The 111,710-nt window shown below is 63.6% G+C and carries 106 protein-coding genes and 5 tRNA genes (1 of these 111 running past the window's edge); 55 read left to right on the plus strand and 56 right to left on the minus strand.

The window, feature by feature from the left end; genetic code table 11:
• From ltrA to Q0894_RS06070, 4 genes are all read left to right on the plus strand, one after another.
• Positions 1-1,011, plus strand: a 1,011-nt coding sequence (gene ltrA / locus Q0894_RS06055) for a group II intron reverse transcriptase/maturase (protein WP_299232423.1), incomplete at its 5' end; no start/stop codon positions are given.
• Between the two features lie 300 nt (positions 1,012-1,311).
• The gene (locus tag Q0894_RS06060) at positions 1,312-1,827 is read left to right on the plus strand and encodes a hypothetical protein (protein WP_299232425.1); all 516 of its coding nucleotides are present in this window, start codon (positions 1,312-1,314) and stop codon (positions 1,825-1,827) included.
• Between the two features lie 64 nt (positions 1,828-1,891).
• Positions 1,892-2,365: a TerB family tellurite resistance protein gene (locus tag Q0894_RS06065; protein WP_299232427.1), complete on the plus strand. Its 474-nt coding sequence runs from the start codon at positions 1,892-1,894 to the stop codon at positions 2,363-2,365.
• Between the two features lie 335 nt (positions 2,366-2,700).
• Positions 2,701-3,945 carry an FAD-dependent oxidoreductase gene (locus Q0894_RS06070; protein WP_299232429.1) on the plus strand — a complete coding sequence of 415 codons (1,245 nt, stop codon included), beginning with the start codon at positions 2,701-2,703 and terminating at the stop codon, positions 3,943-3,945.
• A gap of 68 nt (positions 3,946-4,013) precedes the next feature.
• On the opposite strand, the gene Q0894_RS06075 is transcribed toward Q0894_RS06070, so the two are convergent.
• On the minus strand, positions 4,014-4,433 hold the full coding sequence (locus tag Q0894_RS06075; protein WP_299232431.1) for a hypothetical protein: 420 nt from the start codon (positions 4,431-4,433) through the stop codon (positions 4,014-4,016).
• Between the two features lie 126 nt (positions 4,434-4,559).
• Positions 4,560-5,456 (minus strand): DMT family transporter, encoded by an 897-nt coding sequence (locus Q0894_RS06080; RefSeq protein ID WP_299232433.1) that lies wholly within the window; start codon positions 5,454-5,456, stop codon positions 4,560-4,562.
• Between the two features lie 143 nt (positions 5,457-5,599).
• Between Q0894_RS06080 and pyrC the strand changes: the two genes are divergently transcribed.
• The 3 genes from pyrC (at position 5,600) to Q0894_RS06095 (ending at position 8,319) form a co-directional block, all read left to right on the plus strand.
• Positions 5,600-6,634: a dihydroorotase gene (gene pyrC / locus Q0894_RS06085; protein ID WP_299232435.1), complete on the plus strand. Its 1,035-nt coding sequence runs from the start codon at positions 5,600-5,602 to the stop codon at positions 6,632-6,634.
• A 129-nt stretch (positions 6,635-6,763) separates the two neighbouring features.
• Positions 6,764-7,051, plus strand: coding sequence for a helix-turn-helix transcriptional regulator (locus Q0894_RS06090; protein ID WP_299232437.1), 288 nt, complete (start codon positions 6,764-6,766; stop codon positions 7,049-7,051).
• Between the two features lie 23 nt (positions 7,052-7,074).
• Positions 7,075-8,319: a HipA domain-containing protein gene (locus Q0894_RS06095; protein ID WP_299233182.1), complete on the plus strand. Its 1,245-nt coding sequence runs from the start codon at positions 7,075-7,077 to the stop codon at positions 8,317-8,319.
• Here Q0894_RS06095 and mtnN read toward each other — a convergent pair.
• From mtnN to folD, 3 genes are all read right to left on the minus strand, one after another.
• Complete coding sequence (gene mtnN, locus Q0894_RS06100) at positions 8,316-9,053, minus strand: 5'-methylthioadenosine/S-adenosylhomocysteine nucleosidase (protein ID WP_299232439.1); 738 nt, start codon at positions 9,051-9,053, stop codon at positions 8,316-8,318. The two genes, Q0894_RS06095 and mtnN, sit on opposite strands and share 4 nt — an antisense overlap.
• Complete coding sequence (locus Q0894_RS06105) at positions 9,050-9,514, minus strand: S-ribosylhomocysteine lyase (protein ID WP_299232441.1); 465 nt, start codon at positions 9,512-9,514, stop codon at positions 9,050-9,052. The genes mtnN and Q0894_RS06105 overlap by 4 nt, the downstream gene beginning before the upstream one ends.
• Positions 9,515-9,602: 88 nt before the next feature.
• The gene (gene folD, locus Q0894_RS06110) at positions 9,603-10,460 is read right to left on the minus strand and encodes a bifunctional methylenetetrahydrofolate dehydrogenase/methenyltetrahydrofolate cyclohydrolase FolD (RefSeq protein WP_299232443.1); all 858 of its coding nucleotides are present in this window, start codon (positions 10,458-10,460) and stop codon (positions 9,603-9,605) included.
• 183 nt (positions 10,461-10,643) lie between these two features.
• Between folD and Q0894_RS06115 the strand changes: the two genes are divergently transcribed.
• From Q0894_RS06115 to Q0894_RS06165, 11 genes are all read left to right on the plus strand, one after another.
• Positions 10,644-10,720 (plus strand) — tRNA-Pro (locus tag Q0894_RS06115).
• Positions 10,721-10,788: 68 nt separating this feature from the next.
• Positions 10,789-10,865, plus strand: a tRNA-Arg gene (locus Q0894_RS06120).
• Positions 10,866-10,909: 44 nt separating this feature from the next.
• Positions 10,910-10,984 (plus strand) — tRNA-His (locus Q0894_RS06125).
• Positions 10,985-11,014: 30 nt separating this feature from the next.
• Positions 11,015-11,089: transfer RNA gene (locus Q0894_RS06130), tRNA-His, on the plus strand.
• Between the two features lie 353 nt (positions 11,090-11,442).
• Positions 11,443-12,807 carry a trigger factor gene (tig, locus tag Q0894_RS06135; RefSeq protein ID WP_299232445.1) on the plus strand — a complete coding sequence of 455 codons (1,365 nt, stop codon included), beginning with the start codon at positions 11,443-11,445 and terminating at the stop codon, positions 12,805-12,807.
• 80 nt (positions 12,808-12,887) lie between these two features.
• Entirely contained in the window at positions 12,888-13,508 is a 621-nt protein-coding gene (gene clpP / locus Q0894_RS06140) for an ATP-dependent Clp endopeptidase proteolytic subunit ClpP (RefSeq protein ID WP_299232447.1), read from the plus strand.
• Between the two features lie 109 nt (positions 13,509-13,617).
• Complete coding sequence (clpX, locus tag Q0894_RS06145) at positions 13,618-14,898, plus strand: ATP-dependent Clp protease ATP-binding subunit ClpX (protein ID WP_299232449.1); 1,281 nt, start codon at positions 13,618-13,620, stop codon at positions 14,896-14,898.
• Positions 14,899-15,067: 169 nt separating this feature from the next.
• Positions 15,068-17,473 carry an endopeptidase La gene (lon, locus tag Q0894_RS06150; protein WP_299232450.1) on the plus strand — a complete coding sequence of 802 codons (2,406 nt, stop codon included), beginning with the start codon at positions 15,068-15,070 and terminating at the stop codon, positions 17,471-17,473.
• 177 nt (positions 17,474-17,650) lie between these two features.
• On the plus strand, positions 17,651-17,923 hold the full coding sequence (locus Q0894_RS06155) for an HU family DNA-binding protein (protein WP_299232452.1): 273 nt from the start codon (positions 17,651-17,653) through the stop codon (positions 17,921-17,923).
• Positions 17,924-18,079: 156 nt separating this feature from the next.
• On the plus strand, positions 18,080-19,897 hold the full coding sequence (locus Q0894_RS06160) for a SurA N-terminal domain-containing protein (protein WP_299232454.1): 1,818 nt from the start codon (positions 18,080-18,082) through the stop codon (positions 19,895-19,897).
• Between the two features lie 107 nt (positions 19,898-20,004).
• Complete coding sequence (locus Q0894_RS06165; RefSeq protein ID WP_299232457.1) at positions 20,005-24,036, plus strand: EAL domain-containing protein; 4,032 nt, start codon at positions 20,005-20,007, stop codon at positions 24,034-24,036.
• Here the strand turns inward: Q0894_RS06165 and Q0894_RS06170 are convergent.
• Together Q0894_RS06170 and Q0894_RS06175 are read right to left on the minus strand one after the other, a co-directional pair.
• The gene (locus tag Q0894_RS06170) at positions 24,017-24,775 is read right to left on the minus strand and encodes a UDP-2,3-diacylglucosamine diphosphatase (protein ID WP_299232459.1); all 759 of its coding nucleotides are present in this window, start codon (positions 24,773-24,775) and stop codon (positions 24,017-24,019) included. The two genes, Q0894_RS06165 and Q0894_RS06170, sit on opposite strands and share 20 nt — an antisense overlap.
• A 79-nt stretch (positions 24,776-24,854) precedes the next feature.
• Positions 24,855-25,349 (minus strand): peptidylprolyl isomerase, encoded by a 495-nt coding sequence (locus Q0894_RS06175; protein ID WP_195687596.1) that lies wholly within the window; start codon positions 25,347-25,349, stop codon positions 24,855-24,857.
• 297 nt (positions 25,350-25,646) lie between these two features.
• Here Q0894_RS06175 and Q0894_RS06180 point away from each other — a divergent pair, with 297 nt between their 5' ends.
• From Q0894_RS06180 to Q0894_RS06190, 3 genes are all read left to right on the plus strand, one after another.
• Positions 25,647-27,371: a glutamine--tRNA ligase/YqeY domain fusion protein gene (locus Q0894_RS06180; protein ID WP_299232462.1), complete on the plus strand. Its 1,725-nt coding sequence runs from the start codon at positions 25,647-25,649 to the stop codon at positions 27,369-27,371.
• Between the two features lie 11 nt (positions 27,372-27,382).
• A complete protein-coding gene (gene cysS, locus Q0894_RS06185; protein WP_299233185.1) occupies positions 27,383-28,780 on the plus strand; it encodes a cysteine--tRNA ligase in 1,398 nt (465 codons plus the stop codon).
• A 117-nt stretch (positions 28,781-28,897) separates the two neighbouring features.
• Complete coding sequence (locus tag Q0894_RS06190) at positions 28,898-30,520, plus strand: phospholipase D family protein (protein WP_299232464.1); 1,623 nt, start codon at positions 28,898-28,900, stop codon at positions 30,518-30,520.
• Positions 30,521-30,752: 232 nt separating this feature from the next.
• Here Q0894_RS06190 and Q0894_RS06195 read toward each other — a convergent pair whose 3' ends face one another.
• Genes Q0894_RS06195 through Q0894_RS06220 form a run of 6 tightly spaced genes read right to left on the minus strand, consistent with a single transcriptional unit; the run spans position 30,753 to position 39,164 of the window.
• Positions 30,753-32,624: a hypothetical protein gene (locus Q0894_RS06195; protein WP_299232466.1), complete on the minus strand. Its 1,872-nt coding sequence runs from the start codon at positions 32,622-32,624 to the stop codon at positions 30,753-30,755.
• 46 nt (positions 32,625-32,670) lie between these two features.
• Positions 32,671-33,792 carry an Mrp/NBP35 family ATP-binding protein gene (locus Q0894_RS06200; RefSeq protein ID WP_299232468.1) on the minus strand — a complete coding sequence of 374 codons (1,122 nt, stop codon included), beginning with the start codon at positions 33,790-33,792 and terminating at the stop codon, positions 32,671-32,673.
• A 13-nt stretch (positions 33,793-33,805) separates the two neighbouring features.
• The gene (locus tag Q0894_RS06205; RefSeq protein WP_299232470.1) at positions 33,806-34,603 is read right to left on the minus strand and encodes an ethylbenzene dehydrogenase-related protein; all 798 of its coding nucleotides are present in this window, start codon (positions 34,601-34,603) and stop codon (positions 33,806-33,808) included.
• A gap of 47 nt (positions 34,604-34,650) precedes the next feature.
• Positions 34,651-35,391 carry a molecular chaperone TorD family protein gene (locus Q0894_RS06210; RefSeq protein WP_299232472.1) on the minus strand — a complete coding sequence of 247 codons (741 nt, stop codon included), beginning with the start codon at positions 35,389-35,391 and terminating at the stop codon, positions 34,651-34,653.
• A gap of 14 nt (positions 35,392-35,405) precedes the next feature.
• Complete coding sequence (locus Q0894_RS06215) at positions 35,406-36,386, minus strand: 4Fe-4S dicluster domain-containing protein (RefSeq protein ID WP_299232474.1); 981 nt, start codon at positions 36,384-36,386, stop codon at positions 35,406-35,408.
• 12 nt (positions 36,387-36,398) lie between these two features.
• Positions 36,399-39,164: a molybdopterin-dependent oxidoreductase gene (locus tag Q0894_RS06220; RefSeq protein ID WP_299232476.1), complete on the minus strand. Its 2,766-nt coding sequence runs from the start codon at positions 39,162-39,164 to the stop codon at positions 36,399-36,401.
• A gap of 426 nt (positions 39,165-39,590) precedes the next feature.
• Here Q0894_RS06220 and Q0894_RS06225 point away from each other — a divergent pair, with 426 nt between their 5' ends.
• The gene (locus tag Q0894_RS06225; RefSeq protein WP_299232478.1) at positions 39,591-39,917 is read left to right on the plus strand and encodes a cytochrome c; all 327 of its coding nucleotides are present in this window, start codon (positions 39,591-39,593) and stop codon (positions 39,915-39,917) included.
• Between the two features lie 30 nt (positions 39,918-39,947).
• Here the strand turns inward: Q0894_RS06225 and Q0894_RS06230 are convergent, their stop codons facing one another.
• A complete protein-coding gene (locus tag Q0894_RS06230) occupies positions 39,948-40,919 on the minus strand; it encodes a DUF1853 family protein (RefSeq protein ID WP_299232480.1) in 972 nt (323 codons plus the stop codon).
• Between the two features lie 377 nt (positions 40,920-41,296).
• On the opposite strand from Q0894_RS06230, the gene Q0894_RS06235 reads away from it, so the two are divergent.
• From Q0894_RS06235 to Q0894_RS06265, 7 genes are all read left to right on the plus strand, one after another.
• On the plus strand, positions 41,297-42,208 hold the full coding sequence (locus Q0894_RS06235) for an ABC transporter substrate-binding protein (RefSeq protein ID WP_299232483.1): 912 nt from the start codon (positions 41,297-41,299) through the stop codon (positions 42,206-42,208).
• A gap of 4 nt (positions 42,209-42,212) precedes the next feature.
• On the plus strand, positions 42,213-43,394 hold the full coding sequence (locus tag Q0894_RS06240) for an ABC transporter permease (RefSeq protein ID WP_366130975.1): 1,182 nt from the start codon (positions 42,213-42,215) through the stop codon (positions 43,392-43,394).
• Positions 43,391-44,347 carry an ABC transporter ATP-binding protein gene (locus tag Q0894_RS06245; protein ID WP_299232484.1) on the plus strand — a complete coding sequence of 319 codons (957 nt, stop codon included), beginning with the start codon at positions 43,391-43,393 and terminating at the stop codon, positions 44,345-44,347. The genes Q0894_RS06240 and Q0894_RS06245 overlap by 4 nt, the downstream gene beginning before the upstream one ends.
• A complete protein-coding gene (locus tag Q0894_RS06250; protein WP_299232486.1) occupies positions 44,344-45,075 on the plus strand; it encodes an ABC transporter permease in 732 nt (243 codons plus the stop codon). Before Q0894_RS06245 ends, Q0894_RS06250 begins: the two co-directional genes overlap by 4 nt.
• A gap of 167 nt (positions 45,076-45,242) precedes the next feature.
• On the plus strand, positions 45,243-46,466 hold the full coding sequence (locus Q0894_RS06255) for a thiamine pyrophosphate-dependent dehydrogenase E1 component subunit alpha (RefSeq protein ID WP_299232488.1): 1,224 nt from the start codon (positions 45,243-45,245) through the stop codon (positions 46,464-46,466).
• A 1-nt stretch (position 46,467) separates the two neighbouring features.
• The gene (locus tag Q0894_RS06260; protein WP_299232490.1) at positions 46,468-47,445 is read left to right on the plus strand and encodes a transketolase C-terminal domain-containing protein; all 978 of its coding nucleotides are present in this window, start codon (positions 46,468-46,470) and stop codon (positions 47,443-47,445) included.
• Between the two features lie 38 nt (positions 47,446-47,483).
• Complete coding sequence (locus Q0894_RS06265) at positions 47,484-49,166, plus strand: dihydrolipoyllysine-residue acetyltransferase (protein ID WP_299232492.1); 1,683 nt, start codon at positions 47,484-47,486, stop codon at positions 49,164-49,166.
• A gap of 136 nt (positions 49,167-49,302) precedes the next feature.
• On the opposite strand, the gene Q0894_RS06270 is transcribed toward Q0894_RS06265, so the two are convergent.
• From Q0894_RS06270 to Q0894_RS06280, 3 genes are all read right to left on the minus strand, one after another.
• Positions 49,303-49,719, minus strand: a complete 417-nt coding sequence (locus Q0894_RS06270) for a DUF86 domain-containing protein (RefSeq protein ID WP_299232494.1) — start codon at positions 49,717-49,719, stop codon at positions 49,303-49,305.
• Positions 49,709-50,197 (minus strand): nucleotidyltransferase domain-containing protein, encoded by a 489-nt coding sequence (locus Q0894_RS06275; RefSeq protein ID WP_299232495.1) that lies wholly within the window; start codon positions 50,195-50,197, stop codon positions 49,709-49,711. The genes Q0894_RS06270 and Q0894_RS06275 overlap by 11 nt, the downstream gene beginning before the upstream one ends.
• 75 nt (positions 50,198-50,272) lie before the next feature.
• Complete coding sequence (locus tag Q0894_RS06280) at positions 50,273-50,974, minus strand: plasmid pRiA4b ORF-3 family protein (RefSeq protein WP_299232497.1); 702 nt, start codon at positions 50,972-50,974, stop codon at positions 50,273-50,275.
• A gap of 287 nt (positions 50,975-51,261) precedes the next feature.
• Between Q0894_RS06280 and Q0894_RS06285 the strand changes: the two genes are divergently transcribed.
• Positions 51,262-53,109 carry a protein kinase gene (locus Q0894_RS06285; RefSeq protein WP_299232498.1) on the plus strand — a complete coding sequence of 616 codons (1,848 nt, stop codon included), beginning with the start codon at positions 51,262-51,264 and terminating at the stop codon, positions 53,107-53,109.
• A gap of 46 nt (positions 53,110-53,155) precedes the next feature.
• The gene (locus Q0894_RS06290; RefSeq protein ID WP_299232499.1) at positions 53,156-53,956 is read left to right on the plus strand and encodes a hypothetical protein; all 801 of its coding nucleotides are present in this window, start codon (positions 53,156-53,158) and stop codon (positions 53,954-53,956) included.
• Between the two features lie 291 nt (positions 53,957-54,247).
• On the opposite strand, the gene Q0894_RS06295 is transcribed toward Q0894_RS06290, so the two are convergent.
• The 4 genes from Q0894_RS06295 to Q0894_RS06310 form a co-directional block, all read right to left on the minus strand.
• Complete coding sequence (locus Q0894_RS06295) at positions 54,248-54,784, minus strand: winged helix DNA-binding protein (protein WP_299232500.1); 537 nt, start codon at positions 54,782-54,784, stop codon at positions 54,248-54,250.
• 7 nt (positions 54,785-54,791) lie between these two features.
• The gene (locus tag Q0894_RS06300) at positions 54,792-56,087 is read right to left on the minus strand and encodes a TRAP transporter large permease subunit (RefSeq protein WP_299232501.1); all 1,296 of its coding nucleotides are present in this window, start codon (positions 56,085-56,087) and stop codon (positions 54,792-54,794) included.
• Between the two features lie 14 nt (positions 56,088-56,101).
• A complete protein-coding gene (locus tag Q0894_RS06305; protein WP_299232503.1) occupies positions 56,102-56,653 on the minus strand; it encodes a TRAP transporter small permease in 552 nt (183 codons plus the stop codon).
• Between the two features lie 65 nt (positions 56,654-56,718).
• The gene (locus tag Q0894_RS06310; RefSeq protein ID WP_299232505.1) at positions 56,719-57,723 is read right to left on the minus strand and encodes a TRAP transporter substrate-binding protein; all 1,005 of its coding nucleotides are present in this window, start codon (positions 57,721-57,723) and stop codon (positions 56,719-56,721) included.
• Between the two features lie 219 nt (positions 57,724-57,942).
• Here Q0894_RS06310 and Q0894_RS06315 point away from each other — a divergent pair, with 219 nt between their 5' ends.
• From Q0894_RS06315 to Q0894_RS06325, 3 genes are read left to right on the plus strand one after another with little or no spacing between them, the layout of a single operon-like run.
• On the plus strand, positions 57,943-58,704 hold the full coding sequence (locus Q0894_RS06315) for a 5-oxoprolinase subunit PxpA (protein WP_299232507.1): 762 nt from the start codon (positions 57,943-57,945) through the stop codon (positions 58,702-58,704).
• Positions 58,701-59,462 carry an allophanate hydrolase subunit 1 gene (locus Q0894_RS06320; protein ID WP_299232509.1) on the plus strand — a complete coding sequence of 254 codons (762 nt, stop codon included), beginning with the start codon at positions 58,701-58,703 and terminating at the stop codon, positions 59,460-59,462. Before Q0894_RS06315 ends, Q0894_RS06320 begins: the two co-directional genes overlap by 4 nt.
• On the plus strand, positions 59,459-60,403 hold the full coding sequence (locus Q0894_RS06325) for a biotin-dependent carboxyltransferase family protein (protein ID WP_299232511.1): 945 nt from the start codon (positions 59,459-59,461) through the stop codon (positions 60,401-60,403). The genes Q0894_RS06320 and Q0894_RS06325 overlap by 4 nt, the downstream gene beginning before the upstream one ends.
• 18 nt (positions 60,404-60,421) lie before the next feature.
• On the opposite strand, the gene Q0894_RS06330 is transcribed toward Q0894_RS06325, so the two are convergent.
• The 3 genes from Q0894_RS06330 to sulP form a co-directional block, all read right to left on the minus strand.
• Positions 60,422-60,637 (minus strand): ribbon-helix-helix protein, CopG family, encoded by a 216-nt coding sequence (locus Q0894_RS06330; RefSeq protein WP_299232513.1) that lies wholly within the window; start codon positions 60,635-60,637, stop codon positions 60,422-60,424.
• Positions 60,638-60,801: 164 nt separating this feature from the next.
• Entirely contained in the window at positions 60,802-61,488 is a 687-nt protein-coding gene (csiR, locus tag Q0894_RS06335; protein WP_195686925.1) for a DNA-binding transcriptional regulator CsiR, read from the minus strand.
• A gap of 69 nt (positions 61,489-61,557) precedes the next feature.
• Entirely contained in the window at positions 61,558-63,297 is a 1,740-nt protein-coding gene (gene sulP, locus Q0894_RS06340; protein ID WP_299232515.1) for a sulfate permease, read from the minus strand.
• Between the two features lie 135 nt (positions 63,298-63,432).
• Here sulP and Q0894_RS06345 point away from each other — a divergent pair, with 135 nt between their 5' ends.
• Entirely contained in the window at positions 63,433-64,707 is a 1,275-nt protein-coding gene (locus tag Q0894_RS06345) for an aminotransferase class I/II-fold pyridoxal phosphate-dependent enzyme (RefSeq protein WP_299232517.1), read from the plus strand.
• 90 nt (positions 64,708-64,797) lie between these two features.
• Here the strand turns inward: Q0894_RS06345 and rarD are convergent, their stop codons facing one another.
• The gene (gene rarD / locus Q0894_RS06350) at positions 64,798-65,721 is read right to left on the minus strand and encodes an EamA family transporter RarD (RefSeq protein ID WP_299232520.1); all 924 of its coding nucleotides are present in this window, start codon (positions 65,719-65,721) and stop codon (positions 64,798-64,800) included.
• A 129-nt stretch (positions 65,722-65,850) separates the two neighbouring features.
• Between rarD and Q0894_RS06355 the strand changes: the two genes are divergently transcribed.
• Both Q0894_RS06355 and Q0894_RS06360 read left to right on the plus strand, forming a co-directional pair.
• Positions 65,851-66,666, plus strand: coding sequence for an amidohydrolase (locus tag Q0894_RS06355; protein WP_299232522.1), 816 nt, complete (start codon positions 65,851-65,853; stop codon positions 66,664-66,666).
• On the plus strand, positions 66,666-67,364 hold the full coding sequence (locus Q0894_RS06360) for a pseudouridine synthase (RefSeq protein WP_299232524.1): 699 nt from the start codon (positions 66,666-66,668) through the stop codon (positions 67,362-67,364). The genes Q0894_RS06355 and Q0894_RS06360 overlap by 1 nt, the downstream gene beginning before the upstream one ends.
• On the opposite strand, the gene Q0894_RS06365 is transcribed toward Q0894_RS06360, so the two are convergent.
• From Q0894_RS06365 to gloB, 7 genes are all read right to left on the minus strand, one after another.
• Positions 67,361-69,133, minus strand: coding sequence for a GGDEF domain-containing protein (locus Q0894_RS06365; RefSeq protein WP_299232526.1), 1,773 nt, complete (start codon positions 69,131-69,133; stop codon positions 67,361-67,363). The genes Q0894_RS06360 and Q0894_RS06365 overlap by 4 nt on opposite strands.
• Positions 69,134-69,387: 254 nt before the next feature.
• Positions 69,388-70,959, minus strand: coding sequence for a dipeptide ABC transporter ATP-binding protein (locus tag Q0894_RS06370; RefSeq protein ID WP_299232528.1), 1,572 nt, complete (start codon positions 70,957-70,959; stop codon positions 69,388-69,390).
• Positions 70,952-72,046, minus strand: a complete 1,095-nt coding sequence (locus tag Q0894_RS06375) for an ABC transporter permease (protein WP_299232530.1) — start codon at positions 72,044-72,046, stop codon at positions 70,952-70,954. Before Q0894_RS06375 ends, Q0894_RS06370 begins: the two co-directional genes overlap by 8 nt.
• 4 nt (positions 72,047-72,050) lie before the next feature.
• On the minus strand, positions 72,051-73,124 hold the full coding sequence (locus tag Q0894_RS06380; RefSeq protein WP_299232532.1) for a microcin C ABC transporter permease YejB: 1,074 nt from the start codon (positions 73,122-73,124) through the stop codon (positions 72,051-72,053).
• 63 nt (positions 73,125-73,187) lie between these two features.
• Positions 73,188-75,071, minus strand: coding sequence for an extracellular solute-binding protein (locus Q0894_RS06385; protein WP_299232534.1), 1,884 nt, complete (start codon positions 75,069-75,071; stop codon positions 73,188-73,190).
• Positions 75,072-75,360: 289 nt separating this feature from the next.
• On the minus strand, positions 75,361-76,551 hold the full coding sequence (locus tag Q0894_RS06390; RefSeq protein WP_299232536.1) for a transglycosylase SLT domain-containing protein: 1,191 nt from the start codon (positions 76,549-76,551) through the stop codon (positions 75,361-75,363).
• 72 nt (positions 76,552-76,623) lie between these two features.
• Positions 76,624-77,391 carry a hydroxyacylglutathione hydrolase gene (gloB, locus tag Q0894_RS06395; protein ID WP_299232538.1) on the minus strand — a complete coding sequence of 256 codons (768 nt, stop codon included), beginning with the start codon at positions 77,389-77,391 and terminating at the stop codon, positions 76,624-76,626.
• 68 nt (positions 77,392-77,459) lie between these two features.
• Between gloB and Q0894_RS06400 the strand changes: the two genes are divergently transcribed.
• From Q0894_RS06400 to nudC, 4 genes are read left to right on the plus strand one after another with little or no spacing between them, the layout of a single operon-like run.
• Positions 77,460-78,260 carry a methyltransferase domain-containing protein gene (locus tag Q0894_RS06400; RefSeq protein WP_299232540.1) on the plus strand — a complete coding sequence of 267 codons (801 nt, stop codon included), beginning with the start codon at positions 77,460-77,462 and terminating at the stop codon, positions 78,258-78,260.
• Positions 78,253-78,720 (plus strand): ribonuclease HI, encoded by a 468-nt coding sequence (gene rnhA / locus Q0894_RS06405; protein ID WP_299232542.1) that lies wholly within the window; start codon positions 78,253-78,255, stop codon positions 78,718-78,720. The genes Q0894_RS06400 and rnhA overlap by 8 nt, the downstream gene beginning before the upstream one ends.
• A 10-nt stretch (positions 78,721-78,730) precedes the next feature.
• Positions 78,731-79,471 (plus strand): DNA polymerase III subunit epsilon, encoded by a 741-nt coding sequence (gene dnaQ / locus Q0894_RS06410; protein ID WP_299232544.1) that lies wholly within the window; start codon positions 78,731-78,733, stop codon positions 79,469-79,471.
• Positions 79,471-80,241, plus strand: coding sequence for an NAD(+) diphosphatase (gene nudC, locus Q0894_RS06415; RefSeq protein WP_299232546.1), 771 nt, complete (start codon positions 79,471-79,473; stop codon positions 80,239-80,241). The genes dnaQ and nudC overlap by 1 nt, the downstream gene beginning before the upstream one ends.
• 258 nt (positions 80,242-80,499) lie before the next feature.
• Here the strand turns inward: nudC and Q0894_RS06420 are convergent, their stop codons facing one another.
• Positions 80,500-80,811, minus strand: coding sequence for an SCP2 sterol-binding domain-containing protein (locus tag Q0894_RS06420; RefSeq protein WP_299232548.1), 312 nt, complete (start codon positions 80,809-80,811; stop codon positions 80,500-80,502).
• A 118-nt stretch (positions 80,812-80,929) separates the two neighbouring features.
• On the opposite strand from Q0894_RS06420, the gene sohB reads away from it, so the two are divergent.
• Complete coding sequence (sohB, locus tag Q0894_RS06425; protein ID WP_299232549.1) at positions 80,930-81,979, plus strand: protease SohB; 1,050 nt, start codon at positions 80,930-80,932, stop codon at positions 81,977-81,979.
• A 75-nt stretch (positions 81,980-82,054) separates the two neighbouring features.
• Here sohB and Q0894_RS06430 read toward each other — a convergent pair whose 3' ends face one another.
• Positions 82,055-82,381, minus strand: a complete 327-nt coding sequence (locus Q0894_RS06430; protein ID WP_132040990.1) for a metalloregulator ArsR/SmtB family transcription factor — start codon at positions 82,379-82,381, stop codon at positions 82,055-82,057.
• Positions 82,382-82,640: 259 nt separating this feature from the next.
• On the opposite strand from Q0894_RS06430, the gene Q0894_RS06435 reads away from it, so the two are divergent.
• The 3 genes from Q0894_RS06435 (at position 82,641) to Q0894_RS06445 (ending at position 86,305) form a co-directional block, all read left to right on the plus strand.
• Positions 82,641-84,587, plus strand: a complete 1,947-nt coding sequence (locus Q0894_RS06435) for a propionyl-CoA synthetase (protein ID WP_299233191.1) — start codon at positions 82,641-82,643, stop codon at positions 84,585-84,587.
• A 180-nt stretch (positions 84,588-84,767) separates the two neighbouring features.
• Positions 84,768-85,451 carry a 7-cyano-7-deazaguanine/7-aminomethyl-7-deazaguanine transporter gene (locus Q0894_RS06440; RefSeq protein WP_299232554.1) on the plus strand — a complete coding sequence of 228 codons (684 nt, stop codon included), beginning with the start codon at positions 84,768-84,770 and terminating at the stop codon, positions 85,449-85,451.
• Between the two features lie 80 nt (positions 85,452-85,531).
• Positions 85,532-86,305, plus strand: a complete 774-nt coding sequence (locus Q0894_RS06445) for an alpha/beta fold hydrolase (RefSeq protein WP_299232556.1) — start codon at positions 85,532-85,534, stop codon at positions 86,303-86,305.
• 30 nt (positions 86,306-86,335) lie between these two features.
• Here Q0894_RS06445 and Q0894_RS06450 read toward each other — a convergent pair whose 3' ends face one another.
• A complete protein-coding gene (locus Q0894_RS06450; protein WP_299232558.1) occupies positions 86,336-87,532 on the minus strand; it encodes an ABC transporter substrate-binding protein in 1,197 nt (398 codons plus the stop codon).
• A gap of 155 nt (positions 87,533-87,687) precedes the next feature.
• Between Q0894_RS06450 and Q0894_RS06455 the strand changes: the two genes are divergently transcribed.
• Both Q0894_RS06455 and Q0894_RS06460 read left to right on the plus strand, forming a co-directional pair.
• Positions 87,688-89,394, plus strand: coding sequence for a potassium/proton antiporter (locus Q0894_RS06455; RefSeq protein WP_299232560.1), 1,707 nt, complete (start codon positions 87,688-87,690; stop codon positions 89,392-89,394).
• Positions 89,395-89,480: 86 nt separating this feature from the next.
• Positions 89,481-89,570 (plus strand) — tRNA-Ser (locus Q0894_RS06460).
• Positions 89,571-89,784: 214 nt separating this feature from the next.
• On the opposite strand, the gene Q0894_RS06465 is transcribed toward Q0894_RS06460, so the two are convergent.
• The 15 genes from Q0894_RS06465 to Q0894_RS06535 all read right to left on the minus strand — a co-directional run bounded on the left by Q0894_RS06465 (position 89,785) and on the right by Q0894_RS06535 (position 101,109).
• A complete protein-coding gene (locus Q0894_RS06465; protein ID WP_299232562.1) occupies positions 89,785-90,036 on the minus strand; it encodes a hypothetical protein in 252 nt (83 codons plus the stop codon).
• Positions 90,033-91,433 (minus strand): lytic transglycosylase domain-containing protein, encoded by a 1,401-nt coding sequence (locus tag Q0894_RS06470; RefSeq protein ID WP_299232563.1) that lies wholly within the window; start codon positions 91,431-91,433, stop codon positions 90,033-90,035. The genes Q0894_RS06465 and Q0894_RS06470 overlap by 4 nt, the downstream gene beginning before the upstream one ends.
• Positions 91,433-91,663: a hypothetical protein gene (locus tag Q0894_RS06475; RefSeq protein ID WP_299232565.1), complete on the minus strand. Its 231-nt coding sequence runs from the start codon at positions 91,661-91,663 to the stop codon at positions 91,433-91,435. The genes Q0894_RS06470 and Q0894_RS06475 overlap by 1 nt, the downstream gene beginning before the upstream one ends.
• Positions 91,664-92,584 (minus strand): hypothetical protein, encoded by a 921-nt coding sequence (locus Q0894_RS06480; RefSeq protein WP_299232567.1) that lies wholly within the window; start codon positions 92,582-92,584, stop codon positions 91,664-91,666.
• Between the two features lie 136 nt (positions 92,585-92,720).
• Positions 92,721-93,005, minus strand: a complete 285-nt coding sequence (locus tag Q0894_RS06485; RefSeq protein WP_299232569.1) for a hypothetical protein — start codon at positions 93,003-93,005, stop codon at positions 92,721-92,723.
• 1 nt (position 93,006) lies between these two features.
• On the minus strand, positions 93,007-93,819 hold the full coding sequence (locus Q0894_RS06490; RefSeq protein WP_299232571.1) for a hypothetical protein: 813 nt from the start codon (positions 93,817-93,819) through the stop codon (positions 93,007-93,009).
• Positions 93,816-93,977, minus strand: coding sequence for a hypothetical protein (locus tag Q0894_RS06495; protein WP_299232573.1), 162 nt, complete (start codon positions 93,975-93,977; stop codon positions 93,816-93,818). The genes Q0894_RS06490 and Q0894_RS06495 overlap by 4 nt, the downstream gene beginning before the upstream one ends.
• Before the next feature lie 142 nt (positions 93,978-94,119).
• Positions 94,120-95,508: a hypothetical protein gene (locus Q0894_RS06500; protein WP_299232575.1), complete on the minus strand. Its 1,389-nt coding sequence runs from the start codon at positions 95,506-95,508 to the stop codon at positions 94,120-94,122.
• Positions 95,505-95,807, minus strand: coding sequence for a hypothetical protein (locus Q0894_RS06505; protein WP_299232577.1), 303 nt, complete (start codon positions 95,805-95,807; stop codon positions 95,505-95,507). Before Q0894_RS06505 ends, Q0894_RS06500 begins: the two co-directional genes overlap by 4 nt.
• Positions 95,808-96,451: 644 nt before the next feature.
• Entirely contained in the window at positions 96,452-97,996 is a 1,545-nt protein-coding gene (locus Q0894_RS06510) for an AAA family ATPase (RefSeq protein WP_299232579.1), read from the minus strand.
• Position 97,997: 1 nt separating this feature from the next.
• Positions 97,998-98,204, minus strand: a complete 207-nt coding sequence (locus tag Q0894_RS06515) for a hypothetical protein (RefSeq protein ID WP_299232581.1) — start codon at positions 98,202-98,204, stop codon at positions 97,998-98,000.
• Between the two features lie 292 nt (positions 98,205-98,496).
• A complete protein-coding gene (locus Q0894_RS06520) occupies positions 98,497-98,868 on the minus strand; it encodes a hypothetical protein (protein WP_299232584.1) in 372 nt (123 codons plus the stop codon).
• Positions 98,869-99,054 (minus strand): AlpA family phage regulatory protein, encoded by a 186-nt coding sequence (locus tag Q0894_RS06525; RefSeq protein WP_299232586.1) that lies wholly within the window; start codon positions 99,052-99,054, stop codon positions 98,869-98,871. It lies immediately after the preceding gene.
• A 100-nt stretch (positions 99,055-99,154) separates the two neighbouring features.
• Positions 99,155-99,820: a hypothetical protein gene (locus Q0894_RS06530; protein WP_299232588.1), complete on the minus strand. Its 666-nt coding sequence runs from the start codon at positions 99,818-99,820 to the stop codon at positions 99,155-99,157.
• A 2-nt stretch (positions 99,821-99,822) separates the two neighbouring features.
• Positions 99,823-101,109: a site-specific integrase gene (locus Q0894_RS06535; RefSeq protein WP_299232591.1), complete on the minus strand. Its 1,287-nt coding sequence runs from the start codon at positions 101,107-101,109 to the stop codon at positions 99,823-99,825.
• 386 nt (positions 101,110-101,495) lie between these two features.
• On the opposite strand from Q0894_RS06535, the gene Q0894_RS06540 reads away from it, so the two are divergent.
• The 8 genes from Q0894_RS06540 (at position 101,496) to Q0894_RS06575 (ending at position 105,490) form a co-directional block, all read left to right on the plus strand.
• Positions 101,496-102,050 carry a YaeQ family protein gene (locus tag Q0894_RS06540; protein WP_299232594.1) on the plus strand — a complete coding sequence of 185 codons (555 nt, stop codon included), beginning with the start codon at positions 101,496-101,498 and terminating at the stop codon, positions 102,048-102,050.
• A 114-nt stretch (positions 102,051-102,164) separates the two neighbouring features.
• A complete protein-coding gene (locus Q0894_RS06545; RefSeq protein ID WP_299232597.1) occupies positions 102,165-102,617 on the plus strand; it encodes an NUDIX hydrolase in 453 nt (150 codons plus the stop codon).
• 91 nt (positions 102,618-102,708) lie between these two features.
• Positions 102,709-103,383, plus strand: a complete 675-nt coding sequence (locus Q0894_RS06550; protein ID WP_195687489.1) for a Bax inhibitor-1/YccA family protein — start codon at positions 102,709-102,711, stop codon at positions 103,381-103,383.
• Positions 103,384-103,463: 80 nt separating this feature from the next.
• Entirely contained in the window at positions 103,464-103,856 is a 393-nt protein-coding gene (tusD, locus tag Q0894_RS06555) for a sulfurtransferase complex subunit TusD (RefSeq protein WP_299232604.1), read from the plus strand.
• A gap of 12 nt (positions 103,857-103,868) precedes the next feature.
• Positions 103,869-104,243, plus strand: a complete 375-nt coding sequence (gene tusC / locus Q0894_RS06560) for a sulfurtransferase complex subunit TusC (protein ID WP_299232607.1) — start codon at positions 103,869-103,871, stop codon at positions 104,241-104,243.
• Between the two features lie 11 nt (positions 104,244-104,254).
• The gene (gene tusB, locus Q0894_RS06565) at positions 104,255-104,542 is read left to right on the plus strand and encodes a sulfurtransferase complex subunit TusB (RefSeq protein WP_299232610.1); all 288 of its coding nucleotides are present in this window, start codon (positions 104,255-104,257) and stop codon (positions 104,540-104,542) included.
• Positions 104,542-104,895, plus strand: a complete 354-nt coding sequence (locus Q0894_RS06570; protein ID WP_299232613.1) for a TusE/DsrC/DsvC family sulfur relay protein — start codon at positions 104,542-104,544, stop codon at positions 104,893-104,895. The genes tusB and Q0894_RS06570 overlap by 1 nt, the downstream gene beginning before the upstream one ends.
• Before the next feature lie 7 nt (positions 104,896-104,902).
• Entirely contained in the window at positions 104,903-105,490 is a 588-nt protein-coding gene (locus Q0894_RS06575) for an ACP phosphodiesterase (RefSeq protein ID WP_299232616.1), read from the plus strand.
• On the opposite strand, the gene glp is transcribed toward Q0894_RS06575, so the two are convergent.
• The 6 genes from glp to Q0894_RS06605 form a co-directional block, all read right to left on the minus strand.
• Positions 105,477-106,703 (minus strand): gephyrin-like molybdotransferase Glp, encoded by a 1,227-nt coding sequence (glp, locus tag Q0894_RS06580; protein ID WP_299232619.1) that lies wholly within the window; start codon positions 106,701-106,703, stop codon positions 105,477-105,479. The genes Q0894_RS06575 and glp overlap by 14 nt on opposite strands.
• Positions 106,696-107,217, minus strand: a complete 522-nt coding sequence (moaB, locus tag Q0894_RS06585) for a molybdenum cofactor biosynthesis protein B (protein WP_299232623.1) — start codon at positions 107,215-107,217, stop codon at positions 106,696-106,698. Before moaB ends, glp begins: the two co-directional genes overlap by 8 nt.
• The gene (locus Q0894_RS06590) at positions 107,210-107,557 is read right to left on the minus strand and encodes a DUF1244 domain-containing protein (protein ID WP_299232626.1); all 348 of its coding nucleotides are present in this window, start codon (positions 107,555-107,557) and stop codon (positions 107,210-107,212) included. The genes moaB and Q0894_RS06590 overlap by 8 nt, the downstream gene beginning before the upstream one ends.
• 86 nt (positions 107,558-107,643) lie before the next feature.
• On the minus strand, positions 107,644-108,702 hold the full coding sequence (locus Q0894_RS06595; protein WP_299232629.1) for a formate dehydrogenase subunit gamma: 1,059 nt from the start codon (positions 108,700-108,702) through the stop codon (positions 107,644-107,646).
• A 12-nt stretch (positions 108,703-108,714) separates the two neighbouring features.
• The gene (gene fdh3B, locus Q0894_RS06600; protein ID WP_195687499.1) at positions 108,715-109,368 is read right to left on the minus strand and encodes a formate dehydrogenase FDH3 subunit beta; all 654 of its coding nucleotides are present in this window, start codon (positions 109,366-109,368) and stop codon (positions 108,715-108,717) included.
• Positions 109,369-109,423: 55 nt separating this feature from the next.
• Positions 109,424-111,710: the 3' portion of a molybdopterin-dependent oxidoreductase gene (locus Q0894_RS06605; RefSeq protein WP_299232635.1), read on the minus strand. It continues 566 nt past the right edge of the window; the window shows 2,287 of its 2,853 coding nt (coding positions 567-2,853); its start codon lies off the right edge, out of view; its stop codon occupies positions 109,424-109,426.

The raw sequence follows: 111,710 nt of genomic DNA on the forward strand, positions 1-111,710 counted from the left end.
TACTGCCCGCAAGCAGTGCGACGCGTCGAGATCCCCAAGGGCAATGGCAAGATGCGCCCGCTGGGCATTCCGACCGTGAAGGACCGTATTGTCCAGGCAGCGGTCAAGCGCGTGATCGAACCGATCTTCGAGCATGAGTTTCTGCCGATGAGCTACGGATTCCGGCCAGGCAGAGGTTGCAAGGATGCCCTGCGAGACGTCGATGATGCGCTTAAAGCGGGCATGACCTGGGTGGTAGATGCGGATCTGCAAGGCTATTTCGATAGCATCCCGCACGACCGCCTGATGGCCCGCGTCGAAGAGCGAATCAGCGACGGTCGACTGCTGGCCTTGCTACGAAGCTGGTTGAGCCAGGACATCGTCAGCGACATGAGCCGATGGACACCCACGTCAGGGACGCCACAAGGCGCGATCATCAGCCCCTTGTTGGCGAACGTCTACCTGCACCCGCTGGACCAGGAAGTGACACAGCACGGCTACCGCATGGTGCGGTATGCCGATGATTTCGTCATTCTCTGCCGCAGTGAGCAGGAGGCCCGACAAGCCCTGGCCCATGTCCAGGAATGGGTAGCGGCGAATGGCCTGACTCTGCACCCCGACAAGACCCATGTCGGTGATTGCCGGCGGAAGGGACAGGGTTTCGACTTCCTGGGCTACCGCTTCGAGGCGGATCGTCGCTGGGTGCGCAAGAAGAGCCTCAAGGCCTTCAAGGATAAAGTGAGAAGCAAGGCGCGGCGGACGGAAGGCAAGAGTCTGCGTCAGGTCATTGCCTCACTGAACCCGATGCTGAGAGGGTGGTTTGGCTACTTTCGGCACGCCTACCGGACGACGTTCCGTTCATTGGACGGCTTCATTCGTCGGCGGCTGCGGGCCATGCTGCGCAAGCAGGAGAAGCGTCCGGGGCGTGGCAACACCCGGTCGGACATACGACGCTGGTCCAATACGTTCTTCGCGGCCGCGGGGCTCTTCACCCTAGCCGGAGCCTGGCGGCATGCGAGCCAATCCCGATGAGGAAACCATCGACTGGAGAGCCGTGTGCGGGAGAACCGCACGCACGGTTCGGAGGGCGGGGAGGGCTTAGCCCTTCCCGACCCCTATCGATGAACCCTGGCCTCCCATGGTGAACCCCGGCCTCCGCTCTGTGGGAGGCCGGGTTCCCTGGGCGATACCCGAACTCACGTTTTCCTGATGAGCCGCGCCCGTCACCCTCGCCGGGACCAGCTGGTTACTCTCGAGGCCGTGGTGTCGACGCCCGCGACCCACCTGCTCTATGGCACAATATCCGGTCTCGTGAATCGACAAGGATCGCCAATGGCGTATGTGCTGGTGATGGGCGGTCTCGCCCTCTCGGTTAGCTTTACCCTGGGCTGGGCGCTGTGGCGTCTGGTTCGTGGGGCGCTGGGCTGGTTGGGTGGCTCCCCCTCGGGGGGTGCCAGGGTCAAGCCCAAGGCTCGCAAGCCCGCGGCCAGAAAGCCGGCGAGCAAGGCAGCCTCCAACAAGTCATCGGCTACCAGGTCATCTGCCTCCAGGTCATCCAGCGGCAGGGCCGCAACGCCTCGCAAGGCGGCTGCCCAGCAGCCTGCCAAGCCCAGCGAACCCTGGGGCCTGACCCGGTGGCTGGCGGCGAACCGCTCCCTGCTGCCTCTCGCCAGCCTGGCCGTGATGCTCTACGCCTTCGGTCGACTCGTGGTATTTGGCCTGCAGCACCGCCCCGTGGAAGCGCCGGCCTCGTTTGCCCAGGTGGTGATGGTGATTGGCTGGGTGGCGGCGGTGCTGCTTGGCCTGGCACTGCTCTCCCTGCTGGCACGCTGGCGCTGTCGGGAGTGACGAGGGCTGCGAACCCGCATAACGTTGGCGAGTCTCACCGTGGTAGCGACCGAAGGAGAAACTTGTGCTAGCCAATATCCAGCGATTCTTTCAGCAGATGCTCTCGGAGGAGGGCGACGGCGCCGGGCGTGAGGCGCCGAGCCTGGAGCTTGCCGCCGCGGCGCTGCTCTGCGAGGTGATACGCGCCGACTACGAGGTCACCCCGGATGAGCTCGAGACCTTGCGGGACCAGCTGCGTCGACATCTGAGCGTTAGCGACGAGGCGATCGATGAGCTGATGGCCCTGGCCCAGCAGGAGGTCGAGGGTGCCGTCGATCACTATCAGTTCGTCTCGTTGATCAGACAGCACTACGACTATTCTCGGCGCTGCGAGCTGGTGCGCATGATGTGGGCGCTGGCGCTGGCCGACGGTGAGCAGCACCATCTGGAGGAGCACCGCATCCGTCAGCTGGCCGAGCTGCTGCATGTCAGCCATGCTGACTTCATCCGCACCAAGCTGCAGGTGCAGCAGCAGGGCGGCGCCAGCGCAGATGACTGAAGACCCAGGTGGCTGAAGACCTGAATGACTGAAGACCTGGATGGCTGAAGACCTGGTTGGCTGAAGACCCAGATGGGTGAAGAGCTAGATGCCTGAAGATGAGTGGCATGAATCTTTTTCTACCTCTGGGGTATCCATCTGAATGTCGGCAGAAAAACGGTAATAAATCATGTTTTCGGAAAGGTATTTGGAAGCCTGGCCTGCCGGTGAAACGTTATGATGCCCTGAGTCTTTCGCCGCCGTGGTCGCAGTGGGGCCGGTGGCATGGAAACATCAATCGTTGAGTGGGCCTCTCCCTGTGGTGAGGCCTGCGTTCTTTCCAGGAGGTGTTGGTGATGTCTCGTGAAATCGTGGTTCTGGGGGCCGGCATGGTCGGCGTTTCGGTGGCCTGGCATCTGGTGCGCCAGGGCCATTCGGTGACGCTGGTGGACCGCCGCGAGCCAGGCCGCGAGACCTCCTTCGGCAATGCCGGCATTATCCAGCGCGAATCGGTGCGGCCCTACGCCTTTCCCCGCGATCTCGGCACGCTGATGCGTGTGCTGCCCAATCGCGAGGTGGATATTCGTTATCGTACGGCGGGCATGCTGAGCGCCGCCAGCCCGCTGCTTCAGTACTGGCTCAACTCCGGCAAGACCCGCTACGCCAAGATCGTGCCGGAGTATGCGTCGCTGATCATGCGCTGCCTGGAGACCCATGCCCCGATGATCGAGGCCGCCGGTGCCGATCATCTGGTGCGTCGCGACGGTTGGCTCGAGCTCTACCACACGCAGAAGGCCTTCGATGAGCGACTCGTCGAGGCTCGCGAGAACCGCGACCTCTACGGTGTCGAGTTCGAAGTGCTCGATGCCGCCGGCCTATACGCCAAGGAACCCCATCTCAAGAAGGGGCTGGTGGGTGCCATCCACTGGACCCAGCCGTGGACCGTCGCCGATCCCGGCGCGCTGGTGCAGGCCTATGCCGATAACTTCCAGCAGCAGGGCGGCCGCTTCCTGAAGGCCGAGGTGCAGGGTGTCGAGAAGGGCGGCAAGGGCTGGAAGGTAACCACCGATCGCGAATCGCTGGAAGCGGAGCAGCTGGTGGTGGCGCTCGGTCCCTGGAGCGACAAGTTGCTCAAGCGTCAGGGTATCTCGGTGCCGCTGTTCGCCAAGCGCGGCTATCATATGCACTACGCCAGCGCCGATGACAACGCGCATCTCAACCACTGGATCATGGATGCCGAGACCGGCTTCCTGCTCGAGCCGATGCGGGCGGGGATCCGCCTGACCACCGGGGCCGAGCTGGCCGATCTGGATGCACCCCCCAAGTTCAAGCAGCTGAAGGCGGCGGAGCGGGCCGCAAGGAAGATCTACCCGCTGGGTGAGCGGCGCGACCCCGAGCCCTGGAAGGGCGCGCGCCCCTGCCTGCCGGACATGAAACCGATCATCGGTCCGGCTCCCAAGCAGGACGGAATGTGGCTGGCCTTCGGCCACGGCCACCAGGGCTTTACCCTGGGACCTGTGACCGGACTGCTGCTGAGTCAGATGATGGCAGGCGAGACGCCCGAGGTGGATATGGCGCCCTTCAGCGCCACACGCTTCTGAGTCTGACGTCACTCTGGAGGGCACGGGGCAAAGTCGAAGTGACTGGCCCAACAGCGCCGCAGGGCCTATCAGGTCTTGCGGCGTCGTTTTATCTGGTGGGTGGCCAGCTTGACCATCAGGGTGACGATAAACACCAGCCAGCCGGCGGTGGCCATCACATTGAACAGCAGCAGCTTCTGTACGCCGCTCAGGGGGGCGAAGATCAACTCGAAGGTGATGCCGAACAGAAAGGCGAGGAACAGCGGCAGCGCCAGGATATGCATCCACATCTCGGTGCGTCGCTTCCTTACGTGATAGCGGCGCAGGTGTACGCGGGTGGGCCGATGCACGAAGGTGACCAGCACGGTGGTGCCGAGCAGCAGCAGGGCCGCCACGGTGGGCTGAAGATTGCCCAGGTGGGCCGACAGACTGATCGACCAGTACACGACCAGCCACATCAAGCCGGCCATGCTGGCAGCCAGATCGGCATAGTGGCGAACCTTGGGCATCTTTTCTCTCCCTGAAATCTGGCCGCATGATACGGGATTTGCCGGCTTCTTGGCGAGCTCACCGGTGGCTCTCGTCGCGTTTCCTGCCGGTGCCTGTTGTTATCTGGTGAAAGCTATCTGGGGAAGTTATCTGGTGAAGCGCAGCACCAGCTTGCGGACCCAGTACCAGCGGTTGATCAGCAGGGCGGTGAAGATCAGCGAGCAGCCGGCCAGTTGCAGCAGGGTCATGGTCTCGCCGTACCAGGCGGCTGCCAGCAGGGCGGTCCAGACCGCCTCGAGCATCAGGATGACCGCGGCGTGGCTCGGGGTGGTGAGGCCCTGGGCGTGAATCTGCAGGAAGAAGCGCAGGGTGCTCGAGAGCAGGATGCTGGCCGCCAGCCAGCCGAGGATATCGCCGCCTAGCCGCGCCGGCCATGGCTCCACCAGCGCCGATGCCAGGCTGAGCAGAATGCCGACGACGGTAAGCTGGATAGCAGTAAGCGGCAGGGCGGGCAGGTGACGTACCACCCGCGTATTGGTATTGATCAGCAGCGAGAAGAGTAGCGCCGAGGTGGCGATCAGCCACTGGCTGGGTTCCAGGCGCAGCCCGGCATTCAGCGACAGCAGGCCGAAGCCGACCAGCGCGATGGGCAGGGCGATCCAGGTGGTGCGCGGTGGGCGATCACCGAACAGCAGGCGGGCCACCACCGGCACCAGCAGGATGCCCAGGCTATTGATAAAGGCGCTCTCGCCGAGGTGGCGGGAGTGGAAGAGCCCCATGACCCAGAAGCCGATGGCGGCGCTGAACAGCAGACCCACGCCGGCGCTGGTGGCCAGGTCGCGTCGGCTCAGCCGGCGCAGGGCGGGAAGGGCGAACAGCACAAGTATCAACCCGGCGAGCAGGAAGCGTGTGCCGATAAACAGCAGCGGCGGCATGCCCGCGAGGGCCTCCTTGGAGAAGATCCAGCCGGCGGCGGCGAGCAGGGTGACGGTCAGCAGCAGCAGGTCGGCGCGCAGCGGACTGCGCTCCAGGGAGTCGGTCATAAGGCGTCCGAGGCAAAGGCAAAAACCGCATGTTAGCAGACTATATGGTTCGCGGTTCTGCCCTGCCCGGCGGCATTCGGTATACTGGCGCGATATCGATTTGAACCCGCCACTACATTTCAACCCCTAATACAGGATCCGCCGTGACTACCCTGACCCTGACTCGCCCCGACGACTGGCATCTCCATCTGCGCGACGGCCAGGCGCTGGCCGCCGTGGTCGAGGCCTCTGCTCGCCAGATGGGCCGAGCCATCATCATGCCCAACCTGACGCCGCCGGTGACCACCACCAAACAGGCGCTGGCCTATCGCGAGCGGATCCTGGCGGCGTTGCCCGAGGGCAGCCGCTTCGAGCCGCTGATGACCCTCTATCTCACCGACAATACGCCCGCCGAGGAGATCGAGCGTGCCCATGCCAGCGGCCTGGTGCAGGCGGTCAAGCTCTATCCCGCGGGCGCCACCACCAACTCCGCCTCCGGGGTGACCGATCTGGCGCACTGCGATGCCGCGATCGCCGCCATGGCGAGGCTGGGGATCCCGCTGCTGATGCATGGTGAGGTGACCGACGCCGAGATCGATATCTTCGATCGTGAGGCGGTGTTTATCGAGAAGGTGCTAAAGCCCCTGCTGGAGCGCCACCCGAGCCTCAGGGTGGTGTTCGAGCATATCACCACCGCCGAGGCGGCCGAGTTCGTGGCCGCGGCGCCGGCCAATGTGGGCGCGACCATCACCGCCCATCATCTGCTGTTCAACCGCAACCATATGCTGGTGGGCGGCATTCGCCCCCACTACTACTGCCTGCCGATCCTCAAGCGCGAGCGCCATCGCGAGGCGCTGCTGGCGGCGGCCACCTCGGGCAGCCCGAAGTTCTTCCTGGGTACCGACAGTGCACCCCATGCCCAGGGTGACAAGGAGAGCGCCTGTGGCTGTGCCGGGGCCTATACCGCGCCGGCGGCAATCGAGTACTACGCCACTGCCTTCGAGCAGGCCGGCGCCCTGGATCGCCTGGAAGGCTTTGCCAGCCACCACGGCCCGGATTTCTACGGCCTGCCGCGCAACGCCGATACCATCACCCTGGTGCGCGAGCCGTGGCAGCTTCCTGAGTCGCTGCCGTATGCCAACGGGGCGCGCATCGTGCCGCTGATGGCCGGCGAGATGCTGGAGTGGAAGCTGGTTTAGCAAATACCCGCGTAACCCTTCATCGTGATGGGGTGGTCACCACCCGATTTCGACTTTCGACTCTCGTCATGGCTATGCATCATATGTGTTGCTATTGTTAAGAAAAAGCAGCGTATATGGTGCATTTTGATGAGCCTCCATGATGATCTAGAGCATCGCCGGCGTGACCTGGGGTTGACTCAGGCACAACTCGCCGAGCGAATCGGCGTAACGCGCCAGCAATACCAACGCCTGGAAAGTGGCGGTAATCCGCGCCTGGATACCCTTCGGCTGGTGGCCGACGGCCTCAATGCGCGCCTGGCGCTGATTCCTCTGGAGAAGTGGTACGCCGTCAAGGCGCTGCTCGATGAGGAGAAAGAAGGCGGCACTCCTCTCGATGAGGATCCTTGGCAGGGTTTGCTTGGCAGGGAGGAGTGAGGGTGGCCGACGAAAGTGTCGAAATGCTCTCCCTCTGGCTTCATGGCCATCGTGTTGGCTGGTTAGCCGGGTACCGTGGTGGGCGCAATGTACTGGTATTTGACGATGACTGGCGTCTTGACGAGGGGCGACCCAGCCTGACGCTATCGCTGATGCCCTCGGCTCCCCATGGTCGACGCTTGATGCAGGAGCCCTGGATACGGCGTCAGCGGCTTCATCCCTGGCTATCCAATCTGCTTCCTGAGGGAGCGCTGCGCCACTGGCTGGCTGCCGAGCTCAAGGTGCATCCCGACAATGAGTTTCCTCTATTGGCTGCGCTGGGCCATGATCTGCCGGGTGCGCTGGAAGTTGCTTCCGTGGCACCCGATGAGATGCCGGCATGGGTGCTGGCTCATTGCTCGAGTGTGACGCCTCAGCCGCGGCGGTTAACCGTGGGGCGTGGGTTTTCGCTGGCCGGTGTCCAGATGAAGTTTTCCATGCGCGAGCAGGATGGGCGTTTCTTCGGGGCCGATGAGACATTGCCTGGTGACTGGATCCTCAAACCGCCATCGCCCCATCACCCTTGGCTCGTTCAGAATGAATATTCCGCCATGCGCCTGGCGCAGGCGGCAGGCGTCACGATTCCGGACATTCGCCTGGTCCCGCTCGAGTCACTTCACGGCCTGCCCCGCATTAATTTACCTGATGAGCCGCTAGCCTACGCGATCAAGCGATTCGATCGCGAAGATCGTGAGCGGGTGCATGCAGAGGATTTTGCGCAGGTGTTTTTTCGATATCCTTACGAGAAGTATGACGGTCCTAACTACGAGCAGGTCGGGCGGCTGCTGCGTGAGTTCTCGGCTGATGGACTGAGCTGTGTGCTGGAGATGGCGCGCCGATTGCTGGTCAACATGCTATTGGCCAATGGCGATGCTCACTTGAAGAACTGGAGTCTATGGTATCCGGATCGTCACACTCCGCGTCTGTCGCCTGCTTATGACATCGTGATGACCAGGGCCTATCTGCCCGATGAGCGTGGCGCCGCCCTGAACCTGAACGGCAAGAAGCGCTGGGATCTGCTGCGAAAAGAGGATTTTCGGCACTGGGCCGAGAGGGTGGGCGTAAGTTGGTCGCTCGTCTCGACTGCCCTCGATGAGACCATGGCGACAGTCCGAACCAGATGGCCCGCTCTATTGGCGACGCTGCCCATGGCAGAAGAGCACCAGTGCCTCCTGAGAGAGCACTGGCGTCGTCTATCGCCGGAGTGGCGGGTCGAGCCCCAGCGTTAGGCGCTTGCGGCTATTGCGCCATCACGCTGCCGATCGCCCAGGCGGGCCACCATCGCCTCGATCATCTTCGAGGAGTGCAGGGCGGCCTTCTCCAGGAACTCCTCGAAGGAGAGGTGGTTGTCGCCGCCGCCGGGGATATCCGAGAGGGCGCGGATCACCACGAAGGGGCAGCCGTAGAGATGGCAGGTCTGGGCGATGGCCGCGGCCTCCATCTCGGCGGCGAGCATGGTGGGGAAGCGCCGACGGGTCAGGGCCACCAGGTCGGGGCAGGCCATGAACACATCGCCGGTGGCGATCAGCCCCTCGACCACCCGGACCTCGCCCAGCGCCTCGACACACTCCCGGGCCAGGTGAACCAGCCGTTCGTCGGGCAGGTAGGCCGCCGGCATGTCGGGGACCTGGCCATGCTCGTAACCGAATACCACGGCATCCACGTCGTGGTGGCGGACCTCACTCGAGACCACGATATCGCCGATCTCGAGCCCCTCGCCGAAGCCACCGGCGGAGCCGGTATTGATGATCGCCTCCGGCTGGTACATGTCGAGGAGCAGGGTGGTGCCGACGGCGGCATTCACCTTGCCGATGCCCGACTGCAGAATCACCACCTCCACGCCGTTTAGCTTGCCGCTGTAGAAGGTGCTGCCGACATGGGTGTGGGTCTCGCACCCCTCGAGCAGGGAGGCGAGTCGCTCCACCTCCTGGCTCATGGCGCCGATGATGCCGATACGCCTCATGCGAAAACTTCCGTCCACTCGTTGCGCTTGGCCAGGAAGCCGCGGGCGATCTGCTTGGCTCCCTCGAGGCTGTGGCTGGCCGCCCAGCCGCACTGCATCTCGTTGCAGGCCGGCACCTCGTCGGCCTCGAGCACATCCTTGAGGGTGTTCTCGAGCAGGGTCAGCACGCCTTCGTAGTCGTCGTGGTTGATCATCGCGATGTAGAAGCCGGTCTGGCAGCCCATGGGGCTGATGTCGACCACCTTGTCGGAGTGGTTGCGCGACAGCTCCGCCATCAGGTGCTCAAGAGAGTGCAGGCCGGGCATCTCCATATGGTCCTGGTTGGGCTGGCAGATGCGCATGTCGTACTTGTGGATGGTATCGCCGCGCTCACCGGTCTTGATATCGGCCAGGCGCACGTAGGGAGCCTTCACCTTGGTGTGATCCAGGTTGAAGCTCTCGACGTTCATCTTGTCGCTCATCGTTGTCTCCTCATTCTGTTTGGGGGCCTGCTTCGAGGTCAGACCCCAACCCCCGGGGTCTGACCCCAGGGGAGATCCCAGGGAACGCTTAACTGGCGTCGTGCATATCGGCGGCTTGCAGGGTGTTCTCCAGCAGGCTGGCCACGGTCATGGGGCCGACCCCCCCGGGAACCGGGGTGATCCAGGCGGCACGCTCGGCGGCGGCCTCGAAGTCGACGTCACCGATCAGGCGACCATCCTCCTGGCGGTTGATGCCCACGTCGATGACGATGGCGCCCTCCTTGACCCACTCTCCCTTGACCAGGCCCGGCTTGCCCACCGCCACGATCAGCACATCGGCACGGCGCACATGCTCCTCAAGGTTGCGAGTGAAGCGGTGGCAGACGGTAGTGGTGCAGCCGGCGATCATCAACTCCAGGGCCATGGGGCGGCCGACGATATTGGAGGCGCCGACCACGGTGGCATCGAGGCCACGAACCGCCAGGCCGCTCTCCTCGAGCAGCGTCATCACGCCCTTGGGCGTGCAGGGTCTCAGCAGCGGCAGGCGCTGCGCCAGGCGGCCCAGGTTATAGGGGTGGAAGCCGTCCACATCCTTGTCGGGGCGTATGCGCTCGAGGATGGGGCGGGCGTCGAGCTGCTCGGGGAGGGGCAGCTGGACGAGGATGCCATCCACGCTGGGGTCGTCATTAAGCTGGTCAACCAGCGTCTCGAGTTGTTGCTGGGTGGTGTCCGCGGGCAGCTGATGTCGAAATGACTCGATGCCGGCCTCGACGCAAGCGTTGTGCTTGTGGCGCACATAGACCGCCGAGGCGGGGTCTTCACCGACCAGGACGACGGCAAGCCCTGGCGTACGGCCCCCTGCTTCGCGGCGTGCCTGCACCTGGCGGGCTACCTGCTGGCGAACACGGGCGGCTATCGCTTTGCCATCGATCTGTTGCGCGGTCATCGAGGATCCTCTGGGTGGCCGGTAGTAAAGGTAAGGACGTGATTTTCGCATGCCGAGCGGTCGAAACAAAGCGGGCGATATCAGCAAATTATGTTCTGCCACTTGACGGGCGAAGAAAGTCACGTAGAATACGCATCGCTCGACGAGGCCTGTGCGGCGGCGTCCAGCCCGCTTGATCGCCGTCGGAGTGTAGCGCAGTCTGGTAGCGCGCCTGCTTTGGGAGCAGGATGTCGGGGGTTCGAATCCCTCCACTCCGACCACAACTTCTTGAATGTCTTGCGGTTTTTTGACACTCAGGGTTGCGGCGAGGCGACCTGGAACGTAGAATGCGCCCATGGCTCAATCGGATAGAGCAACGGCCTTCTAAGCCGTAGGTTGCAGGTTCGAGTCCTGCTGGGCGCGCCATACGGTGCGGTAGCAGGCAGTCAGTACGAGCAGTTGTCGAAGTGGTGGATGTAGCTCAGTGGTAGAGCCCCGGATTGTGGCTCCGGTGGTCGTGGGTTCGATCCCCATCATCCACCCCACCTCGACAAGCCTGGCAAGTTCAAGATATGGTGGATGTAGCTCAGTGGTAGAGCCCCGGATTGTGGCTCCGGTGGTCGTGGGTTCGATCCCCATCATCCACCCCATGTCTTGCGTAGCCGGTTTCGTGTCGAAGCATGATCCTGCTTCATCGGTTTGATCCCCTCTCTTCTTGTTATTTGCCCCATGCTTTTTTGCTGGTCCGTTGCGGGGCATGTGTCTCTTTTTTCTCGTTATTTCGTTACTTTCGCACGGTGTTTACGTGAGTTATATGTCACGCGGTCGCTCAGGCGTCGGCGTTTTTTGGCGTGGGTGAGCCGCTGACCCTTGTAATCTCTCGCAGCGCCCCCACTTCTTTCGCCTCGGTGCTTGCCAGTGCCGAACGGGATTCATAAAATCATCCTTTTGATTTTCCATTCACGCAATCAACACAATGCCCCCAGTCGGTAGAGGACATTTCATGCAAGTTTCCGTCGATACGACCTCCCAGATCGAACGCCGCATCACGGTCCAAGTGCCGGCCGCCGAAATCGATGAGGCCGTCAATACCCGTCTCAAGGATGCCGCCAAGAACGTTCGTATGGACGGTTTTCGTCGGGGCAAGGTGCCGATGACGGTGATCCGCCAGCGCTACGGTAGCGAAGTGCGCAACGAGGTGGTGGGCGAAGTGATGCGTGAGCGCTATGTTCGCGCCATTTCCGAGAACGAGCTCAACCCGGCCGGTCTCCCGCAGATCGAGGCCACTGTCAACGAGGCGGGCAAGGACCTGGAGTTTGTCGCGACGCTGGAGATCTACCCCGAGATCGAGCTGGCCTCCATCGAGGGTGCCGAGGTCGAGCGTCCGGTGGTCGAGGTGAGCGAAGCCGATGTCGACGAGATGATCGACACCCTGCGCAAGCAGAACGCCGAGTGGGAAGAGGTCGAGCGTGCCGCCGAGGATGGTGATCAGGTAACCATCGACTTCCAGGGCTTCCTGGGCGATGAGCCCTTCGAGGGTGGCAGTGCCGAGGGTCACGATCTGGTGATCGGCTCTGGCAGCTTTATCCCCGGGTTCGAGGAGCAGCTGATCGGTGCCGCTGCCGGCGACGACAAGGAGCTCAAGGTCACCTTCCCGGAGGACTACCAGGCCGAGAACCTGGCTGGCCAGGAAGCGACCTTCAAGGTCAAGGTCCATGCGGTGAAGGGCCAGGCCCTGCCCGAGGTGGATGCCGAGTTCGTCAAGAAGTTCGGCGTCGACGACGGTGACCTCGACAAGTTCCGCGCCGAGGTCAAGAAGAACATGAGCCGTGAGGCCGAGCAGGCGGTGGACAACCGCGTCAAGCAGCAGGTGCTCTCCGCGCTGCAGAAGGCCAATGAGGTCACCGTGCCCCAGGCGCTGGTCCAGCAGGAGACGGATGGTCTCAAGCGTCAGGCCGCCCAGCAGTTCGGCCTGGGTGAGGACTTCGATGTCTCCCAGCTGCCCAACGAGCTGTTCGAAGAGCAGGCCAGGAGCCGTGTCGAGGTGGGTCTGCTGCTGGCCGAGGTGATCAAGGTCAACGAGCTCGAGGCCAGCGACGACGAGATCCGTGCCAAGGTGCAGGAGCTCGCCGAGCAGTATCAGGAGCCCGAGCAGGTGGTCGAGCACTACATGGGCAACGACCAGCTCAAGACCCAGGTCAAGTCCGCTATCCTTGAAGAGAAGGCCGTGGGCGTGCTGCTCGAGCAGGCCAGCGTCAAGGATGTCGAGATGTCCTATCAGGACGTGCTGGCAGCCGCCCAGCAGCAGGAAGAGGCCGACGAGGAAGAAAGCAGCGAGGAGGCCGGCGAGGAAGAGCGCCAGGCCTGATCGATGCCCCCGCGCCCCGGCCAGTGCCGGGGCGCCGTTTCTCTTCGCTTCCATTCATCGGATGCAAGGACAACACGCAGATGAGCAACGAGTTCGAGATTCAGAACGCCGGCGGCCTGGTGCCGATGGTGGTCGAGCAGAGCGCCCGCGGTGAACGCTCCTACGATATCTATTCCCGCCTGCTCAAGGAGCGTGTGATCTTCCTGGTGGGTCCGGTGGAAGACTACATGGCCAACCTGGTAGTGGCGCAGCTGCTGTTCCTGGAGTCCGAGAACCCGGACAAGGACATCCATCTGTACATCAATTCGCCGGGTGGCTCGGTGACCGCTGGCATGTCGATCTACGACACCATGCAGTTCATCAAGCCTGACGTCTCCACCGTGTGTATCGGCCAGGCAGCCAGCATGGGGGCGTTGTTGCTGGCCGGTGGCGCCGCAGGCAAGCGCTTCTGCCTGCCCAACTCGCGTATGATGATTCACCAGCCGCTGGGTGGTTACCAGGGGCAGGCCTCGGACATCGAGATTCATACGCGTGAGATTCTCGGCATCCGTGACAGGCTCAACCGCATCCTGGCGGAGCATACCGGACAGGATATCGATACGATCGCCCGGGATACCGACCGTGACAACTTCATGGACGGCAACCAGGCCGTGGAGTATGGCCTGATCGACGCCATGCTGGATAAGCGGCCGACATCCTGATAGCGTGATTTGCATTACACGCTGATTGTTCCCGGCGGCGCAGGCCGCCGTTGTGAGCTCGGTGGTGCCGGCTCCTGCGGGCGCCACCAATATGAAAAGAGGTAAGCGAATGGCTGACGGCAAAGGCAAGGACGACGGTGGCAAGCTGCTCTACTGCTCGTTCTGCGGCAAGAATCAGAACGAGGTGCGCAAGCTTATTGCCGGCCCGTCCGTCTATATCTGTGATGAGTGTGTCGACCTCTGCAATGACATCATTCGCGAGGAGGTGCTCGATGCCGATGCCGAGAGCGACGACGAGCGCCTGCCGACGCCGCGTGAGATTCGTCACACCCTCGATGATTATGTGATCGGTCAGGATCGCGCCAAGATGGTGCTGTCCGTTGCCGTCTACAACCACTACAAGCGCCTGAGTTCCGAGGTCAAGAAGGACGACGTCGAGCTTGGCAAGTCGAACATCCTGCTGATCGGCCCCACCGGTAGCGGCAAGACGTTGCTCGCCGAGACCATGGCGCGGCTGCTCAATGTGCCGTTCACCATCGCCGATGCCACCACGCTGACCGAGGCCGGTTACGTGGGCGAGGATGTCGAGAACATCATCCAGAAGCTGCTGCAGAAGTGCGACTACGATGTGGAGAAGGCCGAGCGTGGCATTGTCTACATCGACGAGATCGACAAGGTGTCGCGCAAGTCCGACAACCCCTCGATCACCCGTGATGTCTCGGGTGAGGGCGTTCAGCAGGCGCTGCTCAAGCTGATCGAGGGCACCACGGCCTCGATACCGCCCCAGGGTGGGCGCAAGCACCCTCAACAGGAGTTCCTGCAGGTCGATACCGGCAATATCCTGTTTATCGTCGGTGGTGCCTTCGCCGGCCTGGAGAAGGTGATTCGCGACCGCGTCGAGAAGGGTGGCATCGGCTTCAATGCCGAGGTCAAGAGCAAGGACGACAGCAAGCCGGTGGGCGATGTACTGGCCACCGTGGAGCCCGAGGATCTGGTCAAGTTCGGCCTTATCCCCGAATTCGTCGGCCGTCTTCCGGTGATCGCCACCTTGACCGACCTCACCGAAGAGGCGCTGATCGAGATTCTCACCGAACCCAAGAACTCGCTGATCAAGCAGTACGCCAAGCTGTTCGAGATGGAGAACGTGGAGCTCGAGTTCCGCCAGGACGCCCTGCAGGCGGTGGCCGTCAAGGCCATGACCCGCAAGACCGGCGCCCGTGGTCTGCGCTCCATCCTCGAGTCGGTGCTGCTCGACACCATGTACGAGATCCCCTCGCTGGACGGTGTCAGCAAGGTGGTGATCGATGCCTCGGTGATCAGTGGTGAAAGCGAGCCGCTGTTGATCTATTCGCAGCAGCAGGAAGCCGCCAGCGACGGTACCGACGGCTGAACGATCGGGGGTACCCCCCACGGGAGCACCTTACCTCCATCGCCGGCCCGGTCGGCTGGGGTCATGGTGGCTCCCGTTTTTTTTGTCGTGTCGCCTCCTGCCTTGCAATGTTATCCGGTCGCCCCCATTCCACGGGGCATCCCTTCGTTTTTCTTGAGGTACGTCTGCGATGCAGCAGAACGCTGATCAGACCCTGAGTCTGCCCCTTTTGCCGCTGCGGGACGTGGTCGTCTATCCGCAGATGGTCATTCCCCTGTTCGTGGGTCGCGAGAAGTCAATTCAGGCGCTCGATGCGGCCATGAGCGCCGACAAGCGGGTGTTGCTGGTGGCCCAGCGTGAGGCCAGCAAGGACGACCCCGACCGCGATGATCTGTTTGCCATCGGTACCGTCGCGGAGATCATGCAGCTGCTCAAGCTCCCCGACGGCACCGTCAAGGTGCTGATCGAGGGGGTCTCGCGAGCCGATGTGGGCGAGCTGAATGACGGCGAGGACTACACCAGCGCCGAGGCGCTACTGCGTGAGAGTACGCCCCTCACCGAGCGTGAGCAGGACGCCCTGGTGCGCGTGCTGCTCAATCAGTTCGAGCAGTACGTCAAGATGTCGAAGAAGGTGCCCAACGAGGTGCTCAACTCGCTTTCCGGCATCGAGGATCCCAGCCGCCTGGTGGATACCATCTGTGCGCATCTGTCGCTGAAGATCGATGACAAGCAGCAGCTGCTGGAGATGGACAAGGTGCGCGATCGCATCGAGCACCTGATGGCGCTGATCGAGTCCGAGATCGACCTGCTGCAGGTCGAGAAGCGCATCCGCTCCCGGGTCAAGGAGCAGATGGAGAAGTCTCAGCGCGAGTACTATCTCAACGAGCAGATGAAGGCCATCCAGAAGGAGATGGGCGAGCTCGAGAACGTGCCCAACGAGGCCGAGAAATACGAGCAGGCCATCGAAGAGTCGGGCATGCCCAAGGAGGCGCGTGACAAGGCCGTTCAGGAGCTGGGCAAGCTGAAGATGATGTCGCCCAACTCTGCCGAGGCCACGGTGGTGCGCTCCTATCTCGACTGGCTGGTGTCGGTGCCGTGGAAGAAGCGTACCCGGGTCAAGCATGATCTGCTCCATGCCCAGAAGGTGCTCGACGAGGATCACTATGGCCTTGACGAGGTCAAGGCGCGGATCCTCGAGTACCTGGCGGTGCACAAGCGGGTCAAGAAGCTCAAGGGGCCGGTGCTGTGTCTGGTCGGCCCGCCCGGGGTCGGCAAGACCTCGCTGGGCAAGTCCATTGCCCGTGCGACCAACCGCAAGTATGTGCGTCTGGCACTGGGCGGGGTGCGTGACGAGTCCGAGATTCGTGGCCACCGCCGCACCTATATCGGCTCGCTGCCCGGCAAGATCGTCCAGCGCATGTCACGCGCCGGGGTCAGGAATCCGCTGTTCCTGCTCGACGAGGTCGACAAGATCGGCATGGACCATCGTGGCGACCCCGCCTCGGCACTGCTCGAGGTGCTCGATCCGGAGCAGAACGACACCTTCAGCGACCACTACCTGGAGCTGGATTACGATCTTTCCGAGACGCTGTTCATCTGTACCGCCAACTCCATGAACATTCCCGGGCCGCTGCTCGATCGCATGGAGGTGATTCGTCTGCCCGGGTACACCGAGGACGAAAAGCTTGCGATTGCCAAGCGTTATCTGGTGCCCAAGCAGCTCAAGGCCAACGGCTTCAAGGAGGATGAGCTGGCCTTCTCCGATGAGTCGCTGCTCGAGCTGATCCGCTACTACAGCCGCGAGGCCGGGGTGCGTGAGCTCGAGCGTCAGGTCGCCAAGGTCTGCCGCAAGGTGCTGCGGGTGCGTATCGAGAAGGAGAGCAAGGAGGGCGCCCAGGCCCCGATGCTGCTGGCCGCCACGGATATCGAGGAGTATGCTGGGGTGCGCCGCTACAGCTACGGGCTGGCCGACCAGGAGAATCAGGTGGGCCGCGTGACCGGCCTGGCCTGGACCTCGGTTGGGGGTGAGCTGCTCAATATCGAGTCGGTGGTGACGCCTGGCAAGGGGCGCATCAACAAGACCGGCTCGCTGGGCGATGTGATGAAGGAGTCGGTGAGTGCCGCCCACACCGTGGTGCGCGCGAGAGCCCTGACCATGGGCATCGACCCTGAGCGCTTCGAAAAGGAAGACCTGCATATCCACGTGCCCGAGGGAGCCACTCCCAAGGATGGCCCCAGTGCCGGTATCGGCATGGTTACCGCCATGGTCTCGGCTTATACCGGGCGCCCGGTGCGCTGCGACGTGGCGATGACCGGCGAGGTCAACCTGCGGGGCGAGGTGATGCCGATCGGTGGCCTGAAGGAGAAATTGCTGGCCGCCAGGCGCGGTGGTATAAAGACCGTGCTGGTGCCCGAGGAGAATCGCCGGGATCTCAAGGAGGTGCCGGAGAATATCAAGGAGGCCCTGGACATCAGGCCGGTGCGTTGGATCGATGAGGTACTCGACGCAGCATTAGTCAAAAAGGATGAAGATCCCAAAGAGGAGTCTCATTCAGAAGAAGCCTCGTCGGCGCAGTCAATGATTAGTACGCATTAAGGTCATTTTCCCCACCATTATTCTGCCGAAAGCCTTGTATGGTGGGGCTCTTCCCTGAATGTTGCTTGACAGCGGTTTCTCCACATTGCTATAAATTACCCCATGCTGTGATCGTGCTTGTTAATTGAATTGCCGGTTCGATTGGGGCCAATTTCCGAAAAAGTCAAGGGGTGAAGTGTGAACAAGTCTGAGCTGATCGAAGCCATCGCCGCGTCTGCCGATATTCCCAAGGCTTCCGCCGCGCGTGCCCTGGATGCCATGGTGGATTCCGTGACGGAAAGCCTTAAGAAAGGCGACAGTGTCTCCCTGGTCGGCTTCGGTACCTTCCATGTGAAGGAGCGTGCAGCGCGTACCGGTCGTAACCCCCAGACCGGTGAGCCGATCGAGATCAAGGCGGCCAAGGTGCCCGGCTTCAAGGCCGGAAAGGCGCTGAAGGATTCCGTCAACTAATTGACGCCGAGCTGGAGTCGCGCGTTACGCGCCGCTGATGGTTCGCCGTTGATGGTTGATTGATACAGGCGCATCGCCCTCGGCGGTGCGCCTGTCTTCGTTATTGACTCCACCATTTTCCACTATTCCTTTTGAGGCAACACTTCCGAGGCCTGCATGCTGCAAAGTATTCGAGACCGCTCCCGAAGCTGGGGAGCCAAGATCATCATCGGGGCAGTGGTCGTGACCATGGCGATGTTCGGTGTGGATTCACTGGTGGGCCTGTTCGGCAACAGTGGCGACGAGGTCGCCGAGGTCAACGGCGAGCCCATCATGCGCCAGGAGCTCGAGCTATCGGTACAGCGGGCCATCCGTAGCGGTCAGGTGCCGCCGGAGCAGGAGCGGGCCTTGCGCAGCCAGATGCTCGATGAGCTGATCACGACCCGGGTGTTGAGTCAGTATGTCGAGGAGGGCGGGATGCATCTCTCCGAGGAGCAGCTCGACCAGATCATCGTGTCACTCCCCGAGTTTCAGGACCAGGAAGGCCGGTTCGACCAGGAGCTCTTTCGCAATCGTCTGGCAAGCGCCGGCTACACGCCGCTGGGCTTTCGCCAGCAGCTGCGTAGCGATATGAAACAGCAGCAGCTGCAGCAGGGGCTGGCATACAGCGACTTCAGCCTGCCCAGTGAGCAGGAGCGTCTCGCCGAGCTGCAGCGACAGACGCGCACCTTCCGCCATGCCGCCCTGGGGCCTGACGACCTCGAGGAGTCGATCTCTCCTTCCGATGAGGCCATCGAAGCGTATTATGCCCAGCATCAGGAGCGTTTCCGTCGCCCAGAGCAGGTACGCCTTAACTATGTGGTGATCGACCGCCAGGCCATGGCCGACGAGATGGAGGTCGAGGAGGCGGCACTACGCGATGCCTGGCGCGAACAGACGGTCAATGCCGATCGCCGTCTCTCACATATCATGCTGACCTTCGGTGAGCAGCGCAGCCGCGAGGAGGCGCTGGCCAAGCTCGAGGAGGTTCAGGCGCGCATTGCCGATGGCGAGGCCTTCGCAGACCTGGCCGCCCAGCTCTCCGATGACACCGTCTCCGCGGAACAGGGGGGCGATCTGGGGGTGGTCAGCCGCGGCTTCTTCGGTGAGGCCTTCGACGAGGCCGCCTTCTCGTTGGATGAGGGAGAGGTCTCGGACGTCGTCGAGACCGACAATGGTCTGCACCTGCTGACCGTGACTGGCCTTGAGCGCGAGTCATTCGAGTCGATGAAAGATGAACTGCGCCGCCAGGTGGCGCTCGACAGGGTTTCGGGGGAGTTCAACGAGAAGGTTCAGCAGCTGATCGACGAGAGCTTCGCCGCCGATGATCTAGAGAGTGTCGCCGATGATCTGGGGCTTGCACTTCACTCCAGTGACTGGGTCTCGCGTGACACCCGCGAGGGTGTTCTCTCGGAGCCAGGGGTGATGGCCCAGGCCTTCAGTGAGGATGTGCTCGAGGAGGGCTACAACAGCGAGGTGATCGAGCTGGATAGCGATCGTCGCCTGGTGCTACGGGTCGACGAGCATCGCGAGGCGACCACGCTGCCGCTGGTTGATGTGCGCGACGAGGTCGCCGCCCAGGTCGCGGCACAACAGCGTCGTGAGGCGTTGAGTACCAGGGCGGATCAGCTCGTCGACTCGCTGGCTGAAGGCGGCACCGTCGAGCTCGACTGGCAGCAGGCCGAGGAGGTCAGCCGCCAGGAGACTCGTGGCCTCTCCCAGGCACTGGTGGACGCGGCATTCCGGTTGCCGGCCCCGGAAGGAGAGTCGCCGGTGTATGGCAGGGTGGTCGATGGCGATCGCGCCGTGATCATCGCCCTGGAGTCGGTAGGCGAGGGTGAGGTCGATGAACAGGTCGAGCGATTCGTCGCCTCGATGGCCGAGCGCCTGCGCGCCCAGGCCGCCATTCAGGGCCTGATCGAGCATCTGCGCAGCGAAGCAGAGATCAAGCGCTAGGCGCAAGCCCTGAGCCGCCAGTTGACAGCCCCCCGCGAGCCAGGTCCTCGCAGGGGGCTCTCTGTTTGTGGTATCACAACTAGAGCAATTCCAAGAGCCCTCGACACATGCAGTTCAAGACAGCTTCGATCGCCCTCGACACCTGGCTGATGGTGGTTTCCACCACCTTCATGCTGATGGGGGGCGTGGCACTTGCAACGAACTCGCTGCATCTGTCGGGGCCCACACTGCTCGCGACGGACACTGCCCTCGCGTCTCTGGTCACCGGCATCGGTCTGCTTGGCGTCTGGCTTCGCCAGCCCGGCCTGCGTGTCATTGCCGGCATCGCCATGGCCGGCCTGGGGGTTGACACCCTGTTGGAGGGCGGACTGGGCGAGCCCCCTGGGACCACTACCGGCTGGTTACAGGCGGGTGTCACCCTGGGGGCGCTGGAAGCCTTCCTGATGCTGATCGTTGCGCCGTGTCTGTTGCTGGGCATGATGCGACCATGGCTCAGGAAGCTGTGGCGAATCGTTGGCATGTTGCTGCTGGGTATCAGCGCCCTGGCGCTATGGACGCTACTCGGTGGCAGCCTGAAGGGGTGGCCGATGGGGGCAGCCTACTCCGAAGTGTTGGCGCTGTTCACCCTGCTGCTCGGAGCCGCCATGCTGGTCGCCGGTTACCGGCCGTTGCATGGCAGGCTCTACATCGGGCCCAGGACCCTCTGCGCCTGCCTGCTGGGAGTCGCCATCAGCAGTGCCTCCTGGTATCTGCTGAACTGGCAACAGCTGGTGCGTGAGACCAGTCGTGCCGAGCTGATATTCGAGACGGTTCGCCTCGACACCGAGAGGGCGGTGAGCTCGCGATTGCAGTCCCTCAGGCGCATGGCCGACCGACTGAATGCCACGAGTCATGGCTCTGGTGGCAGGGTCTCGCGGCACGATCAAGTGAGCTACCTGCGTGACCTTACGAGCCTCAGCGCCTTTGGTGTCATCACCCGCGAGGGGCGTTGGCAGTGGCTTCGAGGGCGTGATGCCGAGGCGAGGCGGTGGCTCCGTCAGCAGGCCGGTCGGTCACTCGTGGAAGAGTGGGATGTCTCCGACTTCAGCCAGCCAATCATGCTGTTGCCCGATGTCAATGACCCCGGGCAGGCACTGGTCGTTGTCGGCATACCCCGGCATGATTATCGACTTGTCGCGTCGATCCATCTGGGTCGGCTGCTCGAGAGTGAGCTGCATGTATCGCTTTCCACGTTTCAGGTGGCGTTGCACCATGGCGGCGAGACGCTGCTGCGGGTGGCGGCCCCGGGGGTGACTCCCCGTGCCCTGGCGGAAACGCCTCGCATGCTGTCGCGCAGCATCGGGCTGCCGGGTGGTGTCAAGCTTCGCCTCGATATTCATTCGGCCACGCCACTGCTGTGGCCGATGGCATTGGGAGTGCCGGCGTTTGTTGGGCTGGGCGGGCTGGTGCTCAGCTTTCTCCTGACACTGAGTTTGGGGCTGGCAAGACTCAATGCCGACCGCTCCCGGGAGCTCGACCATTCGCGGCAGCACCTGGTTCGCCAGCAGGCCATCCAGGCCATGATCGCCGAAGAGGCCCCGATCGACGCCCCGCTCGAGGCGGTCTGCGAGATGCTGGAAGAGCAGCTCCCGCAACGACTCTGCTCCATCATGTTGGCCAACCAGGCGGGCACCCGCCTCGAGCTGGCGGCAGGACGCCGCCTGCCGGCGGCGTATCGGGCCGCGATACGGTCCGTTCCCATTGCGGAGGGAGTGGGCGCCTGTGGTAGCGCCGCCCATACCGGCAGGCTGGTGGTGTGCGATGACCTTCCCCGCGACCCCGCCTGGCGAGGCTATCAAGCGTTGGTAAGGGAGCATTCCCTGCTTGCCTGCTGGTCCTATCCTGTTGTCTCGAGCGACAGCCGAGTGCTCGGTACCTTCGCGGTCTATTCACGCGAGCATGCATGGCCCACCGAGCATGAGCTTGGCCTGGTTCGCCAGGCGGTGGATATCGTCGCCCTGGCCATCGAGCGTGACCACGATCGTCGCTCCTTGCGCGAGAGTGAGCAGCGCTACCGCTCGCTATTCTCCTACAATCCCGATGCGGTGTTTTCCCTGGATATGCAGGGCTACTTCATCAGTGCCAACGCCAGCTGCGAGGAGGTGGCGGGCTACCGTCTCGAGGAGATACAGGGGGCTCACTACTCACGCTTCGTGCAGTCCCAGGAGATGCCCAGGATCCAGTCCCATTTCGACCAGGTGTTGAATGGCGAGGCGCAACGCTATCAGCTGGAGGTGGTGGGTCGGGGTGGGGAAGCGCGACAGCTGGATCTCACCAATCTGCCCATCATCGTGGATGGGAGTATCCGCGGTGTTTTTGGTATCGCCAAGGATATCACCCAGCGTCAAAGAAATGAGATGCGCCTGCGCATCCTCGAGCAGGGCGTCGAGGTCAGCGTCAATGGTCTGGTGATTGTAGATGCTCTGAAGCCCGATATGCCGATTACCTATGTCAACCGAGCATTCGAGGCGATGAGCGGCTATCGCCGGGAGGAGGTGTTGGGGCGGAACTGCCGTTTTCTGCAGGGCCCGGGTACCGACCCCGAGGCGTTACAGGAGCTACGAGATCGGCTGGCCAGACAGCAGGAAGCCCATGTGACACTGTGCAACTATCGCAAGGATGGCGGAACCTTCTGGAATGAGCTGTATATCTCGCCGATCCGTGATCAGGGCGGACAGGTTACTCACTATGTAGGGATTCAGCATGATGTCTCCGAGCGCATGGCCTACGAAGGCCAGCTGGCCTATCACGCCCGTCACGATGTGCTGACCGGCCTGGCGAACCGTATCGTTCTGGAGGATCGTCTTCCCCATGATCTGGCGCTGGCAAACCGCGAGGGCAAGTGGCTTTGTGTGCTGTTTATCGACCTCGATGGCTTCAAGCCGATCAACGATAGCCTGGGCCATGCCATCGGGGACCAGCTTCTGCAGAAGCTCGCCAGGCGGCTGAAGGAGGTGGTGCGCCGTGAGGATACCCTGGTGCGCTTCGGTGGCGATGAGTTCGTGCTGCTGCTCAATGACCCGGGTGATGAGCAGCGAGCGATGGAAGTGGCCGAGAGGTTGCTGGATCTAGTTGCGCGGCCATATCGCATCGAAGGACACGAGCTGCACTTGACGGCGAGCATCGGGATCGCCGTCAACGTCGATCGCCATATCCGACCGATGGAATTGATCCAGCAGGCCGATATGGCCATGTATCGCGCCAAGCAGCAGGGGCGAAATACCTATCAGTGGTTCACTCCCGAGATCACCAAGCGGGTGAGTGAGCGCGTCGCCTTGCGTAACGAGCTGCAGGAGGCGATCGATATGGAGTCCTTCGAGCTCCACTATCAACCGCTTTTCGATCGCGATGGCGAGGTGGTCGGTCTGGAGGCGTTGCTGCGCTGGTCGCATCCCGAGCGGGGCGATATTTCGCCGGCAACGTTTATTCCCATCGCCGAGCAGACAGGCCAAGTCATCCCCATCAGTCGCTGGGCGTTGACGCGGGCATGCCGAGACATGGAGGCGCTGCGCCGGCAGGGCATGACGACACTCGGCGTGTCGGTGAATATCTCACCGCTGCAGTTCCAGCGTGACAACTTCCTCGCCACTCTGGATGAGGCGCTATCGGTCACGGGGCTGCCGGCCCATCGGCTGACCCTCGAGTTGACCGAGGGGATCCTGATGAACGAAACCGACAGCGCCATCGAGGCCCTGGACGCCTTGCGAACCATGGGGGTTCAGGTGGCGATCGACGACTTCGGCACCGGCTTCTCTAGCCTGAGCTATCTGAAGAACCTGCCGGTCGATACCATCAAGATCGATCGCAGTTTCATTCGCGAGATCGACCGCAATGCCAATGACGCCTCTCTTGCCCAGGGCATCACCTCCATGGCGCACCACCTGGGGCTAAAGGTCGTGGCGGAGGGGGTAGAGACCGACAGCCAGTACCAGCTGGTGCGGTCTCATGGCTGCGATCTGTTCCAGGGGTTTCTGCTGGCAAGGCCGATGTCGTTCGAGAGGCTTCAGCAGTTCCTTCAGACGAGGCGGGGCAGTGCCGACGTCAGTCTTGGGACAGGGGCACCTTTCACAGGGGCACCTTTCACAGGGGCACCTTTCTGAGTTCCGGCCTGGCGTTCTCCTCGATGAGGATCTCCCAGCCCAGGGTTGGCTGCCAGTCACCCAGCACGATACGTCGGGCCGGCTGACCGTCCACCTCGAGCTCATGCTCCGCCGGGCGGTGGGTGTGGCCGTGGATCAGGGTGGTGACACCCTGTTCGGCCATGATCCGGATGACCTCATCCTGGGTGACGTCCATGATGTCCTCGGCCTTGTTGGAGTTGGCCTCACCTGACTGGTCGCGAAGCTTCCTGGCCAGGGTGATGCGCTCCTGGATCGGCATCGACAGCACCTGCTTTTGCCATAGCGGATCTCGGGCCTGGGCGCGGAAGGCCTGGTAGGCCTCGTCGCGGGTACACAGGCTGTCACCATGCATCAGCAGCACCGGGGTGCCTCCGAGGGTGACGAGGGTGGGGTCTGCCAGCAGGGTGGCACCGGCTTCACTCGCGAAGCGCTCGCCGAGCAGGAAGTCACGGTTGCCATGCATCAGATAGATCTCGGTGCCGTCGTCGGCCAGGCGACGCAGTGCCCTGGCGATACGGGCCGCCAGATCGGCATTGCCGGTGGGGTCGACGCCAACCAGGTCGAGCAGATCATCGCCGATCCAGGCTTCGAAGAAGTCACCCAGGATATACAGGGCGTGCGTACCATGGGCGCGCTCCTCCAGCCAGCGCAGAAAACCCTCGGTGATCTCGGGGGCGCCAGGGTGCAGGTGCAGGTCGGAAATCAGCAGGGTGGCCATGATGGAGAGTTCTCGGTTTGGCAGCAGAGAGCAAGGCGCCCGCACGGGGCGGGCGCCAGGGGGGGGCACGACGGAAGGCTTACTCCTCGATGTAGGCCTTCTTGATCACCACATCCTCGGCGGGCACGTCGGCGTGCATGCCGCGGCGGGTGGTGTCGACGTTCTTGATCTTCTCGACGACGTCCATGCCGTCGACCACGCGGCCGAAGACGCAGTAGCCCCAGCCCTGGATGGACTTGCCGCTATGGTTGAGGAAGGTGTTGTCGGCGACGTTGATGAAGAACTGGGCGGTAGCGGAGTGCGGATCCTGGGTGCGCGCCATGGCCAGGGTGCCGATCTCGTTGGCCAGGCCGTTGTCGGCCTCGTTCTCGATGGGGGCGTGGGTCGGCTTCTGGTCGAAGTTCTCGTCGAAGCCACCGCCCTGGACCATGAAGCCTTCGATCACCCGGTGGAAGAGGGTGCCGTCATAGAAGCCTTCGCGCACATACTGTTCGAAGTTGGCGGCCGTCTTGGGGGCCTTCTCGTGGTTGAGCTCGACGCGAATGTCACCGAAGGTAGTCTGCAGTACGATCATGCGTAAGTTCCTGTGCAATAAAGGGGCGCTGCCTTGGCGTTGCCCATGGACGTGGCGCTATAATACCGGTTTTGCCTCGCTGCGCGAAGCTAGCCTGATGATGGCCTGGATCGCCGCGGCGAGGGGCGCCGGGGATGAGCCGAAGAGGAGGTCCTATGCCAGGGATGGCATCGGTAGCGCCCAGGGAGGGGTTCACAGCGCCTCCTCGCAGGCTCGTCGTCGGAAAAGCCCCGAGCAGTGAAGGCCACAGTCAACGGCCCCCGGACCGCACCCCAACCAGAGGTTGTTTTCCCAACCATGACCACCGACACCACCAGCGCGCCGAACTTCATTCGCAACCAGATTCGTGACGAGATCGAGGCCGGCCGCGACGGCAAGATCGTGACCCGCTTCCCGCCGGAGCCCAACGGCTTCCTGCATATCGGGCACGCCAAGTCGATCTGTCTCAACTTCGGCCTGGCCGAGCAATTCGGTGGTGACTGTCATCTGCGCTTCGATGACACCAACCCGGCCAAGGAGGAGCAGGCCTATATCGACGCGATCAAGGAGGATGTCAGCTGGCTGGGCTTCCAGTGGGTGGGCGACGTGCGCTTCGCCTCCGACTACTTCGATCAGCTCTATGCCTGGGCGCAGCACCTGGTGCGTGAAGGCAAGGCCTATGTCGACGACCTCTCTCCGGACGAGATCCGCGAGTATCGCGGTACCCTCACCGAGCCGGGCCGCCCCAGCCCCTATCGCGAGCGCTCACCCGAAGAGAACCTCGACCTGCTCGAGCGCATGCGCGCCGGCGAGTTCGCCGAGGGGGAGAAGGTCCTGCGAGCCAAGATCGACATGGCCTCGCCCAATATCAATCTGCGCGACCCGATCCTCTACCGCATTCGCCATGCCAGCCACCATCAGACCGGCGACAAGTGGAAGATCTACCCCTCCTACGACTTCACCCATGGTCAGTCCGACGCCATCGAGGGGATCACCCACTCCGTCTGCACCCTCGAGTTCGAGGATCATCGCCCGCTCTACGAGTGGTTCCTCGACAACCTGCCGGTGCCGGCGAAGCCGCGTCAGATCGAGTTTGCCCGACTCAACCTGAACTACACCCTGACCTCCAAGCGCAAGCTCAAGCTGCTGGTGGATGAGGGGATCGTTGATGGCTGGGATGACCCGCGCCTGCCGACCATCTCGGGGCTGCGTCGCCGCGGCTATACCCCGGCCTCGATCCGGAAGTTCTGCGAAATGATCGGTGTGACCCGGGCCGATGGCGGCCTGGTCGAGATCGCCATGCTCTATCACGCCATCCGCTCGGATCTCGAGGACAACGCGCCACGCGCCATGGCCGTGCTCAAGCCGCTCAAGGTGGTACTGACCAATGTGCCCGAGGGGCATGAGGAGATCTATGAGGTACCCGGCCACCCGGCGCGGGACGATATGCCCGTGCGCAAGGTGCCCTTTACCCGCGAGCTCTATATCGATCGGGACGACTTCATGGAGGAGCCGCCCAAGAAGTTCTTCCGCCTGGCGCCGGGCAAGGAGGTGCGGCTGCGCAACTCCTACGTGATCCGCTGCGACGAGGTGGTCAAGGATGAGGCCGGCGAGATCACCGAACTGCGCTGTTCGGTGGACTTCGACACCCTGGGCAAGAATCCCGAAGGTCGCAAGGTCAAGGGTGTGATCCACTGGGTCAGCGCCGAGCATGGGGTGCCCATGGAGGTGCGTCTCTACGACAATCTGTTCCTCGAGGAACAGCCGGACAAGGACAAGGATGCCGACTTCCTCGAGCATCTGAATCCCGAGTCGCTGGTGGTGTGTCAGGCCATCGGTGAGCCCAGCCTGGCCGGGGTCGAGCCCGAGAGTCGTTTCCAGTTCGAGCGCGTGGGCTACTTCTGCGCCGACCGCCATGCCTGTGGCGAAGGCAAGCTGGTGTTCAACCGCACCGTGAGCCTCAAGGACAGCTGGGCCAAGACGATGAAGAAAGAGTCGCAGAAGAAAGAGACGCAGAAGCAAGACGCGCAGAACAAGGGCTGAGCATGACCGATATGCAGATCTACAACACGCTGACACGCCGCAAGGAGCCCTTCACGCCGATCGAGCCGGGCAGGGTGCGGATGTATGTCTGCGGCATGACCGTCTATGACTACTGCCACCTGGGCCATGCCCGGGTGATGGTGGCATTCGACGTCATTACCCGCTACCTGCGTCATAGGGGATATGACGTGACCTATGTGCGCAACGTCACCGATATCGATGACAAGATCCTGCGTCGGGCCGATGAGAATGGCGAGACCATCGCGTCGCTGACCGAGCGCATGATCGAGGCGATGCATGAGGACGAGGCGCGCCTCGGGGTGCTGGCGCCGGACCAGGAGCCTCGGGCGACTCGACATATCGATGACATCATCGCCATGATCGAGACCCTGATGGCCAAGGGCTACGCCTATGCCGCGGACAATGGCGATGTCTACTACCGGGTACGACGCTTCGAGGGCTACGGCAAGCTCAATAACCGTGATCTCGACGAAATGCGCTCCGGTGCCCGCATCGAGGTCGATGAGCACAAGGAGGACCCCCTCGACTTCGTGCTCTGGAAGGCCGCCAAGCCGGGCGAGGCGAGCTGGCCTTCGCCCTGGGGCGAGGGGCGTCCCGGCTGGCATATCGAATGCTCGGCCATGTCGAAGTGCTGCCTGGGCGAGACCTTTGATATCCATGGTGGTGGGCCGGATCTGACCTTCCCGCACCACGAGAACGAGATCGCCCAGTCGGAGGCGGCCAACGGCAAGCCCTTCGTCAATACCTGGATGCACGCCGGCGCGGTGCGGGTGAACCACGAGAAGATGTCCAAGTCGCTTGGCAACTTCTTCACCATCCGCGAGGTGCTAGAGCACCATGATCCCGAGGTAGTGCGCTACCTGCTGGTGGCCAGTCACTATCGCAGTGCGATCAACTACGCGCCGGAATCCCTGGCCGATGCCCGCAAGTCGCTTGAGCGCTTCTACAACTCACTCGCCGGGCTGTCTCTCGAACCGGTAGTCGAGAGCGTGGATAGCGACTTCGACAAGCGCTTTACCGCGGCCATGGACGATGACTTCAATACCGCCGGGGCGCTCTCGGTGCTCTTCGACCTGGCTCGCGAGCTGAACCGCGCGAAGAAGGAGGCCCCCGACCAGGCGCCGGCCCTGGCCGCCGAGCTCAGGCGGCTGGGCGGCATCCTGGGGCTGCTGCAACAGGACCCGGCCCTCTTCCTCAAGGCGGGGGCCGGTGAGCTGCCGCTCTCGGAAGCGGAGATTCAGGCGAAGATCGACGAGCGCGCCGCGGCCAAGAAGTCCAAGGACTTCGCCACCGCCGATGGAATTCGCGACGAGCTCGCCGCCCTGGGCATCATCCTCAAGGACTCTCGAGAGGGTACCGGCTGGGTGTTCGAGAAGCCAGAAGCCTAGCCTGCCTCGGGTGCCATCGAGCCACGTCACCCTGTAGACGCCCGGCCCCTCAGCAAGGGGCCGGGCGTCTGTGTGTTGTTTTCACCATCTTGCTGCTGCGGGGTTGTCATGGTCAGGATGTCGAAAGAGATAGCGCGGGGCTGGGTCAGCCTCGAGGCGCTTGGCAAGCCGCCGGTGCCTGAGGGTCGAATCGTCAGGGGGTTGCTGCTGAGCGTGGTGCTGGGCCTGTTGCTGGTGCTGAGTGGCTGTACCCTGCCCTCGCTGGAGGGGCGGAGCATGACCCAGTCGTTGCCCCTCGAGCAGGCGCGGGATACCACCCTGGGCGAACTGGTCCGCGACCGGGTGGATCAGCACCCCGGGCGTAGCGGCATCTACCCACTGAGGGATGCTCACGAGGCGTTTGTCGCCAGAATGCTGTTGGCAGAGGCCGCCGAGCAGACGCTCGATCTGCAGTACTACATCTGGCACAACGATACCTCGGGCAGCCTGCTGTTCGATGCCGTGCGACGTGCCGCCGATCGCGGTGTCAGGGTCAGATTGCTACTGGACGACAACAACACCGTGGGACTGGACGAGACCCTGGCCGCCCTGGATGCCCATCCGGGTATCGAGGTGCGCCTCTTCAATCCCTTTGTGGTGCGCTCTCCCCGCTCCATCGGGTATGTCACCGATTTTTCCCGTGCCAATCGCCGCATGCACAACAAGTCATTCACCATCGATAACCAGGTCACCATCATCGGTGGGCGTAACGTGGGTGACGAGTACTTCGGTGCCACCAGCGGGGTGCTCTTCTCCGATCTGGATGTGATGGCGATCGGGCCGGTCGTGCAAGACGTTTCCGACGACTTTGACCGTTACTGGCGGAGTCAGTCGTCATACCCCGCAAGCCGGTTGCTCGACAGTGTCGGCAGGGAGGGGCTGGCTCGGGTTGTGGCCAATGCCGAGCAGACGCGCCGCCTGCCAGGATCCCAGAGCTATCTGGTGGCATTGGAGGCGAGTGACCTGGTAAGCCGACTGGTTCGTGGTGATCTGACCTTCGAGTGGGCCAATACCTGGATGGTAAGCGATGACCCATCCAAGGGACTGGGAGAGGCCGAGGAGCAGGAGCTTCTGACCCATCGGCTCGGCGATCTGCTCAGCGCGCCGGACCGACAGCTTGATCTGGTGTCCCCCTATTTTGTTCCCATGAAGGAGGGGACGGAGTGGCTGGCGGGTCTGGCCGAGAGAGGCGTTCGGGTCAGGGTGTTGACCAATTCCCTGGAGGCCACAGACGTGGCCGCGGTGCATGCCGGTTACTCTAAGCGTCGCCGGGATCTGCTTGAGGCCGGTGTGGAGCTCTTCGAGCTGAAGCGCAGCGGCGCCATGGATGTGATGACGCATGGCAGCCCCTTCGGGCGCTTTGGCAGCTCCGGCTCGAGCCTGCATGCCAAGACGTTTGCCGTCGATGCGGAGTGGGTGTTTGTCGGCTCGTTCAACTTCGATCCCCGCTCGGCGCGCCTCAATACCGAGATTGGCTTCTTGATCGAGAGTCCGATGCTGGCCACGGCAATGGATGACGCCTTTGATAACCGGGTGTCGGAGCAGAGCTACCGGGTCAAGCTGGCCGATGATGGCCATCTGGTGTGGCACGAGCAAACGGACGAGGGTGAAATCATTCACCGCACCGAGCCCAATATCGGTCTGCTGCGGCGTGTTGGTGTAAGGATCATGTCGTGGCTGCCCATCGAGTGGCTGTTATAGACGACAGGCCGGGATAAGAAGCAGCTGGTCGAGGCACTGCTTGGCGATCTGAGCAGCGCCGGTGGCTGAGCGCCTTTTGTGGGAGCGCAGATTCTGCCGGTTCGACGCTTCGACGATGGCGCTGAAAGGCGCCCTGATATCACGACAATCGCCGATAAATCGTGCTCCCACAATAGCCTGTCTCTATCTGCGATAGCCCTGCCCCTGTGGCTAGGAACCTGGCCAGCAGGGGCTAGGGATCGCGGCGCAGGATCGTGCCGCGATCACCCACGGCATAGACGCTACCATCCCGCGTGGCACAGATGGCGCGCAGACCGACATCACTGCCGCTGGGCTCCGTCAGCCACTGGCCCTCCTCCAGGCGCAGGATGCGCCCCCGGGTACCTACCGCATAGGTGCCAGCGGCCGGGGTGCCGGCCAGCCCCAGCAGGTCATCGCGCAGGCGGGTCGGTTGAAGCTGCCAGCGCTTGCCGTTGAAGTGTGCCAGGGTGCCGGAGAGACCCACGGTATAGATATCATCCAGCGCGGAGCCCCAGACGCCATACAGGAAGTTCTCCGTACCGACATTGAACTCGCTCCACTCCTTGCCGTTGTAGCGCAGCACCAGGCCGAAGTCGCCGACCGCCAGCAGGTGCCGATCGTCCCAGCCGTGGAGGCTGTAGAGCGCCGACTGAGTGCCGCTGGGCATGCGCTTCCAGCCCAGGCCGTCGAAGTGGAGGATCAGGCCCTCATCGCCGACCGCGTAGATCGAGTCGGGTCCGGTGCCCCACAGGGAGAGGATGGTGAGGTCGAGATGTAGATCGAAATGCAGCTGCCAGCGTCTGCCATCGAAGCGGTAGATGCGGCCGAGCTGTCCGGCGGCAAACAGCCCCTTGCCGCTGTCCCACAGACAGTGCACCGAGAGCTCGCTGGGAGCGGGCAGGGCGTGCCAGCCATCCGCGTCGAGCCGCAGCACGGTGCCCGCCTCGCCGCAGGCGTAGCAGGTTCCGTCACCGGCCTCGTGGATGCCCCACAGCTGATTGGCGGTGGGGGAGGCCATGGCGGTCCAGGGGCTCGGTTGCGCTGCCGCCGGCGGTGGCGCCAGGGCGGCGGTGAAGTCGGGAGCGGCGGTCATGATGGTGCCGAAGTCACCCACCGCCAGTGCCTCGCCGGTGGGTAGCGTGATGATATCCATCAGGTCGTGGTGACTGTTGCTCTCCAGGCGATCGAGCCGCAACTCCTTGAAGTAGTAGAGATGGCCCTGGTCGCCGACGATCAGCACGCCCTCCTTGTAGGCCTTCAGCGCCCGCAGTCGCGGCATCGGCGTCTCGAAGGTCAGTGCCTGGAACTCGCCATGGCGGTAGCGCACCAGCTCCCCGCGAAAGCCCCCCTGGTCGACGAAGTAGCGCCCGCCGCCCAGCAGCAGTTCATCGTCTCCCAGCAGCACCATCGCATGAAACCCCGAGCTCAGGGGGCAGTCGAGGGCCAGCCAGCGGCCTTCCCGGTTGCGCTGAAGGACCGTCCCCTCGCCACCGGCGGCGTAGACGGTGCCGTTGGGGGCACAGGCCACGGCACGCAGGTTGATGCGTGTCGGACTCGCCTCCCGGTGCCACTCGCTGCCGTCGTAGTGCAGGATCATGCCATCATCGCCCACCGCCCAGGCCTCGCCTGCGGCGTTGCCATCGATGGCGAAGAGCGGGGTGTTTTCGCTGCAGGGAGCGAAGCGCCCCTCGTCGTCGACGATGCCACCGCGCTGCTGGTGCCACTCGGTACCATCGAAGTGCAGGACGGTTCCCATCCAGCCGACCGCGATCAGGCAATCGGGGCTGGGCCCCCAGAGGCCGTGCAGCGGCAGGTTGGTGGGCACGCTCATGCGTTCCCACTGCTGCCCGGCGGCGTCGGGGGCGCCGGTGTAGCGCAGCACCATTCCCTCGTCGCCGACCACGAAGACCTCGCCGTCGCCGGCCCAGCCGGACCAGAGCACATCTCCGTCACCCGCACCGACCTCGGGCACCCGGCGCCAGGGGGCACGCTGGGGCGTGCGGGAGCGGGCGCCGTCGAGCAACTGGCTGAAGAAGCGGCGGCGATCGGCCTGGGGAGTGTCGCCATGGCGGGCCTGGGTCATGATGTTGCGTCCTCGCAGAGTCAGTGGTGTGGCGCAGCGTCCGGGGCTAGCGGGAGGCGTCGTCGTTGTTTGGAAGAGATCCGGCGCCGAGCAGGGCGCCCAGCTCCGCACGCAGGGCGTCGCGCTGGTCGTCGGGCACACTTGCCAGTGCCGCTTCCAGTTCACCCGACTGCTCATCAGACATCGACGGGTGCTGGCTCAGCGCCTGCAGGGAGTCGGCGGCGGCGGCGGCGAAGGTCTCGCTGGCATGTGCGATACACGCCTCCACCGCGGGCATGAAGGCGCGTGCCTCGGGGCCATGAGGGGCATCGAGCACGATGGGGCGCCCGGCATCGGAGCCGCTGGCCAGGGCCGGGGACAGGGGAATCTGCGCCAGGGATTCCACGCCGACCTCGGCCAGTGCCGCGGCCAGGTGACCCCGCGGGAAAAGGTGGAACTCACCCCCACAGTGGGGACAGGTCACCCCCGCCATGTTCTCCACGACACCGAGCAGCGGCATGCCGCGCTCCTGGCAGAAGCGTACCGCCTTGAGGCTGTCCATCAGCGCCACCTCCTGAGGCGTGGTGGCCAGCAGTGCCGCCACGTCATGCCCTTCGAGCATGTCGGCCAGGGTGATCAGCTCATTGCCGGTGCCCGGCGGCATGTCGATCACCAGAAAGTCCAGCGGACCCCAGTCGAACGAGCCGATCAGGTGGTGCATGAAGTCGTGCTTGTAGGCATCTCGCCACACTATGGGGGTGTCGTCGCTCTCCATCATGAAGGCCAGGGAGCCGACCTGGATGGGATGGTCGATGCCCTCGGTGCGAAAGGCACGGGGACCTAGGCCACGCTTGTCGATTCGCACACGCTCGCCGACGAAGCCGAAGAAGCGGCTCTGGTTGGGGCCGTGGATATCGGCATCGGCGATGCCGACGCGGTAGCCGCGAGCGGCAAGGCCGGCGGCGACGTTGGCCGAGACGGTGCTCTTCCCCACGCCCCCCTTGTTGGCCATCACCATGATGATCTGGCCGATCCGCGCCAGGCGCGACTCGATCAGTTGCTTCTCGTGATGCCCCTTCTCCAGCTGGCAGGTCGCCTCATCCGGGCAGAACTGGCAGGCATGACCGCGGCCGCAATCTTCGGGTGCCAGCGCCAGCGGGTCGTGGGAGGGAAAGTGGGAAACTGACATCGTCGCTAACTCCTCAGCTGTCGGAAGCGCCTTCCAGGCCGGTATCCAGCAGGATCCAGGTATGCGTGACGCGCTTGTTGCCGTCGCGCTCGTTGTCGCTACCCTGCCAGACGGCGAAGGCGATCGGAACCTGCTCGCGTGCGAGGTCCACGTCATGCTCGCCGTCGGCGCTCAGGGGGCGTGACATCACCACCCGCCATAGGCTGTCCTGCTCGATGGCATCGGGGTAGTAGGCGCCTGCCCCGGTGACGTGCTGCTCGTCGAGCGTCGTGGTGCTGCGGTAACCACCGGCGGCGAGATTCTCGACCCGGTTCGTGTCATCGGCACGCCAGTACCAGATGTTGACGGGGTTTTCGGGGCCGGATCCCATCATGTAGGAGGTGTCGGTATCGCCGATGGCGTACTGGATGGCGACGCCGTCGCGGAAGCTGTCCACGGTGGTGTCGGTATCCTGGCTATCATCCTTCCACTGCAGCCGAACATAGAAGCGTTCGCTGGAGCGCGCGACCTGAAAGTGGAGGTGCTTGCTGCGGTTGGCGCCTTCGTCGAAGCGCAGCTTGACCGACTGGTGGACCGGTGGTGCCGGGAACAGCTCGGTGCGATACATCGGAATTCGATCCCAGATGATGTCATCCGGGTCATCCTCGGTGCGCAGATAGATGTTGTCGGGCAGGCGTGCCACCTGAACGCTATCGCCTGGCTTGATCTCGGTGATATTGGGGTTGATCTCGGTATGGTCGGCCCAGGTGGCGGCCGAAGTGAGCACCAGGGCACACGCCATGGAGCTGTGAAGAAGAAAACGCGTTGTCATGGCAAATCTCCTCGCAAGGGGAACAGGCCCTTGTGTGTGCCGTCGGGTCAGTCCCACAGCGGGCTGATCTCGTGGTCAGAGTGATCGCTGGCGCTGCGGGGCGGTGGGCAGGGCCCGACTCGCGACGCCAGTGCCGCCTGCTGTTTGCTCGCCCAGCGGGGCAGTACGTCGATCAGGTGCGCCAGCGTCGGGTCGAGTATGCGCAGCTTCTCGGCGTTGAAGCGCTCCCGAATGGCCGTCAGAAACGGCCCCAGATAGCGGGCGATAAAGTCACGTTGTGCGCGCTGGTAGGGGGCTGTGTCACGGCCGGCGAGCAGCGCCTGGTGTTCTAGATGGCACAGCAAGGCGCTGAACTCGAGCATGGCCACCAGGTGGTCCGGCTCGTCGGCATGGCCCTCATCACCCTGGGCGGGTTGCAGATCGAAATGCCGATAGAAGGCCTGCACGTTGAGCAGGAAGTTGCCCGGCGTCTGCCCGCCCACCAGGTCATGGTAGGCGCTGGCCACCAGCGGGACCCGTGGCTTGCCACGCTGCCCATGCACGAAGGTGCTCATGTAGCCGAGCTCCAGGGCAGTCAGGTCGGGGCTTGCCGGCAGTTCCGGCCAGGGCTCACCGGTCAGGGTCTGCCAGGCGGGTGCCAGGGCATCGTGCAGGCGCCCGCTCTCGAGCGCTTGCTGGGTCTCGGCCAGCGGGTAGCCGAACAGGGCGGCTGCCAGACGGTAGAGCGTCTCCGCGGCAACCAGCTGAGCTGCCTCGTCGGCGTGTGTGGTAGGGGATGTTGCGCTCACGGGATCTCCTCGTCTCAGCTCAGCTTGAACATCTCGGCATGCTTGTAGCCGATCAGGATGTCCATCAGCTCACTCTCGCGTCCCTCGGCCTTGGCCTGGCGCTCGGCCTGCAGGGTGTCGAGTACCTCGCCCACGCGTGGCCCGAACAGGCTCTCCAGGTAACTGAGCGGAATGCGCGACTCGTCCAGAGCCCTGCCATCGGCCGCATAGCTGGAAGGGGAGAGGGGTGGCACGTAGAAGACATTGGGCTGAGTGCCCCACTCGGCATGCAGTGGCAGCGCGACCTTGTGCTTCTCGACCAGCTGATGAATGGGGCCCTCCTCATCATCGCGATAACCGATCCAGCGGATCCGTCCGACACACTGTTGGGCGCAGGCGGTCGGCAGCCCCTTCTCGATACGCGGGTAGCAAAAGATGCACTTCTCTGACTTGGAGATCTGCTCGTTGAAGTAGACCTTCTTGTAGGGGCAGGCGTTGACGCAGTAGCGGTAGCCACGGCAGCGCTCCTGGTCCACCAGCACGATGCCATCCTCCTGACGCTTGTAGATGGCATTGCGCGAGCAGGCCGCCAGGCAGGCCGGGTTGGCGCAGTGGTTGCACAGGCGCGGCAGATAGAAGTAGTAGCTGTTGGGGTAGTCACCCTCGCCCTGATCCTCATCCCAGTTGGCACCCCAGGTCGGCTTGACGTGGGGGCGCAGCCAGGGGTCGGTGCCGGTCATCAGTGCTTCCTGATAGTTGTACTCCCAGGGAATGCCATAGTCCTCCTGGCTCGGCTGGCGGCCCAGGCGCAGGGCACCATCGGCATCGAAGCCCCCGCCCATGTTCTGGTAGTCCCGGGGGTAGCCGAGTCCCGGCTGGGACTCCACGTTGTTCCAGTACATGAACTCGCGACCGTTGCGATTGGTCCACATCAGCTTGCAGGCCGCGGAGCAGGTGTGGCAGCCGATGCACTTGTTCAGGTCCAGCACCATGCTGAGTTGGCGTTTGACAGCCATGACAATCTCCTCTTAAACGGTCCGCGGGTCAGCGATGTCTTCGGCCTTGGCGAGTTCGATATCGAAGCTCGATTCATGCAGCAGCTGGTTGGCATTCCAGAGTGCGTACTTGAAGCCCAGGTGTCCCCAGCCGCCAGTCAGCTCGAGGGGCTGCAGGAAGGTGGCCATGGAGTTGTTCATGGGCTTGCGATGGATGTACTGGTGGGGCTCCCAACCATGCTCCATCATGATCGAGTGCTCCGGAATGCTGGGATAGAACTTGGCCTGGGCAAAGAATTCGCCTGTGGAGTTGAACAGTCGAACCGTATCGCCGTCCTTGATGCCACGCTGTTTTGCCAGCTTGGGGTTGATGTAGATATTGGGCTCGCCACGCTGCAGACGCAGCAGGTACTTGTTGCTGCGCCAGTTGGAGTGGATCCCCCAGCGGGCGTGGGGCGAGTAGAAGTGCAGCGGGTAGTTCGATGCCTCGGGACCGGCATAGAGGCGCGCGGTGGGCACGCTGGACTTCAGCTTCATGAAACGCGGATGGTCACAATAGAAGGTGACGCGTCCGGTCAGGGTGTCGTAAGGCTTCTTGCCTTCGGTCTGGGCGACGAAGGGGTTGTAGGGCTCATCCTTGGGCAGCGGCTGGTTGATGCCGGCATGCTCGTTCATCACGATGAAGCCCCGCTCGGCGGCCTCCTCCAGGGTGACGCCCCCGAACTCCGGTGAGTTCTCGACGATATAGCGTGCGACGTCGAGGTCGGTGCTGAGCTCGCCGTTGCGGGTGAAGTCGTCGTGAATGGTATGCAGGTCGCGAGTGACCCCGCCATCCTGTATCGGGCCGATGCCCCGCGCGATGGCGCGTTCCTGAATCTTCTTGGTCAGCAGCGCCATGATGTCCCAATCGGGCTTGGATTCGCCGACCGGCTCCACCGAACGCGTGAAGATGTTGCAGAAGCGGTGATAGCCCTGGGTACGCAGGTCCCATGCCTCGTAGTGGCTGGCCGCCGGCAGGATGTAGTCGGCCCACTCGGCGGTGGAGTCCATGCGCACGTTGATGTTGACGTAGAGTTCGCTGGCCTGGCGCAGGTGCTCGTCACGATAGCGGTCGGCGAACTTGTTGCGCCGGAAGGTGTTGTCGGCGATCGAGATCATGCCCTTGATCTCGCCGTGATAGGGCATCCAGCCCTCGTCGATGGACTCGTTGATCATGGACTCCAGGTCGTCGAGGTCGAAGCCCACCCGCTCCTTGAGCTTGGCATTGTCGAAGTGCTCGCGCGCGCCCTCCATCATGCCGCCGCGCAGGAACTCGCCCAGGCCACCCGGCTCGTAACGGGCCGACTTCTTGCCCTCGAAGGTGGCCAGCTCCGTCCAGCGCGGGTGATTCCACGAGATCCAGGAGGTGTCCAGGCCGCCGGTGCGCCCGCCATGGCCGGTCAGGGCCAGGGTCAACGCATAGCTCCAGCAGGTATACAGGCAGTTGGAGTAGCTCGACGTGATATAGCCGAGCATGACGATCGCCTTGTGTGCCTTGGCCAGGTGGCGGGCCTCCTGGCGAACGACATCGGGGTGAATATTGGTGGTCTCGAAGGTGGACTCGGGAGTGAACCTGGCCGCCTCGCGCTTGACCTGCTCGAACACCGTGGTGACCGCGATGCCCTCGACCTCGAACTCGCCTTCGATGGCGGGGTCCACGCCATCCAGCTGCAGGGTCTTGTCGGCGCTGCCCATGGAGCCCTTGGCCTTCACCGCCTGGCCGCTGTTCAGATCCCAGTGGTAGAAGACCTCCTCATCACCGCCCTCGACCAGGTCGGCCTCGCGCAGCAGCTTGCCATTGTCCACGCGCACCAGCATCGGGAGGTCGGTCTGCTCCTTCATGAAGGCCGGCTTGTACAGATTTTCCTCGATGATGACATTGGCCAGCGACATCGCGAAGAAGGGGTCGGTGCCCTGATTGATCGGCATCCACAGGTCGGTATGGATGGCGCTGGGGTTGTAGTCCGGCGCCGTGCTGGTGATACGTGCCCCGTTGTACTTGGCCTCCCAGAGGTAGTGGGCATCGGGGATGCGCGTGGCATTGGGGTTGATCATGCCCATCAGGATATAGTCGGCATCGAACCAGGCGTCGGAGGTGAAGCTCTCCAGCGGGGTGCCATAGGCGAGGTGAGCGCCGGTCAGCAGGTCACCCACCACGGTAAAGCCATCCAGCTGGATACCGCCGACCAGTGAGGCGAAGCGGCTCGGTCCGGATTGACGCACCATGGTCTGGTTGCCCGAGCCCTGGTGGGTCTTGAGCTTGCCCGGACCATACTTCTCGAAGATATCGATGATCTTGTCGGCGACCTCTTCGGTGGCCTGATCCCAGGAGATGCGCTGCCACTTGCCCTCGCCACGCTCGCCGGCCCGCTTGAGCGGGTAGCGCAGGCGGTCGGCCTCATACATGGCGGTGGAGTGGATAGCGCCCTTCTGGCAGCCCCGCGGGTTGGCGTCGGGCACCTTGGGGTTCACCTGGGGGTACTTGGCGATCTGCTCCTCGCGAATGACGATGCCGTCCTTCACGTAGACGTTCCAGGCGCAGTTGCCCATGCAGTTGATGCAGTGGGCCGCGTGGCCGACACTATCCCAGGCCCACTCGTTGCGGTAGAGATCTTCCCAGCCGCGATAGGGATACTCGGTGGCCAGGGTGTCGCCAATCGGCTCGAGCCGGTTGAGTGCCCAGACATTGCCGCTGAGCATGGCACCGGTGCCGGTGACTCCCAGCCCCTTCAGGAAATCGCGACGCTTAAGCTTCCACATCCCCATGGTTCTCTCCTCATCAAGGGCCATCGCCGGCTATGGAACCGCAGCAGCGATGAAGCACATATCACGGCATTTATTAACGTTGACTGATCAAGAACTGATGTTTGGCAAGCCGGGTGGTCGGGTACCGCGTTACACCGGAGCAGGATGGAGTGTCGTGCCAGGAGGAGTGCGGTCTGTCAGGGAAAATGGCTGGTGTTATCGGCCACCTTGGCTAATCAGGTCGCCTCGAATTATAGACGTCGTATACTGGCGGGCTAGCGCAAAACTGCCCTGGCACAGCGTGATCTGAGGTAGGGTTGATGTGCATCAATAAAGGGATGCGATGAGGGGGAAGCGTCTTGTATACAAGGAGCCCTGACGTTAAACAGTGGCCTTGTGGCGAACCTCGCCATGATTCGGTCAGACGATGAGGAAAGGGTGATGATCAAATTGCGCGTTAGAGGATCGGCAGCGGTGCTGCTGTTGTCCGTGGCGGCGTTCTCCGGCTCGGCCAGCGCCGCCGGCGATGCCGAGGCCGGGAGCGAGAAGATCGCTACCTGCGTGGCCTGCCATGATGCCGAGGGCCAGGGGACCGCCGGTATCTACCCCAACCTGGCGGGGCAGTCCGCCACCTACCTGGAGAGCGCCCTCAAGGCCTATCGCGAAGGGCAGCGTGCCGGTGGCATGGCCGCGGTGATGACACCCCAGGCGGCCAACCTGAGCGATCAGGATATCGCCGACCTGGCGGCCTATTACAGCTCGCTTTGACGGGGCAGGCATCCCCTGGGGGTGCCTGCCTCATGGCCCTGGCGGCAGCGGTATCTGGCGCGGCCAGTCATTGGCGACGATAAACAGGCGTCGCCAACCGGCCTCGGGGTGCCACAGGGCGATCTGCAATGGCGGGGAAGCTGTTCGGAAATAGGCGATAAGCTGCGCTTCCAGTTCCCGAAGCGGTTGAAGGTGCTCGGGCCGGGGCAGGGCAAGCCAATGTGGCTTGCGAAGCCTGGTACCCCGAGTGCCGCGGGGCAGGCCGTCGCGATAGCGATGCCAGTCGTGCCAGTGCAGCCAGAGACCCTGCAGGTGGTTCCGGGTCGCCTCTCTCGGGGGCGGCAGGGGATGGTGCCAGGGGGCGAAGAGCACGCCGGGCATGGCGACCCGGCTGGTCAGACTCGGCAGCGCCCCTGCATGGTTGCCATGTGGTTCCAGTACGGCCTTGATGGCGTCTCGGGTCTCGGGCCGCTCGGTCATCCGTAGCTGGTGGCGATGCAGGTGCTCGCGCTTGCCGGCCAGGCTGTCGGCGCCACCGGGGCCGATCCATCTGGCCTGGGCGTGGTCGTCCCCCGGGCCTTCCTTCAGCCCAATGTAAAACTTGATGGCGACCTCGAGATGGGTGATCGGCGCCTCGGTCTGGCACCGGTAGAGCAGGTCCAGCTCGCCGAGCGTCAGCTTGCCGTCGAGGATGGGCAGGTTGTGGGCCATCAGCTGCGTGCCCGGTGCCGTGTCGAGCAGGAACTGCCAGAGGCGCTCATGGTAGAGCCCCATGCGCCCCAGCAACGCGTCGCCCACATGGCTCTCCAGCACTTGGGGCCAGGCCTCCAGCTTATCCAGCCAGTCGGCGGCACGGTCGTCATCCTCCAGGCCCAGCTGCTCCCGGCTCGGGCGTCCAGGCCAGGGCATGGCGATCAGATCGGGGGCCAGCAGCAGCCACGCCAGGTCGCGCACCAGCGGATGGTGGCAGCGATCCAGCAAGGGCTGAGCGTCGGTAGGCATGCCAGTATCCTGTGCGTTGGCGTAGGGCTATCGCAGATAGCAGTACCGCTCAAGGCTGTTCCGGCGACAGGCCCCGGAGCGCCGGACCGTCGAGGGGGCGCCACTAGTACATCCTTGTAGGCTACCTCGTCCCTGCGGCGCTCTCGCGTCCCGCTCCGCTTGCAGGTCCGGTGCTGGCCATCCATGGCAAGCCCGTTCGGAGCCGTGCTCCTCACCCCTGGTCCTCGGACCCCCTCTGCGACCTGTCCCCGGCGCCTTTCACGATCACCCTGTCGGTAATAGCGATAATCCTATGCAGTGGCGGTGATGTGCTGCAGGTATTCCCGAGTTTTCTTATACTCAGGATACATCCATGATCCGTCAGGTGGTATTCCGTCATGCAACGACCCCTGTTTTCCCTCGCCGTCATCGCCGCCGCCGTGTCGCTCGGCGCCACGTCGCTGCAGGCCCAGGAGCCGGTAACGGTCTCCTCCAAGATCGACACCGAAGGCTCGGTGCTGGGGGAGTTGATCGTCCAGCGGCTCGAGGCGGGCGGCGTCGAGGTGGAGGAGCGGCTGCAGCTGGGGGCCACCAGCATCGTGCGCGAGGCGCTGCTGGCCGGCGAGATCGACCTCTATCCCGAGTACACCGGCAACGGCGCCTTCTTCTTCGACATGACCGGCAGTGACGTATGGCACGATGCCCAGGCCGCCTATGAGACGGTGCGTGAACGGGACGCCGAGAATGGCCTGACATGGCTGACGCCGGCGGCGGCCAACAACACCTGGGCGATCAGCGTGCGGGGGGAGCTGGCACGCGACCACGACCTGGCCACCCTGGAGGATCTGGCGACCTACCTGGAGGAGGGCGAGACGTTCAAGCTGGCCGCCAGCGCCGAGTTCGTCGAGTCCGAGCAGGCCCTGCCCGCCTTCCAGGAGGCCTATGGCTTCACGCTCGGTGACGACCAGCTGCTGGTGCTCTCCGGGGGCAATACCGCCTCGACCATGCGCGCCGCCGCCCAGCAGACCAGTGGCGTGAATGCCGCCATGACCTACGGCACCGATGGTGGTCTCAAGGCGCTGGATCTGGTGGTCCTGGAGGACACCCTGGGGGTGCAGCCGATCTACCAGCCGGCCCCCGTGGTACGCAGCGAGGTGCTCGAGGCCTGGCCGGAGATCGATGACCTGCTGGCGTCACTCTTCGCGGCGCTGGATCTCGACACCCTTCAGCGTCTCAACGGGGAGGTGGCGGTGAACGGGCGGTCTCCGGCCGACGTGGCCGCCGACTTCCTCGCCGAGTTGAAGGAGTAGGCGGGTGCTGCGCAGGGAGGCGCCGATCAATCGCGTGGTGCTGTCGCTGACGCTGATGGCGCTGGTCACCTGGCTGTGGCTGCCCCTGGGCAGCATCGCGCCCAACCGCATCATGCCCGGCACCGCCTATCCGCTTGCCCAGGCCGTGGGCTGGCCGCTGGCGATGGTGAGCTGTCTGCCGCTGCTGGGACTGCTGGCGGTGGCCTGGCGCCCCACGCGTCCAGGCTATCGGGTGGCGCTGGCCCTGACCCTGCTGCTGTTGGCGGCCTTGCCGTTATGGCTGGCGCTGATGGCGCAGCAACATCTCGATCCCGGGCTGCCCCAGGCCCGGGTCGGGATCGGCGCCGCCTGGTGGCTGATGCTGTTCTGGCTCTCGCTGCTGCTGATCGAGCTGCGTACCCGGCTGGCGCTGGCCGGCTGGCGGCTGGCGCTCTCGATCGTGCCGGTACTGGCCGGCTGGTGGCTGGCCGGCAAGGGGCTCGAGTCGCTGGCGCTACGGCAGGAGCTTGCGGGGCGGGGAGAGGCCTTCGGCGAGGCCCTGGTCCAGCATCTGCTGCTGGTGGGTGGTGCCGTGGGCATGAGCCTGCTGCTGGGGGCGGCCATCGCCCTGGCCATGCGTCAGAGCCCGCGGGTCGAACGCCTGGGCTTTGCGCTGCTCAACTTCCTGCAGACCATTCCCAGTCTGGCACTGTTCGGCCTGCTGCTGGCGCCACTGGCCTGGCTGTCGGCCCGTTTCGACTGGCTGTCGGCGCTGGGCGTCAGCGGTATCGGCTGGGCGCCCGCCTTCCTGGCGCTGCTGGGCTATAGCCTGCTGCCCATGGTGCGCAACACCTTCGTTGCCCTCTCCGGGGTGGAGCCCGGCGTGCTCGAGGCGGCGCGTGGCATGGGCATGAGCCGCGGCCAGGTCTTTCGCCAGGTGCGCCTGCCCCTGGCACTTCCGGTGGTGCTCGAGGGGGTGCGGATCACCACCGTCCAGGCGATCGGCCTCACCGCCGTGGCGGCACTGATCGGCGCCGGCGGCCTGGGCACCTTTATCTTTCAGGGCCTGGGCCAGGCGGCCATGGATCTGGTGCTGCTCGGCGCCTTGCCGATCCTGGCCATGGCCCTGGCCGTCGATGCGCTGCTGGGCGCCCTGACGCGGCGCCTGGATCACCGCTCCGGTCAGACCACGGGAGCCACCCCATGATCGAACTCAAGAGCGTCACCAAGCGCTTCGGTAGCGAGACGGCGGTGGATGCCATCTCGCTGACGGTGAACCGAGGGGAGCTATGTGCCCTGGTGGGCACCTCGGGGTGCGGCAAGTCCACCACCCTGCGCATGATCAACCGCCTGATCGAGCATGATGGTGGCGAGATCCATATCGATGGCCGCCCCATCCGCGAGTTCGACGGCCGGATACTGCGTCGGCGGATCGGCTATGCGATCCAGAGCACGGGGCTGTTTCCCCACTGGAGCGTGGCGCGCAATATCGGCCTGGTACCGCGGCTGCTCAAGTGGCCGGCCGCCCGGGTCAACGAGCGCGTCGAGGAGTTGATGGCGCTGCTGGGCCTGCCGGTCGAGCAGTTCGCCGACAAGTATCCGGCCCAGCTCTCCGGCGGCCAGGCCCAGCGGGTGGGGGTGGCCAGGGCACTGGCGGCGGACCCCGATATCCTGCTGATGGATGAGCCCTTCGGCGCCCTGGACCCGATCACCCGGGAGGGGCTGCAGGTCGAACTGCACGACCTGCAGGCACGCCTGCAGAAGACCATCGTCTTCGTGACCCACGACATGGATGAGGCCCTGGCCCTGGCCGACCGCCTGGTGGTCATGAAGGCGGGGCGCATCGTCCAGCAGGGCAGTCCACTCGAGCTGTTGCGGGCGCCGGCCGATGACTTCGTGGCGTCGCTGCTGGGGGGCGATGATCGGGGCCTCAAGGAGGCGGCCATCACGCCGGTCGTCGAGCGCATGCGCCCCCTCTCGCCCCGGCTGCTGCCCCAGGCCAGGGTCGCCCGGGAGGCGACCCTCCACCAGGCCCTGGCGGTGATGTTCCGCGAACGCGTCGAGCGCCTGGCGGTGGTGGATGACGACGACATGCCGGTGGGGGAGATCTCGCTGCGTGGCATCGTCGGCGTCGCCCGTGCGGAGGGTCGTGACAGGTGATCGCGAACCGTCTCAAGCGCTGGGTCGTGCCCCTGACCTGGCTCGTCCTGCTGCTGGTGCTGGCCGCGGGAGGCGAGTGGCTCGAGCCGCTGCTGCGCTGGAGCGAGCCCGAGGCGCGCCGGGTCCTCTACCCCCAGGCCGACCTGCTGACCCTGCTGCTGCGTCATCTGCAGGTGGTGGCGATCGCCTCCAGCCTGGCGGTGGTGATGGGCGTCGGGGCGGCAATCCTGGTGACCCGTCCCGCCGGGCGCGACTTCCTGCCCCTGGTGGCCCAGGTCGCCTCCATGGGTCAGACCTTTCCGCCGGTGGCGGTACTGGCCCTGGCCGTGCCGGTGCTTGGCTTCGGCACCTGGCCGATCATCGTGGCACTGCTGCTCTACGGGCTGCTGCCGATCGTGCGCAACACCCTGGCGGGCCTGGAGGGGCTCGACCCCGGGGTCGAGGAGGCCGCACGGGGCATGGGCATGGGCGCCGCCCAGCGGCTATGGCAGGTGGAGTTGCCGCTCGCGGCGCCGGTCATCCTGGCCGGTATCCGCACCTCGGTGACCGTGAACATTGCCACCGCGGCGCTGGGGGCGACCGTCGGGGCGAGCAATCTCGGGGCACCGATCATCGCCGGCATCGTCAATGGCAATACCGCCTATATCCTTCAGGGGGCCTTGTTGATCGGTCTGCTGGCGCTGACGGTAGATAGCTTTTTTGCCCGTCTTTTGTCAGGCCGCCAGTGAAATCGTCTGGCGCTATGCGACCAAAGGTGAATCCTATATGGCTGTCGGTTCTTGTCAGGTTACGTTAACGTCAACCTTGGGTTGCGTTGATCCCACGGGAGTGATCCTCCTGGCGAGGGTCGAGACAAGCGACAACACTACCTCCACAAGAGGTAGAGGATGCCAAGATGACAACGACACAAGAGATCCATTCGCCGACGTTTCTGACCGGCGACGAGCTTTCGATTCCCACCTTCCGTCTGCTCAAGCAGGACGGCACCCTGTACGACGGTGGCGAGGCCCCCGAGCTCTCCCGCGAGCAGGCCCTCAAGATCTACCACAGCATGGTGGCCACCCGGGTGCTCGATGAACGGATGATGGCGGCTCAACGCCAGGGACGCCTCTCGTTCTACATGCAGTGCACCGGCGAGGAGGCGGCGGTGATCGGCGCCACGGCGGCCCTGGATGATGCCGACATGATCATGGCCCAGTACCGTGAGCAGGGGGCGCTGGTCTATCGCGGCTTCAGCTATGACGAGTTCATGAACCAGCTGTTCGGCAACGAGCTCGATTATGGCAAGGGTCGGCAGATGCCGATCCACTACGGCTCACGCAAGCTGCACTACATGACGATCTCCTCGCCGCTGGCCACCCAGATCCCCCAGGCGGCCGGCTACGCCTACGGCCAGAAGCTGGCCGGGGATGAGCTCTGTACGCTCTGCTTCTTCGGTGAGGGCGCCGCCTCGGAAGGGGACTTCCACGCCGCACTCAATATGGCCGCGGTGCATGAAGCACCGGTCATCTTCTTCTGTCGCAACAATGGCTATGCGATCTCGACGCCCTCCATCGAGCAGTTCGCCGCCGATGGCGTGGCGCCCCGAGCCTACGGCTACCGCATGCATGTGATTCGCGTCGACGGCAACGACATCCTGGCGGTGCTGGCCGCGACTCGCGAGGCGCGGCGCATCGCCGTGGAGCAGAACAAGCCGGTGCTGATCGAGGCGATGAGCTACCGCCTGGCGGCCCACTCCTCGTCGGATGATCCCTCCGGTTATCGCTCCAAGAAGGAGGAGGAAGCCTGGCGCGAGAAGGACCCGATCCTGCGCATGCAGCACTGGCTGGTCGGTCAGGGCTGGTGGAACGACGACGAGGAGAAGGCGCTACAGGAGTCGCTGCGTCGGGAGGTGCTCGAGACCATGAAGCGTGCCGAGAAGCGCCCGCCGCCTCCGCTGGACAGCCTGGTCAGCGATGTCTATGCCGACGTCACGCCGGCGCTGCAGCGACAGCTCGACCAGCTCAAGCGCCATATCCGCCAGTATCCCGAGTCCTATCCGAAGGGGGCGCGCTCCCTGGATCCGGATGTGAAGGCGCGTGATGACGCCAGCGACGCACAAGCCCAGGAGGGGGAGTGAGATGCCGACAATGAACATGCTGCAGGCGATCAACAACGCCCTCGATATCGCCATGGCGGAGGATGACAGGGTCCTCTGCTTCGGTGAGGACGTCGGCATCTTCGGCGGCGTCTTCCGTGCCACCAGCCATCTGCAGGAGAAGTACGGCCGCTCGCGCTGCTTCAATACCCCGCTGGTGGAGCAGGGTATCATCGGCTTCGCCAACGGCCTGGCGGCCCAGGGCTCGGTGCCGGTGGCGGAGATCCAGTTCGCCGATTACATCTTTCCGGCCTTCGACCAGATCGTCAACGAGACGGCCAAGTTCCGCTACCGCTCCGGTGATCTCTTCAATGTGGGCGGCCTGACCATCCGCACGCCCTACGGCGGCGGCATCTCCGGCGGGCTCTATCACTCCCAGTCCCCGGAGGCCTACTTCGCGCATACGCCAGGGCTCAAGATCGTGGTGCCGCGCAACCCTTACCAGGCCAAGGGCCTGTTGCTGGCGGCGATCCGTGACCCCGACCCGGTCCTCTTCTTCGAGCCCAAGCGCCTCTATCGCGCCTCCACCGGCGAGGTGCCCGAGGAGGACTACCAGCTGCCGATCGGCGAGGCGGAGGTGACCCGGGAGGGTAGCGACGTCACCGTGCTCGGCTGGGGGGCGCAGATGGAGGTGATCGAGCGTGCCGTGGAGCTTGCCGAGAAGGAGGGGATCTCCTGTGAGGTGATCGACCTGCGCTCCATCCTGCCCTGGGATGAGGACAGCGTGGTGGAGTCGGTGCTCAAGACCGGTCGCCTGGTGATCACCCATGAGGCCCCGCTGACCGGTGGCTTCGCCGGCGAAGTCGCCGCGACCGTGCAGGAGCGCTGTTTCCTCTACCTGGAAGCGCCCATCGCCCGGGTGACCGGCATGGATACCCCCTTCCCGCTGACCCTGGAGAAGGAGTACCTGGCGGATCACCTGAAGGTGTTCGAGGCGATCAAGGCCAGCGTGGCCTTCTGAAACCGATATCGGAAGCGACCAGTCGAGGAGACGACGAGATGAGCGATTTCATGTTGCCCGATATCGGTGAAGGTATCGTGGAGTGCGAGGTGGTGGAGTGGCGCGTGGCCGAAGGCGACGTGATCGAGGAGGACCAGCCGGTGGTCGAGGTGATGACCGACAAGGCGCTGGTCGAGATCACCGCCCCCGAGGCCGGACGCATCACCCGCCTGCATGTGCCCCAGGGGGAGATTGCCAAGGTGCATGCTCCGCTGTTCGCCTACGAGGCGGAGGGTGCCGATTCGACGGAGACGGCCGCGTCGGGTGGCGAGCCAGCAGAAGAGGCATCGGCGGCATCGGCGTCCACCGCGGCAGCCCCCGCTGCGGCACCATCCACCGCGGCATCGTCCACACCCGACTCGGCCTCCGGGTCTCGGGGGCGGGCGGCGAAGGACTTTATCCTGCCCGATATCGGCGAGGGGATCGTCGAGTGCGAGGTGGTGGAGTGGCGCATCCAGGAGGGTGAGCCCATCGCCGAGGACCAGCCGGTGGTCGATGTGATGACCGACAAGGCGCTGGTGGAGATCACCGCGCCCGAGGCGGGGGTGATGAGCAGGCTGCATGTGGCCCAGGGCGAGATCGCCAGGGTCCATGCACCGCTCTACGCCTACACGCCGGAGGCGGGCGTCGACGAGGATGAGGAGAGCGGCGCTGCGGCCGAGCGGCCGTCAACCCCGGCGGCCACCGCCGAGCGGGCCCCGGTGCGCGAGGCGTCGTCCGGCGGCCCCGACGGCGTGCGGGGCCGGGGACCCTATGGACGCATTCCCGCCGCGCCGGCGGTGCGTCGCCTGCTGCGCGAGCATGACCTCTCCCTGGAGGCGGTGCCCGGCAGCGGCAAGCAGGGGCGCGTGCTCAAGGAGGATGTGCTCAACTATATCGAACAGGGCGGCGCGGCGAGCGCCTCCGGCGAGAAGGCATCCGCGGCCTCACAGGCGACGGCGCCCGCCTCGTCGGCTCCTTCGGCGCCCTCCCAGGGAGAGGTGCGGGTGGAGCCGTTGCGTGGCGTGCGTGCGGTGATGGCACGGCGCATGGTGGAGTCGGCCAGCACCATTCCGCACTTTCAGTATGGCGAGGAGATCGACGTCACCGCGCTGCTGGCCCTGCGTGAACGCCTCAAGCCACTGGCCCAGGCCGAGGGCGCGCGCCTGACCCTGATGCCCTTCTTCATGAAGGCGATGGCGTTAGCGGTGCGCGAGGCACCGATTCTCAACGCCCGGCTCAATGACGACGTCAGCGAGATCCACTACCTGCCGTCGGTCAACGTCGGCATGGCGGTGGATAGCCGAACGGGCCTGCTGGTGCCCAACGTCAAGGGCGTGGAGCGGCGCAGCCTGCTCGAGGTGGCGGCCGAGGTGCAGCGTCTGACCGAGGCGGCCAGGTCGGGCAAGGTGGCCCAGGAGGATCTGCGTGACGGCACCATCAGCATCTCCAATATCGGCGCCCTGGGCGGGACCTATGCCGCGCCCATCATCAATGCCCCGGAGCTGGCCATCGTCGCCATCGGCAAGACCCAGTGGCTGCCACGCTTCGATGCCGAAGATCGCGTGGTCAAGCGGGCGATCATGACGGTGACCTGGGCGGGGGACCATCGGGTCATCGATGGCGGCACCATCGCGCGCTTCTGTAATGCCTGGAAAGGCTATCTGGAGGATCCCGAGCGCATGCTGCTCCACCTCGGCTGACGGTACCGGGGCAGCCCTGGACGGCGGTGTTGTCGCCGGCAGCGTCCTCCGTGGTGGGTGGGCGGCATGGCCGGGGACTGTCCTGGAGAATCACAACGGCTGGGACAGTCCCCGACAGGGGCCGTCTCTGACGGTGCTAGCTATCGCTTATATCAGCCATCAGGTAGTCACGAATAAAGTGGTGTTTTCGCTCAGCCACCAGGGCGAGAACGATCTCGATATCCAGGTTCAGGTAATCGTGAACGATACGATTCCTTAGTCCAATCACGGCGTTCCAGGTCGGCAGGTCGCTGGCATCGACCTGGCCGAGAATCGATAGTGTCTTGAAGGCATCGTAGGCGGAGACCGGTACGGGTTCACCCATGGCCTTGAGGATATGTTTCGCTTTGCCAATGGCATTTTCGGTGAGTACTTGCAGACTGTGTAGAACTCCGTTTTCCTCCAGTGCGCTCAGGATATGCCCCCGGTCCAGTAGTGCTGCAGCCTGATCCAGAACAGCACTCTGCCGTGCCGCCAGCTGGCGAGTTTCCGCTAAATAGAGATCAAACCGCATACTCTTGCTCCAGATACCAATGCTCGAGATCATGCCAGGTGCGACTCAAAAAGCGCATCCATGGCAGATCGTTCTCTCCGGCCAGGGGAATGCCCTCTTCGGCAACGACAGCACGCATCGTCAAGTTAGCTCGCATCAGGTCAATGATATCGACATCGTCCGGTTCACAGCCCAGGCGCTGAGCCAGTTCAGATCTGAGCCGTTCATTGCGTGACAAGACTTCCAGGGCTGGGACACTGTCCTTCTTCCACTGTATGGCGATATCCCAGTCACTGCCGGGGTGGGCATCGTCCCTGGTGCGGCTACCGATCAGGACCGCGAAATCAAGATCATCGATATGTGTCAGTACTTCGCTAATTGATTTCAGTGACTCCTTCATACCCAATGCTGCTCCTAGACCCGCTTGTTTGTCTTGATTGTCGGTGGCCCACACAGCAGTGGCAACCCTGCCAAAATCGCCGTGACCGTCCCACGCCATGGCACCACCTTCGGCGGCACCGACCAGGTCTGTGACTGTCCCTGCGAGGGAACTGTCCCTATCTCGTGTAAATCATCAGCGGTTCCTGTCTATCTCGCCCTGCAGAACCTGCATCAGCTCTTCGATATTGTGGATACCCTGCGCCTTGAGCGATTTCTCCATATCGAGGGCCTGTGACTGCTTCGATAGCGCCTGGCGTGGCTCGCTCGGTGCTTCCCCCAAGCGCCGGAAGCCCGCCTGGAAAGGCTCGAGCATGTCGGCGATCTCCACCTCATCCAGCGTTTCGGGGTCGAACTCGCCATCGAGCCCCTCCAGCAGCTCCTGACCGTGCGCATCCTGCTCGCCGGTGGCAGCCGCCTTCAATGCGGCATAGCCCACTGTGCCGCCAATATCCTCCGGTGGGCACGCCATGGCGCCGCCGACAAATCTCGGGCAGGGGTCGAGCTCCTCCATCCCCGTAGCCTCAACGATAATACGGTGCTCCCAACCGTCGCCAAAGTCGTAGAGATAGTGGAAGGCATTATCCCTGGCCCGCGCCGCGATCGCCTTGAGCTTGGCATTGCGAGCCAGGGCGATGGGCCTATCGCTCCACTCGTCCGGCTCGCCGTAGTAGCGGCCGTTACACTCGAACTCGTAGAGATGACAATCCCCCCAACCCATCACATCCTGGATGAGTTCGTGGAGACGGTGCAGGTTGATCCGCTCAGGCACTACCACGCGGCGCCAGACCAGCGGATCGGTATCGAGCAGCTCGATGCGCAGCCGAATATCGGGCATGAGGTCTCTCCGGCAAGGAAAAGTGTGACGCCATGGTAGCCTGATACCGTCCCGGACACCCAAGGAAAGTCCACGAGGAAACCCCCACGAAATCATGCCAAGAGGCTACACTCACGCGTCGTCCTGTTAGTGTGGCTCACGACACCACCATCGCGATGCCGGCAGGCGACCCTGATCCACCTACTCAAGGATGAGGTCGTCGTACAACAGAGAGTAGAGTATTGGTTTCAAAATACCTGGGGATCCCTCAGGGACAGATCCTGAGGGCCTGAACAGGAGATACCTTCATGACCCAGGCGCCGCTGCAGCAGTTCTATATTCCCGAGGAGCAGTCGGTCTATCTCCTCAGTCAGGATGATGCCCGCAAGCTCAAGGCGTGGGTGGCGCTCTGTCAGGAGAAGCTCGAGCGGCTGGGCTACCGGGATATCGAGCTGATCGGCAAGGGGGCCTATGGCTTCGTCTTCGCCGGCGTCACCGCCCTTGGGGATCAGTACGTCTTCAAGTTCACCCGGATCACTCTGCCGCAGCATCTGCAGGACCGCCTCGAGGAGGAGGCCTTCATGCTCGAGCAGGTGGCCCATCCGCGGGTGCCGGGGCTGATCGCCTACCAGCGGGTGCGCAACCAGTCGATCCTGGTGATGCAGCGGGCGCCAGGGTGGAACCTCGAGGAGGTCTCCCTGCGCGAGGGGCGCCTCCCACCCAGGCTGGTCGTGCGCATCGCCGACCAGCTCGCCGATATCTTGCGCAACCTGCGCCAGGAGAAGGGGCCGGCGGGCAAGCCGATCGTTCATGGCGATATCAAACCCTCCAACCTGGTGTTCGATGCCCGGGACGAGACCATCGCCCTGATCGACTGGGGCTCCTCGGTGTTCGCCCAGCTCGATGCCAATCAACAGTTCGTGGCCGCCAGTGTCATGGAGCTGATGTCGGACAACCTTCAGCAGACCAATGCCCGCCTGGGTGATGTCTACTTCATCGGCGACGAGCAGCTCAATGGTGCGCTCTCCTCGCCGCGCTTCGATGAGCAGGGGGCCGCGGGCACCCTCTATGCCCTGGCCTCGGCCCAGTCCTGCCGCTTCGGTCATCACGCCATCCCGGCCACCTCCCTGGGGCTGCCGGTCGAGTTTGCGCGCATGCTCGATGGCATGCTCGACCCCGATCCTCGCCTGCGCATGAGGGCCGGCGATCACTTTATCCGCGAGATGCCACGCATGGCACGCACGGTGATGATCGATCTGCCCGAGCCGGCGGAGCTGCCGCTGGTGCCGGTGTGGACCCGACCCTCCGGCCGCGAGATCGACACCGTGGTCTACAGCTCGCGCAAGGCCTTCCTGCGCGAGGAGGGGGTCGCCGAGACCCTCAACGACGTCAATGATGTGCAGCTCGACCGCTACTACAAGAACTTCATGCAGGGCATGGGGGAGACCGAGAAGGCGTTTCTCGCCGCGGTGAGTCGCCTCGGCCGCTATCCGGTGGTGGGCGGGCTGGCGGTACGCTGGGAGCGCGAGGGGGTCTATATCGACACCACCCTGAACCTGCATGACCCGGCGCTCAAGCCCGCCTTTATCGCCGCGGTGAACAATATGGTCAACCTGGCCCGGGCCATCTATCGCCAGGGCATCTTCAAGAGCTGCCTGTTCAACGCCCGGGACACCCTGCACCTGGAGCGGGAGGCGGCGGATCAGCCCTTCGTGCTCGAGCCCACCATGCAGCTGCGCTATGAGGTCAGTGCGGTACCGGAGCTGGAGGATCGCAGCCGACTGCATAGCTACTTCGAGGATGGCCCCGACCCGGAGGAGTTTCTGGTCCTGCCCGAGACCATCATCGTCTCGCTGGAAGCGCTCAACGATATCCACCATACCGGCATGATCATCTTCGAGGCGCTGCCTCACCACCTCAAGATCCACAGCTACTATCGGCTGCTGGATCCCTCCCGCGAGGCGGAGTTTCGCCAGCGCCTGGAGGATATCCTGGCCGCGGTGGGGTTGATCGAAGGCCTCGGAATCTCCGGCTTCATGAAGATGCCCTACAAGGACACGCGATTCTTCCCGCATGTGGAGTCCCAGCCGGAGCGCTTCTATCCGCGAAATCCGCGCCAGGTGGCCGAGCTGTCGCCCCTCCGGGAAAGCGGGTAGCATCAGGCGTCGTTTCTGCATCTGTCACAGGGAGGTGATGCGGCCCATGCTGCAGCCGATGTTGTTCAAGCTACTGGCCACCGCCGGCATCGTGATCCTGGTGGCCCTGGCGGTGGCCCGGGTGGGGCCGCGTCTCGGCGGAATTCTCGCCGGCACCCCGGTGATCCTGGGGCCGGGCTACTTCTTCATCCTGCGTGAGCAGGAACCGGCCTTCGTGCAGGAGGCGGTGCTCTCGACCCTGCATGCCCTGGTGGCGACCCTGCTGTTCACCGTCTGCTTCGTGATCACCGCCGAGCGGCTCTCGGCCCTCAGGAGCCTGGGGCTGTCCTGCCTGGTGTGGTTGCCGGCGGCGCTGCTCGCGCTGCACCTCCCCGGGGGCCTGGCGTGGGCCCTCGGCGCCTATCTGGCGGTGCTCGTGGTGGCCGAGGGGATCAACCGCTGGCTCAGGCTGGAACAGCCGGTGGTGGTGGCGAGCTCGGGCTGGCTCGATCTGCTGCTGCGCGGCCTGCTGGCCGGCGGGGTGGTGAGCCTGGCCACCACCCTGGGGGCCCGGGCGGGGCCCGAGTTTTCCGGGGTGATCATGGGGTTCCCCGCCGGCATCCTGACCATTGCCTGGGCGCTGCATGAGCGCTACGGGGCCGAGGTGGCGCGCATGACGGTGAGCATGACCCAGCGGGGAATGCTCAGCCTGCTCGCCTTCTGCACCGTCAGCTATCTCGGGGTGGGGCAGCTACCCGGCATGCTGGTCTTTTTGCTCTCCCTGGTGGCATCGATGCTCACCAGTGCGCTGCTCTTCATGTTCAGCCTGTGGCGGGCGCGCCGGCTCTACGCCCGCAAGGCGGCTTGAGCCACCCCTGGGCGACTCCTGGATCAATCGCAATTGGCTCTGCCTCCATGGCAGCGAAAGGCGCCGGGGACAGGTCGGAGAGGGGGTCCGAGGACCAGGGGTTAGGAGCACTGCTCCGAACGGGCTGGCCATGGATGGCCAGCACCGGACCTGCAAGCGGAGCGGGACGCGAGAGCGCCGCAGGGCCGAGGTAGCGTACAGGGAGGTATTCACAGCGCTCCCGAACAGGCCTGTCACCGGAACAGCCTTGAGTGAGGTGCTGTCAGAGATAGTCCTAGAGCACTACTAGGACTACAGGGAAGCCGCTGCCCGGGCAGCCTGGTCATAGATCCCCGACATCGCCCGCAGCATGCTGGCCAGGCGACTCGTCTCCTCGGGCTCGATGCCAAGCGAGGAGAGCGACTCGATCAGGCAGTCCTCGCGAATCTCGGCATAGCGCTGGCAGGTGCTGCGCCCGAGTTCGGTGGTGCGGAAGAAGGTCTCCTTGCCGTGCTTCTCGCCCTGCACCAGCTCATGCTTGGCCAGCTTCTTGAGGGCATAGGTCACGGTGTGACTATCCTCGACATTGAGCACCAGGCAGATATCTGCCAGGCGCTTGGCACGCTCGCGGTGATTGACGCTATGCAACACCAGCACATCCAGAGAGCCCAGTTCCGGGTAGCCGGCCGCGGCCATGCAGCGCACCATCCAGCGGGTGAAGGCGTGGGAGGCGATGATCATGCCGAACTCGAACTCCGACTGCTCCTGGGCTCGGTGAGAGAGGTGCTCCGAGGAGACGATGGGGCCGCTGACGCGGCCCCTGGGGTGAGTGACGGTAGAGTCTGTCATGGAATGCCTACTTGTTCATGGCGCTGGGCAGATAGGTGACGATCTCGGGGAAGAGCGAGATCAGTACCACTCCCAGCAGCATCAGGAAGAAGAAGGGCAGGGCGGCCCAGGCGATGGAGAGGATGTTGCGGCCGGTCATGCCCTGGAGCACAAACAGGTTGAAGCCCACGGGCGGTGTGATCTGGGACATCTCCACCACGATCACCAGGAAGATGCCGAACCAGATCAGATCGATGCCCGCCGCCTCCACCATGGGCAGCATGATGGAGGTGGTCAATACCACCACCGAGATGCCATCGAGGAAGCAGCCCAGCAGGATGAACAGCAGCGTCAGGGCCGCCAGCAGCATCCAGGGTGACAGCTCCAGGGTGCCGATCCAGGCGGCGAGATCCCGAGGCAGCCCGGTGAAGCCCATGGCGGCGGTCAGGAAGGAGGCGCCGGCCAGGATAAAGGCGATCATTGTCGAGGTGCGAACGGCACCGAGCAGGGCATCGCTGAAGACGCGGCGATTCATGGTGCCTTGAAAGCGCGCCAGCAGCAGCGAGAGGACCACGCCCACCGCCGCGGCCTCGGTGGGGGAGGCGAGGCCGGCGTAAATCGAGCCGATCACACCGACGATCAGCCCCAGCAGCGGAATCAGCCGCCGTGCACGGCGCAGCTTCTCGCCCAGCGGCAGGCGCTCCTCCCCCGGGGGCACCCGGTCCGGATAGCGCCACGCCCAGAGCATCAGATAGAGGGCGAACAGCGAGATCAGCATCAGGCCCGGCAGCACCCCCGCCATGAACAGGCGTGAGATGGACTGGTCGGTGGCCACGCCGTAGACGATCAGGATGATCGAGGGGGGAATCAGCAGTCCCAGGGTGGCGGAGCCCGCCAGGGTGCCGATCACGACACTCTCGTCGTAGCCGCGCCGGGTCAGCTCCGGAATGGTCATCTTGCCCATGGTGGCACAGGTGGCCGCCGACGAGCCGGAGACGGCCGCGAAGAGCCCCGACCCCACCACATTGGTATGCAGCAGGCGGCCGGGGATGCGCTGCATCCAGGGCGAGAGGCCGGTGAACATGTCATCGGCCAGGCGCGAGCGAAACAGGATCTCGCCCATCCAGATAAACATCGGCAGGGCGGTCAGCTCCCAGCTGTAGCTAGAGCCCCAGATATCCGAGGCCATCACATCGCCAGTCGGGATCGAGGTGAACTGGGAGAGCCCCAGCCAGCCGAGGGCCATCAGCGAAAAGGCGACCCAGACGCCGCTGCCGAGCAGCAGCAGCAGGGCTCCGAAGAGGACAAGCATCATCAATAGCATGGGAATCTCCGGACCTATTCCTGGCCGCTGTCATCGATGGTGAAGGTATGAGGGCGGCGAATGGCGATGTTCAGGGTCTGCAGCAGCGTCTCGATCAACACCAGGCAGAACAGGATCACCCCCGTGATCATGGCGGACTGGGGAATCCACAGGGGGATGGTCACCAGCCCATAGGAGGTCTCGTTGAAGGCGATGCTGTCGGCGAGCAGCCAGTAGAGGTTCCAGGCCAGATAGAGGCATAGCGTCAAGGCCACACCCAGACAGAACACCTCCACCCAGGCCCGAAGGGCCGGCGCCAGGCGGCCGATCAGCAGGGTGACGCGAATATGGCCGCCATGCACGAAGGTGTAGGCCAGCCCCAGGAAGCTGGCGCCGACCAGCAGGAAGCCGGAGATATCGGAGAGGGCGGGGATCGCCAGGCCGATGCGCTCGCCACCGATGGCGGTGGCGAGTCGGTCGATCAGACGGCCGACGATCTGGGCGCTGATCAACAGGCAGATCAGCGTCAGGCAGGCGGCCGAGAGGTAGCCGCCGAGGTTATAGAGGGGTCGCAGTCGATAGGTCATGGGCGAGGTTCCACGAAGGGTCCAGGCGTGCCCCGGCCCTTGTGGCCGGGGCGGTCGATTCGGGATTACTCCCCGGCACTCCGGTAGGCATCGAGGATCGTCTGACCCTGCTCACCGGCACGTTCGACCCACTCCTCGGTCATGGTGTCGCCGACCTCCTTGAGCGTTTCGGCCAGTGCCTCGCTGGGTTCGGTGACGGTGATGCCGTTCTCCTCGAGCACGGCGATGGCGTCATCGGTCTCCTGGCGACTCATCTCCCAGCCACGGGTCTCGGCCTCGGCGGCGGCCTCGAGCAGGGCCTGCTGGCTCGCCTCGGGAAGGCGCGAGAAGGCCTTCTCGCTGACGATGATCATATTCTTCGGCAACCACAGCTGGGCGTGGTTGAAGTGGTTGAGGTAGTCCCAGGCCTTGGTGTCGGCGCCGGTGGCGGGCGAGGTGATCATCGCCTCGACGCGGCCGGTGCTGAAGGCGGTGGGGATGTCCGGCACCTCCACCTGGGTGGGCACGGCACCGACCAGCTGGGCGATACGCTCGCTGGAGGTGTTGTAGGCACGCATGCTGAGGTTCTTGAGATCGTCGCCGCTCTCGATGGCCTGGTTGGTGTAGATGCCCTGGGGCGGCCACGGCACGGTGAAGAGCAGGCGCAGGCCCTGCTTCTGCAGCTCCTCGGCGATGATCTCGCGGGAGGCCTCCCACAGCGTCCAGGCCTCCTCGTAGCTGGCGGCCAGATAGGGCACGGAATCCACCTCGAAGATGGGATTCTCGTTGGCCAGCCGCGACATGATCACCTCACCCATGGGCACGATGCCCCGACGCACCGAGTTCTTGATCTCGGCATGACCAATCAGCGAACCGTTGGAGTGGACGGTGATATCCAGCTCGCCATCGGTCGCCTCACGCACGTCTTCGGTGAATTCACGAATATTGACGGTATGAAAGGTGCGATCACCGTAGGGCGTGGGCATATCCCACTCGGTGGCGGCCTGGGAGCTTGTGCCTATGGTGGCCAGGCCGACGCCGAGAGCGGCGGCGGTCGCCAGGTAGGGAAGTCGGGAGAGGCTAACAGTCATCGAGAGATCCTCGTGATGTGTTTCTTGGAGTGTTTTTTCTGCCGCGTTTTTTCCGGACAGGGAATTCATGTCAGCGGCTACGCTGTGAGTGTAGTCGCTGAAAGGATGCGAGGTTAGGTGCGAGGAGTTGGCTACGTCAACGATAACTAGACTAATAGACGATGTTTTGACGGCAAAACGTTGGTAAATTCTTATCAAATTTCAGATCGGGAGACTCGCATGATGTCACGCCTCTTGCTGCTCAATGCCGATATGGGGGAGAGCTTCGGCCCCTGGGTCATGGGAATGGACCAGGAGGTGATGCCCCATGTGGACCTTGCCAACGTGGCCTGCGGCTTTCATGCCTCGGATCCCGATGTGATTCGCCAGACCGTGCGCCTGGCGGCGCGGCATGGCGTGCGGGTCGGGGCGCACCCGGCCTATCCCGACCTGGTGGGCTTCGGTCGCCGTTCACTGGCCTGTTCGGCCCAGGAGGTCGAGAACCTGGTGCTCTATCAGCTGGGGGCCCTGGCGGGAGTGTGTCGCGCGGAAGGCCTCGAGGTCAGCTATGTGAAACCTCACGGCGCCCTCTACAACGATATGGCCCGGGACCCGGAGATCATGAGCGCGGTGATGCGGGCGATCCTGGCCTTCGACTCCTCGCTGCCCCTGATGACCATGGCGACCCGGGACACATCGACGGTCGCCGACCTGGCCCGCCAGCACGGGGTCAATCTGTGGTTCGAGGCCTTCGCCGACCGCGCCTACGACGGCGCGGGGCGGCTGGTATCGCGCCGGGAGCCAGGTGCTGTCCATCATGACCCCGAGGTGATCATCGACCAGGCCGTGCGCATCGCCAGTGGCGAGCCACTGGTGGCAAACGATGGCAGTGAATTGACCCTGGCCGCCGACACGCTCTGTGTGCATGGCGACAATCCCGAGTCCATCGCCGCGGTGAAGGCGATCCGCGAGGCACTGAACCGTGTGGGAGCCGGGGCATGAGCCAGGCGTCGACCTCAGGACTGCCCACGCCGCGGATTGAATCTGCCGGCCTCGATGGCTGGCTGGTGCGGCTCTTCTCGACCATCGATGAGGCCAACCTGGCCTGGCTGGGTGCCCTGGCACGGCGTTGCGAGGCCGCCTTCGGCGAGGCCCTCGTCGATCTGGTGCCCTCCTATACCACGCTGCTGGTGGTATTCGACCCGCTTAGGCTCTCCCCCGAGGCGGCGCGTCGACGGTTGGCCGACCTGCTGGCCGACTTGCTCGCCAACCCGGCCCCCGAGCAGGAGGCAGGGGCCGGCGAGCTCCATGAGCTGCTCACCTGGTATGACCCCAGCGTGGGCCCGGACCTGGAGCGGGTGGCACGGCGCACGGAGATGAGCCGAGAGGCGGTGATCGAGTGCCATGCCGGCCAGGAGTATCGTGTCTTCGCGCTGGGCTTCGCGCCGGGCTTCGCCTTCATGGGGCTGCTCGACCGGCGCCTCGAGGTGCCGCGGCTGGATACCCCGCGCCAGCGAGTGCCGGTCAACAGCGTCGCCATCGCCGGCCGCCAGACCGCCGCCTACCCCGCGGTGTCGCCGGGGGGCTGGAACCTGCTGGGCAGGACCACGGCGCGGTTGTTCGATCGTGATCGGGAGGGCTTCAGCCTGCTGCGGGTCGGCGATCGGGTGCGGTTCGTCCCTGTGGACCGGGCGACATTCGAGCGCCATGGCGGTGATGCGACGCCAATGGAAGCGCGGCCGCTGGAGGCGGGTATATGAATAAATATACCGTTATCGGATTTCGCGTGGATCGTGCGGGGCCTCTGGCGCTGCTGCAGGATGCCGGTCGGTTCGGCGTGCGGCGTCTGGGGGTGACCCAGGGCGGGCCAGCGGATCTCCACGGGTGGGCCTGGGCCAACCGGCTAGTAGGTAACGCCTGGGGCACACCGGCGCTGGAGGTCACCTTCGGGGGGCTGGCCCTGGTGGCCGAACGCGACCTGAGCATCGCGGTGGCCGGGGCCGACCTGGCCGCCACCCTCAACGGGGAACCCCTGGCGCTCTGGCGGCCGGTGTCGATCAAGGAGGGTCAGACCCTGGCCTTTGGCACGCCACGCAATGGCCTGCGAGCGTATCTGGCGGTGGCCGGCGGCTTTCGGGCCGAGCCGGTGCTGGGCAGTGTCAGCTGTGTGGTGCGCGAGGGGCTGGGAGGCTTCGATGGCCATGGCGGCAAGCTCGCCGAGGGGGATCGCCTGGCGGTGTCGCCGGAGGCAGGGGAGCGGGTCGGCAGAGAGCCTGCCCCAACGCCGGAACAACCGGACTACACCGGGCCGGCGACCCTGACGCTGCTGCCGGGGGCCCAGGTGGCGGACTTCACCGGCTCCAGCCTCTATGCCGCCTTCAACCGACCCTGGCGGGTGGACGATCGCGCCGATCGCATGGGGGTGCGGCTTACAGGCCCCCGGCTTGGCTGCCGCATCGGCTCATTAATCTCGGAGGGGATCGGGCTCGGGGCCGTGCAGGTGCCGCCGGACGGCCAGCCCATTGCGCTGCTCAATGACCGCCAGACCATCGGCGGCTATCCCCGGCTGGGTGCGCTGACGCCGCTGGCGGCGTCTCGCCTGGCCCAGTGCCTGCCGGGGCAGGAGGTGAGGCTGGTCGCCACCTCCAGCGAGCGAGCGCTGGGCGACTACCGTAACTTCCGGCGCTCGCTGGAACAATAGCGGGCCGCCTGGCGGCGGCTAGGCCCCCAGGCCACTCTCGCGCAGCAGCTGGTCGATGCTGGTGCCGGCTCTCTCCGCCTTAGCTCCCTCCACCATCAGCTCGGCTTCGAGGGCGGCGACACCGCTCTCGAGGCAGCGCTCGATAAGTTCAGCCTTGCTCAGGCCGGTAGTCTGGGTGAGTGCGTCGAGGCGTCGATCCAGTTCACGTGAAAACCGCAGTAGATGATGGGGCATAACACGTTCTCCATGGTAAGAGGCTTGCCGCGTCACACGACAATGGCCATCCTGGCAGGCCTGTATGTCCCTACCATGACAGATTTTCTGGAGAAAGGCATCGGAACGACTCTGCAGGGGTATCGTTGTTACCGACAAGGTGATAGCTAAAGGCGCCGGGGGGCCTAGGCCAGCCCCTGCTGACGCATCGCCTCGGTGATGATCGGCACCGGGGTCATCAGATGGTCGCGCATCATCCTGGTGGCACGTTCGATGTCCCGCGCCAGGATGACCTCGACGAGTTCGGTATGCTCCTGATGCTTGCGCGCCAGGGCCTCTTCGGAGAGTACCGTCTCACGAAGCCATAAATGGCGATAGCGCTCCACCTGGTCGAACAGGCTGTCGCGAATCTGCAGCAGATGGGGGGAGCGACAGCCGCTGACGATCGCGCTATGAAAGGCCTGGTGGCGGGTATCCCAGACCTCGAGCAGCTCCTCCGAGGAGTTGACCTTCACCACCTTGGAGAGCGTATGGGCGCGGGCGAGGATGTCGGCTTCCCAGCTGTCATCGCCACGCTCGATGGAGAGCCTGAGCAGCAGCCCCTCGATCTGGGCCCTGGCGTCATAGATATCGTTGAGCTCGGCCAGCGACATCGGCGCCACCCGAAAGCCGCGCTGGCTGATGGCCACCACCAGGCGTTCCGCCACCAACTGGGAGAGTGCCTCGCGCAGCGGGCCGACGCCCAGGTCGTAGCGCTCCTTCAGACGGCTCATCAGCAGCTTTTCGCCGGGCTTGTAGACATTGCGGATGATGTCGTTCTTCAGGCGGTGGTAGGCGCTGACCCCGAGGTTTTCACGTGTTTTGCTGTCCATGTTGTCGTCATTTTTCCGATGTGCTGACATGATAACCGAATATCGCCATCCTCGATAATGGCCGCTGGCCTACTCCATCTCCTCGTCATGAGTCGTTTCGCTCGGACTGGGCCTGAATGCCTGCCAGGCGGCGAAGGTGCTCAGAAAGATCCGGCCGGACAGGTCATCGAGGAAGTCGCTGCGCTTCAGGCGGTCCATGACCGGCCCCTTCACCTCGGCGAGGTGCAGCGTGACCTCCGCCTCCTTGAGGCGCTCATTGATGGCCTCCAGACTCTCCAGCGCCGAGGCGTCGATCAAGTTGACCGCCGAGCAGATCAGCACCACATGCTCCAGACCGGGGTAACGAGCCACGATTTGCATGACCGTATCTTCCAGGTAGCGGGCATTGGCGAAGTAGAGGCTTTCGTCGATGCGCAGGAAGGCCACATGGCCGAGGGTCTCGACCTCATGGCGCTGGGTGCTGCGGAAGTGCTCGGTGCCCGGAATGCGCCCGACCACCGCGCTATGGGGGCGACTGGTACGATAGAGAAAGAGGCCGATGGAGAGCACCACACCGCTGATGATGCCCGCCTCGACGCCCTCCGTCAGGGTCAGCAGGATGGTGGCGGCCATGGCGGAGAAGTCACTGCGCGAATAGCGCCAGGTCTGACGGATCAGCGGGATATCGACCAAGGTGAGAATGGCCACGGTGATGGTGGCGGCCAGGGTGGCGATGGGCAGGTGATATAGCAGTGGGGTGAACAGCAGCGTGACCAGGCCGATACCCAGCGCCGCGAACAGGCCGGCAAAGGGGGTCCTGGCCCCCGCCTCGTCGTTGATCACGGTGCGCGAGAGGCCTCCGGTGACCGGCATGCCGCCGGTAACGGCCGCGGCCAGGTTGGCGCCCCCCAGTCCGACCAGCTCCTGATTGGGCGAGATGCGTTGACGGCGCTTGGCGGCGAGCATCTGGGCCATGGAGATGGATTCGACGAAGCCTACCACGCTGATCAGCAGGGCCGGCATCAGCAGGGCACGCCACAGGCCGAGGTCCAGCTCCGGCAGGGTCAGCGGTGGCAGCCCGCCGGGAATGGCGCCAACCACGGCGACGCCACGCTCCTCGAGGCCGAGCTGCCAGCTCAGCAGTGTGGTGGCGACAACGGCCAGCACGGGCCCACTTCGTGCCACCAGGCCAGCGGTGGGGGCGGCGAGGCCCAGTTTGATCAGCAGCGGGCGGCTATAACGGCGGCTGGCGACCAGGAAGAGCAGGGTGCCCAGGCCGATGGCAAGCGTCGGCCAGTGCAGCCGGTGGAGCTGCTCGGCGAGGCTCGTCAGCAGCGTCAGGGCGGTGTAGCCGTCAGCCGAGATGCCGGCCAGGTGGGCTGCCTGGCTGATGGCGATCAGCACCGCCGAGGAGGCGAGGAAGCCGGCGATCACCGGGTGGCTCAGGAAGTTGGCGAAGAAGCCCAGCCGCAGCAGGCCCATGGCGACCAGCATCGCCCCGGAGAGCAGTGACAGCACCAGGGCCGCCTGGAGGTAGGCGGCGCTGCCCGGGGTGGCAACATTGGAGAGGGCCGCGCCGGTCATCAAGGCGATGATCGCCACCGGGCCCACCGCCAGGGTGCGGCTGGTGCCCAGCAGGGCATAGAGCACCGCCGGCAACAGGCTGGCGTAGAGGCCCACCACCGCCGGAAGCCCGGCGAGCAGCGCATAGGCCAGGGACTGGGGGATCACCATGGCGGTGACGATCACGCCGGCCAGTACGTCAGCCCCCAGCAGGCGCCGGTTATAGTGGGGTAGCCAGCTCAGGACCGGTAGATAGCGCTTGAGCATGTTCCCCCTTGGCCTGGCGGTTGGAATAAGCACCTAGCCTAAACGATATTAGTGGTCTCGTTCAGAGTTGGTTAGCATCGGATAAACACGTTTTAGCTTAATTACCACACCAATCACCACACCCAAGGACATGATATGCAACGCGAGACCATTGCCCTTCACCACGCCTACACCCCCGACGACCAGCACGCGGTGGCGGTGCCGATCCACCAGACCACCTCGTTCGCCTTCGACAGTGCCCAGCACGCCGCCGACCTCTTCGATCTCAAGGTCGAGGGCAATATCTACTCGCGGATCATGAACCCCACCTGCGGCGTCCTCGAGCAGCGGGTGGCGGCCCTGGAGGGCGGTATCGCCGGTCTGGCGGTGGCCTCCGGCATGGCGGCAATCACCTATGCCATTCAGACCATTGCCGAGGCAGGAGACAATATTGTCTCGATCAGCGAGCTCTATGGCGGCACCTACAACCTCTTCGCCCATACCCTGCCGCGCCAGGGCATCGAGGTGCGCTTCGCCGACAAGGATGACTTCGCCGGCCTCGAGGGGCTGATCGATGCGCGCACCAAGGCGGTGTTCTGCGAGAGCGTCGGCAACCCCTCCGGTGGCGTGGTGGACATGGAGGCCCTGGCCGAGGTGGCACATCGGCACGGTGTGCCGGTAATCGTCGACAATACCGTGGCCACCCCCTTCCTGTGGCGGCCCATCGAGCATGGCGCCGATATCGTGGTCCACTCGGCCACCAAGTATATCGGCGGACACGGCACCACCGTGGGCGGGGTGATCGTGGACTCCGGCAAGTTCCCCTGGGCCGACAACGCCGAGCGCTTCCCACTGCTGAACGAGCCGGATGTCTCCTATCATGGGGTCTGCTATACCCGCGACTTGGGTGAGGCGGCCTTTATCGGCCGTGCCCGTGTGGTGCCGTTGCGTAACATGGGTGCGGCGCTCTCCGCCCAGGCCGCCTGGCAGCTGCTGCAGGGCCTCGAGACCCTGGGCCTGCGTATCGAGCGCATCTGTGACAACGCCCAGCGTGTGGCCGAATATCTGCAGGGTCACGATGCCGTCACCTGGGTGCAGTATGCCGGCCTCGAGAATCACAAGGACCACGCCCTGGCCAGGAAGTACATGGATGGCCATGCCTCCGGCATCCTCAGCTTCGGCATCAAGGGCGGCCGTGAGGCCGGGGCACGCTTCTATGATGCGCTGAACCTGGTGCTGCGCCTGGTCAATATCGGTGATGCCAAGACCTGCTCCTCGATCCCGGCGGCGACGACCCATCGCCAGCTCAATGACGAGGAGCTCGCCAAGGCGGGGGTGACCGCGGACATGGTGCGCCTCTCCATCGGCATCGAGCATGTCGACGATATCATCGCCGACCTCGATCAGGCCCTGACGGCCAGCCAGGCCTGAGATCAGGGCTATTGCTGCCAGCTTGGTTGGTCGGGGCTGATCTGGGGGCAACCCTCGCGTTCGGTAACGGCAATAGTCTTGCCCAAGAGATTATCGACTTGCCGGCTGCGGGGTCTCCCGTGGCCGGCTTTGCCATGCTGACCAAGTGTAGAGGGTCAGCCCCGTCCAGATCATCACGAAAGTGGCCAGCTGAACGCCGCTCAGTGGCTCCTCGAAGACCATCAGCGCGATCAGGAACTGGATGGTGGGGTTGAGGTACATCAGAAAGCCCAGGGTGGCCAGGCGCAGACGCCTGGCGGCCCCGGCGAAGGCGAGCAGGGGCAGGGCGGTGATGACCCCGCTGGCGATCAGCAGCAGGGTGACTCGGCTACCCTCCAGGAAGTGGGAGAGTTCGGCCTGGGTCAGCCAGCCCAGGGCGATCAGCCCCAGGGGCAACAGCAGCAGGGTCTCCACGAACAGGCCCGAGAGGCCATCCAGGGGTACCTGCTTGCGCAGCAGCCCATAGGTGCCGAAGGAGAAGGCCAGGGCCAGGCTGATCCATGGCAGTTCACCCAGCATGATCAGCTGGGTCAGGATTGCGGCCGTGGCCAGGGCCACGGCCACCGCCTGCAGTCGATGCATGGTCTCGCGCAGTACCAGCATGCCCAGCGCCACATTGACCAGCGGCGTCATGAAGTAGCCGAGACTGGCCTGCAGTACCTGGCGGGTCTCCACCGAATAGATATAGAGCCCCCAGTTGAGCCCGATCAGCAGGGCACAACCCAGCACTCGCCCCAGCCGCCGCGGCTGGCCCAGCGCCTCTCTAATCGGCGCCCACCGCCCGAGCAGCGTCACCAGGCCAACCAGAAATAGGCAGGACCACAGCACCCGGTGGATCAGGACCTCATAGGCGGGCACCCCCTCGAACAGTGCGAAGAACAGCGGGAAGCAGCCCCACATGCTGTAGGCGGCCAGGCCGAAGATAACGCCCCGGCGAGCCTCGCGGTCGGCGGCGATGGTGGACGTTGTGGTCATGGAGTCACTCACCCTTGGATCAGGCTGTAACTTAGCAGGCTATTTGCCTTTCGACCATGGCGCTGGCTGACGATGTTCGCCGTGTGGGGTAGTCTGGGCGTCAATATAGCCATCCCGGAGGGAGTACCGATGAGTGAGCTGAGAACGACCCTGGTGCAGTGTGATCTGCGCTGGGAGGATCCGACGGCCAACTGCCGGATGCTGGAGGAGACGCTTGGCGATCTCGGGGGGGATGAGACCGACCTGATCGTGCTGCCGGAGATGTTTGCGACGGGCTTCACCATGAACTCTCGCGAGATGGCCGAGCCCATGGGGGAGAGTGCCACCGTGGCCTGGCTAAGGGAGCAGGCGTGGCAGCGGGGCTGCGTGGTCACCGGTAGCGTGGCGGTGGTAGACAATGGCGACTACTACAACCGGCTGGTGTGGGCGCGTCCCGATGGCTCCTACGCCACCTATGACAAGCGCCACCTGTTTCGCATGGCCGGCGAGCACGAGCGCTATGCCATGGGGCACGAACGCGTGATCGTCGAACTCAAGGGCTTCCGAATTCTGCTTAGCGTCTGCTATGACCTGCGCTTCCCGGTCTGGCTGCGGCAGCAGCCGGGCGCTGACGAACACTTCGAGTACGACGCCCTACTGTGTGTGGCCAACTGGCCGGCCCCCCGGCGACACCCCTGGCGTGTGCTGCTGCAGGCGCGGGCCATCGAGAATCTCTGTCCGGTGATCGGGGTGAATCGTGTCGGTGAGGATGCCAAGGGCCTGCCCTACAGCGGCGACTCCATGCTGATCGATGCCAAGGGCGAGGCATTGATCGACGAACCCGAGGGCAGCGCCTTCGTGAGAACCGCCACGCTCTCCCTGGAGGAGCTGCAGCGCTTCCGCGACAAGTTTCCCGCCTGGCGCGATGCCGATCACTTCCGCCTGGCGGATGGGGTGGGTTGCTGATGCGTCTCGACCGTTTTATCTGTGAATCCACCGAGCTGACCCGCAGCCTGGCCAAGAAGGCGATGCATCGCGGCGAGGTCTGCGTCGACGGCGAGGTCATCAAGAACCCGGCCACCCAGGTGAACGAGGCGAGTCGCGTGACCCTCCAGGGCGAGCCGCTGGTGCTGGTGGGCCTGCGCTATGTGATGTTGCACAAGCCGGCCGGCGTCGAGTGTACCGCCCGACGCACGCTCTATCCGCGCGCCATCGACCTGATCGATCTGCCGATGCTCGACCGCCTGCAGACGGTAGGGCGCCTGGATGTCGATACCACCGGCCTGGTGCTGCTGACCGACGACGGTCAGTGGTCGCACCGGGTCACCTCGCCCAAGCGGCGCTGCGGCAAGGTCTATCGGGTAACGCTCGACGAGCCTCTCGAGGGGAGTCGGCTCGACGATGCCGTTCGCGCCTTCGCGGAGGGGATCGTGCTCGAGGGCGAGGAGAAGCCGACCCGGCCCGCCGAGCTCTCGATGCGCGAGGCGCGCGTCGCCGAACTGGTCCTATACGAGGGCAAGTATCATCAGGTGAAGCGGATGTTTGCGGCCATCGGCAACCACGTCGTGGCCCTGCACCGTGAGTCGGTCGGCCCGCTGGCGCTGGGCGGCTTGGCCGAGGGCGAGTGGCGCGAACTCTCCGCCGAGGAGGTCGCTGCCTTCTAGCCGGCAGTGGTAGAGGGCGGTGAGTCCAGCGTTACCGTGTTCCAGGTGGTGCTGCGGTCACGGCCCTGGTGCTTGGCCTGATAGAGGGCCTTGTCGGCGAGCCCCAGTAGGGCAATGGGCTCATGGGCGTGGCAGGGGTAGGTGGCGACGCCGCATGACAGGGTGATCGGGGGCAGCACCGTCCCCGCGTACTGAATCTCCAGCTTGCGAACACGCTTGATCAGCTCCTGGGCGCGCATCTCGGCGCGCTCGGTCGTGGCGCCCGGCAGCAGGGCCACAAATTCCTCGCCACCCAGCCGGCATACCACGTCCGCGTTCCGAAAGTGCTCTCGGAGCAGCCTAGCCACCGACACCAGCACGGTATCGCCGACCGCATGCCCATATCGATCGTTGATCCGTTTGAAGTGATCCAGATCCATCATGATCAGTGACAGCGGCGTCCCCTCGCGGTTGGCGCGGGTGGTTTCATGCTGCATCAGCTCATTGAAGTAGCGCCGATTCTTGAGCCCGGTCAGTGAGTCCTCGTAGGAAAATCCTTCGAGCTTGCTAACCAGGCTGTCGAGCTGAGTGGTACGTTCGCGAACCTGCTCTTCCAGGTGCTGGTTCAGTCGCGTCAACTGGTGTTGCGTGTGTCGGTAATGCCACAGGGACACCCCGACGATGGCGAGTGAAAAGATCAGCAGGCCAAGACTGACGGGCACCTTGCGCCAGCTTACCAGTCCGTGGGCGACTGCCATGTCAGCCAGCAGCAGGACCGCCATGATCGCGAAGCTGACAATGATCCAGCGCTGCTTCGCATCCAGGCGACGATAATCCATGGCGGACACTGAGAGCATCGTGGGTAGCGTGACCGCCAGTAGCAGATCGAAGGGCGGGAAGGTGCTGGCGATGCTGACCATGCCGGACTGACTCAGCCCCGTGGCGGCGATCAGGTATACCAGATGCAGGCGCCACACGGCCTGGATTACGCGCCGGGGAGTGCCTGTCAGCCAGTGAGCCAGTAGTAGTCCCATCCCCACCGGCAGGGTGAAGTAACCGCCAGCCGCCAGCCCGTCCCATAACAATGGTCGGTTTATTAGCAACTGGCTGGCCTGCGTCTCGGCAAAGATCATACTGCTGGCCGCCAGTGAGAAAAGCGCTACTGCCCCCAGGCTTTGGCGTTGGGCACCGATAAGGGCGAAGCCCCCCGCGAGCAGGGCAAGGAGCAACGAGAAAGCGCTGATTACCACATCAGTCCAGGAGCGCTTCATGATCAATGCCAGCAGGTCAAGACGATCCAGGACCATAGCTTCCCCCCAGAGCCCGATATCGGTGTAGTCGGAGAAGACCCTGATATGCAGCGTTTTGCCGCCGAAGTCGTCCGGTAGCTCGATCATGTGCCAGGGCCAGCCGGAGAAGCTGCCGCGGCCCTGTTCATCGAACTCGCCATACTGGTACAGCAGCTCCCCATCCAGATAGAACTGGGCAATCAAGTCGATGCTGTAGATGTAGAGTACGGGGTCTCGCCACTCACCTTCGGGTAGCAGCGTGCGTATCCAGAGATGCTCGTATCCCTGGCGGCCAGGAGGGTTGGAGGGGAAGGCGATGGGATGCCATCCATCAGAGCTGTTGTCATTCAGCCAGGTAGGGGTGCCTGTGGCATCCAGGGGAGCATCGCCCCAACGCCATTCCCAGCCGGTTAGTGACTCTGATGGAGGCGGTGAAGCTGTGACGCCAGGAGCCACGAGAAGGCACAGCAAGCTCAGCAGCAGGGCAAGGCTGGGGCGCATGGTTTACCGTTTGGGATAAGATCAAGCGCCGATTATAGACCGGAGACCAGGTGACATCTCCTTCGAAACGAACGAGGTTAATCAACGCAAGATGGCGGAGATACTCGGCGCGATGGAAGCACTGCGTTGCGCGTGGGAGCGTGTGCCGCTACGCCCTTGACCCTCAGCGTCTGCACCTCTTCGATGCCGATAGCCAGCGGCGACTGGATGCCTGAGCCCGCCGGGTCCGGGGCTTGATCCGGGGGATGGGGTGATTACAGCCCAGCGGCGGCCACCAGGGCGCGGGTATAGTCGCTGCGTGGCCGCTCGAGCACCTCCAGGCAGTCGCCCTGTTCCACGACCTCGCCCTCCTTGAGCACCAGGATGCGGTGCGCCATGGCGCGCACCACCGCCAGGTCGTGACTGATAAACAGATAGCTGATGCCGCGCCGCGCCTGGAGGTCGCGCAGCAGCGCCACAAGCTGTTTCTGCACGGTGCGGTCCAGGGCCGAGGTGGGCTCGTCGAGCACCAGCAGTGCCGGTTCGAGAATGATCGCCCTGGCCACGGCGATGCGCTGGCGTTGGCCCCCCGAGAACTCGTGGGGGTAGCGGTCGGCGCAGGCTTCGGGCAGCCCCACCTCGCGCAGCGTGTCGGCCACGCGACGGCGGACCTCGTCCTCCTCGAGGTGTGGGTGGTGGAAGCGTAGCCCCTCACTGACGATATCGGCGACCGGCAGTCGAGGGGAGAGCGAGCCGTAGGGGTCCTGGAAGACGATTTGCACTCGCTGGCGCATGCGCCGCAAGGTGCCGCCTGAGAGACCGTCCAGGCGGGTGCCATCGAGATGGATCTCGCCGTGACTCTGCACCAGGCGTAGCAGCGCCATGGCAAGTGTGGTCTTGCCGGAACCGGACTCGCCGACGATGCCCAGGGTCTCGCCATGACCGAGCCGCAGCGACAGGGGTTTTACGGCCTCGAAGGCCGGCGGGCGCTTCATGAGCAGCTTCTTGGGACGCTGGAAGCTTACCCCGAGACGCTCCGCCTTCAGCAGCGGCGTCACCGAGGCGACCGCCACGGGCCGACCCTCGGGCTCGGCCTCCAAAAGAGTTCGGGTGTAGGCGCTGCGGGGTGAGGTGAAGACCCGCTCCACCGGCCCTGTCTCCTGTTCGCGGCCCTGGTAGAGCACGCAGACCCGGTCGGCGTGGCGGCGCACCAGGTTCAGGTCATGGGTGATAAACAGCATGCCCATGCCGTGCTGCTCACGCAGCTCGGCGAGCAGGGCGAGGATCTCCTGCTGCACGGTGACATCGAGTGCCGTCGTGGGCTCATCGGCGATCAGCAGCTCCGGCGCATTGGCGATGGCCATGGCGATCATGACCCGCTGGCGCTGGCCGCCGGAGAGCTGGTGGGGCCAGGCGTCGGCCAGCTCCTCGGCGCGGGGCAGCTGCACCTGCTCCAGCAGTTCGATGACCCTGGCCCTGGCCCCCTTGCCGGAGAGCCCCTGGTGCAGGCGCAGGGTCTCGCCGATCTGCTTGCCGACGGTATGCAGCGGATTGAGCGAAGTCATCGGCTCCTGAAAGATGAAGCCGACCCGGCTGCCGCGCAGGCCCTGCCAGTCACGGGCACGCAGGCGGGCGAGGTCGGTATCGCCCAGCCAGCGGGCGCCGGTCACACTGGCGTTGCCCGGCAGCAGGCCCATGGTGCCCAGCGCCGACACCGACTTGCCGGACCCCGACTCGCCGACCAGAGCCAGGGTCTCCCCACGCCCGACGCTGAGGGTCAGGCGATCCACCACGTTGATGCCGTCGAAGGCGATGGAGAGGTCTTCGAGACGCAACAGGTCAGGCATCGGCGGGACTCCTCTCGATGGCCGGGGCGGGGGCAGCATGCTGGATATGCCGGGGATCGAAGGCATCACGCAGACCTTCACCGATAAATACCAGCAGCGAGAGCATCAACGACAGACTGACGAAGGCGGTGATGCCGAGCCAGGGGGCATGCAGGTTGTTCTTGCCCTGGGCGACCAGCTCGCCAAGCGAGGGTGAGCCCGGCGGCAGGCCGAAGCCCAGGAAGTCCAGGGCGGTGAGGGTAGTGATGGCGCCGGTAAACAGGAAGGGGATAAAGGTCAGGGTGGCGACCATGGCGTTGGGCAGCACATGTCGCCACATGATCAGCCTCGGTGTCAGTCCCATGGCGCGCGCCGCCCGCACATACTCGAGGTTGCGGGCACGCAGAAACTCGGCGCGCACCACGTCGACCAGGCCCAGCCAGGAGAACAGCAACATGATGCCGAGCAGCCACCAGAACCCGGGCTGCACGAAGCTGGCCAGGATGATCAGCAGGAAGAGCACCGGCAGGCCCTGCCAGATCTCGGTGAAGCGCTGGCCGATCAGGTCGGTCTTGCCCCCGAAGTAGCCCTGTATGCCGCCGACCAGCACGCCCAGGGCGAGGGAGCCGGCGGTCAGCACCAGGGCGAAGGCCACCGAGAGGCGAAAGCCATAGATCACCCGAGCCAGCACATCACGCCCCTGGTCGTCGGTGCCCAGCCAGTGGCGAGCATCGGGGGGCGCCGGCGAGGGGCGCATCATCTGCATGTCCAGGGTCTGGTACGAGAAGGGTACCGGCGGCCACAGCGCCCAGCCGTGCGTCGCGATCTGCTCGCGCACGAAGGGGTCGTGATAATCGGTGGTGGTCGGCAGGAAGCTATCGAATTCGGTCTCGGGGTAGTCGATCAGCAGCGGCACATACCACTCCCCCTGATACTGCATCACCAGGGGCTTGTCGTTGGCGATCAGTTCGGCGGCGAGGCTCACCACGAACAGTGCGCCGAAGATCCAGAGCGATACCCAGGCGCGGCGATTGGCCCGGAACACCCCGAAACGGCGTCGCGTGATGGGGGAGAAGCGCCCCGCCAGCTTGGAAAAGGCAGAGACCATCGGCTCAGGACTCCCGTGTCTCGAAGTCGATGCGGGGATCGACCCATACATAGGTGAGGTCGGAGACCAGCTTGAGAAGCAGGCCGATCAGCGTATAGAGGAACAGGGTGCCGAAGATCACCGGGTAGTCGCGCTGCATCACCGCCTCGAAGCCGAGCAGCCCAAGCCCCTCCAGGGAGAAGATCACCTCGATCAGCAGTGACCCGGTGAAGAAGATCGAGATCAGCGCGCCGGGCATGCCGGCGATGATGATCAGCATGGCGTTGCGGAAGACATGGCCGTAGAGCACGCGCTGGTCGCTGGCCCCCTTGGCGCGAGCGGTCAGCACATACTGCTTGTGAATCTCGTCCAGGAAGCTGTTCTTGGTGAGCATGGTCAGGGTGGCGAAGCTGCCGATGGTCATGGCGATCACCGGCAGGGTGATGTGCCAGACATAGTCCTTGATCTTGCCCCAGGCCGAGAGATCATCGAAGTTCGGCGAGGTTAGACCGCGCAGGGGGAACAGGTCCCAGTAGCTGCCGCCGGCGAACAGCACGATCAGCAGGATGGCAAGCAGGAAGCCGGGTATCGCATAGCCGACGATGACCAACCCCGAGGTCCAGACATCGAAACGTGAACCGTGGCGCAGGGCCTTGCGGATTCCCAGCGGAATCGAGATCAAATAGACCAGCAGGGTGGTCCATAGGCCCAGCGAAACCGACACCGGCAGGCGCTCGATCATCAGCTCGATCACCGGTCGGTCGCGAAAGAAGCTGACACCGAAGTCGAAGGTGGCGTAATCCACCAACATGCCGATGAAGCGCTCGTGGGCGGGCTGGTCGAAGCCGAACTGGGCCTCGAGCTGTTCAATAAAGCGTGGGTCGATGCCTCTCGCACCACGCGACTCATCTTGCACCACCACTTCGCCACCGCCGGTATCGAGACGCGTGCTGGACAGGCTGTTGATTCCCTCGAAGCGGGCGAGCATCTGGTCGATCGGGCCGCCGGGGGCGGCCTGCACGATGATGAAGTTGAGCAGCATGATGCCGAGCAGGGTCGGAATCATCAGCAGCAGGCGGCGCAGGATGTAGCGGCTCACGTTCGCGGCCCTCTTGTTCGCGGCTCTCTAGGCTGCCGGATCTGGCAGGTCGTTGGCATGCCCTTAGCCTCCCTGCTTGCGCAGTTCGATGCGTGCTGCCCGCTCGGGGTCCACCCACCAGGCCTCGAGGTCCAGGCCGTACTGGGGCGAGGGCTCGGGCCAGCCGAACTTGTCCCACACCGCCAGCCGGGTTTCGCCGGAGTGGTAGTGGGGAATGACGATAAACTGGTGGCGCAGTACCCGGTCGAGGGCACGGGTGAGGGTGTTGAGGGTCTCGCGACTGTCGGCTCGGATCAGTCGCTCGACCAGGTCGTCGACGACCGGGCTCGCCAGCCCCATCAGGTTGCGACTCTGGGGCGTCTGGGCATAGTCGCTGGTCCAGAACTCCCGCTGCTCGTTGCCGGGGTTGTTGGACTGGGGGAACTGGCCGACCACCAGATCGAAGTCGAAGTTGCGCAGCCGGTTCAGATACTGGTTGATATCGACGATGCGAATGGTCCCACGGATCCCCAGGCGCGCCATGTTGCGCAGCATGGGCTGGACTACCCGTTCCAGGCCGCTGTCGTAAAGCAGTACCTCTAGCGCCAGGGGCTGGCCCGTCACGGCCTCCACCAGGCTGCCGTCGTGCACTTCGTACCCTGCCTCCTGAAGCAGCGTGAGGGCGAGGCGCAGCCGCTCACGCAGCGCCTTGGGGTGGTCCATGGGTAGCGGCTCGCTGAAGACATCCTCGGGCAACTGCTCTCGCCAGGGCGCCAGCACCTCGAGCTCGGCCTCACTCGGCAGTCCCGTGGCGGCCATCTCGGAGTTCTGGAAGAAGCTCTCGGTGCGTCGATAGGCGTCGTAGAAGATATTGGCGTTGAGCCAGGGGAAGTCGAAGGTCAATGCCAGGGCCTCACGGACCCTGGGGTCCTGAAACTTGTCCTGGCGCAGATTGTAGATAAAGGCCTGCATTGGCGCCGGCTGACCGTCGGGCACCCGGAGTTTTCTGACCAGCCCGTTGTTGAAGGCCGGGAAGTCGTAGCCGGTGGCCCAGGTGGCGGCGCGAGCATCGACACGATAGTCCAGCACCCCGGCCTTGAAGGCCTCCCAGGCGATGTCCCGGTCGCGGTAATAGTCATAGATCAGGCGGCCGATATTATGGCGGCCACGCTTCACTGGCAGGTCACGTGCCCAGTATTCTTCCACGCGCTCATAGACGATGCGTCTTCCGGGGTCGATCTCGGCGATACGATAGGGTCCGGAGCCGGGGTGTCGCGCCAGGGTCGGCGAGCCGAAGTCGCGACCCTCCCAGTAGTGCTTGGGCAGGACCGGCAATTGGCCGACGATCAGCGGCAGCTCCCGGGAGTGGGTGGAGGCGAACTCGAAGCGCACCGTGTCATCGTCCAGGGCGGTCACACTCTCGACGTCGGCGTAGTAGGCCCCGTAGAAGGGGTTACCCTGCTCGGTGAGCAGTTCGAAGCTGAAGACGACGTCTCCGGCCGTCAGGGGCTCGCCGTCGTGGAAGCGTGCCTCGGAGCGCAGGTCGAACTCGATCCACTCCCGACCGGGGTCCAGTCGGATACCTTCGGCCAGCAGGCCGTAGAGCGAGAAGGGCTCGTCGGGGTTGCCCTCGAGCAGGGTGTCGTAGATGCGCGAAACTCCGGCGGCGGGGGTGCCACGAATGATAAAGGGGTTGGTGGAGTCGAAACTGCCCCCCACGGCGGCCTGGGTCAGGCTGCCCCCCTTGGGCGCCTCGGGGTTGACGTAGGGAAAGTGCGCGAAGCCTGCGGGGAGTGCCGGCTCACCGTAGAGCGAAAGTCCGTGCACGGTGGTGACAGTGTCACCGTTCGTCGCCGGGGCCTTCGGGTTGGGTGCGGCTTGGGCGTTAGCCTGAGAAGCGAAGAGGCCGAAAAGTGAAAGCAGCAAGAGATGTGAGGCGGCTAGGCAGCGGCGTGATGGTGTAGGCATTCAGACATCCCGTGTCGACGGTAACGCCGGCTGGCGCCGGCGTCGTTGCCTGATAAGGTGTCAGTCTCGAGCGTGAAAGACAATACCCATGTCATATGGCTAACTTAGATAGCCCTAATCGCCCGGGGCTGATCTGGCGGCAAGCCTACGAGGAGGCGCTGTAAACCCTTCCCTGGGCGCTACCGACGCCATCCCTGGCGTAGGACCTCCTCTGCGGCTTGCCCCCAGCGCCCCTCTTCTAAGCTGCCGATATGTTTAGTAACAGCAACAGACCAGCCTTGTGATAATGCTAGCGTGAGGCGAGGCTGCGGGTGGGAAGCTCAAGCGTCTGCCCTGGGCGAATCAGGTTGCCCGAGAGGCCGTTGGCCTGGCGCAGCTCGGCGACGCTGATGCCCTGAAGGGCGGCGATCTCGGCCAGGGTGTCGCCACGCTGCACCAGGTAGCGGGAGTCCTGGGTGCCGCTTGGCGCCGCGGGAGTGTCGAGGCGTGCCAGCATGGCGTCGGCGCGCTCGGCGGGTACCAGCAGAACACGATCATTGCCGGGGAGAACGGTGCCGCCGGTTACCCCCGGGTTGAGCTCGGCGATCGTGCCCTTCGAGACGCCGGCGAGACGGGCGGCCTCGTCCAGGCGCAATGGGCGCTCCACGGGGATCTTGGCGAAGGCCGGGGCATCCTCGATGGCGGGGAGGGTGACCTGGTACTCCTCGGGCGAATCGATGATGGCGGCAATGGCCTTGAGCTTGGGCACGTAGTTCATGGTTTCGCGGGGCAGCGAAAGACTCCAGTAGTCGCCGCTCTTGCCCTGGGCGAGAGCCCGGCGGCGCGCCTTGTTGACGGTGCCGGCGCCGGCATTATAGGCCGCCAGTGAGAGCTCGAGATCGCCCTCGTACCACTGGTCGGCCTGGTATTCGATATAGTCGAGGGCGGCGTAGGTCGAGGCCACCACATCCAGACGCCCGTCGTAGCCGCGCTGACGGCTCAAGCCCAGGGAGTCGCCGGTACGCGGCATGAACTGCCACAGGCCGGCGGCGCCGCGATGGGAACGTGCGCTCGGATCGAAGGAGCTTTCGATAAACGGAATCAGGGCGATCTCGCCGGGCAGGCCGCGCTCCTCGACCTTCTGTGTGATCCAGGCCAGCCAGGGGCGGGCACGCTCGGTGATTTCGGCGATATTGTGCGGGGACTGGCGATAGTGGTCGATCCAGGCCTGCACGCGTGGCTCGTCCCGCTCATCCTGCCACTGGAAGCTGTCACGCAGCTGGCTCCAGGCGTCGCGGGGCTCAACCGCCAGTGCGTTCCAGAAATGCTGGGCGGTCAGGCTGGGAGAGGGCGTGAAGGTGGCGTGCTGCGCCGCTTTGGCGCCACGGCTCTGGTCGAACGTCGCTGCCTGGATCTGGGCGCCGGCGGTCATCAAGGCCCCGAGCAGGGCCGCGCTGCTGGCGATGGCGAAGAGCCGGCGGCGAGTGGTGTAGTAGGTCATCCGGTCGTGTTCCTCCAAGGCACGTCAGGGCCTCCGGCAGTGCCGGAAGGCATCAGGCGTCCTGGATCGAGTTCAGAAGTTGTCCTTCCAGGCGCGTAGGGTGGCGAAGGTCGCCTCGTCGCTGTCGACGTCGCCATGGGCCGAGCTGGCCTGGCGTACGCCGGCATCCGCCACGCGCAGGAAGGGATTGATGCGTTTCTCGCGAGCCAGGGAGGTGGGCAGTGTCGGGCGCTCAAGCTCCCTGGCACGCTGGCACTCTTCCATGGCCTGGACCACGTCCGGATTGTGGGGGTCGGCGGCCAACGCAAAGCGCAGGTTGGCCTGAGTGTATTCATGGGCGGCGAAGATCAGGGTGTCATCGGGCAGTGCCGCCAGCTTCTGCAGCGAAGCGTGCATCTGTGCTGGGGTGCCCTCGAAGAGGCGACCACAGCCGGCGCTGAACAGGGCATCCCCGCCGAACAGTAGCGGCGGGATGCCGGCCGTGAAGAACGCGATATGATCCAGGGTATGGCCGGGCACCGCGATCACCTCGAACAGCCGTCCCATGACGCGAACCTCATCGCCCTCGGTCACCCTGGTGTCGATGCCGCCGATGGAATCATTGTCGGGGCCGATCACCTGCGGGGAGTAGCGCTCGATCAGCTCTGGCAAGCCGCCGGTGTGGTCCGGGTGATGATGGGTGATCAGCACCGTCGAGAGTGTCAGCGACTCGCGCTCGAGCAGCTCGATGACCGGGGCGGCATCGCCGGGATCCACCACGCAGACGTCGGGGGTCGTGTCCTGACGCAGAAGCCAGATATAGTTATCGCTAAACGCGGGAATCGGTGTCACGCTCAACATGGGCTGAGTGTCCTGAGTGGGCATGAACGGTTCGCAAAATCCGCTCAATATGAAGAGTAGGGAGGGACATGTCAACCGACAGGGGAGCCCAGCGGCTGGCGGCACTGTTTCGCGAAGGCCAGCGCTTCTGGGCCACGCCGACAGGCGAGGCCGTACGGCGTGCCGAAAGAGCCTGCCTCGGACCGGTCTGTGAGCGGCTCTTCGGTATGCACAGTCTCGAGCTGGGATTCGGCAGTGTGCTGGCCGACATGTGTCCGGTACGCCACCCCATGCAGTGGGCACCGACCCGGGAGCTGGCCCAGGGGGCATCGACGCTGGTCTGCTCACCCGACGCGCTGCCACTTCCCAATGGCTGTCTCCACCTGGTGGTCGTCCATCATTTGCTCGAGGTGGCCCCCGACCCGCATCACATGCTGCAGGAGGCTGCACGCATCACCGCCGATGAGGGGCGGCTCATTCTCTTCGGCTGGATGCCACTCTCTCCGATCGCGCTGGGGCGCCTGTCGCCCGGGTGTCGCCAACGGCTTCCCTGGCGTGGTCAGTGGCGCTCTCCCGGTCGTCTTCGCGACTGGCTGGCGTTTGTCGACTTCGAGATCGAGCGGGTAGACTACTGCGCTTTTCAACTGCCTGGACGACTGCCCCGCAACTCCTTCTTCGAGACGCTGGGGCGCCGCCACAATCTGCCCCTGGGCGATAGTTACATGATCCAGGCCCAGCGCCGTCCGCAGTTGATCGAGACCCGCAGTAGCGGGTTGCGGTTTACCGCTCCCCTGGGAGGAGCGGCGTTCGGCACCGCCCGCCTGGAGCCCGACCAAGCCGCGGCTCGACAGGGGGTGGCCCACGAGAGAAGGATGACAGAGATTGAGTGATTCAGAGGCCGGCGGCTCCCCGTCGGTGACGATCTATACCGATGGCGCCTGCCGTGGCAACCCGGGACCCGGTGGCTGGGGAGCGTTGCTGATCAGCGGACCCCATGAGAAAACGCTGAATGGCTACGAGGCGCGCACCACCAATAATCGCATGGAGCTGATGGCGGCGATCATGGCACTGCGCGAGCTCAAGCGCTCCTGTCGTGTGGCGCTATGGACCGATTCAGAGTATCTGCGCCGCGGCATCACCGAGTGGATCCATGGCTGGGTCAAGCGGGGCTGGAAGACGGCCGGTCGACAGCCGGTCAAGAATGCCGAGCTGTGGAAGGAGCTGCTCGAGGAGACCCACCGCCACGAGATCGAGTGGTACTGGGTCAAGGGGCATAGCGGTCATCCGGGGAACGAGCGCGCCGATGCGCTTGCCAATGAGGCCATCGACAGCCACCGCCAGCAGACGTGAGGGAGATGTGATGCGTCAGATAATTCTGGACACCGAGACCACGGGCATTGACCCCAGGGAAGGCCACCGCCTGATCGAGATCGGCGCGGTGGAGATGGTCAATCGCCGACTGACCGGGCGCACCTACCACCAGTTCATCAACCCCGAGCGCGAGATCGAGGAGGAGGCGATCTCGGTGCATGGCATCACCAATGAACGGGTTGCCGGTGAGCCCCTGTTCGCAGAGATCGCGGATGAGTTCTGGGCCTTTATCGAGGGTGGCGAGTTGGTCATCCATAACGCTCCCTTCGATGTGGGGTTTATCGACCATGAGCTGACCATGCTCAACGCCTCGCGCGGCGAGCCACGGCTGGGGCCGGTAGCGGAGCATTGTCGCATTCTCGATACCCTGCAGCTGGCACGCGACAAGCATCCAGGCCAGCGCAACAACCTGGATGCGTTGTGCAAACGCTACGAGATCGATAACGGTCACCGGGTCCTCCACGGCGCCCTGCTTGATGCCGAGATACTCGCCGAGGTCTATCTGGCCATGACCGGTGGCCAGACCGCCCTGTTACTGGATGCCTCCATGAATGCGGAGGGGGGCAGAAAGGGCGGCATCCAGCATCGCCCCGTATCGGTAGCGGCCGGGCAGCTGCGCGTGTCGACGCCCAGCGACCAGGAGCTGGAAGCCCATCGCAAGAAACTGACAAGCATCCGCGAGACGGCAGGCGAGTGCCTGTGGGATGGCGTGGAAGGGATTGTGCACTGATGCTGCGCCGCGAACTCCCCCTCGAGGCGCGAGAAGGCCATGTGATTCGGCTTGCCGAAGGGCGCATCGCGCCGGCGCCCGACGGCGGGGTCCTGCAGCCGATCATTCTCTGGACGGAGCAGATGCAGCCGTTGGGCTATTGGCATGACGTACCGGTGGCGCTCTCTATCGAGGCCGAGGCGGGCGATGACTGGCCAAGTGGGCGTGAGTGGCTGGCGCGGCTGCCGGAGTCGCGCTTTGGGCTGGTCTCGACCTCGCTGCAGGTGGCCGCCTGGCTACGCAACCACCGCTTCTGCGGTCGATGCGGCGCTCCGGCGGCCCGCCTCGATGCCGAGTTTGCCATGCATTGCCACGGCTGCGGGCACCGCAACTACCCTCGTATCTCGCCCTGCATCATCACTCTGGTGACGCATGGGGAGTCGCTGTTGCTGGCGCGCAGTCCGCGCTTTCCACCACGGCGTTACTCGACGCTGGCAGGCTTTATCGAGCCCGGGGAGTCGGCAGAGGAGGCGGTGCGCCGCGAGATCTTCGAGGAGGTGGGGGTGAGCGTAGGCAGGATTCGCTACTTCCGCAGCCAGGCCTGGCCGTTTCCCCACGCCCTGATGCTCGGCTTCTTTGCCGAGGCGGCCAGTCGGCGCATCCGCATCGATGGCGTGGAGATCGCCGATGCCGCCTGGTTCTCTCCACGCCAGCTACCTCAGCTACCTCCGCTCTACTCGATCTCACGGGCCCTGATCGAGACACATCTGGCGGAGGTGGCAGCCCGTTAGGTATCCCCGGATAAGACGAGGGGAAACCGATACCAAGGCTATTGCAGATAGCTTGGCACCTCGATATTCGGGGCTGATCTGGCGACAAGCCCCAGAGCGCCGGACCGACGAGGAGGCGCTGTGAATACTTCCCTGTACGCTACCTCGGCCGTCCCTGGTCCTCGGACCTCCTTCTCGGCTTGTCCCCAGCGCCCCTTGGTTTCGGGGTGTAACCCGCATTGCTCCCTCAGTGGGCCCGGCTGGGACGGGGTGTTGCGGTTATTCGCCGGGAAACAGGCTGGTCAGCTTGGTTGCCAGCATGACGTTGCCGGTGGCCTTGAGCTTGCCGGTCATAAAGGCCGTCATGCCGTTGACCTCGCCGGTCATCAGGCCCTTGAGTGTCGCGGTGCTCATGGTCAAGCTGACGGACGGGTCATCGTGCTCCCCCTGCTCAACACTCAGCGACTCATTCTGGATGACCAGGTAGTGGCTCTCGGCATCGTCGAAATGGAACTGGAAGACCTCATCCATGCCGCTGGCGGCCTGGGGGTCGAAGCGAGACGTCAGGGTGTCGAGGGTAGACTGGCTCAAGTGAGACTCCTGCAGGTTGTGTGGGGGGATGGCGTGACCGTATTTCAAACAACTGTTTAAATCAAGCGGGCCTGAGCTGTTGTCATGTACAGACTACCGGGCCGCTAGGGAGGCATTGATGGGAGAGTGGCTGGCGGACGTCGGACTGTTTCTGATTCAGTTGCTGAGTGTGGTGCTGGTGGTGGGGCTCGCTGTCGCGGTGGTGGCCAGGCTGCGGCAGGAGGCGGGCAGCGATTCACGGCTCAAGCTCGTGGAGCTCAATCGGGGGCGTGACGAAAGGAAGCGGCGATTGCGGCTGGCGGCCAGCGAACCGGGGGCTCGCAAGCGCCTGCTCAAGGCCTTTCGTCGCGAGGACAAACAGCAGGCCAAGGCCGGCAAGTCCCATAAGCGTGAGGGAGAGGAGCGCCGGTCGACGGTCTGGTTGATCGACTTCCATGGGGATATTCGAGCCAGCGGGACCGACCGCTTCGCCGAAGAGATTTCGGCGGTCATCGCGGCAGCCGAGTCGGGAGACGAGGTGGTGGTGCGCCTCGAGTCCGCGGGTGGCCTGGTGCATGCCTATGGTCTGGCCGCCGCCGAGCTCGACCGCCTGCGTGACGCGGGACTGGCCACGACGGTCTGTATCGACAAGGTGGCCGCCAGCGGTGGATACCTGATGGCGTGTGGGGCGGACAGGGTGCAGGCGGCACCGCTGGCGGTGGTGGGCTCGATCGGTGTGGTGGCCCAGGTGCCCAATGTGCACCGTTTGCTCAAGCGCCACGATATTGATGTCGAGGTGCTGACCGCCGGGCGCTACAAGCGCACCCTGACGGTGCTCGGTGAGAATACCGAGGAGGGGCGCGAGAAGTTCATCGATGATCTGGAGAGGACCCACGAGCTGTTCAAGCGCCATGTGGCAGAGCGTCGGCCCGAGCTCGATATTGAGGCGATCGCCACCGGCGAGATCTGGTACGGCAGCGAGGCCCTGGACAGGGGGCTGGTCGATGCTCTGGGTACCAGCGAGGCCTATCTGGTAGAGCGCATGCAGGAGGCCAGGGTCATACGGGTCAAGCTGGAGCCGTCACGCCGGTTTGGCGAGCGGCTCGGTGCGGCGGTGTCCGCCGGAGTGGAGCAGGCGCTGCTGCGAGGTGCCCAGGCGCTGGATGCCAGTCGCTGGCAGAAGCACTGAGCCTGACGCCTGCGTCGCCCTCCGGGCTGGAGGCCTGGCCTACGGCCCGGAGGGCTTGATATGACGCCTTCGCCGTCAGCTGTCAGCCAGGCCGAGGTTGACGAGGGTGGCGATGATCGACCTGACGCTGTCGCCCTGCAGCGAGTAGTAGATGGTCTGGGAGCTGCGGCGGGTCGATACCAGCTCCTCCCGACGCAGAATGGCCAGGTGTTGTGATAGGGCTGACTGGCTCAATGCGAGATGTCCATTGAGCTCGGTCACCGACATCTCGCCCGTGTCGAGCAGGCAGAGGATGCGAAGCCGGTTGTCGTTGGCCATCGCCTTGAGCAGGGCGGTGGCGCGATCAATGGCGCCGCTCCCCCCTTCGATGAGTCGTGCTGCCTCGCGGCTGGGAGTCTTCATATGGCGTGTCCCCGCGCTGCGCGTGAGTGGAGGGGTCGTGCCCGGCGCTGTCGAGCGCCGCGACGGTATATCATGCTTTGCTCAAGCATAGCGTAAATCCTGTTGCCTGTGGGCGTAGAGGCGGCGGTTTTTTCATGGAACCCGCCTCACTACAGTTGTTGACAATAAAGCATCAGGATCTGCTTCTTTCGTCGAAACTTAGCCTATCGTATGAGGGAGTTCGGGGATCTGTGCTTTACAGTGTCAACAATTACATGCACTGGACCGTGACAGGATCGCCATGAGCAACCACTCGATGAACAGCTACGCCAATGAATTTCGTCGTTCGATCGATCACCCTGAAACCTTCTGGGCCGAGCAGGCGCGCCGCATCCCCTGGTTCAAGGAGCCTGAGAGGATCCTCGAGTATGATGAGGCCAACCATGCCCGCTGGTTCGGTGACGGCGAACTGAATATTGCGTATGCCGCTCTCGACTATCATGTCGAGCAGGGCAGGGGGGAGCAGCCTGCCCTGTTGTGGGACTCCCCGGTGACCGACAGCAAGCGCACCCTGAGCTATCGAGAGATGCGCGACCAGGTGGCACGGTTTGCCGGTGCTCTGAAGGCGATGGGGATCGAGAAGGGCGACCGTGTGGTGATCTACATGCCCATGGTGCCCGAGGCTCTGGTCGCCATGTATGCCTGTGCCAGGCTCGGCGCGGTGCACTCGGTCGTGTTCGGTGGCTTCGCGCCCCACGAACTGGCGGTACGCATCGAGGATGCCGCCCCCAAGGTGGTGGTCGCCGCCTCCTGTGGCGTCGAGGTCGGCAAGGTTCTGCCCTACAAGCCGATCGTCGACGCGGCCGTCGAGCAGAGTGCTCATAAGCCGGATGCCTGTGTGATCTTCCAGCGCGAGCAGCATCTCGCCGAGCTGGGTGAGCGCGACCATGACTGGGCGACGCTGGTCGAGACATCGACGCCCGCTGACTGCGTCCCGGTGAAGGGCACGGATCCACTCTATGTCCTCTACACCTCGGGTACCACGGGCAAGCCCAAAGGGGTGGTGCGCGATACGGGCGGCTATGCGGTCGCGTTGAATTACTCCATGGACGTGATCTATGACGTGGCCCCGGGCGAGGTGTTCTTCTCGGCCTCGGATGTGGGCTGGGTGGTCGGCCACTCCTACATCGTGTATGCGCCGCTGCTGCGCGGGGCGACCACCGTCGTCTACGAGGGCAAGCCGGTAAAGACGCCGGATGCCGGAGCGTTCTGGCGGATCATCGAGGAGTATGGGGTGAAGAGCTTCTTCACCGCGCCGACGGCCTTCCGTGCCGTCAAGAAGGAGGACCCGGACGGCAAGTTGCTGGCGCAGTACGATATCTCGAGTCTCAAGGCGCTGTTCCTGGCGGGGGAGCGCCTCGATCCGCCGACCTTCCACTGGCTGGATGATCTGCTCGACGTGCCGGTCATCGACCACTGGTGGCAGACCGAGAGTGGCTGGCCCATCGCCGCCAACCTCCATGGCCTCGAGTCCATGCCCACCAAGGCGGGCAGTGCCACCGTGCCGGTGCCCGGTTTCAACGTGCAGATCCTCGACCGTGAGGGTGAGTCCATGGCGCCCATGGCCCAGGGCAGCGTGGTGATCAAGCAGCCCCTGCCCCCTGGCTGTCTGACGGGGGTGTGGGGCGACCCTCAACGTTTCCATTCGGCCTATATGGCAGCCTTTCCGGGGTATTATCTGACCGGGGATGGTGGCTATATCGATGAGGACGGTTATCTGTTCATCATGGGCCGCACCGATGATGTCATCAACGTGGCCGGTCACCGCCTCTCCACCGGCGAGATGGAGGAGGTCGTTGGCGACCATCCTGCCGTGGCCGAGTGTACCGTCATCGGTATCCATGATGCGCTCAAGGGGCAGCTGCCGGTGGGGCTGGTCATCCCCAAGGATGGCTTCGATGGGCGGGAAGTGGAGCTGGAGAAGGAGCTGATCGCCCTGGTGCGGGAGAAGATCGGACCGATCGCCTGCTTCAAGCAGGTGCTGGTGGTGGATCGCCTGCCCAAGACGCGCTCCGGCAAGATCCTGCGCAAGCTGTTGCGCAACATTGCCGATGGCAAGGAGTACTCGGTGCCTTCCACCATCGATGACCCGGCGAGTCTCGAGGAGATTCACGAGGCCATGCAGGCCCATGACGTCGGTGCCGCCAGCGAGGCGCGCCAGGTCTAGCCGTCGCGCTGGGTGACATCATGATGTGATCGCACGCCGCCCCATTGGGCGGCGTGCGGCGTTTCGGGCGGGGCGCATGGCCACTCGGTTCCCCACGCCGTATAATGCGCCCGCGCCGCGTCGCTACCGACGCAATCTTGCACGAGGGTTCCCTCACCCCTCCCCAAAAAAGGAATCACGATGTTCGTGCTCTCTTCACTACAGTATCGTCGCTGTCTGGCGCTGCTGGTTGCCTTCCATATCGCCGTCATCGCCGCCAGCAACTACCTGGTGCAGTTGCCATTCATGGTGTTCGGTCTGCATACCACCTGGGGCGCCATCAGCTTTCCCTTTATCTTCCTGGCGACCGACCTGACCGTGCGTCTGTTTGGCAAGGGGCCGGCCCGGGCGATCATCATGCGGGTGATGTTTCCGGCGCTGGTGATCTCCTATGTCGTGTCGGTGGTGTTTCCCCGCGGCAGCTTTGCGGGAGTGGAGGCGCTTGGCGAGTGGGACCTGTTCGTAGCGCGCATTGCCGTGGCCAGCTTCATGGCCTATGTGCTGGGTCAGTTGCTCGATGTACACGTCTTCGATCGCCTGCGTCGACTGCGTGCCTGGTGGGTGGCACCGGCGATCTCCACGGTACTAGGCAATCTGGCCGATACCCTGGCCTTCTTCTCAATTGCCTTTCACAACAGCTCCGACGCCTTTATGGCAGCCAACTGGCTGGAGATCGCGCTGGTCGACTATGCGGTCAAGCTTTTGATCAGCGTGGTGTTCTTCCTGCCTCTCTACGGCGTGTTGCTGGCCTGGCTCAGCCGTCGCCTGGTGAGTGTCACCGGGGGCGAGGATGTGGCGCCTGAAGTGGCGCGCGCCCGTTACTGATGTTCGGCGACCCGAACCTCTATTACCCGAACCAAGTTTTCCCAATCCTGCATTACGAACCACAGCACGAGGACCCTTTCATGTCGATCGAGCTCAACTACCTCGATACCGGTGGCGATGGCACGCCACTGGTGGTGATCCACGGCCTGTTCGGCAGTGCCGATAACTGGCGCTCCCATATCAAGGCCTGGGAGGAGCGTCATCGGGTGGTGGCGGTGGATTTGCGCAACCATGGTCGCTCCCCGCATGTGGAGGGCATGGGTTACACGGCAATGGCCGACGATATCCTGGCCCTGCTCGATAGTCTTTCGATCTCCCGTGCCCACCTTCTCGGACACTCGATGGGGGGGAAGGTGGCGATCACCCTGGCGCGTCAGGCCCCTGAACGGGTCGCGTCGCTGATCATCGGGGATATCGCGCCGGTGGCCTATGGGCATGATCACGACAGTGTCATGGCGGGACTGCGCCGTGTGAAGGAGGGTCGCCCCACGAATCGCGGGGAAGCCGATGCGCTGCTGGCGGAACATGTGAAGGAGAGGGCGGTGCGCCTGTTCCTGGCCACCAATCTGGTGCGTGGTGATGACGAGGGACTGGTGCTACGCCTTGGGCTGGACGAGATTCAGTCGGACTATGAGTCGATCATGGCCGAGCCGGCGGGTAGCGAGCCCTTTGCCGGGCCCACCCTGGTGCTGCGAGGCAGTGCCTCTCACTATGTCGCCGACGAGCACCTCCCGGCACTGCGCAAGGTGCTGCCGGAGGCACAGCTGGTGACGCTGGACGCAGGGCATTGGCTGCATGCCGAACAGCCCGAGGCATTTCGTGGCGCCATCGACAGCTTTATCGATGCGCTGTAGTGCTCCTGACCCAGACGCTATCCCTGGAGGCTACTGAGCACCAGGGTCCACCGCCAGTCTCTCCAGCGGGCTGATCGTATCGATCAGCCCGTTTTCATGCAGGTAGTCCTCGACACGGCGATAGCGCCCGCTGTCCAGCGCCGCCGGCTGGGCGCTCATGCGCAGGAGGGTGGCGTTCCAGCTCGCCTGGTTCACGGAGGTGTCCAGCGTCGGCTCCTGTTCGATCAGGGCCTCCCAGGCCGCGTCGGGGTGCTCGATCATCCAGAGGGTGGTCTCTCGCAAAATGTCGAGCAGCTCGTTGATCGGCTCTCGCAAGCGGGGAAACTGGTCGCGGTGGGCCACGAGTATCAGGCCGTCGTGGTGGGGAATACCGAACTCCTCGACCTTGAGCAGTCGGTTTGCCACGCCCCGATTCGCCAGTTGATGAGGCAGTGTCAGGCGCAGGGGCGTTACCAGCCCGTCCAGGGTCTGCTCGGTCATGGCGGTGGCCAGGGCAAAGCCGGTCTCGACAAGCTGGACCTCATCGGTAGCGATGCCGTGGGGTTCGACAAGGGCCGGGAGCAGAATGTCGCGGCCAACGTCGGTCGCGTGCCCGAGGCTGAGTCCGGCGAACCCCTCCGGCCCCTCGACCTCGGCGGACTCGCGCGTCACCACGCCGGTCAGCGGGGTGTCGATCAGCGTCGCAACGCGCAGGGGAGCCTTGCCACGGTCGACCTGCAGATGCAGTTGCAGCTGGTGGGTGAGTGCCAGGTCGATGAGTCTGGCGTCGAGAAGGCGAAGCGGTGCGCCGGGGTCGGCCGGTGTTCGAATCTCCAGCTCGAGTCCTTCGCGCTGGGGCAGTCCGTTGCTTGCCGCCAGGATCAGCGCGGCGTGGTGCAGGCTGGGGTACCAGTCGAGCATGATGGTCAACGACTCCAGCGGGGGCGGCGCCAACGGCTCCGGGGGCGCATGGATGACGCTGGGGACAGGCATGACAGGTTCGTCGGGTTCTGTCTCATCGCCGGAGGGGGCCTGCTCGGGCTCGAGTTCCTCGGTGGGCTGCGGAGCCGGCTTCGGCAGGGCTTCGATGACCGGCACCATCACATCACCCTCCAGGGTCAGGGGGGCGGGTGGTGCCTCCAGGCTCTCCTCTGCCCAGGTCGTGGCGGGCGCCAGCGTCTGGAGTGCCAACATGCCAAGGGCGAGACATAGGCGACGCCAGGAGAGGGGGGCTGGGTGCTTGGGCATTCAGGGGCTCCGCGGCTGATGAGGTGTGCGGCCGCAGGCCAGTGTATCTTCATCGCCGGCTGGCTCGCCAGTTGCCATCCAGGGGAGCCGCTCACGGCTGTCGCACGGTTTGCGGGCACATGCAATAATGTTTGACCTGCCCTTGAGAGGATGCCATGGACGTCATCAATACCCTTTTCTTCTTCACCGGGCTGCTTATCGCCCTGAGTGTGCTCGGTAGTCGAGTCTCCTCACTGATTGGCCTTCCTCTACTGTTGATCTTCCTTGGTCTGGGCATGCTGGCCGGCGAGGAGGGGGTGCTCGGGATCGAGTTCGATAACTACCCCCTGGCCTTTCTGATCAGCCATCTGGCCCTGGCCATGATTCTCCTCGATGGCGGGCTGCGTACACGCCTGAAGACCTTTCGCGTCGCCTTCAAGCCGGCCCTGACCCTGGCATCTGCCGGTGTCTTTATCACCGGGGGGCTGGTCGGTCTGTTTGCCATGTGGATATTCGACCTTGGCCTGGCTGAGGGTTTGCTGGTGGGGGCCATCGTGGGCTCGACCGATGCAGCCGCGGTGTTCTCGATGCTCAGCGGGCGAGGACTGAATCTCAACGAGCGGGTCGGGGCGACCCTTGAGATCGAGTCCGGCACCAACGATCCCATGGCGATCTTCCTGACCCTTGTCCTGGTGGAGATCCTGGTCGGCGACATCGGTGGGCCCATGGAGACCGGGCTGATGCTGATCCAGCAGTTCGGCCTCGGCCTGGTGATCGGGGTGGGTGCCGGCTGGTTAAGTGGCCGTCTGCTGCGCTGGGTCGATCTGGCGCCCGGGCTCTACTCCCTGCTCGCCCTGTCGCTGGGGTTCTGTATCTTTGGCCTGACCAGTTTTCTGGGTGGCAGCGGCTTCCTGGCGATCTATCTGGCCGGCCTGATGATCGGCAACCAGAAGGGGCGCCACCTCAACTACATCCTGCCGGTGCACGACGGCCTGGCCTGGCTCAGCCAGATAGGCCTCTTCCTGGTGTTGGGGCTGCTGGTATCGCCATCGGACCTGCTGCACTATGCGCTGCCTGCGACCCTGGTGGGGCTGATGCTGATCTTCGTGGCGCGCCCCCTGGCGGTGCTGGTCTCGCTCAAGCCCTTCTTCAAGTTTCGCTGGCGCGAGCTCGGCTTCATCTCCTGGGTTGGCCTGCGTGGAGCCGTGCCGATTGTACTGGCGATCTTCCCGGTGATCGGTGGCGTGGAGGGGGCGGCGCTCTACTTCAATGTGGCCTTCGCAGTGGTGCTGTTATCCCTGTTGCTGCAAGGCGGCACGCTGTCGCTGATGGCGCGGTGGACCCGGGTGCTGATACCGACACCTGTCAGCCCCAACCATCGCGGCCCTCTGGGGATTCTGCCCGAGAACGATTACGAGATGTTCGTCTACCGGGTCGAGAACGAGGATCTCGCCGATGTCCCCATTCGCCTGCTGCGCTTTCCCTCCGGCGCCCTGATCTCGGCCCTCTTTCGTGAGCACGCCATGCTGCACCCCAAGGGGAGTACGCGATTGCAGCTGGAGGATGTGCTTTGCGTGATCGGGCGTAGCGAGGATCTGCCGGCGCTGAACCGGCTCTTCAATGGAGAGGCGAAGCTCAAGCAGGAACGCGCCTTCTTTGGCACGTTCACCTTCGAAGGGGAGGCCAGGATGCAGGATATCGCCGATGCCTACGGGCTGACCCTGAGCCCCGGTGAGCGGGAGATGAGCCTCAGCGAGTTTGTCTCGTTGCGTGTCGGTGGCCACCCGGTGGTCGGCGATGACGTGGACTGGCACGGCATCCACTGGGTGGTCAGCGAGATGGATGGCAACCGCGTCACCCGGGTCGGTCTGCGGCTTTACTAGCCATCACCGATATATCCGCTAAGGCATTGATCGCAATTGGCTCTTGACCTGAGAGAGAAAGCTGGTAATATTCACCGCCGTAAGCCGGAGGGATGGCAGAGCGGTTGAATGCACCGGTCTTGAAAACCGGCGTAGGTGAGAGCCTACCCAGGGTTCGAATCCCTGTCCCTCCGCCAATATTCGATATAAAGCCCTGTTTTTACAGGGCTTTTTTTATGGCCTCACGCTGATACCATCATCTCCACCACATACCTAAAAACACTGCCCCCACGGCTGCGGCGGCGAGGTCGCGGGAGGCTCCAACCGACCCAGACATGCAAATATTTGCACCTCTGCCTGTGTCGTGTCGTACACCATGCCTCCCCCCCATCGCCTCCTCGATGCGGCGGGCTATCTGTCCAGCGCCTCTATCATCGCCTGGGCCACGCGGTCAGGGTCAGCGCCCACGGGTCGGCATAGGTTCGCCAGCAGCTCATGGCCATTCGTCAGATCGTCCAGCGCTTCGAGGTGGGCAGTATGGACGCCGCGCATGGCGGCAGCGGCGTCCCGGTAATACTGGCGCAGCGCACCTAGCCAAACGTCCCGGCAAACCCGCGCCGCCTCCTTCCGCTCGTGGGCGCCCTCCAGGTCGAAGATGCTCATACGATCGGATTGCGGTGGTCAGTCGCGGCGGTGTCGGCAAGCCGCTGGATCTCATACCGCACAGCCTTCGCGGTCGCCTGGGGATCTTGTGCGCCATCGACACGGATCGAGCCCACCGTAACGCTGACGCTGGCTTGTGGACGCTCGAACGGATCTCGACCACCTAGATGGTTCATGACGGATGGCGCGTAACCCCTACCGATGGGGCCGAGATGCAGGTCGAAGTCGTCGCCGTACCTCTCCAAAAGCTCATCCACGCGGCCCGTGCCACTGTGGTACGCACTCAAGGCGGCGGACAGGTTGCCGTCATAACGCTGAAGCATCGCTTCAATGAAGTCTTCGGCAAAGTCTCGTTGATCCTCGAGCGAGTTGGAACGCAGCGGGTCGATGCCGAAACCCGGATCAGCGCCAGTTCCCGGCAGGATCTGATAGGCACCCAGCGCCCCGGCTGAACTGCGAGTGAGGCGCCCTTGTGCGTCCCGGTGCCTGCCTCCGCTTTCCTGCATGGCCAGCGCGTCCAGCAGGGCGTCAGAAACCTCGTAACCACCTCGCGGGCTCGGCGCCTGGCTGGTGTCCCGCTGCCCGCCATCCTGCTCCTTCATTTGCCGGATGAACTCGCCAACGCCAGGTGCCGCGCCATTCTTCGGCGGATCCTCCAGGATGCCGCTCTCGCCACGCACCGCATCCGTGGCCCAATCGACCACTCCGGTCAGCGCAGGGGCGAACCGCTCCACTAGATTGTCAGTGGCGGCGTCCAGGGCGCGGCTAAACTCGTTTGTGGCGCGGATCAGCTCGTTGGACACCTCAAGCTGCTCGTCGGTAATGGCACGTAGCTCGGCAGCGCGATCCATCTCGGCCTGAAAGCCAGCAGGGCCACCCCTCAGAAGATTGGCGATGCCGGTGCCCTCGAATCCCAGGGTGCCAAGGGCTAGGGCCTGATTCGTGTCGTTGACCCCCTGTAGCTGCCCTGACAGGTTCAACAACGCGGCTACCTCGTCCTGGGCGTTGATAATCCCGCTGGGATCGATGCCGAACTTGCCGATATCGAACAAAGGCCCCTCACCGAACGCGGCATCAGCGCGAAGGTCGCGCATCTGCTGAAGCACGCCGATGGCGTTGCCAGAATCGCCCCCTAGCTGCTCCATGGCGTGACCTAGCCGGTCAGCTTCGTCGGCACTGAAGCCCAGGGCCTCGGCTTGCAGATAAAGCGCGTTGCGCGTCTCTGCGGCCCGGTGCACCACAGCAGCGCCACCCACGGCGGCGGTGATAGCACCACTCGTGGCCAGCGCAGCGCGGCGCAGGCCGTTGAATGAAGCGATGCCCTTATCGAATGATCGAGCATCTACATCGAGCCCCAGGCCTATGAGCAACGATCCCAGATCAGTATTGCCTGCCATCAGTTCACCCCCTGGGCCAGCACCGCACGGGCTACCGCCGAGATCATGCGATCTACCAATGGTGCGTGCGAGTCATCGTGATTAAGAAAAGGGCTCGGGTTGTGGCGGTGCTTGTCGATAAGCTCCACCACGTCGTCATAGGTCGCCACGACCGTTTTATACCGCTGCTCCTCGCTGGTGATTTGCAGCTTCTCGAACAGTGACTGGTAGGCTTCGTGCAGGATGCTCATTTATTGGCCCCTCGTCAGTGTGGTGGTGCGTGCTGTGGTAGCGCCGGCTTCCCAAACAAGGCATTCGAGCAAGGTTGACCAATCATCGGCGTAGGTATCGCCCGAATGCGTGACGCCAATTACCTGATAGGCGCCGGTACCAATGGTGTCGGAGAATCTAGCTCCGGTAGGATTGCTGAACGCGAGTTCGCCGGTCGTGTTCTCGACCACGATTACGTCACTCGGCTGAATATCGCTTCGCATGGTCGAGCGAACGTCGATGCCACGCTGTGTGATCGTGGGGGAGCCAATCATCCCAGTGTCGGCGGCAATGCGGGCCACTGGCTGCTCATTACGCACGGCGTCAGGCATCGCCACCACCAGGGTGCCCGCTGAGTCGATATGCCAGGTTAAATCGTAACGCTGTGCCAGCGAACGCATGGCCTGTTTGCTGCCGGTGCTCAGTGTTTCGCCATTGAGCATTTTCGGCAGCTTGTCGAAGTCGCCTACTAGCTCTACGGCGTCGGCCAGCGTGGCGGCCACGTCGGTGATAACATCGCGGGGAGGTGTGTTGTTGCCCCATGTGCGATTGATATAGGCGTTGTCATAACGCTCCCCCATCGAGCGGCAGTGGAGCGTCACGAATGTTTCCGGGCCGTCACGACCAACGGCCACGTTGTAGATCTCGCCATCGAAGATCATCGCGAACTTATCGCGATAGCCCGCCGTCAGTCGTACCAGGTCGTATCGCTTGTACAGATCGCGGCGAGACTCGCGCCCCAGCCCATACACGGTGATTTGAGCCAGGGCGAGCGGGCTATTCACGAACGTCGAAACATTGAAGGCCACGCGGGCGGCATTGCCCGCGAAGCCATCCAACTCCAACACTTCAGCATCATCGCCAACTTGCAGGCGATAAGCCCGGCCCCAGATGGCACTCATACGCGCACACCAGCCAGGCGTGCCCGAAGGCGGGCCACAGCCGGTGATTCACCGGCCTTGTCGTTATGGTGGGTCTTTCGCATCCTGGCTTGTTCAACGGGGGAGACGAACGCCTTGCGCGATCTGATACGGCTCATTACTTGCCCCCCAGCTTTGCCATGTGCGCTTGATAAGCGCGTTCAATCGGGTCTGAATCCTCTGCCGGAAGATCGCGGCGGTAGCTGCTGGCCGCATCATCGCTCAGGCGTTGGGAATCATCGCGCCACGCCTGGGATTTACGCTCCATGGCTGCCTGATAGGCGTCCTCGATAAGCTGCTTACCTTCGCTGCGTCCGTCCATATAAACAGCGCGATATGCTTTCTCGAAGGCACTATCGATCTTTCGATCGATGGCGGTTTTTGGCTTGCTATAGCACTTCATATCAAAGCCCCTCCACAAGCTCGCTGGTGGATACGATTTCGAGGTTCCCATCCTCAACATGCGCTTGGAATCCTGAATTAGCGCGGAGCTTGTCCATCCTGTGACTCGGGATCGAGTTGTCGCCGCTGGCAAAAGTCACGCCACCCACACCCACGCTGCCGCCTCGATGGTTCCGCACCACCACAGTGGAAGGCTCCTCGCTCTCTTTGACCACGAAAAGGCGCGGCGTGGCTTGCTCCAGGGCCTGCTCCATGCGGCAGACCTGGGTCAGCTCGGCGTCTAGCTTGGCCTGCTCGGCGTCCAGCTTGGCTGTGCCTTCAGCGTCGAGGGCCTGGGCCATCTCATTCAGGTATGCAATAGAGACTTCCTGGCTCCAGTCATCGCCCCAGCGCATCAATCCGGTATCAGCACCACCGGTGGCGCCCACGACCATGGCGCCGTAGATCCGGGCGCGTTCCTCGGGCTGATAACCGCTGCTAGTGCTGGAAACAACGGTTCTCATCAGGTAGGTGCCATCACGTGCCACGCTATGCCCAGCACCGGGGGCGGCGGCTCGCTCAAGTGCATACTGCTGGGCCAGCAGGCCAGCCTGTTGCTTGTCGGTCTTGCTGGCGTACATACGCCCGGCAGCGGCCTCGATGATCGCCTTCAGAGCCTCGCGTTGGGCTAGCTGGTCGGTAGCACCCTCCAGCTCTTTACGCAGCGCCTGGGCGGCCTCTAGGGCCTTCTCGTGGGCCTCACGGGCGATGGTGGCGGCCTGGCGCTGAGCTTTATCTTGGGCGGTAACGAGTTGCTGCAATTCTTCGACTTTCATTTAGAACTCCCGGTTAGTTCGATGATATGGCGGGCGGCATCGACGTCGCCATTTCTCAGTGCCTTGCGTAGCGTCTGCCAGGCTTCCCGCACCTCGGCAGCGGTGGGTTTTGCGTTCTTCGCCCCCCGTGGCCGGCCTGGCTTTGATAGCTTATTCATGCTCGGATACCACTTGATTTGAATATTACCAATTATAACAGAATTTTCCTTTACCAACAAAACAGGGTGTGTTATGGGCTCCGGCGGTGAGCACAAAAAAACCGCCTCGGAAGGCGGCTTTCATTTAGGCTGGATGGGTGGGTTATAGCCATTCTGACATGGGGGCAAATGGCTTCGTCTGTCCATGCAATGCGATAAGGCCGGCGGCGGCGTTTGCACGGTCATCGCTACCACTAGGCGGGTGGTCTACCGTATCGCGCCCAGCGCGGCTTGTGCGGCGTTCTAGCGCCGTCCATTGGTGTTGCATCCGACCATCCGGGGGAAGCTCCACACGGCCGCTTGTGATGGCTTGTAGGCTATCTATGTACAGCTCCGAACGAACCTTGGGGCTATGCTCGGCAGTGATGCCATGCTTGCCGAACTCATCCGCTGGCCAGGAACCGCCATACTTGTCGAGGTTGATAGTCTTAACCCGATACTCCTCCAGGATGGCGGCATATCGCGCTGTAATCTCAGCCGGAACGCCTCGGGCAGCATCCACACGATCCACAACGAGTACGCTGTCCTCCCTATGACCAACGGCCATTGTATATTCGTCGGAACCGCCACCAGCCGGGTCAACGAAAGCGAAGTATTTATAGCGGTTGTCATAGGGGCGAACTAACGGCGAAGAGCGGGTAACAGCCTCCAGATCCTCAAGCGAGACAAAAGACTCGATGTCACTCCTGAACTGTGCGCCGTATTCGGCGCTTGCTGATGCCTCATCGCGCTCGTAAGCCCGTTCTACCACCTTGGCGGGCAGGCTGGGATTCATGACTCGCGTGGGCGCCTGGGCGACGAGAATGTCACCCTCCTGACCGAAGTGTCGGCGGTAGTTTTCCCAAAGCTCCCCGCGCCGCGCGTACGGGCTGGACAAACACACCAGCTTGCCCCCCAGCGTGGCCAGGCCGGGCCGGATGGCGTCAATGATTTCTCGATCCGGGTTCGCTGAGTCTTCGGATCTCAGGAACGCCACTTCATCGATGCAGGCGAAGGCGTATGTCATACCTCGGGTGGAGCGAAAGGACGCGGTGCCGACCTCAATGATGGTGCGGTTGGATAGCTCGATGGATTCGCGATCCTCACGAACGATCATCCGCTCAAGCATCGGATTGGAGCGCAGCAGCCCCGAGACGTATCGAAAGATGGCCCTTGCGGCTTTGCGATCGACTGCCACCACCAGGCAGGTCGCCATCTCGCCGGGGCTCAGGCGGTCAGAGTAGTCGCGGAAGGCAGCTTCATACACGGCCAGCAGGGCCGTCGCCTGAGACTTACCACCCCTCCGTCCAATGGCCATCCACAGCTCGTCGTGGGGCTCTGTGGGCGCTTTCTGGCGTTTTGTGACCTCCTGCCATGCCCTCAGCTCGTCATCCTCCAGGGGATCGCCATAGAAGCCGCTCAGAAGCGCCCGCCACGGTTTGAATGACTCCCCGCCGAACTGGCTGCCAAACAGGGCGGGGTCGGTCATGACTTCACGAATGTTGACGCTCATTTCTGCCCCCGCTTGGCGATGAATTCATGCAGCTCTGGAACGTCACGCGCCACGCGGTCGAGGCCCAGGGTCTTAAGCAAACCTAGAAGTGCGTTGGTTTGTTGCGTGAGAGCCCCGGAGTTCACTTCCTCGCCTCGGGCCAGGGCGGCTTCCTGCTGCTCGATAAGAGCCTCTAGCCAAACGGCGCGCTTGCACAGGCTGCGGCGCTGGTAGCTCAGTTGGTCGAGGCCCCCCAGGTCAGACGCCAGGGCGTCGTATCTGCTGCGGACGGTGCGGGCTAGTGTTGTGCGACCGTCCAACTTCTCTATCCAGTCGGAGCTGTATTCGGTGGGTAGCTCAGTGTTTCGGGACATAAAGGAGGCCTATACGGTGGGTATCTGCCCCCTATTATGATGGTATTTATGATGGTATTCAACATCGATGTCCATGTATAGCCCGCCAAACATGCGTGTTAGGCGGAGTATGTCTCCGCCACCGTGCGTCATAAGGGTAGTGCCTGCCTTGGCGGCGGTTTATCTTGACCACTTGGTCAGGTTTACAGAGCCATACGCGACAGCCACGACACGACCGCGACAAACTCGATATGTCGCGACACCACGATGTCGGCAGAGCACCAACCACAAGGCCGTTACGTGCACATTTCTTGCACAAAGCGCGACAAACGCCTCATGTCGCGCAGCACCGCGACAGCCACCCCGAATCATGCAGCGCGACAGGCGCGACACGAGACACGACAAGGCAAAAACCGCTCAACCGTGCGGGTTACAAGGCGGTGCGCGACAGCGCGACAAGGCGCGACATAGGCAATTTGTCGCGTTCCATAGCGCGACATACAAGGGGGGGTCTCTAGAGAGACCCCCCTGTGTCGCGATGGCTGTATCGGTGGTTGTAGTGGATATAAAAAACCCCAGCCTCAAAGGCCGGGGTATGGTTGGGTTGGGGATCATTCATCCGGTGGAGTGCATGGCTCAAGACATTCATTCTCGTCCACGACCATATGCCGATCGACAAGGCTCTTCCGCGCACGCTGGAACGCTTGCCGAGCACTGGCCCGCTTGGTGTCCGGCTTCGCATCACAGAAGGCGTCTCGGGCCTCATCGACGCTGATTGCATGGCCATCGCACTGCTCCAGCAGAATATCGAGCAGCGTTTGCTCGTTGGCACTGAGCTGGCGTGCCGCGTTGAGCTGGTCGGCCATAGTGGCGCCATCCACGACAAGGCTGGTCAGCGGCTTGCCATCACGCTTCTGTCGCCCATGGATCTTCACCTTGCGCAGCTTCAGTGGAATGGCGGGCAGCGCCTCATCATACTTGTTTTTGGTCTGCTTAAAAGTCACCATGCCTTCGCCCGCCTTCTGCACGCTGAATTCCCAATCGCCCGCCGCTTTCAGGTTGGTAGAGCCGCGCATACGATCTTTGTCGGCTAGGCCGCTATGGTGAACCACCATGACAGCAGCCCCACGATCTCGAACACCCTTACAGCCTCGGATAAAGCCAGCGGTGGCGTCTGCGGCATTCTGATCTCCTTCCATGGTCTGACTAAGGGTGTCGAGAACCACTAGCGCGATACGCTGCCCTGTGCGTTCCTCGTAGGCCGCAAGCGCACAATTCAGCAGGTGGCCATCGTTGCCGTCCATCATCGGTGCAGCGGGCAAGATGCGCAGCATAGGGGCAGGAATCCCGGTTTCCTGCTCGATGGCCTTCTTCCGAACGCGAACGCCATTGGCGCCCTCTGCCGCCACGAATACGGCAACGCCAGGCTCCTCGACAGCAAAATCGTCGTTGTTCATCCAAGGCCGTCCAGTGGCGACGGCGTGGCAAATATCGAGTGCTACAAACGACTTCCCGACGCCTGACTCGCCGAATACAAACCCGAACGACTCGGCTGGGATCATGCCGTTTACGACCATCTTTTGGTCGATAACGCGATCTAGGGCCTCGTCGTCGTCTTCCAGCAGAGCATCGAGCCACTCGTGGTGCTTCGGCTTGGGTTGCTTCGGCTTGGGCTTCTCGGTCTTCTGGGGGCGGATCGGCACCACGTTGGGCGGCAGCTCCCCGGTAAACCGCGAATCATCCACAGCATGGTCGCGAATCATGGCCCTAATCGCCTCCAGTTCGCCCGTGGGGCCGCGCAGCAGCTCGATGGCTGTCTGGTATAGCCAACGCTCGGGATGGCTCTCAGGCTGGTCACACTCGACGTAATCGACACTATGCAGGAACTCCCGCGTTTCCTTCCACTCTTCAAAGTCCTGCGCCGCATCATCAGCGTTTCCGCCACGCCATAGAAGCTCGCCATCCTCGCCCATGGTGATTTGCGCCAGCAGCGTCTCCGCCACTTCAAAGGCGTCTAGCTCTTCCAGGTAACATTGCTCTTCAAAATACTCGGCCAATGGAAGCCATGCCGGGTGCTGCTGTACCACATCCACGTCGAGCGATGCGCCATTGGTGTCGGTAAGCCATTTCTCGGCAGCTTGGGTAAAGTCGCTCATATTACTGCACCTCCCCGGCGGTCAGGTGTTCGGGGCGGTGCTCAGATACCCATGCCGCAACCTCGGCAGGGTCGAACAGGGGGCGGCGCTGGATGCCGTAGCATGCACAGGGGCGGGGGAAGGTTGGATGCTCGCTCCAGGCGCGAACAGAAGGCGTTTTTAGGCCGTAGACTCGGGCGAGGTCGCCGTATCCGTAAAGCTGTTTCATGGGTAGCCCTCATGACAGTTCAGGTTGCCATGGGGGCGTTGAGACGCTAGACTAGCCCATGCATAAAGGAGCTAGGCAGGCACCACCCCCATGGTGCTTGTACTCACTAGATAGGCTCGGGCTCGTATCGTTGGCGCGATATGGGTTCGGGCCTTTCGCTTTTCTAGCTTATCAAGCATCTTACAATCATTTGTTTGATGCGTCAAGCATAGAGCCGAGTCGCTGTCTAATTGATTTTTCCTATCGCCACAAAAAAGCCCCGCATCTCGGCGGGGCGGTGGAAGCGTGGCAGTCACAAGCTTTTCGATATGGCTGTGTTCGCTTTCATATAGGCCGCAACGGCGCGGTATTCCGCAATGGCGGTGGCGGCTTCGCCAAGCTCAGCGTCGATGCATGCATAGTCCAGCTCACACTCAAACGCGTCCAGGAGATCGTCACCCGTGCGCAAGAACCGGGTAAAGGGGGTGTGCATGAAATTGGAACTCAGCAAGATATCACCGTCCCGGCGGTCAGCAAGTTCTTCGAATCCATTATCCAGCCACTCAGTCATCACGCGGATGAATGCTCGGGTCTCTGGCAGCTTCAGGAATCTTTCTGCATCCTTACCATGAATCTCGGCAAGGAGAGTGGCGTTAAACCAGCCGGGGTTAATTGCAATAGTCATTTAAGCACGCTCCATTTGTTGGGTTTCCCATTGTTCAAGATCGGATGCACGCCAGCGTGTGCAACCCGGTGACAGTTTTACAGGCTTGGGGAATCGGCCTGATTGAGACCAGCGCCAAATAGTGGCGCGGGAAACGCCGTAACGTCCGGCCACGTACTTGTCTGAAAGATAATTCTCGATAGTCATGCTCTGCACCTGTGCGTATTTGATTGCGACAGGTACAGTTTCAGGCTTGGGCCTTTATGTATCGTGGGAAACGTTCTAGGAGAACTTTTACCCACGGCCGTTAGGGGCGCTGGACAGCAATAAACCTCTTGCCTTTGCTCATGGGGTTCTTTGACTCTTTCCACGCCGCCTTCGCGCTGGACACGCTGATGCCAGCCGCCATGGCTATATAGTGGGAAGCGTTGTGAGGCTTACCTTTATTCTCATCGTTACCCGTTGGCGGGAGTCCTCCAATCTCTGCTAGTTCGTAAATAGACTCCACCAGGCAGGCGCGGCCCAAGTCTTTTTTACCGGCTGCACCACCTTGCTCTTTCGGTGGTGATCGAAACGCGAACTCTGCCAGTTCGGACGGCACTACCTCGCCCTGCTCTAATAGCTTCTGGAAGACGAGACGGCACGCTCCAAATGCCACCTTGTGCCGGGATGCTTCCTCTATGAGGCGTTCGAGTTTCCCGTCCTCGCTTACGATATATCTAAGTCGGTCTTTAGCCTCCGCTTCGGCGGCTGCGGCATGGTTGGCACTGCCCGGCAGCATATGCCACGGCGAGGGCGTCCACTTCTCGCCGCTCTCGGTAGTAATTTCCACGCCTGTCGCCCATGCGTTGGCCTTAACCAGCGAGTCATAGCTCCCGCTGCGAATGTCGGACTTCGTCATGCCATATTTGCGCAGGTTGCGATCTAGAACTTCGCTGGCAATAACTTTTGCTGCATCTTCGGTAATGCTCATCCTCACGCCTCCTTGCGAATCGGGGTTACGCTGCCAGCCTTCGGCGCAGTGTTATTCAGGTAAGTCGCCCAATCGGCCATTAGCAGGCGGCGCTTGTCGAGCATGTCGCCGCGCCTGTAGGCGGCCTCGGCCTTGTTGCGGATGGTATGCGCCAGCGCCTTCTCGATGGCCTCGCCGGGGTAGGCAGTACACTCGCCAGCCCAATCGCGGAACGTCGAGCGGAAGCCATGCTGTGTGACTGGTCGGTCATCCTGTTTCGGGTCGGTGTAGCGTTTGCCCTCGGGCTTGCTTTCGTTCATGCGCCTGATAACAGCCGCTAGGGTGGCATCGGACATTTGGCCACCACGCGGCGCCGGGAATACCAGTTCGTTACCTTCTATGCGCGGAATCGCCTCCAGTAGCCTGATAGCGGTATCCGGAAGGGGGACACGGTGTTCACTGCCTGCTTTCATCCGGTCGCCAGGAATCGTCCACACCTTTTGCTCTAGGTCGATCTCGCGCCACGTTGCGCCCCGCACTTCGCCGGAGCGGGCAGCGGTCAGGATGGCGAACTCTAGCGCCTTGGCGGCCAATCCGTCGCGAGTGCGCAGGTCGGCCATGAACTCGGCGGCGCGGGCATAGGGAAGGGCAGCATGGTTTTTAGTCTTGGCGACCTTCGCCGGGGCCGGCAGCACCGCATCCAGATTGCCTTTCCAGCGGGCGGGGTTGTCGCCGCTGCGATGCCCGTGGACGGTCGCCCATGCCAGTACCGCCTCGACGCGCTGGCGAACGCGGGTCATGGTCTCGGTCTTCTTTTCCCATTCGGGTTCCAGCACCTTAATGACGTGGGTAAGGTCTACGTCCTTGACCGCCATCTTGCCAAGCACAGGGAAGGCGTAGGTCTTCAGGGTGTTGGCCCACTGCTGGGCGTGCTTGGGATTGCTGGCCTCTGCCTGCTTTTTCTCTATTACCTTGGCCGCTGCCTGCTCAAATGTGATTTCCTTCATCTGCTGAGCCAGCAGGCGGCTACGGGCCTCTTTACGCTCGGCTACTGGGTCGATGCCTGACTTGATCTTGTCTTTCGCCTCCAAGGCGCGTTCGCGGGCCTGGGCTAGCTTCACTTCAGGGAAGCCGCCTAGGCCAATGTCGCGGCGGCGATCGCCTATCTTAGTGCGCAGTATCCAGGAGCTGGCCATAGTGCTGGAAACGGTAAGGTAAAGGCCGGCCACACCCCCCACGGCGTGAAAGCCGGGTTTCTGCACCAGCCGCCGTACCTCAGTGGCGGTAAGCTCTTTTGCTCTCTTCGGCATGTCGCTACTCCAATCATCTATACCAACATAAATAATAACATTGGGTGATTTGGATTGCGACAAGCTAAGACAAGAGAAAAGGGCGTCCTCGTCTAAGAAGTTGATATTTAATGACTATTTGATAGATATTGCGGCGTGGTGAGACATGGCCTAGGCGGCCTGTCCCTCCGCCACTACACCAGGAAAAGCCACTGTTCTCAGTGGCTTTTTCTTTTTTTTAAGCCTCACTCCTGGTCCATGTGGTTCATCCCCTGACTCGGCGACTGCCTGAAGGCGACGGGTGACTCCTGGATCGCCCGCCTTGCGACTAACTACGTCTTGTCGCCACCATGTTGGCTACCCTTACCTGGTTCCTGCCATAGCATCCTTTCCTCGAGGTGACCCGAATGGCATTGAAAGCCACGATTTACAAGGCAAGGCTGCAGATTGCCGATCTGGACCGCCACTATTATGGCGACCATGTGCTCACCCTGGCTCGTCACCCCTCGGAGACCGACGAGCGGATGATGCTGCGCGTGCTGGCCTTCGCCCGACATGCCCATGAAGATCTCGCCTTCGGTCGCGGTGTCAGTACCGACAATGAGCCCGATCTCTGGGTGCGGAGCCTGACCGATGAGATCGAGCTGTGGATTCAGCTGGGGCAGCCGGATGAGCGCGAGATACGTCGTGCCTGTGGTCGCGCCCGCCAGGTGGTGCTCTATACCTACAGCGGTCAAGGAGCTGAGATCTGGTGGAAGCAGCTCGGCAGAAAGCTGGCCAACCTGGGCAATCTCTCCGTCTACGACATCTCGCCGGAGACCATGGCCGAGCTGGGGCAGTTGGCGCAGCGTGGCATGGAGTTCAATATCACCATCCAGGACGGCGCCATCTGGCTGGCCAATGCCGAGACGGCAGTAGAGGTTGGCATCGAGGTACGCCAGGAAGCCGGAACGCGTCGGTAGTCGGTAGATCATGCCTGGCAGCTGATCCGTCAGGCGGCCCGCTGGCAAGGCCCTCTTGCGGGCAGGGGGAGGAGCTCGCAAAGTAGTGGGACGCCCGCTGCTGCGAGACACTCCATGTCGACGCCTGACACCTTGCCCCGCCCGACACCCGCGGTTGCCGCTGCCGTGATCCGCAACGAGCGGATCCTGATGGTTCGCCGCGCCCATCCCCCGAACGCCGGGAGGCTGGCTCTGCCCGGGGGCAAGGTGGAGCCTGGTGAGACGCTGCAGGCCGCCGCCGAACGTGAACTGCGCGAAGAAACCGGGTTGCTGGCCAATGCGGGTGAGGTGCTTGCCGCCATCGATGTTCTCGACCATGACCCCATGGGCCATCTACGCTCACACCATGTGGTGGTCGTGCTGCGCATGGCGTGGCAGGGCGGTGAGGAGGCTGCGGCAAGCGACGCCAGGGAGCTGGTCTGGCTCGATCGGGACGCGCTGGAAAGGGCGGGGCCCGATGTCTGCAGCAGCGCGGCCAGGGTCGGTGGCGCGCTGTTGGCGGCAGGTGACCAGCAGAAACAGCGTTGAGGTCCCGTGCATCAAGCTCTTGCGCGCGGAACTTCCAGCCGGCATGCTAGTCGATTGGCAAGATCAACTGACGTTAGGGAGCACAGGATCAATGGCCTACCAAGAGTCACAGATTAGCCGCCAGCAGAGTCAGGTGGGAGTCAGCAATACCAGCAAGGTCTTGCGCAACACCTATGGCCTGCTGGCCATGACGCTGCTCTTCTCCGCCGTGACGGCGGGCGCCGCCATGGCGATGGGTATCGAGCGCATGAACATTCTGGTGTTCTTCATCGGTGCCTATGGACTGATGTTCCTGGTCCACAAGACGGCAAACTCCGCGATGGGGCTGCTGACCACCTTCGCCTTCACCGGCTTTATGGGCTTCACCCTGGGGCCGATCCTCAACGCCTACCTGGCGATGCCCAACGGTGCCGCTCTGGTGATGAATGCTCTGGCGATGACCGGGCTGACCTTCATCGGTCTCTCCGCCGTGGCGCTGATCACCAAGAAGGACTTCAGCTTCCTGGGCAACTTCATGATGGCGGGTGCCATCGTGCTGGTGCTGGCCATGGTCGCCGGGCTGTTCTTCCAGATCCCCGCGCTGATGTTGATGGTATCCGCCGGCTTCGTGCTGTTCTCCTCCGCGGCGATCCTCTATCAGACCAGTGAGATCGTTCATCGCGCCGGTGAGACCAACTACATTCTGGCCACCATCACGCTCTATGTGTCGATCTACAACCTCTTCGTCAGCCTGCTCTCCCTGCTGGGTATCATGAGCAGCGACTGACAGCGCGAGTCACGCGAGACAGGGCTGGCCCCGCTTCGGCGGGGCCAGTCTGTTTGCAGGCCAGTTTCAGGAGTCGCCGGATGCGCTATGCCATCCTTTTACTCGATGCGCCTTACACCAGCCAGGCATCCCACTCCGCCTTGCGTTTTACCCGCGCGCTGCTGGCGCGGGGGCATGACGTCGAAGGAGTGTTCTTCTACCATGACGGCGTGCATAACGCGGCCAGGCTTGCCGCGCCGCCACAGGATGAGCCACATCTGGTCGATGGCTGGGCCGAGCTGGCGCGGGAGCACGCCGTGCCCCTCCAGGTGTGCATTGCCGCCGCCCTGAGGCGTGGCCTGCTCGATGAACAGGAGGCCGCACGGCATGGCAAGCAGGGCGCGAGCGTTGCACCACCCTTCGAGCTGACGGGGCTGGGGCAGCTCGTCGACCTGGGTCTGCGCTGCGATCGCCTGATCACTTTCGGCCCCTGAGGAGAGCTTCCGATGCAAGATGCAACATCTCCTGCCGAGCTGATGGTGATCCTGCGCCATGCCCCTCATGGCTCCAGCTGGCTCAAGGAGGGCCTCGATGTCGCCTTGGTCGCTGCGGCCTTCGATCGGCGAGTCACGCTGCTGTTCATGGGCGAGGGCATTACGGCGCTGCTTGAGGGGCAACAAGCAGGCCCGCTGGGGCAGAAGGGTACGGCCCCGACACTCGCCATGCTCGAGATGTACGACATCGACAACCTGCTGGTGGAGCAGCGGGGCATGGATGAGCTCGGTTTGACCAGCGATCAGCTGATGCTCCCTGTCACGGGGGTGGACGACGCCGAGATCTCCCGCCTGGTGGCATCCCATGCCCTGGTACTGAACTTCTGACGAGGCACATCATGTTGCTGCATACCCTGAACAGGCCCCCGACATCCCAGGTTCTTGCCCAGGCCTTGGCGGGAATGGGGTCGGATGACAAGCTGCTGTTGATCGAAGATGGTGTCATCGGTGCCTTGCCGGCACACCGGGTGCATTTCGATCGGGTGGCGGGGCGCCTCTATGCCCTGCAGGAAGACCTCGAGTCCCGTGGGCTTCTTTCGCTCTGTGACGAAGCGGTGCGGGTTGTCGACGTCGAAGGCTTCATCTCCATGACCGAAACGTGCGAGCGCACGGTGAGCTGGTACTGATGGCAAGCACAGAAATATACCGTTATCTATCCGTCGGTGAACAATCTATCCCACTCGATCCCGAAGGTTATTTGGTCAACATGAACGAGTGGTCGATACAAGTCTGTGAGCGACTCGCGGAGGAGGAGGGCATCGCGCTGACCGCAGACCACTGGGAGATCATCCACGTGCTGCGGGACTTCTATGCCCGCTTCGAACAGGCACCGGCGATGCGTCCACTGGTAAAGTCCGCCGGCCAGGCCCTCGGGCCCGAGAAGGGACGCTCGATCTACCTGATGAAACTGTTTCCGGGCAGCCCCGCCAAGGTAGGCGCACGACTGGCAGGGCTGCCCAAGCCCGCCAACTGCCTATGAGGCCGTCATGAACTTCCTTGCCCATGCCTGGCTCGCCCGTGGTGGAGGCGACGATTTTCTGTATGGCAATCTGATCGCCGATGGCGTGAAGGGGAACGACCTGGACGCCTGGTCCACCGACGTGGCGCGCGGCATCCGTCACCACCGTCGGGTCGATGCCTTCGTCGATCGTCATGCGGTGACCCGCGATATTCTGGCGTGCTCCCCACGCTCTGGCAGACGCTATATGGGCATCGCCCTGGATCTGGTCTGGGACCACTTTGTGGCCCTGAACCTCGAAGAGGCGGAGGATGAGGAGTCGTCGGTCGTCTCACGCAGTTATCGGGTGCTGAGCCGCCGCTCGGCACCTTCACGGCTGGCACCGATGGTGCCCGTGCTGGTGGAGCAGGATTGGCTGCGTCGCTATGCCGACTTTGGCTTCACCTGCCGAGCCATCCGTGGCATCGGTCAGCGCCTCTCGGGACCCAACCGGCTCGCGGAACTGGTGCCCTGGCTGGAAGCCGAATATCCCAGACTGGGGGAAGGGTTCCAGCGCCTCTGGCCCGATGTCCGCGAAGCGCTGGAAGTCGCTCCTTACGATACTAGCCGTTCATGAGCCACAGGCAGTTGATGGGCTCTCCTGGGGAGATCGAGGTTTCTGCGGGAATGACCGCCAGGGCATCGGCCTCGATGCAGGAGGAGAGAACGGCCGAGTTCTGGTCGGCAAAGGCCTCGGCATGCACGCCCTGGTCGTCGAAGCGCAGCTTAACACGCATGTAATGCGCGCGAGGCCCGGTCCGTGTCGCAAATCCACTGCGCGCCGGTATTTCGGTTAGCGTGGCAAGGGCCGGGCAGCCCAGCATGCGGCCTATCAGGGGCCTCAGGAACAGCCAGGTCCCGACGAAGCTTGAGACCGGGTTACCGGGAAGTCCCACGAAGCGCGCCTCACCAGCCCCGTTCCCGCGGCCGATTCTGCCCAGGGCCAGCGGTTTCCCTGGACGGATCGCCAGACGCCACAGGTCCAGCTCCCCCAACGCTTCCACCGCCGCCTTGACGTGATCCTCCTCGCCGACGCTGACACCTCCTGTGGTCACCACGATGTCGGCGTGGCTGGCGGCCTCGGCGAGCATGCGGCGGGTAGCGGAAGGGTCGTCGGGAATCGATATCGTCGAGACGACCATTGCCCCGAAGCGCTCCAGCAGGCGGCGCAACATGGGGCGATTGGAGTTATAGAGCTGCCCCGGCCCCAGTGGAGCACCGGGGTCGACGATCTCATCGCCGGTGGAAAGCAACGCTACCCTTGGTCGCCGGCGTACCTCCACCTCGGTGATGCCCTGGCCGGCGAGATGCCCCAGGGCAGCGGCTTCCAGGCGACGGCCGGCCTCCAGCAGAATCGAGCCGCAAGCAACGTCTCGGCCCCGTCGGCGGATGTTGTCACCCTGCGGGATATCGCCGGGAAGGGTGGCGACGCCATCCGCTACCTCGACACGCTCCTGCATCACGACGCAGTCGGCTCCCGGCGGAATTTCTCCGCCGGTGAAGATCCGCGCGCAGCTGCCGGGCGCCAGTGGTTGCACCGGAGTGCCGGCCGCGATGCGCTGGCGAATGGGCAGTGCCTGGCCGGCATCGCCATGGTGCAGCGCATAGCCATCCATGGCGCTGTTGTCGAAGGAGGGCACATCGAGCCGCGCCATGACGTCATTGGCCAGCACGCGGCCGGCGGCCTCCTCGCATGCCACGCGCTGGGTCTCGAGCACTCCCACATCCTTTAGCAGCGCCTCGAGTGCTGCCGCCACCGGCTTCAGCTCGCTGCTCCCTGCGCTACTCATGCTGACCCCGCTCGGGAATCACGAGATTGGCAAAGTTGCAGGGCTTGTGACGGCTATCGAGCTGCTCGGCCAGGATGCCATCCCAGGCGGTCCGGCAGGCGCCGGTGGAGCCGGGCAGGCAGAAGATGACGGTCCCGTTGGCGAGCCCGGCCAGGCAGCGACTCTGGACTGTGGAGCTGCCGATCTCCTGCCAGCTAAGGTGGCGGAACAGTTCACCAAACCCCTCGATGCGTTTATCCATCAGCACCGAGACCGCTTCTGGTGTGGAGTCGCGTCCGGTAAAGCCCGTTCCCCCAGTGGTCAGCACGACCTGTATATCGGGATCGGCGATCCAGGCCGCCACGACGGCGCGAATCTGATAGATGTCATCGCGGACAATACGCTTGTCGCCCAGGAGGTGCCCCGTGCGCTCCAGGCGTTCGACCAGTGCCTGCCCGCTGCGGTCGGTCTCCTCGGTGCGTGTATCGGATACCGTCAATACGGCGATAGAGAGGGGAATCATCGGCTCAGTCATTCTGGGATGACTCCCCGTTGTTCTTTTTCCTGGCTTGCTTCTGTGCCTGTTGAGCCTGGAAGGCGGCTTGCTGCTCCGGTGTGGCGTCCAGCTGATACTTCTCCTTCCATTCGCCATAGGGCATGCCGTAGACATACTCGCGTGCCGTCTCGTAGTCGAGTTCGGCACCGCGCTCCTCGGCGGCGCCCACCAGCCACTTCGACAGGCAGTTGCGGCAGAAGTCGGCAAGGATCATCAGATCGATATTCTGCACCTCCTTGTGCTCATCGAGGTGGCGCAGAAGGTGGCGAAACGCCGCGGCTTCGAGTTCGGTACGGGTTGTTTCGTCAAGATGTTTCATAAGACGCTCTCCTCTGTGCGGTTTTCGTCCAGCATAACAAAAAGACACCGCCCGAGGGCGGTGTCGATGGTTGAGTGACAAGCGGATCATGGGGAGCTCTGGGCGGGTCCCTGGGCGGTGTCATCCTTGCCACGCGAGGCAATCTGTTCCTCCGGGACCGTCTCTCCCTTCACCTCTTCGTACCAGAGGTTGTGGTGCTCCTTTGCCCAGGTCTCGTCGACATAGCCCGTGGTCATGCCTTCCAGGGAACCCTCGGTGCCGATGGTGCCGATATAGATATGCCCGAAGGCCACGGCGGTCAGACCCAGGGCACCCACCGCATGGATCAGGTTGGCCCACTGCATGGTGTCCCGTGCCTGACCATAGTTGGGGAAGTCGAGCACCAGGCCGCTGATGATCACTACAATGCCAGCGGTGGCCAGCAGCCAGTACCATGCCTTCTCGCCGGCATTGGCGAAACCGGCATCGGGATGCTCATTGCCGATCATGCCGCCGCCCTTGCGGAACCACTCGAGGTCATGCTTCTTCGGCAGATTGTGCACGAACAGCTTGGCCAGCAGCACAATCAACAGGATGCCGAAGAGAGGCCCCAGGTAGTTGTGCAGTAGCTTGGAGGCCGACACCATGGCGCCCCAGATACCGGCCCCGAACAGTGGATAGAAGACATGCTTGCCATAGAGCAGCGTGACACCGGTCAGTGCCAGCACGATAAACAGTGTCGCGACACTCCAGTGAAGCGCCCGCTCGAGTGCACTCCAGCGAAGCAACTTGTTGCCCGTGCGTGGCTCTTCCAGCCGCTTGCGACCGGCGACCAGGTAGAAGATGACGATCATCACCAGCATGCCGCCCATGACGATCAGGCCATAGGGTGACACCCAGCGATTACGCCACTGACGCCAGCTCTCTCCACTGGCATTGACCAGGTTGTAGGTGGAATCGAAGCGACTGTCGCGGTAGTAGGCATCGACCTCACCACTGCGAACCTGCCGCCAGGTGTCGGCATCCAGGGCGGGCACGGCGGTCGCCGCCTCCGCCTGTGGGTCCGACTGAGCCTCGGCGACCTGGGTCAGCGCCAGGCCAACGACCAGCAGCAGCGCCAGGAGAGGCAGTCGCCATAGCGACCGCCAATGGATGGTGTGACTCATGACATCACCTCCTCAGCCCTGGCGTGCGGCGTCGTAAGCAAGAGAGTCAGCCATGGAAACATCAGGCTGGCCCGCCCTGGTCTGCTGCCCTTCTCGGCGTTGGTTACCGGACCAGCCCCCATCGGGGTGGCCGCGCCGCACGACCCGCTGGCGGAAGATATCCGCCACTTCCTGGGCATCACCGGCCAGCAGGGCCTTGGTGGAGCACATTTCGGCACACAGCGGCAGCTTGCCTTCCTCGATACGGTTGGCGCCGTACTTCTGGAACTCCTCCTCCTTGGTTTCCGCCGGGCCGCCGGCACAGAAGGTGCACTTGTCCATCTTGCCGCGCTCGCCAAAGGCGTTCTGCTGGGGGAACTGCGGGGCGCCGAAGGGACAGGCATAAAGGCAGTAACCGCAGCCGATGCAGAGGTCCTTGTCGTGGAGCACGATGCCATCATCGGTCTTGTAGAAGCAGTCCGTGGGGCAGACCGCCATGCAGGGGGCATCGTCACAGTGCATGCAGGCGACCGAGATCGAGACCTCCTCGGGCTGTCCGTCGTTGAGTGTCACGACACGACGGCGCTGGATCCCCCAATCGGTTTCGTTGGCGTTCTTGCAGGCGGTGACGCAACCGTTGCACTCGATGCAGCGCTCCGCGTCACACATAAACTTCATCTGGGCCATGATAATCTCCTTGGCGCGGAGTGGAACCTGGCCACTCCGCGTTTCACGTCAGGCGTCAGGCGCGCTCGATACGGCACAGGGTGCACTTGGTTTCTTGCATCTGGGTCACCGAGTCGTAACCGTAGGTCGTGGCGGTGTTGGCCGCCTCGCCCTGCACGTAGGGGGCCGATCCCTCCGGATAGCGGTCATGCAGGTTCTCGCCCTGAAACTTGCCACCGAAGTGGAAGGGCATGAACACGACCTCACGCGCCACGCGCGGAGTGACAAGCGCCTTGACCTTGACGCGTCCCCCCTCGGCACCTTCTACCCAGACATCCTCGCCCTCGGCGATGCCCAGGTCGTTCGCCAGTGCCGGGTTGATCTCGACGAACATCTCCTGCTGCAGCTCGGCCAGCCACGACATGGAGCGTGTCTCCTCGCCACCGCCTTCGTACTCCACCAGGCGGCCGGAGGTCAGGATGATCGGATATCTGTCGGTGACATCCTTCTCCTGAATGCTGCGATAGAGAGTCGGCAGGCGATAGTGGGAGCCGACGTCATCCCAGGTCGGATAGTCCTTCACCAGATCGCGGCGGCTGGTGTAGAGCGGCTCGCGGTGCTTGGGAATGGGATCCGGGAAGGTCCAGACATTGCAGCGTGCCTTGGCGTTGCCGAACGGGGCGCACTCGTGGGCGATGGCCACGCGCTGGATGCCGCCGGAGAGGTCTGTCTTCCAGTTCTTGCCCTCGGCTTCGGCCTTCTCCTCCTCCGTCAGGTCGTCCCACCAGCCAAGATCCTTGAGCATCTGGGCGGTGAACTCCGGATAGCCATCCTCCAGCTCGGACCCCCGGCTGTATGAGCCGTCGGAGAGGATGTTCTCACCATCACGCTCGATGCCGAAGCGGGCGCGGAAGGTCAGGCCACCCTCGGAGACCTTCTTGCTGGTGTCATAGAGGATCGGTGTGCCGGGGTGACCGATCTCTGCCGTTCCCCAGCACGGCCATGGCAGGCCATAGTAGTCGCCATCGGCGGGGCCTCCCTGGGCCTTGAGGTCACTGAAGCTGAAGGTGTGCCAGTTCTTCTGATGTTGCTTGAGGCGCTCGGGGCTCTGGCCGGTATAGCCCACCGTCCACATGCCGGCATTGAACTCGCGAGTGATGTCCTCGATAAGTGGCTCGGTGCCATTCACCGTGATGTTCTTGAAGAGCTCTTCGGCGAAGCCCAGCTTGCGCGAGAGCAGGTACATGATCTCGTGGTCAGGCTTGGCCTCGAACAGTGGGTCGATGACCTTGTCGCGCCACTGCAGCGAGCGGTTGGTCGCGGTGACACTCCCGGTGGTCTCGAACTGAGTGGCCGCCGGCAGCAGGTAGACACCGTCCTGCCGCCCATGCATGACGCCCGCCACCGTGGGGTAGGGGTCGACGATGACCATCATCTCCAGCTGCTGCATGGCCTTCTGCATCTCGGGGCCGCGGGTCTGGGAGTTGACCGCATGCCCCCAGTAGAACATCGCCTTGAGCTGAGTGCGCTGGGAAATATTCTCGTCATCTTCCAGTACGCCATCGATCCAGCGCGATACCGTGATGCCGTTGGTGTGCATGGGCTTGCCATCGGCGTACTCGGTCTGGTCGAAGCGGCTCTTCAGCCACTCGTAGTCGAGATCCCAGACTCGGGCCCAGTGCTTCCAGGCCCCTTCGGACAGGCCATAGTAGCCGGGTAGCGAGTGGGACATCAGTCCCAGGTCCGTGGCGCCCTGGACGTTGTCGTGGCCGCGGAAGATGTTGGCGCCACCGCCGGACTTGCCGACGTTGCCGAGTGCCAGCTCCAGAATGCAGTAGGCGCGGGTGTTGTTGTTGCCGGTGGTGTGCTGGGTTCCCCCCATGCACCAGACGATGCAGCCGGGACGGTTTTCGGCGAGTCGTCGGGCGGTGTCATACATCTGCGCCTCGGGCACGCCGGTGATGCGCTCCACCTCGCCGGGAGGGAAGTTGGCGACTTCGGCGCGCACCTCGTCCATGGCATAGACGCGCTGCTCGATATATTCGCGATCCTCCCAGCCGTTGGCGAAGATGTGCCACAGCAGGCCCCAGATAAAGGCGACGTCTGAGCCGGGGCGGATGCGCACGAACTTGTTGGCCTTGGCGGCAGTCCGCGTGAAGCGAGGATCGGCAACGATGATCTCGCAGTTGCTCTTCTCCTTGGCCAGCAGAATGTGCTGCATGGCGACCGGATGCGCTTCGCTGGGGTTGGAGCCGATAAACAGAATCGACTTGCTGTTCTGAATATCGTTGAGCGAGTTGGTCATCGCTCCATAGCCCCAGGTGTTCGCTACGCCGGCCACCGTGGTGGAGTGACAGATGCGC

Origin of the sequence: uncultured Halomonas sp. (genome assembly GCF_947501415.1) — a bacterium.
Lineage (GTDB): Bacteria > Pseudomonadota > Gammaproteobacteria > Pseudomonadales > Halomonadaceae > Halomonas.

What these genes read in the sequence shown, in the direction of transcription:
- Q0894_RS06060 (WP_299232425.1), top strand. Translation starts at nt 1,312, where the DNA reads ATGGCGTATGTGCTGGTGATGGGCGGTCTCGCCCTCTCGGTTAGCTTT.
- Q0894_RS06070 (WP_299232429.1), top strand. Translation starts at nt 2,701, where the DNA reads ATGTCTCGTGAAATCGTGGTTCTGGGGGCCGGCATGGTCGGCGTTTCG.
- Q0894_RS06075 (WP_299232431.1), bottom strand. Translation starts at nt 4,433, where the DNA reads ATGCCCAAGGTTCGCCACTATGCCGATCTGGCTGCCAGCATGGCCGGC.
- Q0894_RS06080 (WP_299232433.1), bottom strand. Translation starts at nt 5,456, where the DNA reads ATGACCGACTCCCTGGAGCGCAGTCCGCTGCGCGCCGACCTGCTGCTG.
- Q0894_RS06090 (WP_299232437.1), top strand. Translation starts at nt 6,764, where the DNA reads ATGAGCCTCCATGATGATCTAGAGCATCGCCGGCGTGACCTGGGGTTG.
- Q0894_RS06095 (WP_299233182.1), top strand. Translation starts at nt 7,075, where the DNA reads ATGCTCTCCCTCTGGCTTCATGGCCATCGTGTTGGCTGGTTAGCCGGG.
- mtnN (WP_299232439.1), bottom strand. Translation starts at nt 9,053, where the DNA reads ATGAGGCGTATCGGCATCATCGGCGCCATGAGCCAGGAGGTGGAGCGA.
- Q0894_RS06105 (WP_299232441.1), bottom strand. Translation starts at nt 9,514, where the DNA reads ATGAGCGACAAGATGAACGTCGAGAGCTTCAACCTGGATCACACCAAG.
- folD (WP_299232443.1), bottom strand. Translation starts at nt 10,460, where the DNA reads ATGACCGCGCAACAGATCGATGGCAAAGCGATAGCCGCCCGTGTTCGC.
- tig (WP_299232445.1), top strand. Translation starts at nt 11,443, where the DNA reads ATGCAAGTTTCCGTCGATACGACCTCCCAGATCGAACGCCGCATCACG.
- clpP (WP_299232447.1), top strand. Translation starts at nt 12,888, where the DNA reads ATGAGCAACGAGTTCGAGATTCAGAACGCCGGCGGCCTGGTGCCGATG.
- clpX (WP_299232449.1), top strand. Translation starts at nt 13,618, where the DNA reads ATGGCTGACGGCAAAGGCAAGGACGACGGTGGCAAGCTGCTCTACTGC.
- lon (WP_299232450.1), top strand. Translation starts at nt 15,068, where the DNA reads ATGCAGCAGAACGCTGATCAGACCCTGAGTCTGCCCCTTTTGCCGCTG.
- Q0894_RS06160 (WP_299232454.1), top strand. Translation starts at nt 18,080, where the DNA reads ATGCTGCAAAGTATTCGAGACCGCTCCCGAAGCTGGGGAGCCAAGATC.
- Q0894_RS06165 (WP_299232457.1), top strand. Translation starts at nt 20,005, where the DNA reads ATGCAGTTCAAGACAGCTTCGATCGCCCTCGACACCTGGCTGATGGTG.
- Q0894_RS06170 (WP_299232459.1), bottom strand. Translation starts at nt 24,775, where the DNA reads ATGGCCACCCTGCTGATTTCCGACCTGCACCTGCACCCTGGCGCCCCC.
- Q0894_RS06175 (WP_195687596.1), bottom strand. Translation starts at nt 25,349, where the DNA reads ATGATCGTACTGCAGACTACCTTCGGTGACATTCGCGTCGAGCTCAAC.
- Q0894_RS06180 (WP_299232462.1), top strand. Translation starts at nt 25,647, where the DNA reads ATGACCACCGACACCACCAGCGCGCCGAACTTCATTCGCAACCAGATT.
- cysS (WP_299233185.1), top strand. Translation starts at nt 27,383, where the DNA reads ATGCAGATCTACAACACGCTGACACGCCGCAAGGAGCCCTTCACGCCG.
- Q0894_RS06190 (WP_299232464.1), top strand. Translation starts at nt 28,898, where the DNA reads ATGTCGAAAGAGATAGCGCGGGGCTGGGTCAGCCTCGAGGCGCTTGGC.
- Q0894_RS06195 (WP_299232466.1), bottom strand. Translation starts at nt 32,624, where the DNA reads ATGACCCAGGCCCGCCATGGCGACACTCCCCAGGCCGATCGCCGCCGC.
- Q0894_RS06200 (WP_299232468.1), bottom strand. Translation starts at nt 33,792, where the DNA reads ATGTCAGTTTCCCACTTTCCCTCCCACGACCCGCTGGCGCTGGCACCC.
- Q0894_RS06205 (WP_299232470.1), bottom strand. Translation starts at nt 34,603, where the DNA reads ATGACAACGCGTTTTCTTCTTCACAGCTCCATGGCGTGTGCCCTGGTG.
- Q0894_RS06215 (WP_299232474.1), bottom strand. Translation starts at nt 36,386, where the DNA reads ATGGCTGTCAAACGCCAACTCAGCATGGTGCTGGACCTGAACAAGTGC.
- Q0894_RS06220 (WP_299232476.1), bottom strand. Translation starts at nt 39,164, where the DNA reads ATGTGGAAGCTTAAGCGTCGCGATTTCCTGAAGGGGCTGGGAGTCACC.
- Q0894_RS06225 (WP_299232478.1), top strand. Translation starts at nt 39,591, where the DNA reads ATGATCAAATTGCGCGTTAGAGGATCGGCAGCGGTGCTGCTGTTGTCC.
- Q0894_RS06230 (WP_299232480.1), bottom strand. Translation starts at nt 40,919, where the DNA reads ATGCCTACCGACGCTCAGCCCTTGCTGGATCGCTGCCACCATCCGCTG.
- Q0894_RS06235 (WP_299232483.1), top strand. Translation starts at nt 41,297, where the DNA reads ATGCAACGACCCCTGTTTTCCCTCGCCGTCATCGCCGCCGCCGTGTCG.
- Q0894_RS06245 (WP_299232484.1), top strand. Translation starts at nt 43,391, where the DNA reads ATGATCGAACTCAAGAGCGTCACCAAGCGCTTCGGTAGCGAGACGGCG.
- Q0894_RS06255 (WP_299232488.1), top strand. Translation starts at nt 45,243, where the DNA reads ATGACAACGACACAAGAGATCCATTCGCCGACGTTTCTGACCGGCGAC.
- Q0894_RS06260 (WP_299232490.1), top strand. Translation starts at nt 46,468, where the DNA reads ATGCCGACAATGAACATGCTGCAGGCGATCAACAACGCCCTCGATATC.
- Q0894_RS06265 (WP_299232492.1), top strand. Translation starts at nt 47,484, where the DNA reads ATGAGCGATTTCATGTTGCCCGATATCGGTGAAGGTATCGTGGAGTGC.
- Q0894_RS06270 (WP_299232494.1), bottom strand. Translation starts at nt 49,719, where the DNA reads ATGCGGTTTGATCTCTATTTAGCGGAAACTCGCCAGCTGGCGGCACGG.
- Q0894_RS06275 (WP_299232495.1), bottom strand. Translation starts at nt 50,197, where the DNA reads ATGGCGTGGGACGGTCACGGCGATTTTGGCAGGGTTGCCACTGCTGTG.
- Q0894_RS06280 (WP_299232497.1), bottom strand. Translation starts at nt 50,974, where the DNA reads ATGCCCGATATTCGGCTGCGCATCGAGCTGCTCGATACCGATCCGCTG.
- Q0894_RS06285 (WP_299232498.1), top strand. Translation starts at nt 51,262, where the DNA reads ATGACCCAGGCGCCGCTGCAGCAGTTCTATATTCCCGAGGAGCAGTCG.
- Q0894_RS06290 (WP_299232499.1), top strand. Translation starts at nt 53,156, where the DNA reads ATGCTGCAGCCGATGTTGTTCAAGCTACTGGCCACCGCCGGCATCGTG.
- Q0894_RS06295 (WP_299232500.1), bottom strand. Translation starts at nt 54,784, where the DNA reads ATGACAGACTCTACCGTCACTCACCCCAGGGGCCGCGTCAGCGGCCCC.
- Q0894_RS06300 (WP_299232501.1), bottom strand. Translation starts at nt 56,087, where the DNA reads ATGCTATTGATGATGCTTGTCCTCTTCGGAGCCCTGCTGCTGCTGCTC.
- Q0894_RS06305 (WP_299232503.1), bottom strand. Translation starts at nt 56,653, where the DNA reads ATGACCTATCGACTGCGACCCCTCTATAACCTCGGCGGCTACCTCTCG.
- Q0894_RS06310 (WP_299232505.1), bottom strand. Translation starts at nt 57,723, where the DNA reads ATGACTGTTAGCCTCTCCCGACTTCCCTACCTGGCGACCGCCGCCGCT.
- Q0894_RS06315 (WP_299232507.1), top strand. Translation starts at nt 57,943, where the DNA reads ATGATGTCACGCCTCTTGCTGCTCAATGCCGATATGGGGGAGAGCTTC.
- Q0894_RS06320 (WP_299232509.1), top strand. Translation starts at nt 58,701, where the DNA reads ATGAGCCAGGCGTCGACCTCAGGACTGCCCACGCCGCGGATTGAATCT.
- Q0894_RS06325 (WP_299232511.1), top strand. Translation starts at nt 59,459, where the DNA reads ATGAATAAATATACCGTTATCGGATTTCGCGTGGATCGTGCGGGGCCT.
- Q0894_RS06330 (WP_299232513.1), bottom strand. Translation starts at nt 60,637, where the DNA reads ATGCCCCATCATCTACTGCGGTTTTCACGTGAACTGGATCGACGCCTC.
- csiR (WP_195686925.1), bottom strand. Translation starts at nt 61,488, where the DNA reads ATGGACAGCAAAACACGTGAAAACCTCGGGGTCAGCGCCTACCACCGC.
- sulP (WP_299232515.1), bottom strand. Translation starts at nt 63,297, where the DNA reads ATGCTCAAGCGCTATCTACCGGTCCTGAGCTGGCTACCCCACTATAAC.
- Q0894_RS06345 (WP_299232517.1), top strand. Translation starts at nt 63,433, where the DNA reads ATGCAACGCGAGACCATTGCCCTTCACCACGCCTACACCCCCGACGAC.
- rarD (WP_299232520.1), bottom strand. Translation starts at nt 65,721, where the DNA reads ATGACCACAACGTCCACCATCGCCGCCGACCGCGAGGCTCGCCGGGGC.
- Q0894_RS06355 (WP_299232522.1), top strand. Translation starts at nt 65,851, where the DNA reads ATGAGTGAGCTGAGAACGACCCTGGTGCAGTGTGATCTGCGCTGGGAG.
- Q0894_RS06360 (WP_299232524.1), top strand. Translation starts at nt 66,666, where the DNA reads ATGCGTCTCGACCGTTTTATCTGTGAATCCACCGAGCTGACCCGCAGC.
- Q0894_RS06365 (WP_299232526.1), bottom strand. Translation starts at nt 69,133, where the DNA reads ATGCGCCCCAGCCTTGCCCTGCTGCTGAGCTTGCTGTGCCTTCTCGTG.
- Q0894_RS06370 (WP_299232528.1), bottom strand. Translation starts at nt 70,959, where the DNA reads ATGCCTGACCTGTTGCGTCTCGAAGACCTCTCCATCGCCTTCGACGGC.
- Q0894_RS06375 (WP_299232530.1), bottom strand. Translation starts at nt 72,046, where the DNA reads ATGGTCTCTGCCTTTTCCAAGCTGGCGGGGCGCTTCTCCCCCATCACG.
- Q0894_RS06385 (WP_299232534.1), bottom strand. Translation starts at nt 75,071, where the DNA reads ATGCCTACACCATCACGCCGCTGCCTAGCCGCCTCACATCTCTTGCTG.
- Q0894_RS06390 (WP_299232536.1), bottom strand. Translation starts at nt 76,551, where the DNA reads ATGACCTACTACACCACTCGCCGCCGGCTCTTCGCCATCGCCAGCAGC.
- gloB (WP_299232538.1), bottom strand. Translation starts at nt 77,391, where the DNA reads ATGTTGAGCGTGACACCGATTCCCGCGTTTAGCGATAACTATATCTGG.
- Q0894_RS06400 (WP_299232540.1), top strand. Translation starts at nt 77,460, where the DNA reads ATGTCAACCGACAGGGGAGCCCAGCGGCTGGCGGCACTGTTTCGCGAA.
- dnaQ (WP_299232544.1), top strand. Translation starts at nt 78,731, where the DNA reads ATGCGTCAGATAATTCTGGACACCGAGACCACGGGCATTGACCCCAGG.
- nudC (WP_299232546.1), top strand. Translation starts at nt 79,471, where the DNA reads ATGCTGCGCCGCGAACTCCCCCTCGAGGCGCGAGAAGGCCATGTGATT.
- sohB (WP_299232549.1), top strand. Translation starts at nt 80,930, where the DNA reads ATGGGAGAGTGGCTGGCGGACGTCGGACTGTTTCTGATTCAGTTGCTG.
- Q0894_RS06430 (WP_132040990.1), bottom strand. Translation starts at nt 82,381, where the DNA reads ATGAAGACTCCCAGCCGCGAGGCAGCACGACTCATCGAAGGGGGGAGC.
- Q0894_RS06440 (WP_299232554.1), top strand. Translation starts at nt 84,768, where the DNA reads ATGTTCGTGCTCTCTTCACTACAGTATCGTCGCTGTCTGGCGCTGCTG.
- Q0894_RS06445 (WP_299232556.1), top strand. Translation starts at nt 85,532, where the DNA reads ATGTCGATCGAGCTCAACTACCTCGATACCGGTGGCGATGGCACGCCA.
- Q0894_RS06450 (WP_299232558.1), bottom strand. Translation starts at nt 87,532, where the DNA reads ATGCCCAAGCACCCAGCCCCCCTCTCCTGGCGTCGCCTATGTCTCGCC.
- Q0894_RS06455 (WP_299232560.1), top strand. Translation starts at nt 87,688, where the DNA reads ATGGACGTCATCAATACCCTTTTCTTCTTCACCGGGCTGCTTATCGCC.
- Q0894_RS06465 (WP_299232562.1), bottom strand. Translation starts at nt 90,036, where the DNA reads ATGAGCATCTTCGACCTGGAGGGCGCCCACGAGCGGAAGGAGGCGGCG.
- Q0894_RS06470 (WP_299232563.1), bottom strand. Translation starts at nt 91,433, where the DNA reads ATGGCAGGCAATACTGATCTGGGATCGTTGCTCATAGGCCTGGGGCTC.
- Q0894_RS06475 (WP_299232565.1), bottom strand. Translation starts at nt 91,663, where the DNA reads ATGAGCATCCTGCACGAAGCCTACCAGTCACTGTTCGAGAAGCTGCAA.
- Q0894_RS06480 (WP_299232567.1), bottom strand. Translation starts at nt 92,584, where the DNA reads ATGAGTGCCATCTGGGGCCGGGCTTATCGCCTGCAAGTTGGCGATGAT.
- Q0894_RS06485 (WP_299232569.1), bottom strand. Translation starts at nt 93,005, where the DNA reads ATGAAGTGCTATAGCAAGCCAAAAACCGCCATCGATCGAAAGATCGAT.
- Q0894_RS06490 (WP_299232571.1), bottom strand. Translation starts at nt 93,819, where the DNA reads ATGAAAGTCGAAGAATTGCAGCAACTCGTTACCGCCCAAGATAAAGCT.
- Q0894_RS06495 (WP_299232573.1), bottom strand. Translation starts at nt 93,977, where the DNA reads ATGAATAAGCTATCAAAGCCAGGCCGGCCACGGGGGGCGAAGAACGCA.
- Q0894_RS06500 (WP_299232575.1), bottom strand. Translation starts at nt 95,508, where the DNA reads ATGAGCGTCAACATTCGTGAAGTCATGACCGACCCCGCCCTGTTTGGC.
- Q0894_RS06510 (WP_299232579.1), bottom strand. Translation starts at nt 97,996, where the DNA reads ATGAGCGACTTTACCCAAGCTGCCGAGAAATGGCTTACCGACACCAAT.
- Q0894_RS06515 (WP_299232581.1), bottom strand. Translation starts at nt 98,204, where the DNA reads ATGAAACAGCTTTACGGATACGGCGACCTCGCCCGAGTCTACGGCCTA.
- Q0894_RS06520 (WP_299232584.1), bottom strand. Translation starts at nt 98,868, where the DNA reads ATGACTATTGCAATTAACCCCGGCTGGTTTAACGCCACTCTCCTTGCC.
- Q0894_RS06525 (WP_299232586.1), bottom strand. Translation starts at nt 99,054, where the DNA reads ATGACTATCGAGAATTATCTTTCAGACAAGTACGTGGCCGGACGTTAC.
- Q0894_RS06530 (WP_299232588.1), bottom strand. Translation starts at nt 99,820, where the DNA reads ATGAGCATTACCGAAGATGCAGCAAAAGTTATTGCCAGCGAAGTTCTA.
- Q0894_RS06535 (WP_299232591.1), bottom strand. Translation starts at nt 101,109, where the DNA reads ATGCCGAAGAGAGCAAAAGAGCTTACCGCCACTGAGGTACGGCGGCTG.
- Q0894_RS06540 (WP_299232594.1), top strand. Translation starts at nt 101,496, where the DNA reads ATGGCATTGAAAGCCACGATTTACAAGGCAAGGCTGCAGATTGCCGAT.
- Q0894_RS06545 (WP_299232597.1), top strand. Translation starts at nt 102,165, where the DNA reads ATGTCGACGCCTGACACCTTGCCCCGCCCGACACCCGCGGTTGCCGCT.
- Q0894_RS06550 (WP_195687489.1), top strand. Translation starts at nt 102,709, where the DNA reads ATGGCCTACCAAGAGTCACAGATTAGCCGCCAGCAGAGTCAGGTGGGA.
- tusD (WP_299232604.1), top strand. Translation starts at nt 103,464, where the DNA reads ATGCGCTATGCCATCCTTTTACTCGATGCGCCTTACACCAGCCAGGCA.
- tusC (WP_299232607.1), top strand. Translation starts at nt 103,869, where the DNA reads ATGCAAGATGCAACATCTCCTGCCGAGCTGATGGTGATCCTGCGCCAT.
- tusB (WP_299232610.1), top strand. Translation starts at nt 104,255, where the DNA reads ATGTTGCTGCATACCCTGAACAGGCCCCCGACATCCCAGGTTCTTGCC.
- Q0894_RS06570 (WP_299232613.1), top strand. Translation starts at nt 104,542, where the DNA reads ATGGCAAGCACAGAAATATACCGTTATCTATCCGTCGGTGAACAATCT.
- Q0894_RS06575 (WP_299232616.1), top strand. Translation starts at nt 104,903, where the DNA reads ATGAACTTCCTTGCCCATGCCTGGCTCGCCCGTGGTGGAGGCGACGAT.
- glp (WP_299232619.1), bottom strand. Translation starts at nt 106,703, where the DNA reads ATGAGTAGCGCAGGGAGCAGCGAGCTGAAGCCGGTGGCGGCAGCACTC.
- moaB (WP_299232623.1), bottom strand. Translation starts at nt 107,217, where the DNA reads ATGACTGAGCCGATGATTCCCCTCTCTATCGCCGTATTGACGGTATCC.
- Q0894_RS06590 (WP_299232626.1), bottom strand. Translation starts at nt 107,557, where the DNA reads ATGAAACATCTTGACGAAACAACCCGTACCGAACTCGAAGCCGCGGCG.
- Q0894_RS06595 (WP_299232629.1), bottom strand. Translation starts at nt 108,702, where the DNA reads ATGAGTCACACCATCCATTGGCGGTCGCTATGGCGACTGCCTCTCCTG.
- fdh3B (WP_195687499.1), bottom strand. Translation starts at nt 109,368, where the DNA reads ATGGCCCAGATGAAGTTTATGTGTGACGCGGAGCGCTGCATCGAGTGC.